The 114,181-nt window shown below is 70.9% G+C and carries 103 protein-coding genes (1 of these 103 running past the window's edge); 37 read left to right on the forward strand and 66 right to left on the reverse strand.

Annotated features, from left to right (window positions below):
- Positions 1 to 111 precede the first annotated feature (111 nt).
- Complete coding sequence (locus ACWCRD_RS29630; RefSeq protein WP_450968837.1) at positions 112 to 1,557, reverse strand: MFS transporter; 1,446 nt, start codon at positions 1,555 to 1,557, stop codon at positions 112 to 114.
- A gap of 134 nt (positions 1,558 to 1,691) precedes the next feature.
- On the opposite strand from ACWCRD_RS29630, the gene ACWCRD_RS29635 reads away from it, so the two are divergent.
- Complete coding sequence (locus ACWCRD_RS29635) at positions 1,692 to 2,216, forward strand: MarR family winged helix-turn-helix transcriptional regulator (RefSeq protein WP_450968838.1); 525 nt, start codon at positions 1,692 to 1,694, stop codon at positions 2,214 to 2,216.
- Positions 2,217 to 2,222: 6 nt separating this feature from the next.
- Here the strand turns inward: ACWCRD_RS29635 and ACWCRD_RS29640 are convergent, their stop codons facing one another.
- Together ACWCRD_RS29640 and ACWCRD_RS29645 are read right to left on the reverse strand one after the other, a co-directional pair.
- On the reverse strand, positions 2,223 to 3,128 hold the full coding sequence (locus tag ACWCRD_RS29640; protein ID WP_450968839.1) for an SDR family oxidoreductase: 906 nt from the start codon (positions 3,126 to 3,128) through the stop codon (positions 2,223 to 2,225).
- A 1-nt stretch (position 3,129) separates the two neighbouring features.
- The gene (locus ACWCRD_RS29645) at positions 3,130 to 3,888 is read right to left on the reverse strand and encodes an SDR family oxidoreductase (protein ID WP_450968840.1); all 759 of its coding nucleotides are present in this window, start codon (positions 3,886 to 3,888) and stop codon (positions 3,130 to 3,132) included.
- Positions 3,889 to 3,987: 99 nt separating this feature from the next.
- Here ACWCRD_RS29645 and ACWCRD_RS29650 point away from each other — a divergent pair, with 99 nt between their 5' ends.
- The 4 genes from ACWCRD_RS29650 to ACWCRD_RS29665 are packed head-to-tail and all read left to right on the forward strand — an operon-like array spanning position 3,988 to position 7,419.
- The gene (locus tag ACWCRD_RS29650; protein WP_450968841.1) at positions 3,988 to 4,812 is read left to right on the forward strand and encodes an enoyl-CoA hydratase family protein; all 825 of its coding nucleotides are present in this window, start codon (positions 3,988 to 3,990) and stop codon (positions 4,810 to 4,812) included.
- Entirely contained in the window at positions 4,809 to 5,645 is an 837-nt protein-coding gene (locus ACWCRD_RS29655; protein WP_365835709.1) for a CoA transferase subunit A, read from the forward strand. The genes ACWCRD_RS29650 and ACWCRD_RS29655 overlap by 4 nt, the downstream gene beginning before the upstream one ends.
- Positions 5,642 to 6,361 (forward strand): CoA-transferase subunit beta, encoded by a 720-nt coding sequence (locus ACWCRD_RS29660; protein ID WP_450968842.1) that lies wholly within the window; start codon positions 5,642 to 5,644, stop codon positions 6,359 to 6,361. Before ACWCRD_RS29655 ends, ACWCRD_RS29660 begins: the two co-directional genes overlap by 4 nt.
- Positions 6,361 to 7,419, forward strand: coding sequence for an NAD(P)H-dependent flavin oxidoreductase (locus ACWCRD_RS29665; RefSeq protein ID WP_450969051.1), 1,059 nt, complete (start codon positions 6,361 to 6,363; stop codon positions 7,417 to 7,419). Before ACWCRD_RS29660 ends, ACWCRD_RS29665 begins: the two co-directional genes overlap by 1 nt.
- Here the strand turns inward: ACWCRD_RS29665 and ACWCRD_RS29670 are convergent.
- The 3 genes from ACWCRD_RS29670 to ACWCRD_RS29680 are packed head-to-tail and all read right to left on the reverse strand — an operon-like array spanning position 7,403 to position 10,016.
- Positions 7,403 to 8,560 carry an acetyl-CoA C-acetyltransferase gene (locus tag ACWCRD_RS29670; RefSeq protein ID WP_450968843.1) on the reverse strand — a complete coding sequence of 386 codons (1,158 nt, stop codon included), beginning with the start codon at positions 8,558 to 8,560 and terminating at the stop codon, positions 7,403 to 7,405. The two genes, ACWCRD_RS29665 and ACWCRD_RS29670, sit on opposite strands and share 17 nt — an antisense overlap.
- A gap of 26 nt (positions 8,561 to 8,586) precedes the next feature.
- Entirely contained in the window at positions 8,587 to 9,198 is a 612-nt protein-coding gene (locus ACWCRD_RS29675; protein ID WP_115908728.1) for a TetR/AcrR family transcriptional regulator, read from the reverse strand.
- Positions 9,199 to 9,224: 26 nt separating this feature from the next.
- Positions 9,225 to 10,016 carry an SDR family oxidoreductase gene (locus ACWCRD_RS29680; protein WP_450968844.1) on the reverse strand — a complete coding sequence of 264 codons (792 nt, stop codon included), beginning with the start codon at positions 10,014 to 10,016 and terminating at the stop codon, positions 9,225 to 9,227.
- Between the two features lie 48 nt (positions 10,017 to 10,064).
- On the opposite strand from ACWCRD_RS29680, the gene ACWCRD_RS29685 reads away from it, so the two are divergent.
- Both ACWCRD_RS29685 and ACWCRD_RS29690 read left to right on the forward strand, forming a co-directional pair.
- Complete coding sequence (locus ACWCRD_RS29685; RefSeq protein WP_450968845.1) at positions 10,065 to 11,204, forward strand: acyl-CoA dehydrogenase family protein; 1,140 nt, start codon at positions 10,065 to 10,067, stop codon at positions 11,202 to 11,204.
- A gap of 181 nt (positions 11,205 to 11,385) precedes the next feature.
- A complete protein-coding gene (locus ACWCRD_RS29690) occupies positions 11,386 to 12,369 on the forward strand; it encodes an acyl-CoA dehydrogenase family protein (RefSeq protein ID WP_450968846.1) in 984 nt (327 codons plus the stop codon).
- On the opposite strand, the gene qcrB is transcribed toward ACWCRD_RS29690, so the two are convergent.
- Together qcrB and ACWCRD_RS29700 are read right to left on the reverse strand one after the other, a co-directional pair.
- Complete coding sequence (qcrB, locus tag ACWCRD_RS29695; RefSeq protein WP_450968847.1) at positions 12,344 to 13,993, reverse strand: cytochrome bc1 complex cytochrome b subunit; 1,650 nt, start codon at positions 13,991 to 13,993, stop codon at positions 12,344 to 12,346. The two genes, ACWCRD_RS29690 and qcrB, sit on opposite strands and share 26 nt — an antisense overlap.
- Positions 13,994 to 14,097: 104 nt before the next feature.
- A complete protein-coding gene (locus ACWCRD_RS29700) occupies positions 14,098 to 14,823 on the reverse strand; it encodes a vWA domain-containing protein (protein ID WP_450968848.1) in 726 nt (241 codons plus the stop codon).
- 134 nt (positions 14,824 to 14,957) lie between these two features.
- Between ACWCRD_RS29700 and ACWCRD_RS29705 the strand changes: the two genes are divergently transcribed.
- Positions 14,958 to 15,869, forward strand: coding sequence for a rhomboid family intramembrane serine protease (locus ACWCRD_RS29705; RefSeq protein WP_450968849.1), 912 nt, complete (start codon positions 14,958 to 14,960; stop codon positions 15,867 to 15,869).
- A gap of 40 nt (positions 15,870 to 15,909) precedes the next feature.
- Entirely contained in the window at positions 15,910 to 16,818 is a 909-nt protein-coding gene (locus ACWCRD_RS29710) for a chitosanase (RefSeq protein ID WP_450968850.1), read from the forward strand.
- Between the two features lie 122 nt (positions 16,819 to 16,940).
- Here ACWCRD_RS29710 and ACWCRD_RS29715 read toward each other — a convergent pair whose 3' ends face one another.
- The 3 genes from ACWCRD_RS29715 to ACWCRD_RS29725 form a co-directional block, all read right to left on the reverse strand.
- Positions 16,941 to 18,404 carry a glutamate synthase subunit beta gene (locus tag ACWCRD_RS29715; RefSeq protein ID WP_450968851.1) on the reverse strand — a complete coding sequence of 488 codons (1,464 nt, stop codon included), beginning with the start codon at positions 18,402 to 18,404 and terminating at the stop codon, positions 16,941 to 16,943.
- Positions 18,397 to 22,998: a glutamate synthase large subunit gene (gltB, locus tag ACWCRD_RS29720; protein ID WP_450968852.1), complete on the reverse strand. Its 4,602-nt coding sequence runs from the start codon at positions 22,996 to 22,998 to the stop codon at positions 18,397 to 18,399. The genes ACWCRD_RS29715 and gltB overlap by 8 nt, the downstream gene beginning before the upstream one ends.
- A 370-nt stretch (positions 22,999 to 23,368) precedes the next feature.
- A complete protein-coding gene (locus ACWCRD_RS29725; protein WP_450968853.1) occupies positions 23,369 to 24,100 on the reverse strand; it encodes a VIT1/CCC1 transporter family protein in 732 nt (243 codons plus the stop codon).
- A gap of 277 nt (positions 24,101 to 24,377) precedes the next feature.
- Between ACWCRD_RS29725 and ACWCRD_RS29730 the strand changes: the two genes are divergently transcribed.
- The 8 genes from ACWCRD_RS29730 (at position 24,378) to ACWCRD_RS29765 (ending at position 32,839) form a co-directional block, all read left to right on the forward strand.
- A complete protein-coding gene (locus ACWCRD_RS29730; RefSeq protein ID WP_450968854.1) occupies positions 24,378 to 25,487 on the forward strand; it encodes an ADP-ribosylglycohydrolase family protein in 1,110 nt (369 codons plus the stop codon).
- A 194-nt stretch (positions 25,488 to 25,681) separates the two neighbouring features.
- The gene (locus tag ACWCRD_RS29735; RefSeq protein WP_450968855.1) at positions 25,682 to 27,175 is read left to right on the forward strand and encodes an ADP-ribosylglycohydrolase family protein; all 1,494 of its coding nucleotides are present in this window, start codon (positions 25,682 to 25,684) and stop codon (positions 27,173 to 27,175) included.
- Between the two features lie 8 nt (positions 27,176 to 27,183).
- Positions 27,184 to 28,350, forward strand: a complete 1,167-nt coding sequence (locus ACWCRD_RS29740; RefSeq protein WP_450968856.1) for an ADP-ribosylglycohydrolase family protein — start codon at positions 27,184 to 27,186, stop codon at positions 28,348 to 28,350.
- Complete coding sequence (locus ACWCRD_RS29745) at positions 28,338 to 29,777, forward strand: ADP-ribosylglycohydrolase family protein (protein ID WP_450968857.1); 1,440 nt, start codon at positions 28,338 to 28,340, stop codon at positions 29,775 to 29,777. The genes ACWCRD_RS29740 and ACWCRD_RS29745 overlap by 13 nt, the downstream gene beginning before the upstream one ends.
- The gene (gene rbsK, locus ACWCRD_RS29750; protein ID WP_450968858.1) at positions 29,774 to 30,667 is read left to right on the forward strand and encodes a ribokinase; all 894 of its coding nucleotides are present in this window, start codon (positions 29,774 to 29,776) and stop codon (positions 30,665 to 30,667) included. Before ACWCRD_RS29745 ends, rbsK begins: the two co-directional genes overlap by 4 nt.
- On the forward strand, positions 30,664 to 31,854 hold the full coding sequence (locus tag ACWCRD_RS29755; protein WP_450968859.1) for a CaiB/BaiF CoA transferase family protein: 1,191 nt from the start codon (positions 30,664 to 30,666) through the stop codon (positions 31,852 to 31,854). The genes rbsK and ACWCRD_RS29755 overlap by 4 nt, the downstream gene beginning before the upstream one ends.
- On the forward strand, positions 31,851 to 32,015 hold the full coding sequence (locus ACWCRD_RS29760; RefSeq protein ID WP_450968860.1) for a hypothetical protein: 165 nt from the start codon (positions 31,851 to 31,853) through the stop codon (positions 32,013 to 32,015). Before ACWCRD_RS29755 ends, ACWCRD_RS29760 begins: the two co-directional genes overlap by 4 nt.
- On the forward strand, positions 32,012 to 32,839 hold the full coding sequence (locus ACWCRD_RS29765) for an HpcH/HpaI aldolase/citrate lyase family protein (RefSeq protein ID WP_450968861.1): 828 nt from the start codon (positions 32,012 to 32,014) through the stop codon (positions 32,837 to 32,839). Before ACWCRD_RS29760 ends, ACWCRD_RS29765 begins: the two co-directional genes overlap by 4 nt.
- A gap of 58 nt (positions 32,840 to 32,897) precedes the next feature.
- Here ACWCRD_RS29765 and lgt read toward each other — a convergent pair whose 3' ends face one another.
- From lgt to hisI, 11 genes are all read right to left on the reverse strand, one after another.
- A complete protein-coding gene (lgt, locus tag ACWCRD_RS29770; RefSeq protein WP_450968862.1) occupies positions 32,898 to 33,908 on the reverse strand; it encodes a prolipoprotein diacylglyceryl transferase in 1,011 nt (336 codons plus the stop codon).
- Between the two features lie 106 nt (positions 33,909 to 34,014).
- Positions 34,015 to 34,782, reverse strand: a complete 768-nt coding sequence (locus ACWCRD_RS29775; protein WP_450968863.1) for a DsbA family protein — start codon at positions 34,780 to 34,782, stop codon at positions 34,015 to 34,017.
- Between the two features lie 108 nt (positions 34,783 to 34,890).
- Positions 34,891 to 35,709: a tryptophan synthase subunit alpha gene (gene trpA / locus ACWCRD_RS29780; protein WP_450968864.1), complete on the reverse strand. Its 819-nt coding sequence runs from the start codon at positions 35,707 to 35,709 to the stop codon at positions 34,891 to 34,893.
- Positions 35,706 to 36,989, reverse strand: a complete 1,284-nt coding sequence (gene trpB, locus ACWCRD_RS29785; RefSeq protein ID WP_450968865.1) for a tryptophan synthase subunit beta — start codon at positions 36,987 to 36,989, stop codon at positions 35,706 to 35,708. Before trpB ends, trpA begins: the two co-directional genes overlap by 4 nt.
- A gap of 80 nt (positions 36,990 to 37,069) precedes the next feature.
- Positions 37,070 to 37,294, reverse strand: coding sequence for a tryptophan biosynthesis modulator TrpM (gene trpM / locus ACWCRD_RS29790; protein ID WP_450968866.1), 225 nt, complete (start codon positions 37,292 to 37,294; stop codon positions 37,070 to 37,072).
- 21 nt (positions 37,295 to 37,315) lie between these two features.
- Complete coding sequence (gene trpC, locus ACWCRD_RS29795; protein WP_450968867.1) at positions 37,316 to 38,125, reverse strand: indole-3-glycerol phosphate synthase TrpC; 810 nt, start codon at positions 38,123 to 38,125, stop codon at positions 37,316 to 37,318.
- A 156-nt stretch (positions 38,126 to 38,281) separates the two neighbouring features.
- Positions 38,282 to 38,713 carry a DUF2752 domain-containing protein gene (locus ACWCRD_RS29800; RefSeq protein WP_450968868.1) on the reverse strand — a complete coding sequence of 144 codons (432 nt, stop codon included), beginning with the start codon at positions 38,711 to 38,713 and terminating at the stop codon, positions 38,282 to 38,284.
- Positions 38,714 to 39,023: 310 nt separating this feature from the next.
- Positions 39,024 to 39,281: an HGxxPAAW family protein gene (locus tag ACWCRD_RS29805; RefSeq protein WP_450968869.1), complete on the reverse strand. Its 258-nt coding sequence runs from the start codon at positions 39,279 to 39,281 to the stop codon at positions 39,024 to 39,026.
- Between the two features lie 119 nt (positions 39,282 to 39,400).
- The gene (locus ACWCRD_RS29810) at positions 39,401 to 40,042 is read right to left on the reverse strand and encodes a TIGR02234 family membrane protein (RefSeq protein WP_450968870.1); all 642 of its coding nucleotides are present in this window, start codon (positions 40,040 to 40,042) and stop codon (positions 39,401 to 39,403) included.
- Between the two features lie 72 nt (positions 40,043 to 40,114).
- The gene (locus tag ACWCRD_RS29815; protein WP_450968871.1) at positions 40,115 to 41,593 is read right to left on the reverse strand and encodes an anthranilate synthase component I; all 1,479 of its coding nucleotides are present in this window, start codon (positions 41,591 to 41,593) and stop codon (positions 40,115 to 40,117) included.
- A gap of 11 nt (positions 41,594 to 41,604) precedes the next feature.
- Entirely contained in the window at positions 41,605 to 42,000 is a 396-nt protein-coding gene (gene hisI, locus ACWCRD_RS29820; protein WP_450968872.1) for a phosphoribosyl-AMP cyclohydrolase, read from the reverse strand.
- Positions 42,001 to 42,083: 83 nt separating this feature from the next.
- Here hisI and ACWCRD_RS29825 point away from each other — a divergent pair, with 83 nt between their 5' ends.
- Complete coding sequence (locus tag ACWCRD_RS29825; RefSeq protein WP_450968873.1) at positions 42,084 to 42,719, forward strand: TIGR03085 family metal-binding protein; 636 nt, start codon at positions 42,084 to 42,086, stop codon at positions 42,717 to 42,719.
- A gap of 49 nt (positions 42,720 to 42,768) precedes the next feature.
- Here ACWCRD_RS29825 and hisF read toward each other — a convergent pair whose 3' ends face one another.
- From hisF to hisD, 8 genes are read right to left on the reverse strand one after another with little or no spacing between them, the layout of a single operon-like run.
- Positions 42,769 to 43,524 carry an imidazole glycerol phosphate synthase subunit HisF gene (gene hisF, locus ACWCRD_RS29830; protein WP_344404031.1) on the reverse strand — a complete coding sequence of 252 codons (756 nt, stop codon included), beginning with the start codon at positions 43,522 to 43,524 and terminating at the stop codon, positions 42,769 to 42,771.
- Positions 43,525 to 43,549: 25 nt separating this feature from the next.
- Positions 43,550 to 43,942, reverse strand: coding sequence for a RidA family protein (locus ACWCRD_RS29835; RefSeq protein WP_450968874.1), 393 nt, complete (start codon positions 43,940 to 43,942; stop codon positions 43,550 to 43,552).
- Positions 43,939 to 44,664 (reverse strand): bifunctional 1-(5-phosphoribosyl)-5-((5-phosphoribosylamino)methylideneamino)imidazole-4-carboxamide isomerase/phosphoribosylanthranilate isomerase PriA, encoded by a 726-nt coding sequence (gene priA, locus ACWCRD_RS29840; protein WP_450968875.1) that lies wholly within the window; start codon positions 44,662 to 44,664, stop codon positions 43,939 to 43,941. The genes ACWCRD_RS29835 and priA overlap by 4 nt, the downstream gene beginning before the upstream one ends.
- 3 nt (positions 44,665 to 44,667) lie before the next feature.
- Positions 44,668 to 45,309: an imidazole glycerol phosphate synthase subunit HisH gene (gene hisH, locus ACWCRD_RS29845; protein ID WP_115908698.1), complete on the reverse strand. Its 642-nt coding sequence runs from the start codon at positions 45,307 to 45,309 to the stop codon at positions 44,668 to 44,670.
- Positions 45,306 to 45,470, reverse strand: coding sequence for a hypothetical protein (locus ACWCRD_RS29850; protein WP_030932891.1), 165 nt, complete (start codon positions 45,468 to 45,470; stop codon positions 45,306 to 45,308). The genes hisH and ACWCRD_RS29850 overlap by 4 nt, the downstream gene beginning before the upstream one ends.
- Positions 45,471 to 45,474: 4 nt before the next feature.
- Positions 45,475 to 46,068, reverse strand: a complete 594-nt coding sequence (hisB, locus tag ACWCRD_RS29855) for an imidazoleglycerol-phosphate dehydratase HisB (RefSeq protein WP_030932889.1) — start codon at positions 46,066 to 46,068, stop codon at positions 45,475 to 45,477.
- Positions 46,065 to 47,171, reverse strand: coding sequence for a histidinol-phosphate transaminase (locus ACWCRD_RS29860; protein WP_450968876.1), 1,107 nt, complete (start codon positions 47,169 to 47,171; stop codon positions 46,065 to 46,067). The genes hisB and ACWCRD_RS29860 overlap by 4 nt, the downstream gene beginning before the upstream one ends.
- Entirely contained in the window at positions 47,168 to 48,493 is a 1,326-nt protein-coding gene (gene hisD, locus ACWCRD_RS29865; protein WP_450968877.1) for a histidinol dehydrogenase, read from the reverse strand. Before hisD ends, ACWCRD_RS29860 begins: the two co-directional genes overlap by 4 nt.
- A 170-nt stretch (positions 48,494 to 48,663) precedes the next feature.
- Between hisD and ACWCRD_RS29870 the strand changes: the two genes are divergently transcribed.
- From ACWCRD_RS29870 to ybaK, 4 genes are all read left to right on the forward strand, one after another.
- Positions 48,664 to 50,241, forward strand: coding sequence for an oxidoreductase (locus tag ACWCRD_RS29870; protein WP_450968878.1), 1,578 nt, complete (start codon positions 48,664 to 48,666; stop codon positions 50,239 to 50,241).
- Positions 50,242 to 50,383: 142 nt separating this feature from the next.
- Positions 50,384 to 51,436, forward strand: a complete 1,053-nt coding sequence (locus tag ACWCRD_RS29875) for a hypothetical protein (RefSeq protein WP_450968879.1) — start codon at positions 50,384 to 50,386, stop codon at positions 51,434 to 51,436.
- Between the two features lie 11 nt (positions 51,437 to 51,447).
- Positions 51,448 to 52,188, forward strand: coding sequence for an LON peptidase substrate-binding domain-containing protein (locus tag ACWCRD_RS29880; protein WP_450968880.1), 741 nt, complete (start codon positions 51,448 to 51,450; stop codon positions 52,186 to 52,188).
- 43 nt (positions 52,189 to 52,231) lie between these two features.
- Complete coding sequence (ybaK, locus tag ACWCRD_RS29885) at positions 52,232 to 52,735, forward strand: Cys-tRNA(Pro) deacylase (RefSeq protein WP_450968881.1); 504 nt, start codon at positions 52,232 to 52,234, stop codon at positions 52,733 to 52,735.
- A gap of 138 nt (positions 52,736 to 52,873) precedes the next feature.
- On the opposite strand, the gene ACWCRD_RS29890 is transcribed toward ybaK, so the two are convergent.
- The 4 genes from ACWCRD_RS29890 to ACWCRD_RS29905 all read right to left on the reverse strand — a co-directional run bounded on the left by ACWCRD_RS29890 (position 52,874) and on the right by ACWCRD_RS29905 (position 56,874).
- Positions 52,874 to 53,569, reverse strand: a complete 696-nt coding sequence (locus ACWCRD_RS29890) for an AAA family ATPase (protein ID WP_450968882.1) — start codon at positions 53,567 to 53,569, stop codon at positions 52,874 to 52,876.
- Between the two features lie 34 nt (positions 53,570 to 53,603).
- Positions 53,604 to 54,425: an ABC transporter permease gene (locus ACWCRD_RS29895; RefSeq protein WP_450968883.1), complete on the reverse strand. Its 822-nt coding sequence runs from the start codon at positions 54,423 to 54,425 to the stop codon at positions 53,604 to 53,606.
- 106 nt (positions 54,426 to 54,531) lie between these two features.
- On the reverse strand, positions 54,532 to 55,506 hold the full coding sequence (locus tag ACWCRD_RS29900; RefSeq protein WP_450969052.1) for an ABC transporter ATP-binding protein: 975 nt from the start codon (positions 55,504 to 55,506) through the stop codon (positions 54,532 to 54,534).
- A gap of 156 nt (positions 55,507 to 55,662) precedes the next feature.
- On the reverse strand, positions 55,663 to 56,874 hold the full coding sequence (locus ACWCRD_RS29905; protein ID WP_450968884.1) for an NYN domain-containing protein: 1,212 nt from the start codon (positions 56,872 to 56,874) through the stop codon (positions 55,663 to 55,665).
- 234 nt (positions 56,875 to 57,108) lie between these two features.
- Here ACWCRD_RS29905 and ACWCRD_RS29910 point away from each other — a divergent pair, with 234 nt between their 5' ends.
- Positions 57,109 to 57,273 carry a hypothetical protein gene (locus tag ACWCRD_RS29910; RefSeq protein ID WP_450968885.1) on the forward strand — a complete coding sequence of 55 codons (165 nt, stop codon included), beginning with the start codon at positions 57,109 to 57,111 and terminating at the stop codon, positions 57,271 to 57,273.
- Between the two features lie 117 nt (positions 57,274 to 57,390).
- On the opposite strand, the gene dnaE is transcribed toward ACWCRD_RS29910, so the two are convergent.
- Positions 57,391 to 60,930, reverse strand: coding sequence for a DNA polymerase III subunit alpha (gene dnaE, locus ACWCRD_RS29915; RefSeq protein ID WP_450968886.1), 3,540 nt, complete (start codon positions 60,928 to 60,930; stop codon positions 57,391 to 57,393).
- 205 nt (positions 60,931 to 61,135) lie between these two features.
- Here dnaE and ACWCRD_RS29920 point away from each other — a divergent pair, with 205 nt between their 5' ends.
- The 4 genes from ACWCRD_RS29920 to ACWCRD_RS29935 all read left to right on the forward strand — a co-directional run bounded on the left by ACWCRD_RS29920 (position 61,136) and on the right by ACWCRD_RS29935 (position 65,959).
- Positions 61,136 to 62,461 (forward strand): DUF2252 domain-containing protein, encoded by a 1,326-nt coding sequence (locus ACWCRD_RS29920; RefSeq protein WP_450968887.1) that lies wholly within the window; start codon positions 61,136 to 61,138, stop codon positions 62,459 to 62,461.
- 78 nt (positions 62,462 to 62,539) lie between these two features.
- Positions 62,540 to 63,244 (forward strand): hypothetical protein, encoded by a 705-nt coding sequence (locus ACWCRD_RS29925; protein WP_450968888.1) that lies wholly within the window; start codon positions 62,540 to 62,542, stop codon positions 63,242 to 63,244.
- 118 nt (positions 63,245 to 63,362) lie between these two features.
- On the forward strand, positions 63,363 to 64,181 hold the full coding sequence (locus ACWCRD_RS29930; protein ID WP_450968889.1) for a thioredoxin domain-containing protein: 819 nt from the start codon (positions 63,363 to 63,365) through the stop codon (positions 64,179 to 64,181).
- Between the two features lie 107 nt (positions 64,182 to 64,288).
- Positions 64,289 to 65,959, forward strand: a complete 1,671-nt coding sequence (locus ACWCRD_RS29935; RefSeq protein ID WP_450968890.1) for an alkaline phosphatase D family protein — start codon at positions 64,289 to 64,291, stop codon at positions 65,957 to 65,959.
- 15 nt (positions 65,960 to 65,974) lie between these two features.
- Here ACWCRD_RS29935 and ACWCRD_RS29940 read toward each other — a convergent pair whose 3' ends face one another.
- Entirely contained in the window at positions 65,975 to 66,544 is a 570-nt protein-coding gene (locus ACWCRD_RS29940; RefSeq protein ID WP_344404050.1) for a dienelactone hydrolase family protein, read from the reverse strand.
- A gap of 107 nt (positions 66,545 to 66,651) precedes the next feature.
- On the opposite strand from ACWCRD_RS29940, the gene ACWCRD_RS29945 reads away from it, so the two are divergent.
- The gene (locus ACWCRD_RS29945; protein ID WP_450968891.1) at positions 66,652 to 67,761 is read left to right on the forward strand and encodes a mechanosensitive ion channel family protein; all 1,110 of its coding nucleotides are present in this window, start codon (positions 66,652 to 66,654) and stop codon (positions 67,759 to 67,761) included.
- 17 nt (positions 67,762 to 67,778) lie between these two features.
- Here ACWCRD_RS29945 and ACWCRD_RS29950 read toward each other — a convergent pair whose 3' ends face one another.
- The 6 genes from ACWCRD_RS29950 to ACWCRD_RS29975 form a co-directional block, all read right to left on the reverse strand.
- Positions 67,779 to 68,519 (reverse strand): SDR family NAD(P)-dependent oxidoreductase, encoded by a 741-nt coding sequence (locus ACWCRD_RS29950; protein ID WP_450968892.1) that lies wholly within the window; start codon positions 68,517 to 68,519, stop codon positions 67,779 to 67,781.
- Positions 68,520 to 68,568: 49 nt separating this feature from the next.
- Positions 68,569 to 70,155: a Na+/H+ antiporter gene (locus ACWCRD_RS29955; RefSeq protein WP_450969053.1), complete on the reverse strand. Its 1,587-nt coding sequence runs from the start codon at positions 70,153 to 70,155 to the stop codon at positions 68,569 to 68,571.
- 85 nt (positions 70,156 to 70,240) lie between these two features.
- Positions 70,241 to 70,711 carry a GNAT family N-acetyltransferase gene (locus ACWCRD_RS29960; RefSeq protein WP_450968893.1) on the reverse strand — a complete coding sequence of 157 codons (471 nt, stop codon included), beginning with the start codon at positions 70,709 to 70,711 and terminating at the stop codon, positions 70,241 to 70,243.
- Positions 70,708 to 71,652: an RluA family pseudouridine synthase gene (locus ACWCRD_RS29965; RefSeq protein WP_115908680.1), complete on the reverse strand. Its 945-nt coding sequence runs from the start codon at positions 71,650 to 71,652 to the stop codon at positions 70,708 to 70,710. Before ACWCRD_RS29965 ends, ACWCRD_RS29960 begins: the two co-directional genes overlap by 4 nt.
- A 60-nt stretch (positions 71,653 to 71,712) precedes the next feature.
- Positions 71,713 to 72,288, reverse strand: coding sequence for a signal peptidase II (gene lspA, locus ACWCRD_RS29970; protein ID WP_450968894.1), 576 nt, complete (start codon positions 72,286 to 72,288; stop codon positions 71,713 to 71,715).
- Between the two features lie 61 nt (positions 72,289 to 72,349).
- The gene (locus ACWCRD_RS29975) at positions 72,350 to 73,816 is read right to left on the reverse strand and encodes a TraR/DksA family transcriptional regulator (protein WP_450968895.1); all 1,467 of its coding nucleotides are present in this window, start codon (positions 73,814 to 73,816) and stop codon (positions 72,350 to 72,352) included.
- Between the two features lie 605 nt (positions 73,817 to 74,421).
- Here ACWCRD_RS29975 and ileS point away from each other — a divergent pair.
- Complete coding sequence (gene ileS, locus ACWCRD_RS29980; RefSeq protein ID WP_450968896.1) at positions 74,422 to 77,559, forward strand: isoleucine--tRNA ligase; 3,138 nt, start codon at positions 74,422 to 74,424, stop codon at positions 77,557 to 77,559.
- 176 nt (positions 77,560 to 77,735) lie between these two features.
- Here the strand turns inward: ileS and ACWCRD_RS29985 are convergent, their stop codons facing one another.
- The 16 genes from ACWCRD_RS29985 to rsmH form a co-directional block, all read right to left on the reverse strand.
- Positions 77,736 to 78,926: a DivIVA domain-containing protein gene (locus ACWCRD_RS29985; RefSeq protein ID WP_450968897.1), complete on the reverse strand. Its 1,191-nt coding sequence runs from the start codon at positions 78,924 to 78,926 to the stop codon at positions 77,736 to 77,738.
- Between the two features lie 56 nt (positions 78,927 to 78,982).
- A complete protein-coding gene (locus tag ACWCRD_RS29990; RefSeq protein WP_016435858.1) occupies positions 78,983 to 79,267 on the reverse strand; it encodes a YggT family protein in 285 nt (94 codons plus the stop codon).
- A 72-nt stretch (positions 79,268 to 79,339) separates the two neighbouring features.
- Positions 79,340 to 79,981 (reverse strand): cell division protein SepF, encoded by a 642-nt coding sequence (locus ACWCRD_RS29995; RefSeq protein ID WP_030932823.1) that lies wholly within the window; start codon positions 79,979 to 79,981, stop codon positions 79,340 to 79,342.
- 128 nt (positions 79,982 to 80,109) lie between these two features.
- Entirely contained in the window at positions 80,110 to 80,829 is a 720-nt protein-coding gene (locus ACWCRD_RS30000; protein ID WP_450968898.1) for a YggS family pyridoxal phosphate-dependent enzyme, read from the reverse strand.
- Between the two features lie 5 nt (positions 80,830 to 80,834).
- On the reverse strand, positions 80,835 to 81,572 hold the full coding sequence (gene pgeF / locus ACWCRD_RS30005) for a peptidoglycan editing factor PgeF (protein ID WP_450968899.1): 738 nt from the start codon (positions 81,570 to 81,572) through the stop codon (positions 80,835 to 80,837).
- Positions 81,569 to 82,762, reverse strand: coding sequence for a cell division protein FtsZ (ftsZ, locus tag ACWCRD_RS30010; RefSeq protein WP_450968900.1), 1,194 nt, complete (start codon positions 82,760 to 82,762; stop codon positions 81,569 to 81,571). Before ftsZ ends, pgeF begins: the two co-directional genes overlap by 4 nt.
- Positions 82,763 to 83,039: 277 nt before the next feature.
- Positions 83,040 to 83,834, reverse strand: a complete 795-nt coding sequence (locus tag ACWCRD_RS30015; protein WP_450968901.1) for a cell division protein FtsQ/DivIB — start codon at positions 83,832 to 83,834, stop codon at positions 83,040 to 83,042.
- 25 nt (positions 83,835 to 83,859) lie between these two features.
- Positions 83,860 to 84,957, reverse strand: coding sequence for an undecaprenyldiphospho-muramoylpentapeptide beta-N-acetylglucosaminyltransferase (gene murG / locus ACWCRD_RS30020; protein ID WP_115908670.1), 1,098 nt, complete (start codon positions 84,955 to 84,957; stop codon positions 83,860 to 83,862).
- A 6-nt stretch (positions 84,958 to 84,963) separates the two neighbouring features.
- Complete coding sequence (gene ftsW / locus ACWCRD_RS30025; protein ID WP_450968902.1) at positions 84,964 to 86,334, reverse strand: putative lipid II flippase FtsW; 1,371 nt, start codon at positions 86,332 to 86,334, stop codon at positions 84,964 to 84,966.
- 259 nt (positions 86,335 to 86,593) lie between these two features.
- On the reverse strand, positions 86,594 to 88,012 hold the full coding sequence (gene murD / locus ACWCRD_RS30030; RefSeq protein WP_450968903.1) for a UDP-N-acetylmuramoyl-L-alanine--D-glutamate ligase: 1,419 nt from the start codon (positions 88,010 to 88,012) through the stop codon (positions 86,594 to 86,596).
- A complete protein-coding gene (gene mraY, locus ACWCRD_RS30035) occupies positions 87,994 to 89,067 on the reverse strand; it encodes a phospho-N-acetylmuramoyl-pentapeptide-transferase (RefSeq protein ID WP_344404067.1) in 1,074 nt (357 codons plus the stop codon). The genes murD and mraY overlap by 19 nt, the downstream gene beginning before the upstream one ends.
- A complete protein-coding gene (locus ACWCRD_RS30040) occupies positions 89,064 to 90,470 on the reverse strand; it encodes a UDP-N-acetylmuramoyl-tripeptide--D-alanyl-D-alanine ligase (protein ID WP_450968904.1) in 1,407 nt (468 codons plus the stop codon). The genes mraY and ACWCRD_RS30040 overlap by 4 nt, the downstream gene beginning before the upstream one ends.
- 4 nt (positions 90,471 to 90,474) lie before the next feature.
- Positions 90,475 to 91,995, reverse strand: coding sequence for a UDP-N-acetylmuramoyl-L-alanyl-D-glutamate--2,6-diaminopimelate ligase (locus tag ACWCRD_RS30045; RefSeq protein ID WP_450969054.1), 1,521 nt, complete (start codon positions 91,993 to 91,995; stop codon positions 90,475 to 90,477).
- A gap of 161 nt (positions 91,996 to 92,156) precedes the next feature.
- Entirely contained in the window at positions 92,157 to 94,124 is a 1,968-nt protein-coding gene (locus ACWCRD_RS30050) for a penicillin-binding transpeptidase domain-containing protein (RefSeq protein ID WP_450968905.1), read from the reverse strand.
- Between the two features lie 5 nt (positions 94,125 to 94,129).
- Positions 94,130 to 94,651 (reverse strand): septum formation initiator family protein, encoded by a 522-nt coding sequence (locus ACWCRD_RS30055; protein ID WP_450968906.1) that lies wholly within the window; start codon positions 94,649 to 94,651, stop codon positions 94,130 to 94,132.
- Positions 94,652 to 94,706: 55 nt separating this feature from the next.
- The gene (gene rsmH / locus ACWCRD_RS30060) at positions 94,707 to 95,663 is read right to left on the reverse strand and encodes a 16S rRNA (cytosine(1402)-N(4))-methyltransferase RsmH (protein ID WP_450968907.1); all 957 of its coding nucleotides are present in this window, start codon (positions 95,661 to 95,663) and stop codon (positions 94,707 to 94,709) included.
- A 357-nt stretch (positions 95,664 to 96,020) separates the two neighbouring features.
- On the opposite strand from rsmH, the gene ACWCRD_RS30065 reads away from it, so the two are divergent.
- From ACWCRD_RS30065 to ACWCRD_RS30080, 4 genes are all read left to right on the forward strand, one after another.
- Positions 96,021 to 96,629: a beta-class carbonic anhydrase gene (locus ACWCRD_RS30065; RefSeq protein WP_450968908.1), complete on the forward strand. Its 609-nt coding sequence runs from the start codon at positions 96,021 to 96,023 to the stop codon at positions 96,627 to 96,629.
- Positions 96,630 to 96,859: 230 nt separating this feature from the next.
- Positions 96,860 to 97,900, forward strand: coding sequence for an AAA family ATPase (locus ACWCRD_RS30070; protein WP_450968909.1), 1,041 nt, complete (start codon positions 96,860 to 96,862; stop codon positions 97,898 to 97,900).
- Positions 97,900 to 99,273: a DUF58 domain-containing protein gene (locus ACWCRD_RS30075; protein WP_450968910.1), complete on the forward strand. Its 1,374-nt coding sequence runs from the start codon at positions 97,900 to 97,902 to the stop codon at positions 99,271 to 99,273. The genes ACWCRD_RS30070 and ACWCRD_RS30075 overlap by 1 nt, the downstream gene beginning before the upstream one ends.
- Entirely contained in the window at positions 99,270 to 101,774 is a 2,505-nt protein-coding gene (locus ACWCRD_RS30080) for a transglutaminase TgpA family protein (protein ID WP_450968911.1), read from the forward strand. Before ACWCRD_RS30075 ends, ACWCRD_RS30080 begins: the two co-directional genes overlap by 4 nt.
- 129 nt (positions 101,775 to 101,903) lie before the next feature.
- Here the strand turns inward: ACWCRD_RS30080 and ACWCRD_RS30085 are convergent, their stop codons facing one another.
- The 3 genes from ACWCRD_RS30085 to ACWCRD_RS30095 all read right to left on the reverse strand — a co-directional run bounded on the left by ACWCRD_RS30085 (position 101,904) and on the right by ACWCRD_RS30095 (position 104,091).
- A complete protein-coding gene (locus tag ACWCRD_RS30085) occupies positions 101,904 to 102,296 on the reverse strand; it encodes a DUF3040 domain-containing protein (RefSeq protein WP_115908659.1) in 393 nt (130 codons plus the stop codon).
- Positions 102,297 to 102,573: 277 nt separating this feature from the next.
- Positions 102,574 to 103,344 (reverse strand): methyltransferase, encoded by a 771-nt coding sequence (locus ACWCRD_RS30090; RefSeq protein ID WP_266954341.1) that lies wholly within the window; start codon positions 103,342 to 103,344, stop codon positions 102,574 to 102,576.
- A 180-nt stretch (positions 103,345 to 103,524) separates the two neighbouring features.
- Complete coding sequence (locus ACWCRD_RS30095) at positions 103,525 to 104,091, reverse strand: SAV_6107 family HEPN domain-containing protein (protein ID WP_450968912.1); 567 nt, start codon at positions 104,089 to 104,091, stop codon at positions 103,525 to 103,527.
- 174 nt (positions 104,092 to 104,265) lie between these two features.
- On the opposite strand from ACWCRD_RS30095, the gene ACWCRD_RS30100 reads away from it, so the two are divergent.
- The 4 genes from ACWCRD_RS30100 (at position 104,266) to ACWCRD_RS30115 (ending at position 109,770) form a co-directional block, all read left to right on the forward strand.
- Entirely contained in the window at positions 104,266 to 105,051 is a 786-nt protein-coding gene (locus ACWCRD_RS30100; protein ID WP_450968913.1) for an ATP-binding cassette domain-containing protein, read from the forward strand.
- Entirely contained in the window at positions 105,023 to 107,107 is a 2,085-nt protein-coding gene (locus ACWCRD_RS30105) for a YhgE/Pip family protein (protein WP_450968914.1), read from the forward strand. The genes ACWCRD_RS30100 and ACWCRD_RS30105 overlap by 29 nt, the downstream gene beginning before the upstream one ends.
- Positions 107,108 to 107,154: 47 nt before the next feature.
- Positions 107,155 to 107,793: a TetR/AcrR family transcriptional regulator gene (locus ACWCRD_RS30110; RefSeq protein WP_450968915.1), complete on the forward strand. Its 639-nt coding sequence runs from the start codon at positions 107,155 to 107,157 to the stop codon at positions 107,791 to 107,793.
- A 468-nt stretch (positions 107,794 to 108,261) separates the two neighbouring features.
- On the forward strand, positions 108,262 to 109,770 hold the full coding sequence (locus ACWCRD_RS30115) for a phytoene desaturase family protein (RefSeq protein WP_450968916.1): 1,509 nt from the start codon (positions 108,262 to 108,264) through the stop codon (positions 109,768 to 109,770).
- 61 nt (positions 109,771 to 109,831) lie between these two features.
- On the opposite strand, the gene ACWCRD_RS30120 is transcribed toward ACWCRD_RS30115, so the two are convergent.
- The 5 genes from ACWCRD_RS30120 to ACWCRD_RS30140 form a co-directional block, all read right to left on the reverse strand.
- Positions 109,832 to 110,806 carry an SCO2102 family sporulation regulator gene (locus ACWCRD_RS30120; protein WP_450968917.1) on the reverse strand — a complete coding sequence of 325 codons (975 nt, stop codon included), beginning with the start codon at positions 110,804 to 110,806 and terminating at the stop codon, positions 109,832 to 109,834.
- A gap of 56 nt (positions 110,807 to 110,862) precedes the next feature.
- Positions 110,863 to 111,786 (reverse strand): methylenetetrahydrofolate reductase [NAD(P)H], encoded by a 924-nt coding sequence (gene metF / locus ACWCRD_RS30125; RefSeq protein ID WP_450968918.1) that lies wholly within the window; start codon positions 111,784 to 111,786, stop codon positions 110,863 to 110,865.
- A 240-nt stretch (positions 111,787 to 112,026) separates the two neighbouring features.
- Positions 112,027 to 112,683 carry a thiamine phosphate synthase gene (gene thiE, locus ACWCRD_RS30130; protein WP_450968919.1) on the reverse strand — a complete coding sequence of 219 codons (657 nt, stop codon included), beginning with the start codon at positions 112,681 to 112,683 and terminating at the stop codon, positions 112,027 to 112,029.
- Positions 112,684 to 112,861: 178 nt separating this feature from the next.
- A complete protein-coding gene (locus tag ACWCRD_RS30135) occupies positions 112,862 to 113,233 on the reverse strand; it encodes an Rv2175c family DNA-binding protein (RefSeq protein WP_115908649.1) in 372 nt (123 codons plus the stop codon).
- A gap of 91 nt (positions 113,234 to 113,324) precedes the next feature.
- Positions 113,325 to 114,181: the 3' portion of an NAD(P)/FAD-dependent oxidoreductase gene (locus tag ACWCRD_RS30140; protein WP_450968920.1), read on the reverse strand. Its footprint extends 385 nt past the window's final position; only the last 857 of its 1,242 coding nucleotides appear in the window; its start codon lies beyond the right edge, outside the window — the gene reads right to left on this strand; the stop codon is at positions 113,325 to 113,327.

Here is a 114,181-nt window from a genome sequence, read left to right on the forward strand (position 1 = left end):
CTCGGAGCCGAGCTGCGCCTCGCGTGCCTCGTACTGCTGGTGGATGTCGTCCTTGATGGACTCGGAGTGACGCCCCCGGGCCCCCGCTTTTCGGCCTCAACGGCCTCGTCCTCAAACGCCGGACGGGTCGAAGGTGACGGCTCGGCGGGGCAGTGCGGCACACAGGGCGGCGCACACCACGAACACCGCGGTCACCCAGGGCATCGCCGCGGTCAGAGCGTCCGTCAGGCCGTTGCCCGCGTGGTCGAAGAACACCGTGCCGACCGTGGCCGCCCCGAGCGCGCCCCCGAACTGCTGTGCCGTGGAGAAGATCCCGGACGCCCCGCCCGCCAGCTCCGCCGGCACCGCGGACAGCACCACGTTCACCAGCGGCACCACCAGGAAGCCCAGTCCGGCCCCCGCGATCACCAGGCCCGGAACCATCGGCCAGGCGCCGGTGTGTGCGGTGGGCGCGTCGGTGACCGCTGCCCACACCCAGGCCAGACCGGCGGCCATCATCAGGGCACCGGCCCCGAGCACCAGGCGCCCGAACCGCACCGCGAGGGCGTCGGCGGCAGGCGCCGTGAGGAAGCTGCCGGCCGAGAAAGCCACGGTCACCACTCCGGCCTGCATCGGCGTGTACCGCTCGCTGCCCTGCAGCCAGAGCGCGAAGACCAGGAAGAAGCCCTGCATGCCGACCGAGAACAGCAACTGCACCAGCACACCCACGGAGAACGCGGGCAGCCGGAACGCCCGCGCCGGCAGCAGCGGCACTGTCCCTGCACCACGCCGGCGTGCCTCGAACACTCCGAGCCCGGCGACGGCGCAGACGCCCGCGGCGAGGCAAACCCAGCCCCACACCGGCCATCCGTTGACCCGGCCCTGCACCAGCGGCAGCACGATCGCCACCAGCCCGGCCGCCAGCACCGCGCTCCCGAGCAGATCCGGCCGCGCGGCCGACCGCTCCTTCGTGGACGGCACCAGCACCAGGCCCGCGATCAGTGTGCCCACCGCCACCGGCACGTTCACCAGGAACACCGAGCGCCAGCCCCAGCCGAACAGATCTGCATCGGTCAGCAGCCCGCCCAGCAGCAGTCCCACCGCCGAGGCGAACCCGGCGACCGCCCCGTACATCCCGAACACGGCCCCGCGCTCCTTGCCCGCGAACAGGGTGCGGAACGAGCCCAGTACCTGCGGAATCAGCACCGCCGCCAGCACACCCTGCACGGCCCGTGCGGCGATCAGCTGACCGGGCGTCTGGGCGAGGCCGCACCCCAGGCTCGCCAGGCCGAAGCCCGCGGTGCCGGCGAGGAACAGTCCGCGGCGACCGAAGCGGTCCCCGAGGTGCCCGGAGACGATCAGCGTGGCGGCGAAGCCCAGCAGATAGGCGGAGACCAGCCACTGCAGCTCGCTCTGCGTGGCGTGCAGGTCACGGCCGATGGACGGGATCGCCACATTGACGATCGTCACGTCCAGCAGGTCCATCAGCGCGGCGATCATCATCACGACGGCGGCGGCCCAGCGGCGCGGATACGGATCCGCTTCGGTGGGTGGGGACATGGCAAGGGTGGTGGTCATGGCGTCTCCCGTTGGGTCCGGATGTGGTCGAGTCCCAGATTTATTTCGTTCGGACGAACGAAAGACTTGCATCAGGGCTTCCGTGATCGCAAGTACTTAGTTCGACCGAACGAAATATTTGCTACCCTGACGCCATGAGCGGCAGCGAGACGGGATCCGAACGGCGCCTGGTGCCGGACCTCGAGGCGGCCGTCCCCACGGACGACAAGCGGCGGGCCGAGACACTGTTGCGGCTGTTCGCCGCGGGCCGGGACAACAGCGGGGCCACCGTGATGTTCCACTCGGCGGTGTCCGCCAGGCAGGGGCTGATCCCGAGCGAGGAGAAGGCCCTCGACCTCCTGGAGCGGCACGGCCCGCTCACCGCGAAGGAGCTCGCCGAGCACACCGGCCTGGCTCCCGCATCCGTCACCGGCCTGGTCGACCGCCTCGAAGCCAAGGAGTTCGTACGCCGGGTCAAGCATCCGACGGACAAGCGGCGGGTGCTGGTCGAGCTGAACCGGGAGAAGATCGCCCATCTCTTCGCGTTCTTCGAGGAGTGGGCGCGCGACATCGCCGCGGCGTGCGAGCCGTTCAGCACGGACGAGCTGGATACCGTGATCCGCTTCCTTCAGGTGATGACGGAGGAGCAGCGCAAGGCCGCCGCCCGGCTCGGCGGCTGAGCCCGCTCAGGCCCCGTACACCGCGCCCGGCTCCGCCGCCTCCGCCAGCAGTTTCAGCGCCGTCTCGCCCGCCTCGCCGGGACTCCAGCGCGCCCCCTTGTCGGCGCTCGGACCCGGCCGCCAGCCCTCCATGACCGTGATCCGGCCGCCCTCCGCCTCGAACACGCGCCCGCTCACACCGGCGCTCGCGGCGGAGCCGAGCCAGACGACGAGCGGGGAGACGTTTTCCGGGGCCATCGCGTCGAAGCCGTCGGCGGGCGCCGTCATCGCCTCGGCGAAGGTGCGTTCCGTCATCCGTGTACGGGCAGCGGGGGCGACGGCGTTGACCTGGATGCCGTAGCGGCGCAGTTCGGCCGCGGCGACCAGCGTCAGGGCGACGATGCCGGCCTTCGCGGCGCTGTAGTTGCCCTGCCCGACCGACCCCAGCAGCCCGGCGCCGCTGCTGGTGTTGACGATCCGGGCCACCGGCATACGGCCCGCCTTGACCTCGGCCCGCCAGTGCGCGGCGGCATGCTTGAGCGGCAGGAAGTGGCCCTTGAGGTGGACGCGCAGGACGGCGTCCCAGTCGTCCTCGTCGAGGTTGACGAGCATCCGGTCGCGCAGAAAGCCGGCGTTGTTGACGAGGGTGTCGAGCCGGCCGTACGCCTCCAGGGCCGTCGCGACGAGGGAGGCCGCCCCTTCGGTGGTGGCGATGTCGCCGCCGTGGGCGATCGCCTCGCCGCCCGCCGCGCGGATCTCGTCCACCACCCGCCCGGCCGGACTGTCGGGGCCCGGCGCCCCGTCCAGGCCCACCCCCAGGTCGTTGACGACCAGCCGGGCGCCCTCCGCCGCGTACGCGCGCGCGTGCGCTCGGCCGAGGCCGCGGCCGGCTCCGGTGACGACCACGACCCGCCCGTCGCAGATTCCGCTCATCTCACGTCTCCTTGTTGGCAGTTGCCGCATCCAGGAAGGCCGGCCGCTCCCCTCCCCCGTGCACCAGCAGGCTCGCCCCGCTGATGTAGGCGGCCGCGTCCGAGGCCAGGAACACGGCGGCCGCGCCCACGTCGGCGGGGGTGGCAAGGCGGCCGAGCGGTACCGTGCGGGAGACCGCCTCGATGCCGTCCTCGCCGCCGTAGTGGAGATGGGCCAGCTCGGTGCGGACCATGCCGACGACGAGGGTGTTGACGCGCACCTCGGGCGCCCACTCCACGGCCATCGAGCGGGCGAGGCTCTCCAGGCCCGCCTTGGCCGCCCCGTAGGCGGCAGAACCGGGCGAGGGGCGCCTGCCACTGACGCTGCCGATCATCACCACGGCGCCCTGCGCCCGCCTGAGGTGTTCGTAGGCGGCGAGGGAGGCCGTCAGCGGCGCGAGGAGGTTCAGCTCCAGCACGCGCGCGTGCCGCTCGGCTTCCGCGTCGGCCAGCAGCCGGTAGGGCCCGCCGCCCGCGTTGTTGACCAGGACGTCCAGCCGGGGGAGTCCGGCGAAGAAGGACCGTACGGCGGGCGGGTCGCGCAGATCGAGGGGCGCGAACTCGACACCCCCGAACGGGAGTTCGGGCGGCCTGCGGGCACAGGCGATGACCTCGGCACCGGCCTCGGCGAAGGCCTGCGCGATCCCGGCCCCGACACCCCGGGTGCCGCCGGTGACGACGACGGTCCTGCCGCTCAGCTGCGGCCGGGGCAAGTTATCCACAGGCCTCCCGCTCCGATCCGAGGGCTGCTAGCTTCGAAGCCTCGCACCTAACAAATGTTTGGTGGAAAGGCGTTGGTTGGAAAGGTAGCTGATGTGCCCATGGGTGTCTCCACCTCGTCCCCGGAAAAGGGGTCCGAAAAAAGTGGCATCGCCGTCGTGACGGTCGACTTCCCGCCGGTGAACGCACTGCCGGTGGACGGCTGGTTCGCCCTGGCCGACGCGGTGCGCGCGGCGGGCCGCGATCCGCAGGTGCGATGCGTGGTGCTGGCCGCGCAGGGGCGGGGGTTCAACGCGGGTGTGGACATCAAGGAGATACAGGCGCAGGGGCCGAGCGCGCTGGCCGGCGCCAGCCGCGGCTGCTTCGAGGCGTTCGCGGCGGTGTACGAGTGCGCGGTGCCCGTGGTGGCGGCGGTGCAGGGCTTCTGCCTGGGCGGCGGGATCGGGCTGGTGGGGAACGCGGACGTGATCGTGGCGAGCGAGGACGCCGCCTTCGGGCTGCCCGAGCTGGACCGGGGCGCCCTGGGCGCGGCCACGCACCTGTCCCGGCTGGTCCCGCAGCACCTGATGCGCGCGCTGTACTACACCTCCCGCACCGCGACCGCCGCCGAGCTGCACGCGCACGGCTCGGTGTGGCGGGTGGTGCCGCGGGAGGAACTGCAGTCCGCTGCCCTGGAGTTGGCGGGCGAGATAGCCGCCAAGGACGGGGAGCTGCTGCGGCTGGCGAAGGCCGCCATCAACGGCATCGATCCGGTCGACGTACGCCGCAGCTACCGCTTCGAGCAGGGATTCACCTACGAGGCGAACGCGGTCGGGGTGGGCGACCGGGTCCGCGACACCTTCGGCAAGGAGAAGGACAAGAGAGACGAGAGAGACGAGAGAGACGAGAGGGCCGAGAGGGACGAGAGGGAAGGTGCACAGGCGTGAGTGACAAGACGATGACCGCCGAGCAGGTCGTCTCCCGTCTGCACAGCGGCATGACCCTCGGCATCGGCGGCTGGGGTTCACGGCGCAAGCCGATGGCCCTGGTCAGGGCGCTGCTGCGGTCCGGCATCGGTGACCTGACCGTCATCTCGTACGGGGGCCCGGACGTCGGCATGCTCGCGGCCGCCGGACGGATCCGGAAACTGGTGGCGCCCTTCGTCACCCTCGACTCCATCCCCCTCGAACCGCACTACCGCGCGGCCCGCGAGGGTGGTGCCTTCGAGCTGATGGAGATCGACGAGGCGATGTTCATGTGGGGGCTGCACGCGGCGGCCAACCGGCTGCCGTTCCTGCCGGTGCGGGCCGGGATCGGCTCGGACGTGATGCGGGTCAACCCCGGGCTGAGGACGGTGACTTCGCCCTACGAGGACGGGGAGACGTTCGTGGCGATGCCCGCCCTGCGGATGGATGCGGCCCTGGTGCACCTGGGCCGCGCCGACCGGCTGGGCAACGGGCAGTATCTGGGCCCCGACCCGTACTTCGACGACCTGTTCTGCGAGGCGGCGGACGCGGCGTACCTGTCGTGCGAACGCATCGTCGACACCGCCGAGCTGACGAAGGAGGCCGCACCGCAGACCCTGCTCGTCAAGCGCCATACGGTGACCGGGGTCGTCGAGGCCCCGAACGGCGCCCACTTCACCTCCTGCGCACCCGACTACGGGCGGGACGAGGCCTTTCAGAAGCAGTACGCGTCCACTCCCTGGCCGGAGTTCGCCGCACGGTTCCTCGCCGGGGACGAACAGGCCTACCAGTCGGCGGTCAGGGAGGCGACATGAGCGAGGCCAGCCGCGCCGAGTACTGCGTGATCGCCTGCGCCGAGGCCTGGCGGGGCAACGGTGAGGTGCTCGCCAGCCCCATGGGACTGATCCCGTCCATCGGCGCCCGTCTCGCCCGGCTCACCTTCTCTCCGGACCTGCTGCTGACGGACGGCGAGGCGACGCTGGTCCGCCCGGACGGGACGCCGGAAGGCTGGCTCCCGTACCGGCAGCATCTCGCCCTGGTCTCCGGTGGCCGCCGGCACGTGATGATGGGCGCGAGCCAGATCGACCGGTTCGGCAACCAGAACATCTCGTGCATCGGTGACTGGAAACGGCCCACGCGGCAGCTGCTCGGGGTGCGGGGCGCACCGGTCAACACCCTGAACAATCCGACGAGTTACTGGGTGCCCAGACATTCTCGGCGCGTGTTCGTCGAGAAGGTCGACATGGTCTGCGGCGTCGGATACGACCGTGCGGCCGGTGCGCGCTACCACCGCATCCCGTGTGTCGTCTCCGATCTGGGCGTCTTCGACTTCGCCACCCCCGACCACTCGATGCGGCTGGCTTCCCTGCACCCGGGTGTCACGGTGGAGCAGGTCAGGAAGGCGACTGGCTTCGATCTGACCGTCCCGGACGAGGTGCCGCCGACGCGTGAGCCGACCGCCGAGGAGCTGCGGCTGATCCGTGAGGTGATCGACCAGGGCGGCAGCCGTGACAGGGAGGTCGGTTCGTGATGGAGACGGCTCTCACCCGGCTGGTCGGCATCCGGCATCCGATCGTGCAGACGGGCATGGGGTGGGTGGCGGGCCCGCGTCTGGTCTCCGCGTCGGCGAACGCGGGCGCACTGGGCATCCTGGCCTCCGCGACCATGACGGTCGACCGGCTGCGGGAGGCGATACGGGAGGTCAAGTCCCGTACGGACGCTCCGTTCGGGGTCAATCTGCGGGCCGACGCCTCGGATGCGGGTGACCGGGCGCGGATCCTGATCGAGGAGGGCGTGCGGGTGGCCTCCTTCGCCCTCGCGCCCTCCGCCGAGCTGATCGCGGAGCTGAAGGAGGCGGGCGTCGTCGTCATCCCCTCCATAGGGGCCCGCCGGCACGCCGAGAAGGTCGCGGCCTGGGGCGCGGACGCCGTGGTCGTGCAGGGCGGCGAGGGCGGCGGGCACACCGGCGAGGTCGCGACGACGGTGCTGCTGCCGCAGGTCGTGGACGCGGTGCGGGTACCGGTGGTGGCGGCGGGCGGATTCTTCGACGGTCGGGGGCTGGTCGCGGCGCTGGCGTACGGGGCGGCCGGGGTGGCGATGGGCACACGGTTCCTGCTCACCTCCGACTCGACGGTGCCGGACGCGGTGAAGGCCAGGTACCTGGCGGCGACGGTCAAGGACGTCACGGTGACCACGGCGGTGGACGGGCTGCCGCACCGGATGCTGCGCACGGACCTGGTGGCCGCGCTGGAGAACTCCGGCCGGGCGAGAGCCCTGCTGCACGCCATCCGCCGGGCGGCCGGGTTCCGCACGCTGTCGGGGCTGACCTGGCGGCAGATGGTGCGCGACGGGCTCGCGATGAAGCATGGCAGGGACCTCACCTGGAGTCAGGTGCTGCTCGCCGCCAACACCCCGATGCTGCTCAGATCGGCCATGGTGGACGGCCGTACGGACCTCGGGGTGATGGCGTCCGGGCAGGTCGCCGGGGTGATCGAGGACCTGCCCCCGTGCGCGGAGCTGGTGGAGCGGATCATGAAGGAGGCGGAGGGGGTCCTGGAGTCGCTGGGGTCGCTCAGATCCGTTCGATGATCGTCACATTGGCCTGGCCGCCGCCCTCGCACATCGTCTGCAGTCCGAACCGGCCGCCGGTGCGCTCCAGTTCGTGCAGCAGGGTGGTCATGAGCCTGACGCCCGTCGCGCCCAGAGGATGGCCGAGGGCGATCGCGCCGCCGTTGACGTTGACCTTGTCCGGGTCGGCGCCGGTCTCCTTCAGCCAGGCCAGGACGACCGGCGCGAAGGCCTCGTTGATCTCGACCAGGTCGATGGCGTCGATGGTCAGGCCGGTCTTCTTCAGGGCGTGGGCGGTGGCCGGTATCGGCGCGGAGAGCATGCGGATCGGATCCTCGCCGCGTACGGAGAGGTGGTGCACGCGTGCGCGGGGCGTCAGTCCGTGCTCGCGTATTGCCCGCTCCGAGGCGAGCAGCATCGCCGCCGCCCCGTCGGAGACCTGGGAGGAGCAGGCGGCGGTGATGGTGCCGCCGTCGAGGACCGGCTTCAGACCGGCCATCTTCTCCAGGGAGGTGTCCCGGCGCGGGCCCTCGTCGACGGCGACCGGGCCGTAGGCGACGGTCTCGCGGTCGAAGCGGCCCTCGTCGATGGCCCGCAGCGCCCGCTGATGGGACCTGAGCGCGAACTCCTCCTGGTCCTGGCGGCTGATCCCCCACTTGGCGGCGATCATCTCGGCACCGACGAACTGGTTCACCGGCTGGTCCCCGTACCGTGCGCGCCAGCCCTCGCTGCCCGCGAAGGGGCCTGCGGTGAACCCCAGGGGTTCAGCGGCCTGGCGGGTCGCGAAGGCGATGGGGATCTGCGACATGTTCTGCACGCCGCCGGCGACCACCAGGTCCTGCGTGCCCGACAGCACGCCCTGCGCCGCGAAGTGCACGGCCTGCTGCGAGGACCCGCACTGCCGGTCGATGGTCACGCCCGGCACCTCCTCGGGCAGCCCGGCCGCCAGCCAGCAGGTCCGCGCGATGTCCCCGGCCTGCGGCCCCACCGCGTCCAGGCAGCCGAACACGACGTCCTCGACGGCGGCCGGATCCACACCGGAGCGGGCCATCAGTTCCTTCAGCACATGGGCGCCGAGGTCGGCCGGGTGGGCCCCGCTCAGTCCGCCTCCGCGCCGCCCCACAGGCGTACGGACCGCTTCGACGATATAGGCCTCGGCCATGGCAACTCCCCAGCCTTCCCCATGGGTTACGTGCGTACGGCGATCCCGTCCAGCACCATCGACAGGTACTGCCGGGCGATCTCCTCAGGGCTGTGCTGCCCGCCGGGCCGGTACCAGGACGCGGCCACCCACACGGTGTCGCGCACGAACCGGTAGGTGAGCCGGACGTCCAGGTCGGCCCGGAAGACCTCGGCGGCGACCCCGCGCTCCAGCGTGGCCAGCCACGCCTTCTCGAACTTGCGCTGCGACTCGGCGAGGAACGCGAACCGCTCCTGCGCGAGCAGTTGCTTGCTCTCCTTCTGGTAGATCGCGACGGCGGCGCGGTGCCGGTCGATCTCCCGGAACGACTCGGTGACCAGGGCCTCCAGGGTCTCCCGCGGTCCCAGCTCGGCGTCCAGGACGGTGTCGTAGCCGCCCCACAGCTCGTCGAGGAAGGTGCGCAGGATCTCCTCCAGCATCGATTCCTTGGAGTCGAAGTGGTAATAGAGACTGCCCGCGAGCATGCCCGCGTGGTCCGCGATCTTGCGTACGGTGGTGGCGTTGTAGCCCTGCTCGGCGAAGACCTCGGCGGCGGTCTCGAGGAGTTCGCGACGCCGGGCGGGTGCGGCGGTCACCTGGGGCTTCTTCTTGGTCGGCACGGGTCCATTGTCGTCCGCTCCGGTCCTCAGGCGTGCTGGCTGCTGACGGAGACGACTTCTCCGGTCAGGTACGAGGAGTAGCCGGACGCCAGGAACACGATCACGTTGGCCACTTCCCAGGGCTCCGCGTACCGGCCGAAGGCCTCGCGTGCGGTCAGTTCCTCCAGCAGTTCCGGCGTCGTCACCTTCACAAGGTGCGGGTGCATGGCGAGGCTCGGCGAGACGGCGTTGACGCGCACCCCGTACTCGGCGGCCTCGATCGCCGCGCACCGGGTCAGCGCCATCACGCCCGCCTTCGCCGCCGCGTAGTGGGCCTGGCCGGCCTGGGCGCGCCAGCCGACCACGGAGGCGTTGTTGACGATCACGCCGCCGCCTCCGTCCGCCCGCATCAGCCGCAACGCCGCCCGTGTGCACCGGAAGGTGCCGTTCAACGTCACGTCGAGGACGCGGGCCCACTGCTCGTCGCTCATGTCGACGAGGTCCGAAGTGCCTCCCAGACCCGCGTTGTTGACCACGACGTCCAGCCGCCCGTGCTCCCGCACGGCGGCCTCGAACAGCGCCTGCACCTGGCCCTCGTCGGTGACGTCGCACGGCAGGGCGGCGACCGACGTAGCCCCGAACTCGCCGGCGAGCTGAGCCGCGTACTCATTGAGGCGCCGCACATGCGCGTCGCCGATCAGGACGCGTGCGCCCTCCTCCAGGAAGCGCCGCGCGGTCGCTCCGCCGATGCCCGCCCCGGCCGCCGCGGTGATGACGGCGGTGCGTCCCTTCAGCAGCCCGTGTCCCGGCTCGTACACGGGACTCTCGACGACTGTCATAGCCACACGCTAACCTACCAAACACTTGTTAGGGAAGGATGGCAGCCGATGGATCTCGCCTTCACGCAGGAAGAGGAGGCCTTCCGCGCCGAGGCCCGGGCCTGGCTCGCGGACCGGGTGCCGCGTGCTCCCCTGCCGTCCCTGGAGACCGCGGAGGGCTTCGCGGCCCACCGCGTGTGGGAGGCCGAACTGGCTGCGGACCGCTGGTCGGTCGTCAACTGGCCGGCCGCGTATGGCGGAAGGGACTCCGGCCTGGTCCGGTGGCTGATCTTCGAGGAGGAGTACTGGGCGGCGGGGGCCCCGGGCCGGGTCGGTCAGAACGGGATCAGTCTGCTCGCCCCGACCCTGTTCGACCACGGCAGCGAGGAGCAGAGAGCGCGCGTGCTGCCGCCCATGGCCACGGGCGAGGTGGTGTGGGCGCAGGCCTGGTCCGAGCCGGAGGCGGGCTCGGACCTGGCGTCCCTGCGCTCGAAGGCGGTGCGCACGGACGGCGGCTGGCTGCTGAGCGGGCACAAGACGTGGTCGTCGCGGGCCGCCTTCGCGGACCGTGCCTTCGGCCTGTTCCGCAGCGACCCGGACGCCCCGAAACCCCACCAGGGGCTGACCTACCTGATGTTCGACCTGCGCGCGCCCGGTGTCACGGTCCGCCCGATCGGCCGCCTCGACGGCAAACCGGCGTTCGCCGAGCTGTTCCTGGACGAGGTGTTCGTGCCGGACGATGACGTGATCGGCGCGCCCGGCGAGGGCTGGCGGATCGCGATGTCGACGGCGGGCAACGAACGGGGCCTGATGCTCCGCTCCCCCGGCCGTTTCCTGGCAGCGGCGCAACGGCTGCACCGCCTCTGGCAGCAACAGGGCTGCCCGCCCGCCGCCCGGGCCCAGGTGGCGGACGCCCTGACAGGCGCCCGGGCCTACCGCCTCTTCACCTTCGCCGCCGCCTCCCGCTTCCTGGAGGGCGGCTCCATCGGCCCGGAGTCCAGCCTGAACAAGGTCTTCTGGTCCGAGTACGACATCGCGCTGCACGAGACGGCCCTCGATGTGCTGGGCGAGCAGGGCGAGGCGGCGGACTCGGAGTGGGCCGAGGGCTATGTCTTCTCCCTCGCCGGCCCGATCTACGCGGGCACGAACGAGATCCAGCGCGACATCATCGCCGAGCGCCTGCTCGGCCTGCCTCGGGGGCGCCGCTAATGGCTCCGCCGGGTGGGCCGGGATGGGTCGTGTGTCGTCTGCGGCGCCGTCGTGGCTTGGCGCGCCCGCGCGGCGGTAGCCGCATGTCCAACACAGCCCCGCGCCCCTTCGGGGCGCTTCCGAACCGCACCGCGATTCCCGCGCCCGAAGGTATGCCGAAGGTTTCGAAGGGACGCTGCTGATGCGCTTTCTCCTGGAACCCGAGCAGCGCGCGTTCGCGGCCTCGCTGGACGCCATGTTGACAGCCGCCGACACGCCTTCGGTGGTAAGGGACTGGAGCCGCGGCGAGCACGCGAGCGGGCGGGCGCTGTGGTCCCGTCTCGCGGAGGCGGGCGTCTTCGCGCTGGCGGTCCCCGAGGAGTACGGCGGCCTGGGGGCCCGTCCCGTCGAACTCGCCGTCGCGTTCGTCGAGTTGGGGCGGCATGCGGTGTCTGGCCCGGTGGTGGAGACGGTCGCGGCGGCCGCCCTGCTCGCCGCGCTGGATGACACGGGCCCGGCGAAACGTCTGCTGCCCGCGCTGGCCTCCGGCGAGTCGGCGGCGACACTCGCGACGGGACCGTATGCGCTGGACGCGGACATGGCGGACGTACGGCTGACCGTGGCGGCAAGGGACGCCGAGCTGCGCCTCGCTCCCCCGCCCGGCCGACCGCGCCCCTCCCTCGACCCGGCCCGCCGCCTGTTCGCGCCGGCGCCCGGCGGAGAACTGCTCGCCGCCGGTGCGCAGGTGTCCGGGGCCGTCGCCCAGGGCCTGACCTGGGGTCGCCTGGCTGCTGCCGCCCAGTGCCTCGGCCTCGGCCTGGCGCTCCTGGACCAAACCGTCGCCCACGCCCGGCAGCGCACCCAGTTCGGCGTCCCCATAGGCTCCTTCCAGGCCGTCAAGCATCAACTGGCCGACGCGAAGATCGCGTTGGAGTTCGCCCGCCCCCTGCTGTTCGGTGCCGCGCTCACCATGACCCCTGCCGACGTGGCCGCCGCCAAGGTCACGGCTTCCGAGGCGGCGTACGCCACCGCCCGTACGGCGCTGCAGCTGCACGGCGCGATCGGCTACACCGCGGAGTACGGCCTGTCCCTGTGGCTGACCAAGGTCCGCGCCCTGCTCGCCGCGTGGGGCGGGCCCGAGGAGTGCCGGGCCCTGGTCCTCAGTGGTGGTGATCGCCGCTGGTGAGTTCCCGGTACTCCTCCACCGTCGGCTTCGGGATGTGCGACTCCGAACCGAACATCACCCGGGCCAGCCGGGCGCGCACCCGCTGCCCCGGCCTGACCGGCCGCCGGACGCCGTTCGCGTCGACGAGCGGGCCGATCTCGTAGGGCGGGTTCTGCTCGTGCTGGGTGAGGGTGAAGAGCTGGTCCTGCGCGAGGGGCTCGTGGACCTCGACGAACTCGCCGTGCGGCAGTCGTTTGATGGTGCCGCTCTCCCTGCCGTGCAGCACCTTGTCCCGGTCCTTGCGCTGCAGGCCCATGCAGATCCGTTTGGTGACGAGGAACGTGACGACCGGCGCCACGAAGAAGGAGACCCGCACGAACCAGGTGATCGAGTTGATGGACAGATGCAGATGGGTGGCCACGATGTCGTTGCCGCCGCCGATCAGCAGCACGACGTACAGCGCCAGCCAGGCCGCGCCCAGGCCGGTGCGGACCGGCATGTTGCGCGGCCGGTCCAGGATGTGGTGCTCGCGTTTGTCGCCGGTGATCCATGCCTCCAGGAAGGGATAGAGGCCGAGGGCGAGCAGCAGCAGCGGGAAGAGCGTGAAGGGGATGAAGACGCCGAGCTCCAGGGTGTGGCCCCAGAAGTTGAGCTCCCATCCCGGCATCACCCGGATCAGGCCCTCGGAGAAGCCGAGATACCAGTCGGGCTGAGCGCCCGTGGTCACCAGGTCCGGGCGGTAGGGGCCGAAGGCCCACACGGGGTTGATGCTGGCGATGCCGCCCATGAGTGCCAGCACGCCGAAGACGAGGAAGAAGAAACCGCCCGCCTTGGCCATGTAGACCGGCAGGAAGGGCATGCCGACGACCGTCTTCTGGTCCCGTCCGGGGCCCGGGTACTGGGTGTGCTTGTGGTAGAAGACCAGGATCAGATGGGCGACGACCAGGCCGAGCATGATCCCCGGCAGCAGCAGGACATGGACCGGGAAGAGCCGCGAGATGATGTCGTGCCCCGGGAACTCGCCGCCGAAGAGGAAGAAGGACAGGTACGTCCCGACGATCGGGACGGACAGGATGGCGCCGTCGGCGAAGCGGATGCCGGTGCCGGACAGCAGGTCGTCGGGGAGCGAGTAGCCGGTCAGGCCGGTGATGATGCCGAGGAACAGCAGGGTCCAGCCGAACAGCCAGTTGAGCTCGCGCGGCTTGCGGAACGCGCCGGTGAAGAACACCCGCATCATGTGCACGAGCATGCCGGTGACGAAGACCAGCGCCGCCCAGTGGTGGATCTGCCGGATGAGCAGCCCGCCGCGCACATCGAAGCTGATGTCGAGGGTGGACTCGTAGGCCCGGGTCATCGGGACGCCGTTGAGCGGGACGTACGAGCCGTGGTAGATCACCTCGACGCCGCTCGGCTCGAAGAACAGGGTGAGATAGATGCCGGTCAGGATCAGGATGAGAAAGCTGTAGAGGCAGATCTCCCCCAGCATGAAGGACCAGTGGTCCGGGAAGACCTTGCGCATATTGGCCTTGGCCAGCCCGTACAGACCCAGCCGCCCGTCGGCCCAGTCCGCCAGCTTCTCACCCTTGCCCGCCGTCTCCCTGCGCGTGGAGCCGGCCGCCTGGTTCCCCGATCGTGCGCCGTCCATACGTTCGTCGCCTCCCCGTCGGATCATCCTCAGGGTGGCACGGCGTCCCGGGTAAGCCAACGGTGAGAGCAGCCGTACGAGTGACCTGCGCCCCTCACGGGCTTTCAGACCGACCGCACGATCCCCTGGGCCCGGGCGGCGGCCAGCCATGTCGGGAACTCGCCGACCAGCCGGTCGTACAGCTCGGTGTCGGTCATCCGCCCCGGATCCGATCCGGCGTGGAAGAAGCCTGCGTTGTCGACGACCCGCTTCTGGGGCACCGCAAGATCGTCGAGCTTGCGCAGGAAGTCGAACTGCTTGCTGTCCGGGTCCCCGAAGCCCACGAACTGCCAGAACAGCGGCAGCCCGGCCGCCTTGCACAGATAGCGTTCCGCGGCGAGCTTGTTGATCGGGCCGCCGTCGGTCTGGAAGACGACCAGGGCGGGGGCGGTCGAGCCGCTGTCGAGGTAGTGGTCGATGACGGCGTCCATCGCCAGGTGATAGCTGGTCTTGCCCATGTGCCCGAGCCCGGCCACGATCTTCTCGATCCGGCCCTCGTGGCCGGCGAGCGCGATGTCGGTCTCGGCGTCGACGTCCGTCGAGAAGAAGACCACCGGTACGCGCCCGTCGTCGTCGAGATGCGCGGACAGCCCCAGCACCCGGTCGGCGAGGGCCTGCACACTGCCGTCCTTGTAGTACGGCTTCATCGAGCCGGAGTAGTCGACGACGAGGTACACCGCCGCCCGCAGCCCGTCCAGCCCGTGCTTGTGGAGCGACACCCCGGCGCTCTTGTACAGGCTGACCAGCGCGGGCGCGCTCTCCTCGATCTTGCGGAGACTGATTGCGGCCATGCGCCCCCCTTCGTTCGTGCCGAGGTTACGTCACGTCCACCCCTCCACTCCCACCAGCCACAGCAGTTCGCTATTTTGTTCGCCGCCGTCCCCACCGGCTCGCCGCCCGTCCCACCCCCTTTGAGGAGCCGGCTGTGGAATCCGAGTCCACCGTCACCACCTGCTACCGCCATCCCAAGGTGGAGTCCCGTGTCCGCTGCACCCGTTGCGACCGGTACATCTGCCCGGACTGCATGCGGGAGGCGGCCGTCGGCCACCAGTGCGTGGAGTGCGTGAAGGAGGGCGCACGGTCGGTACGGCAGGCACGTACGGCGTTCGGCGGCCGGATCACCTCGGCACCCATGGTCACGTACGTCCTGATCGGGCTCAATGTGCTCGCGTACCTGGGCGAGTTGGTGCGTTCGTCGGTCGTGGACCGGTTCGAGATGCTGGGCCGCGGGCTGGTCGGACCGGACGGCGGCCACTACATGTGGGTGGCCAACCGCCCCTCGGACTTCCACGCCGAGGGGGTCGTCGCCGGTGAGTGGTACCGCCTGCTGACCGGCGCGTTCCTCCATCTGCCGGTCACCGGGGGCACGTTCGGGATCCTGCACATCGTGATGAACATGGTGTCGCTGTGGAACATCGGCCGAGTGGTGGAGTCCCAGCTGGGCCGCATCCGCTACATCACGCTGTACCTGCTGTCCGCGCTCGGCGGCTCGGTCCTCGTGCTGCTGATCGCGCCCGACACCCCCACCCTCGGCGCCTCCGGCGCGATCTTCGGGCTCGGGGCGGCGTACTACGTGATGGCCCGCCGTCTCGGCGCCGACATGAGCCAGGTCAACCGTTTCATGGCGGGCCTGCTGCTGTGGCTGCTGATCTCCGCGGGCCTCACCTCCTGGCAGGGCCACCTCGGCGGCCTGCTGGCGGGCGGCGTGGTGACACTGGCGTACGCATATGCACCGCGTGACGGCCGCCGCAACCTCGTCCAGGCGGGCGCCTGCGTCGCCCTGCTGGCGCTCCTTGTGATCCTGACGGCCGCGAAGGTCACTGAACTGGCGGTCTGACCGGGAATCACCCGGAATCTCCCGACCGTACCCTTTCGCTATGAAACGTGCTGGTTATCTCCTGTTCGCGGCCCTCCCCGTGGTCGTCACGGGCGTGGTCTACGTCCTCTCGCCCGCCGATGCCTCCGGCGGGAGCAGGAGCAGGACGCCGACCGCCGCCGCGCAGAAGGCCCGCCAGAGCGCCAAGGTCCGGGCCGAGCAGGAGACGGCGGAGGACGCCGAGGTGATCGCCGACCTGCCGGCCGGCCTCGCCGCCCCCGCCAAGAAGGAACTGGCCCAGGAGCTCGTGGCCAGCGCCGAGAACTCGACGCTGGACTGGCGCAGCGCCTACGGCTACATCGAGGACATCGACGACGGCCAGGGCTACACCGCCGGCACCGTCGGCTTCTGCACGGGTACCCACGACCTGCTCGCGCTCGTCGAGCGCTACACCGAGGAACATCCCGACAACGGCCTCGCCGACTACCTGCCCGCCCTGCGCGAGGTCGACGGCACGGACTCCCACGAGGGCCTGGACCCGGGCTTCACCGCCGCCTGGAAGGCCGAGGCGCAGCTGCCCGCCTTCCGGAAGGCCCAGGACGAGGAACGCGACCGCGTCTACTTCGACCCGGCCGTCCGCCTCGCCAAGCTCGACGGCCTCGGCACACTCGGCCAGTTCGTCTACTACGACGCCATGGTCCAGCACGGCCCCGGCACCGGCCCGACCAGCTTCTACGGCCTGCGCGAACGCGCCATGGACGAGGCGGACCTCCCCTCACAGGGCGGCTCCGAGAAGGACTACCTGAACGTCTTCCTCGACATCCGCGTCGAGGCAATGCTGACCGTACGTCCGGACATCGACACCACCCGCGTCGACACGGCCCAGCGGCAGTTCCTGTACGACGGGAACCTGGCCCTTACGACGCCGCTGACGTGGAAGGTGTACGGGGAGACGTACAAGGTGCCGTAGCCCACCCCGACCGGCGGCCGACCGCAGACATGCGACGGCGCCTGCCATCGTCCGGTCGGGGACAGGGCAAGCGCCGTTGCGGTGTTCCGTACGCCTTTGTACGGGACGTATATGAGGGGCCGTCAGGCCATCAGGGCCCGGTCCGTCGGGCGGATCGGGGCCGGCAGGTCGCTGGCGCCCGTGAGGAAGCGGTCGGTGCCGCGGGCGGCCGAGCGGCCCTCCGCGATCGCCCACACGATGAGGGACTGGCCGCGGCCCGCGTCACCGGCGACGAACACGCCGGGCACGTTGGTCTGGAAGTCGGCGTCGCGGGCGATGTTGCCGCGCTCGTCGAGCTCCAGGCCGAACTGCTCGACCAGGCCGTTCTCCCGGTCGGTGCCCGTGAAGCCCATCGCCAGCGTCACCAGCTGGGCGGGGATCTTGCGCTCCGTGCCCGGCTTCGGGGTCAGCTTGCCCTCGATGAACTCGACCTCGGTCAGGTGCAGCCACTGGACGTTGCCGTCCTCGTCGCCCTCGAAGTGGGTGGTGGAGACGGAGTAGACCCGCTCGCCGCCCTCCTCGTGCGCGGAGGTGACCTTGTAGAGCATCGGGAAGGTCGGCCACGGCTGGGTGACGTTGTTCCGCTCGTCGTTCGGGCGGGGCATGATCTCCAGCTGCGTGACGGAGGCCGCGCCCTGGCGGTGGGCGGTGCCCACGCAGTCCGCGCCGGTGTCGCCGCCGCCGATGACCACCACGTGCTTGCCCTCGGCCGAGATCGGGGAGGTGACGTAGTCGCCCTCCTGGACCTTGTTCGACAGGGGCAGGTACTCCATCGCCTGGTAGATGCCCTTGAGCTCGCGGCCGGGGACCGGGAGGTCACGGGCGGTCGTCGCACCGGCGGCGATGACGACCGCGTCGTACCTCTTCTTGAGGTCGGTCGCCTTGAGGTCGCGGCCGATCTCGATCCCGGTACGGAAGCGGGTGCCCTCCGCGCGCATCTGCTCGATACGGCGGTTGATGTGCCGCTTCTCCATCTTGAACTCGGGGATGCCGTACCGGAGAAGGCCTCCGATGCGGTCCGCGCGCTCGTAGACGGCGACGGTGTGGCCGGCCCGGGTCAGCTGCTGGGCGGCGGCCAGGCCGGCCGGGCCCGAGCCGATGACGGCGACCGTCTTGCCCGAGAGGCGCTCGGGGATCTGCGGGGCGACATCCCCGGTCTCCCACGCCTTGTCGATGATCGAGACCTCGACGTTCTTGATGGTCACCGGCGGCTGGTTGATGCCCAGCACACACGCCGACTCGCACGGAGCGGGGCACAGCCGGCCCGTGAACTCCGGGAAGTTGTTCGTCGCGTGCAGACGCTCCGAGGCGGCCGACCAGTCCTCACGGTAGGCGTAGTCGTTCCACTCGGGGATGAGGTTGCCCAGCGGACAGCCGTTGTGGCAGAAGGGGATGCCGCAGTCCATGCACCGGCTGGCCTGCTTGCTGATGATCGGCAGCAGGGAACCGGGGACGTAGACCTCGTTCCAGTCCTTCAGACGCACCTCGACCGGGCGGGACTTGGCGACCTCACGGCCGTGGTTCAGGAAGCCCTTCGGGTCAGCCATTGATCGCCGCCTCCATCATCTTCTCGGTGATCTCGGACTCGGAGAGTCCCGCCTGCTCGGCGGCGTCCTTGGCGGCGAGCACTGCCTTGTACGTGCTGGGGATGATCTTGCTGAAGCGCTCGACCGCGGTGTCCCACTCGGCCAGGAGCTTCTCGGCGACCGTGGAGCCGGTCTCCTCCTGGTGGCGGCGCACCACGTCGTGCAGCCACTGCCTGTCGGTGTCGTCGAGGGCCTCGACGGCGCTGACGTTGCCGACGTTGACGTTGTCGACGTTCAGGTCGATCACGTACGCGATACCGCCGGACATACCGGCCGCGAAGTTGCGGCCCGTCTCACCGAGCACCACGGCGCGACCGCCGGTCATGTACTCGCAGCCGTGGTCGCCCACGCCCTCGGAGACGACCGTGGCACCGGAGTTGCGGACACAGAACCGCTCGCCCGTACGACCGCGCAGGTACAGCTCGCCGCCGGTCGCGCCGTAGGCGATGGTGTTGCCCGCGATCGTCGAGTACTCGGCGAGGTGGTCGGCGCCCCGGTCCGGGCGGACGATCACACGGCCGCCGGAGAGGCCCTTGCCGACGTAGTCGTTGGCGTCGCCCTCCAGGCGCAGCGTGACACCGCGCGGCAGGAAGGCACCGAAGGACTGGCCCGCGGAGCCGGTGAAGGTGATGTCGATGGTGTCGTCGGGCAGGCCCGCGCCGCCGAACTTCTTGGTCACCTCGTGGCCGAGCATGGTGCCGACCGTGCGGTTGATGTTGCGGATCGCGACCTGGGCGCGCACCGGCTGGGCGTCGGTGGCGCTGGACGCGGCCAGGGCATCGGCGGCGAGCTTGATCAGCTCGTTGTCGAGCGCCTTCTCCAGGCCGTGGTCCTGCTCGATGACCTGGTGGCGCACCGCGCCCTCGGCCAGCGCCGGCACGTGGAACAGCGGCTCCAGGTTCAGGCCCTGTGCCTTCCAGTGGTCGACGGCACGCGTGACGTCGAGCGCCTCGGCGTGGCCGACCGCCTCCTCGATGGAGCGGAAGCCCAGCTCGGCGAGGATCTCGCGGACCTCTTCGGCGATGTACTGGAAGAAGTTGACGACGTACTCGGCCTTGCCGGAGAACCGGTCCCGCAGGGTCGGGTTCTGGGTGGCGATGCCGACCGGGCAGGTGTCCAGGTGGCAGACGCGCATCATGACGCAGCCGGAGACGACGAGCGGCGCGGTCGCGAAACCGAACTCCTCGGCGCCGAGCAGCGCGGCGATGACGACGTCACGGCCGGTCTTCAGCTGGCCGTCGGTCTGGACGACGATGCGGTCGCGCAGGCCGTTGAGCAGCAGCGTCTGCTGGGTCTCGGCGAGGCCGAGCTCCCAGGGACCGCCCGCGTGCTTCAGCGAGGTCAGCGGGGAGGCGCCCGTACCGCCGTCGTGACCGGAGATCAGGACGACGTCCGCGTGCGCCTTGGAGACGCCCGCGGCGACCGTGCCGACGCCGACCTCGGAGACCAGCTTGACGTGAATCCGCGCCTGCGGGTTCGCGTTCTTCAGGTCGTGGATCAGCTGGGCCAGGTCCTCGATGGAGTAGATGTCGTGGTGCGGCGGCGGGGAGATCAGGCCCACGCCCGGCGTCGAGTGACGCGTCTTGGCGACCCACGGGTAGACCTTGTGGCCGGGCAGCTGGCCGCCCTCGCCGGGCTTGGCGCCCTGGGCCATCTTGATCTGGATGTCGTCGGCGTTGACCAGGTACTCGGAGGTCACACCGAAGCGGCCGGAGGCCACCTGCTTGATGGCGCTGCGCCGGGCCGGGTCGTAGAGACGGTCCGGGTCCTCGCCGCCCTCACCGGTGTTGGACTTGCCGCCCAGCTGGTTCATGGCGATGGCGAGCGTCTCGTGCGCCTCGCGCGAGATGGAACCGTAGGACATGGCGCCGGTGGAGAAGCGCTTGACGATCTCGGAGACCGGCTCGACCTCGTCGATGGAGATCGACGGGCGGTCGGACTTGAAGCCGAACAGACCGCGGAGCGTCATCAGCCGCTCGGACTGCTCGTTGACGCGCTCGGTGTACTTCTTGAAGACGTCGTAGCGGCCGGTGCGCGTGGAGTGCTGGAGGCGGAAGACCGTCTCCGGGTCGAACAGGTGCGGCTCGCCCTCGCGGCGCCACTGGTACTCGCCACCGATCTCCAGCGCACGGTGGGCGGGCGCGATGCCGCTCGCCGGGTACGCCTTGGCGTGGCGGGCGGCGACCTCCTTGGCGATGACGTCGATGCCGACGCCGCCGATCTTGGTGGCGGTGCCGTTGAAGTACTTCTCGACGAAGGCCTCGTCGAGACCGACGGCCTCGAAGACCTGGGCGCCGCGGTAGGAGGCGACCGTCGAGATGCCCATCTTGGACATGACCTTCAGAACGCCCTTGCCGAGGGCGTAGATCAGGTTGCGGATGGCCTGCTCGGGCTCTATGTCCGAGAGGAAGGTGCCCGCGCGGACCAGGTCCTCGACGGACTCCATCGCCAGGTACGGGTTGACGGCCGCGGCGCCGAAGCCGATGAGCAGCGCGACGTGGTGGACCTCGCGGACGTCGCCGGCCTCGACCAGCAGGCCCACCTGGGTGCGCTGCTTGGTGCGGATGAGGTGGTGGTGGACGGCCGCGGTGAGCAGCAGCGACGGGATCGGCGCGTGCTCGGCGTCCGAGTGGCGGTCCGACAGGACGATCAGCCGGGCGCCGTTGTCGATGGCTGCGTCGGCCTCGGCGCAGATCTCCTCGATTCGCGCGGCGAGGGAGTCGCCGCCGCCGGAGACCCGGAACAGGCCGGAGAGGGTCGCGGCCTTGAAGCCGGGCATGTCGCCGTCGGCGTTGATGTGGATGAGCTTGGCCAGCTCGTCGTTGTCGATCACCGGGAACGGCAGGACGACGCTGCGACAGGAGGCGGCCGTCGGGTCGAGCAGGTTGCCCTCCGGACCCAGCGAGCTGCGCAGCGAGGTCACGAGCTCCTCGCGGATCGCGTCCAGCGGCGGGTTGGTGACCTGCGCGAACAGCTGGGTGAAGTAGTCGAACAGCAGCCGCGGACGCTCGGAGAGCGCGGCGATCGGGCTGTCCGTACCCATCGAACCGATCGGCTCGGCACCGGCCTTGGCCATCGGCGCGAGGATGACGCGCAGCTCCTCCTCGGTGTAACCGAAGGTCTGCTGGCGGCGGGTGACCGAGGCGTGGGTGTGGACGATGTGCTCGCGCTCGGGCAGGTCGCCCAGCTCGATCTCACCGGCCTCGATCCACTCGGCGTACGGCAGCTCGGCGGCGAGGGCCGCCTTGATCTCGTCGTCCTCGATGATGCGGTGCTCGACCGTGTCGACGAGGAACATCTTGCCGGGCTGCAGCCGGCCCTTGCGGACGACCTTGGAGGGGTCGATGTCGAGGACGCCGACCTCGGAGCCGAGGACGACCAGGCCGTCGTCGGTGACCCAGTAGCGGCCGGGGCGAAGGCCGTTGCGGTCGAGGACCGCGCCGACCTGCTTGCCGTCGGTGAAGGTGACGCAGGCCGGGCCGTCCCAGGGCTCCATCATCGTGGAGTGGAAGTTGTAGAAGGCGCGGCGGGCCGGGTCCATGGAGTCGTGGTTCTCCCACGCCTCCGGGATCATCATCAGCACGGAGTGCGGCAGCGAACGGCCGCCCAGGTGCAGGAGTTCGAGCACCTCGTCGAAGGACGCGGAGTCGGAGGCGTCCGGCGTGCAGATCGGGAAGACGCGGTCCAGACCCTTGTCGCCGAAGAGGTCGGAGACCAGCTGCGACTCGCGGGCGACCATCCAGTTGCGGTTGCCCTTGACGGTGTTGATCTCACCGTTGTGCGCGACGAAGCGGTACGGGTGCGCGAGCGGCCACGAAGGGAAGGTGTTCGTGGAGAAGCGCGAGTGGACCAGCGCGATGGCCGACGCGAAGCGGCGGTCGGAGAGGTCCGGGAAGAAGGGCTCCAGCTGGCCGGTGGTCAGCATGCCCTTGTAGACGATGGTGCGCGCGGAGAGCGACGGGAAGTAGACACCGGCCTCACGCTCGGCGCGCTTGCGCAGCACAAAGGCCTTGCGGTCGAGGGCGATACCCGTAGCAGGCACAGCCGCGTTGTCCGTGACGAAGATCTGCCGGAAGGCGGGCATCGTCGAACGGGCGGTGGCGCCGAGCAGTTCGGGCGCGACCGGGACCTCGCGCCAGCCGAGGACGGTGAGGCCCTCGTCGGCGGCGATCGTCTCGATCTGTGAGACGGTCTCGGCTGTGCCGTCCTCCGGCAGGAAGGCGATACCGACGGCGTAGGCACCGGCCGCGGGCAGCTCGAATCCGGCCACCTCGCGGAAGAAGGTGTCGGGGACCTGGGAGAGGATGCCGGCGCCGTCACCCGAGTCGGGCTCGGAGCCGGTGGCGCCGCGGTGCTCGAGGTTGCGCAGCACCGTCAGGGCCTGCTCGACCAGGGTGTGGGACGCCTCGCCGGTGAGGGTCGCCACGAAGCCGACGCCGCACGCGTCGCGTTCGTTGCGGGGGTCGTACATACCCTGCGCAGCAGGGCGAGCATCCATGAAGGACCAGTTCTGGCCATTCGCGGAGTGCTGGGACGGCTGGCGCGGCGTACGCATCGGCTCTCCCGTCGTCGTCTCAAGTGGCATATGTGCTTGCGAAGGGACGACGTTGGCCCTCTGCTGAGTGCAAAATTTCGTGCAGGTTACATGATGGAGCGGTTCTCGGGAACCGGGATATTCCGTTCCAGCATGCGGACACCGCGCGGCTGCAGTGCGGGTACCGCGCCTGCGGTGGAAGCTATGGGGACCGAGGGGGACAGATCGGTGTCCATCGGCCCGAAAGACGGGGAGGGCTGCGTCGCCCTTCCCGCGGGTGCGCGGCAGGCCTCATTGCCCACAGCGCTTACGGCTCATGCCCGGTGGTTAAGCATTCGAAACCAGCGAGTAACGGCTACTTATGCGGCCCAACGCATAACTTGTAGCCGCCCTATCCTACGGCCGTTCCGAACACGATGCCCAGGGCGTACGTCACACCGGCCGCCGCAGCACCCAGGGCGAGCTGCCTGAACCCGCTGAACCACCAGGTCCGCGCAGTCACCTTGGCCACCACGGCACCGCAGGCGAACAGCCCGAAGAACGCGAGCAGCAGAGCGGGCCACAGCGCGGTCGCACCGAGCAGATACGGCAGCACGGGCAGCAGGGCGCCCAGGGCGAAGGAACCGAACGAGGAGACGGCGGCGACGAGCGGCGAGGGCAGGTCCCCGGGGTCGATGCCGAGCTCCTCACGGGCGTGTATCTCCAGGGCCTGCTCGGGGTCCTTCGACAGCTGCCGGGCCACTTCCCGCGCCAGCTCGGGCTCGACACCGCGGGCCTCGTACAGCGCCGCGAGTTCGGCCTCTTCGTCCGCCGGGTGCTTCCTCAGCTCGGCCCGCTCCACATCCAGCTCGGCCTCGACGAGCTCACGCTGCGAGGCGACGGAGGTGTACTCCCCGGCGGCCATCGAGAAGGCACCGGCGGCGAGTCCCGCGAGTCCGGTCAGCACGATGGTCTGCTGAGCCACGGCCCCGCCCGCGACGCCGGTCATCAGCGCGAGGTTGGAGACCAGTCCGTCCATCGCACCGAAAACCGCGGGCCGCAGCCAGCCGCCGTTCACATCCCGGTGCGTGTGGTTGTCGCGGTGCGCCACGTGCAGCGCGGCCTCGGTCTCGATGATCGCCATAGCGGGGGTCCCCCAGGGAAGCTAAGCCAAAGCTAACTTTGGACAAGTTCTACTCTTCGACAACACCGAACCTACGCCCCGGATTCCCGTCCCGCCAGCAAGGAAAGGCTCTGCTAACCTGCAGCTTTACCTCTTCGTGCTCACTCGTGCGCTGCTTCACACAGATGTCGACCGGGTGACATGGCTCCGCCCCAGGCGCAGGTCAACCGCCGACGGTGGGACACATGGGCAAAGGGTTTCGCGCCCTGTGCGAACCCCGCTCCCGGAGAGGCCGCGTATGGCATCGATCGCCTGCACTCCCTCGGTCCCGTCGCCCGGGAACGCCACCGGCCTCCGCGAGCGGGCACGTGGAGCGCTGCTGGGCCTGGCCGTCGGCGACGCCCTCGGAGCCCCGGCCGAGAACCTGAAGCCGTCGGAGATCCGTGCCCGCTGGGGCCGCATCACGGGTTATGTGACGGACAAGCCGGCCGGCACGGACGACACCGAGTACGCGATCTTCTCCGGCCTTCTGCTGGCCCGGCACGGCTCGGCACTCACCCCCTCCCACGTGGAAGCGGCCTGGCACGAGTGGATCGCGGACCGCGACGAAGGCCCGTTCCGGGGCGCGGGATTCAGTGAACGCGGCACCCTGGAGAACCTGCGCCGCGGCCTCGCCGCCCCCATCTCGGCCCAGCACCGGCACGCCTGGAGCGACGGCCTGGCCATGCGCGCGGCCCCCTTCGGCGTCTTCGCCGCGGGCCGCCCCGCCGAGGCGGCCCGGCTGGTGGCGATCGACGGCTCGGTGAGCCATGACGGCGAGGGCATCTACGGCGGCCAGGCGGTCGCGGCGGGTGTGGCCGCGGCGGTGGCGGGCGCACCGACGTTCGCCGTCGTGGCGTCCGCCCTGGCGGTCGTCCCGGACGACTCCTGGACAGCCCGCTCGCTGCGCCGGGCCGTGGCGGTGGCCCACCGCGGCGAACGGGCGGTCCGCTCGGCGGTCGTCATCGGCGGCTACCCCTGGACCGACCTGGCCCCCGAGGCGGTCGCCCTGGCGTTCGGCGCCTACGCGGCGGCGGACGGCGACTTCCGCGACGCGGTGCTCACGGCGGTCAACATGGGCCGGGACGCGGACACGACGGCAGCGGTGGCGGGGGCACTGGCCGGAGCGACCCAGGGGGTCTCGGCGATCCCCCCGACCTGGGCAACGGCCATCGGCCCGGCCCGGGGCAGCTGCCTGCCGGCCATGGCGGGCCACCACGTGCTGGAGGTGGCGGACCTACTGGTCCCGGACGAGGGCGCGGCCCCACGGAACCCCACACCGGATGCGCTGGGGCGCACGAACTTCCCGCTCCCGGATCCCACCGCCTTCACCCTGGCCGCGACCGACGAGACGGAGACGCCCGGATGAGCCCACCCGCCCCCTGGAACGAGGGAACGACGGAGCCAACCGACCCCACCCCCCAGGGCCCGCCTGCATCCGAGACAGAAGCCCGCCCGGCCGGCCCCACGGCGGACGACGCCGAGCCCCCTCGCCAGGGACCACCCCCAGCCGACGACGAACCTCGCCCGGCCGGCCCCACAAAACCGACCGAGGCCGCGGTCATGGGCGACAAGAACGCTCGCCAGGGGCCACCCCCACCCGGGGACAAACCCCACAGGGGCGGCCCCGCGACCGCCAACGACGACAACCTCCGGCAAGGGCCCGCCGCACCCGACCACGAACCCCGCAGGGGCGACCCCACAAACCCGACCCGACCCGCCGCCAACAACGAGCACCCCTCGCAGACGCCACACACGGCCGACCCCGCAGCCGCCAACGGCGAGAACCCCCCACTGGGGCCACCCGCACCCGACGACGAAAGTCGCACGGATGGTGCGGGTGGGAACCGATCCGCCGATGGCGAAGCCGAGGCGACCGAGTCCCAGCCCCCGCAGGGCCCCGCAGGGGCGGCCGAGCCCCGGCCCCCGCAGGGCACCGCCCGGGCCGGGAGGACCGTCGGGCTGCTGCTCGGCCTCGCTGCGGGCGACGCCGCCGGCTGGCCCGCCGCCCGCCACCGGGCCGCCCGTATGCCCGAGTGGACACGCCGCCTCACCCGTGAACTCGACACCTTCGCCGAACAGAACGCCACCACCACCCTCCCCGTCCCCATCGCTCTGAACCAGCCCCCCGAGCCCCTCCGCCTGGGGTGCTCCGACGACGCCGAGTGGGCGGCCTTCGCCGCGGAGGCACTTCTGCGCGCCGGCGACGACACCGCCCTCGCCGACCTGAGCCGACATCGCCGTACAAGAGCCGCCATCGACCTCACCTGGAACGCCCTCGCCGCCGAGGTGGCCGCCGCGGCGGACCGCGCCCCGGAGGTCGAGTCCGCCGTCCTCCCCCTCCGCGCCCGTATCTCCGTACGCGCCGGCCTCGGCAATCTCGCCACCGGCCTGCGCCCGCCCGCCACCGGCCACGACAACCCCCACTACTTCGACGACGCGGCCTGCGTACGGGCCTGCGTACTCGCCGTGGCGCACCCCGGCGCCCCCCGACTCGCCGCCGACCTGGCCGAGTTCGACGCCCGCTACACCCAGGACGGCGACGGAGTGCACGGCGCCCGGGCGATGGCGGCGGCCCTCGCACTCGCACTGGCCGGCGCGGACGTCGAGACCTGCGTCAACGCGGCCCTCACCGAACTCCCCGAGACCACCGAGATCGGCCGCAACGCCCGCCACGCCCTCAAGCTGGCCGCCGACGCCGAGACCGCCTTCACCCTGGTCCCCCTCCTGGAACACCAGATCGTCGACCACGTCTACAGCTACGGCATCGCTGCGGCCGAGACGGTCCCGGTGGCCCTGGCCCTGACCGCCGCGTCGAACGGCCGTATCGCCGAAGCGGTACCGGCCGCCGTCTGCCTCTCCCGAGTCGCCGACTCGGCCCCGGCCCTGGCAGGCGCCCTCACCGGCGCGCTGGGCGGCGGCGCGTCCATCCCCGCCACCTGGCGGGAAGCCTGCCGCACCCTCTCAGGCTGCGCTCTCCCCCGCCTCACCGGCACCGACCTGGTGGAACTCGCCGAACTCCTGGAAGCCGCACAACCGGCCCCACCAGGAGGATGATTCGGGCCATGAGGCCCAAAAACCCCAAAACCAGCCTCGAGGACCGGATCACCGGGGCCCTCGTGGGCGCGGCGGTCGGCGACGCCCTCGGCGGCCCCGTCGAGGGCTACTCCCCCGACCAGATCCTCGAACGCCACAGCGGCCGCGTCCACGGCATCGTCGGCCCCTGGAACGGCGAGGCCTGGCGCACGGCCCGCCCCCTCGCGCCGTACCACAAGGGCGACGGCCACGTCACCGACGACACCTTGATGACGCACGCCCTGATCCGGGTCTACGACCGGGTCCGCGACCACCTCGACGCCTACGCGATCGCCGACCACCTGGTCCCGGACCTGATGACGACCCCCCGCTGGATCCCGGAGCTGGAGCAGGAAGCCCTCCCCCTGCACCGCATCTTCCTCGCGGAGAAATGGCTGGTGGCCCGTCTCCACTACGGCCATGTCGACCCCCGCGAGGCCGGCGTCGGCAACATCGTCAACTGCGGTGCGGCGATGTACATGGCTCCGGTGGGCCTGGTGAACGCGGCCAACCCCCCGGCCGCCTACACCGAGGCGATCGACATCGCGGGCGCCCACCAGTCCTCGTACGGCCGCGAGGCGGCAGGCGTCTTCGCGGCGGCGGTGGCCGCGGCGACCCTCCCCGGGGCAACCCCGGACTCGGTCGTCACCGCGGCCCTGTCCCTCGCGAAGGACGGCACCCGCACGGCGATCGAGAAGGTCTGCGAAGAGGCGTCCCTTCACACGGACTTCGAATCGGCCCTGCTTCCGCTACGGGAAGCAGTCGCCCCCTACGACACGGTCGGCCCGGACTACCGCACCCCGTCCCTCGGCGCCCGCCGCCCGTCCCGCCTCCACTCCATCGAGGAACTCCCCGTCGCCCTGGGCATGTTGCTGGTGTCCCGCGGCGACTACCGGCACGCGGTCCTGGGCGCGGTGAACTACGGCCGCGACTGCGACTCGATCGCGACGATGACCGGCGCGCTCGCCGGGGCCCTGGGTTCCCCGGCCCCGGAGGACTGGTCGAAGCAGGTGGCGGAGGCGAGCCGCCTGGACCTGTGGCAACCGGCGACGGCCCTCACCGCCGTGACCCGCGAGATCTTCGAACGGGACGTACACCGCCGCAGGACCCACGAGTCTGCGTTCATCAACCTCGGAGACCCGAGATGCTCCGACTGACCTGGGTCCAGCCGGAGGACCTGATCGGCCACGAACTGCGCCAGGCGACCCTGGACGGCCGCGAGCCATCGGCGATCGCGGCGAGATGGAAGGCTGCGGGCGGCACGGAGGCCCCGCTGCACGCAGGCGCGTCGACGAAACCGGCGTCGCGCTATCTACGGCTGCTGGCAAAGGACCTGCTGGACGAACTGGCGGACCTGCCAAGCACGTTGGAGGACGCCGAACCAACGGACCTGACAAAGATCAGATCCCTCTGCCCAGACTGGCCGAGCGCTGAAAGCCCCCGTAGCTGCGGGCAGTCGTGCCGCTGGGGCGGCTCCCGGCCCAAAGAGAGCGGCCCCCCGCCAGCGCCGGCGAGCGCCCCCACCCCCACTCACGCCCGCCTGGAAGCCGCCTGGCTGGGCAGAGCCGTCGGCTGCCTCCTGGGCAAACCCGTGGAAAAACTCCCCCTCGAAGCCATCCGCGCACTGGCGCAGTCCACCGGCAACTGGCCCCTGAACACCTACTTCACAGCCCGCGGCGTCCCAGAAGGCCTCCTGTCGCAACACCCCTGGAACCGCCGCTCGGCAACCACCTCCCTCGCCGAGAACATCGACGGCATGCCCGAGGACGACGACCTCAACTACCCCCTCCTCAACCTCCTCCTGCTGCAACGCCACGGAAAGCACTTCACCACCACCGACGCAGCCGAGCTCTGGCTCACAGAGCTCCCGGCCGGCCGCACCTTCACCGCCGAACGCATCGCCTACCGCAACCTCCTCCTCGGCCTGGAACCACCCCGCACGGCCCGCCACCGCAACCCCTTCCGCGAATGGATCGGCGCCCTCATCCGAGCCGACGTCCACGGCTGGACCAACCCCGGCGACCCGGCTGCCGCAGCGGAACAGGCCCACCGCGACGCCACCCTCACCCACACCGCCAACGGCGTCTACGCGGCGATGTTCACGGCGGCCACCATCGCGCAGGCGGCCACCGCCGCCCATGACATCCACGCCTGCCTGCGCACCGGCCTCACGGTGATCCCACCCCGCTCCCGTGTGGCCCGAGCCGTCCGTCACGCCATCCGACTCGCCGAGAAGCACGCGGACTTCGACACCGTCGTGGACGAGCTCCACGCCACCCATGCCGACACCCACCACTGGGTCCACGCCGTCCCCAACACGGCCCTGATCGCCGCCGCCCTCACCCACGCGAACGGCGACTTCACCGGCTCCATCTGCCGTGCCGTGTCGGGCGGTTGGGACACGGACTCCAACGGCGCCACGGCAGGCAGCATCGCCGCCCTCCTCACCGGCAGCCCCCTCGCCCTGCCCGACCGCTGGACCACCCCCCTCAAGAACCGACTGGCCACTTCCATCGGCGACTTCAACGGCATCGGCTTCGACGCCCTGGCCCATCTCACCCTCCGGGAGGCATCCCGCCCATGACCCACATCGTCGTACTGGGCAGCACGAACATGGACCTCGTCACCTACGTCGAGAAGGCCCCGCAGCGCGGAGAGACCGTCAGGGGACGGGAGTTCCGTACGATCCCCGGCGGCAAGGGCGCCAACCAGGCGATCGCCGCGGCCCGCGCGGGCGCCACCGTCTCGATGATCGGCGCGGTCGGGAACGACACCTTCGGCGCCCGCCTCCGCTCCACCCTGGAGCACTCGGGCGTCGACACCGACCTGCTGCGCACCGTCGAAGGCCCTTCCGGCACCGCCCACATCGTCGTCGACGACAAGGGCGGCAACTCGATCGTCGTCATCCCCGGCGCCAACGGCATCGTCGACCACCTCGTCCCCGGCGACGACGCCCTCATCGCCTCCGCCGACGCCCTGCTCCTCCAACTGGAGATCCCGCTCGCGGCCGTACTGGCGGGCGCGCGGGCCGCCCGCGCCCACGGCATCCGTACGATCCTCACCCCCGCCCCCGCCCAGCCGCTGCCACCCGAACTCCTTGCCGCCACCGACCTGTTGGTCCCCAACGAGCACGAGGCCACCATCCTCACCGGCCGTACCGACCCGGCCGCCGCGGCCACAGCCCTGCTCGACCAGGTGCCGGAGGTGGTCGTCACCCTCGGCTCGACGGGTTGCCTGTACGCGGCCCGCGGCGCCGATCCGCTCGTCGTGCCCGCACCGCAGGTCACCGCCGTGGACTCGACGGGCGCGGGCGACACGTTCGTCGGCGCCCTCGCCGTGGCACTGACCGAGGGGCGGCCGATGCGGTCCGCGCTGGCCTGGGCGGGCGCGGCCGCGGCGCTGTCGGTCCAGCGGCCCGGAGCGTCGGCGTCGATGCCCTGCCGCCCGGAGATCGAAGCGCAGTTCGCGTCATGAACGAAGCCCCGCTCAGCGGCCTGCGCGTCCTCGACCTCGCCACCCTCTTCGCCGGGCCGCTCGCCGCCACGATGCTCGGCGACTTCGGCGCGGAGGTCATCAAGGTGGAGCACCCGGCGAAGCCCGATCCCTCCCGTGGCCACGGCCCGTCTAAGGACGGCGTCGGCCTCTGGTGGAAGGTCCTCGGCCGCAACAAGCACACCATCACCCTCGACCTGTCGAAGCCGGGCGGCCGCTCCACCCTGCTGCGTCTTGTCGCCACCGCCGACGTCGTCATCGAGAACTTCCGCCCCGGCACGCTGGAGAAGTGGGACCTGGGCTGGGCGGAGCTGTCCGCCGCCAACCCCCGTCTGATCCTGACCAGGGTCACCGCCTTCGGCCAGTTCGGCCCGTATGCGCACCGCCCCGGCTTCGGCACCCTCGCCGAGGCCATGAGCGGTTTCGCCGCGATCACCGGCGAACCGGACGCACCTCCGACGCTGCCGCCCTTCGGCCTCGCCGACTCCGTCGCCGGTCTGGCCACCGCCTACGCCGTCATGACCGCGCTGTCCGCCCGTGACCGCACCGGCGAGGGCCAGGTCGTCGACATGGCGATCATCGAGCCGATCCTGACCGTCCTCGGCCCCCAGCCGACCTGGTACGACCAGCTGGGCTACGTGCAGCAGCGCACCGGCAACCGTTCCGCCAACAACGCGCCCCGCAACACCTATCGCACCGCCGACGGCACCTGGGTCGCCGTCTCGACCTCCGCGCAGTCGGTCGCGGAACGCGTGATGTGCCTGGTGGGCCGCCCGGAGCTGATCGACGAGCCGTGGTTCGCGACGGGTGCCGACCGCGCCCGGCACGCCGACGTCCTGGACGAGGCGGTCGGCGGCTGGATCGCCGGGCGCACCCGTGGCGAGGTCCTCGCGGCCTTCGAGAAGGCCGAGGCCGCGGTCGCGCCCATCCAGGACGTACGGGACGTGATGACCGACCCGCAGTACGCGGCCCTCGACACGATCACCACCCTCGACGACCCGGACCTGGGCCCCCTGCGCATGCAGAACGTCCTCTTCCGCCTCTCCGCAACCCCCGGCGCGATCCACTGGCCGGGCCGCCCCCACGGCGCCGACACCGAGACCGTCCTGACCAGCCTCGGCCTCACCCCGGCCGAACTGACAACCCTGCGCAAGGAGGGCGCCGTATGACGCAGAACCTCCAGCTCCGCCCCTCCACCACCCCCGGCGCAATCCACCGGGCACGCCGCCCGGACGGCGCCCACACCGAGACCGTCCTGACCGACCTCGGCCCGACCCCGCCCGAGCCAGTCATCGAGCCAGTCACCCTCCGCGAGGAGGGCGCCGTATGACAGCGCCCCCGCTCACCTGGCTCTACGCTCCCGGCGACCGCCCGCACGTGGTCGCGAAGGCGCTGACCGCCGGGGCCGACGTCGTCGTCATCGACCTGGAGGACGCGGTCGCCCCGGACCGCAAGGAGTACGCCCGCGCGGCCACCGCCGAGCTGCTCTCCGCCCCGCAGCCGGTCCCCGTCCACGTGCGTGTGAACGCCCTGGACGGGCCGCTGGCGCCCCGGGACCTGGAGGCGGTGGCCGGGCGGCCCGGCCTCTCGGGGCTGCGTCTGCCGAAGGTCACCTCTCCCGAGCAGATCGTCCGCACCGCGGAACGCTCTGCGCACGGCGGCGGTACGCCCGCTCTGTACGCCCTCCTGGAATCCGCCCTGGCCGTCGAGCGGGCCCATGCCATCGCCTCCGCCCACCCCGCCCTGCGCGGCATCGCCCTCGGAGAAGCGGACCTCCAGGCCGACCTGGGGGTACGCGAGGACGCCGGCCTCGACTGGTGCCGCTCCCGGATCGTCGTCGCCGCCCGGGCCGCAGGCCTGCCCCCGGCGCCGCAGTCGGTCCATCCGGACATCCGCGACCTGGAGGGCCTGGCGGCCTCCTGCGCCCACGGCCGCAGTCTCGGCTTCCTGGGCCGCGCGGCCATCCACCCCCGCCAACTCCCCATCATCGAGCGGGCCTACCTCCCCACGGAGCGGGAGGCCGAGGAGGCCGAGACGATCGTCAAGGCGGCGATGACCCAGCAGGGCGCCCAGGCACTGCCGGACGGCAGGTTCATCGACGCGGCCGTGGTGGCGGCAGCACACCGCACGCTGTCGCTCGCCCGCCGGAACTGAAGACGAGGGCGCCCGGACCTCGTGGCCCGGGCGCCCTCGTCGACGTACGACCGAACGGTCAGCTCTTCTTGGCCGACTCGGCGCTGTCCTTCGCGCTGTCCTCCGCCTCGTCCTCGGCGGCCTCGCGTTCTGCGGGTTCCTCGGGTTCCGCTGCGGAGCCCTCCGCGTCCTGCTTCGCAGCCGAGGAGTCCGCCTCGTCCTTGTCGAGGGCCACGGCGGCCCCGCCGTCGGCCTCGGCCGCTTCCTCCGCGGCACCCGGCTCGACCACTTCTTCCCTGCCGGGCCGCTTCTTCGCCGACACCACGATGTACGCCACCGCGAGCAGGAACACGATCCCCGCGGTCCAGTCGTTGAGCCGCACGCCCAGGATGTGGTGGGCGTCGTCGACGCGCATGTACTCGATCCACGCCCGGCCCACGCAGTACGCGGCGACATACAGCGCGAACGCCCGGCCGTGTCCCAGCTTGAAGCGACGGTCGGCCCAGATCACGAGCAGGGCGACTCCGATGCACCACAGGGACTCGTAGAGAAACGTCGGATGGTAGTACCCGGGCACCCGGCCGTCCGCGGAGGACGTGATGTGCAGCGCCCAGGGAAGGTGGGTCTCCTTGCCGTACAGCTCCTGGTTGAACCAGTTGCCCCAGCGTCCGATCGCCTGCGCGAAGGCGATACCGGGGGCGATGGCATCGGCGTAGGCGGGCAGCGGGATGCCCCGGCGGCGGCAGCCGATCCACGCGCCGACCGCGCCGAGCGCGATCGCACCCCAGATGCCCAGGCCGCCCTGCCACACCTTGAAGGCGTCCACCCAGTCACGGCCCTGGCTGAAGTACAGCTCGTAGTCCGTGATCACGTGGTACAGGCGACCGCCGACCAGGCCGAAGGGCACCGCCCAGACAGCGATGTCGGCCACCGTGCCGGCTCGCCCGCCCCGGGCGATCCAGCGCCTGTTGCCGAGCCAGACGGCGACGAAGACGCCGATGATGATGCAGAATGCGTAGCCGCGCAGCGGGATGGGGCCGAGGTACAGCACCCCGCGCGACGGGCTCGGAATGTAGGCAAGTTCTTCCATGGCAGAGTCGACGCTACCGTGCCGGGCCGGGCCGACGGCAAGCAGCCCGGCTACGGGTCCATAACGGGCGGGCGTGAAACTCTTACCCCCAGGGCCTGGGCCTGCCCTACTTCGCCGCCAGCACCATCTGCTTCAGCTTCGCCGGGGTCAGCGTCTGGTCCTGGTAGATGTTCTTGCCGTCGAGCAGCACGGTCGGGGTCCCGCTGAAACGGCCGGCCTTGAACGCGGCGTTCGACTTGTCGACCCAGCTGTCGTGCTTGCCGTCGTTGACGCAGGTGCGGAAGGTCGGCGTGTCGAGGCCGCCCACCTTGCGCGCCAGGTCGATCAGCTTGGCGTTGTTGGCGAAGGTGTCGACGGTTTCCTTGGGCTGGTTCTCGTAGAGCACGTCGTGGTAGTCGCGGAACCTTCCGGCGTTCTGCGCGCAGGCGGCGGCGTTGCCCGCGCGCAGCGAGCCGGTGCCGCCGAGGTTGCCGTCGATCAGCCGGACCAGGTGGTATTCGATTCTGAGCTTGCCGGAGTCGGTCAGCTCATGGAGCGTCGGGCGGTACACCGTCTCGAAGGCCTGGCAGGCCGGGCAGCGGAAGTCCTCCCAGATGGTGAGCGTCGGCTTGGCGCCCTCCTTGCCCACGGCGATCGCGAGGCCGTCCTTGCCCTGCGCCCCGGAAGGCGCCACGACCGGGCCCGAGCTCTTGCCCTTGTCCTTGCCCGCGTTGGCGGCGACCACCCCGATCACCGCCGCGAGGCCGAGGACGCAGACGACACTCGCGCCCACGATCAGCGTCCGCCGTCGCTTCTCCGCGGCCTTCTGCTTCTCACGCTCGACCGCCAGCCGCTCCCGGGCGGTGCGCTTTCCGTCACGGTTCTTCTCGCTCACACCCCCAGAACGAAGCCGGGGAGGCGCAATGCGCCTCCCCGGCCCCAGATCCACTCGTTCGGAGGACCCCCGCGAAACGAGCGGACCCACGTGAGCTGAACTGCTCGGTCACGCCTGTCGGCGCACGCCCTTGGCGAGCTCACCGGCGAGCGCGCGGACGGCCTCGACGCCGGCCGCGTCGTCCGGCGCGTCCAGCATCCGCTTGACGAAGGCCGAGCCGACGATCACGCCGTCGGCGAAGCCGGCCACCTCGGCGGCCTGCTCCGCGTTGGAGACCCCGAGCCCGACACAGACGGGCAGGTCGGAGCCGGTGGCGCGGGTGCGCTCCACCAGGTCCTGGGCCTGCGCGCCCACCGACTCACGGGTGCCGGTGACGCCCATCAGCGAGGCCGCGTACACGAACCCGCTGCCCGCCGCGGTGATCTGTGCGAGCCGCGCGTCCTTGCTGCTGGGCGCGACCACGAAGACCGTGGCGAGCCCGTGCTTCTCGGCGTGCTCCCTCCACAGGGCCGACTCCTGCACCGGCAGGTCGGGCAGGATGCAGCCCGCGCCACCGGCCTCGGCGAGCTCTGCGGTGAAGCGCTCGACGCCGTAGCGGTCGATCGGGTTCCAGTACGTCATCACGAGCACCGGCTTCCCGGTGGCCGTGTGCGCCTCGCGGACCGTGCGCATGACGTCGGCGATCTTGACTCCGCCGCGCAGGGCGATGTCGTCCGCGGTCTGGATGACGGGGCCGTCGAGGACGGGGTCGCTGTGCGGCAGCCCGACCTCGACCACGTCCGCGCCGCCGTCGAAGACGGCCTTGATCGCCTCGATGCCGCCGTCCACGGTCGGGAACCCGGCCGGGAGGTAGGCGATGAGCGCGGCGCGCCCCTCCGCCTTCGCGGCGGCGAGGGTGTCCGTCAGCAGTTGGATGTTGCCGCTCACTTGGCGTCCCCCTCGATCTCCGCGATGTCGGCTTCGTTGGCGGCGACCTCGGCGTCGGTGTCGTACAGGCCGAAGTACCGGGCGGCCGTGTCCATGTCCTTGTCGCCGCGGCCGGACAGGTTGACGACGATCAGGCCGTCCTTGCCCAGCTCCTTGCCGACCTCCAGGGCGCCGGCGAGGGCGTGCGCGCTCTCGATGGCCGGGATGATCCCCTCGGTGCGCGAGAGCAGGCGCAGGGCCTGCATCGCCGCGTCGTCGGTGACCGCGCGGTACTCGCCGCGGCCGCTGTCCTTGAGGTACGAGTGCTCGGGGCCGATGCCCGGGTAGTCCAGACCGGCCGAGATCGAGTACGGCTCGGTGATCTGGCCCTCCTCGTCCTGGAGGACATAGGAGCGGGAGCCGTGCAGGATGCCGGGCTCGCCCGCGGTCAGGGTCGCCGCGTGCTCGCCGGTCTCCACGCCGTGGCCGGCCGGCTCGCAGCCGATGAGGCGTACGGACGCGTCCGGGATGAAGGCGTGGAAGAGGCCGATGGCGTTGGAGCCGCCGCCGACGCAGGCGATGGCCGCGTCGGGCAGTCGTCCGGCCTGCTCGAGGAGCTGGCGGCGGGCCTCGACGCCGATCACGCGGTGGAAGTCGCGGACCATGGCCGGGAAGGGGTGCGGGCCGGCGACCGTACCGAACAGGTAGTGGGTGTGGTCGACGTTGGCGACCCAGTCCCGGAAGGCCTCGTTGATGGCGTCCTTGAGCGTACGGCTGCCGGACTTCACCGCGACGACCTCGGCACCGAGCATGCGCATCCGGGCCACGTTCAGGGCCTGGCGCTTGGTGTCGATCTCACCCATGTAGATCGTGCACTCGAGACCGAACAGCGCGCAGGCCGTCGCCGTGGCGACGCCGTGCTGGCCGGCGCCGGTCTCGGCGATGACGCGGGTCTTGCCCATGCGCTTGGTGAGCAGAGCCTGGCCCAGCACGTTGTTGATCTTGTGGGAGCCGGTGTGGTTGAGGTCCTCGCGCTTGAGGAACACCCGGGCGCCGCCGGCGTGTTCGGCGAAGCGGGGGACCTCGGTGAGGGAGCTGGGGCGGCCGGTGTAGTGGACCAGCAGGTCGTCGAGTTCGCGGGCGAACTCGGGGTCGTGCTTGGCCTTGTCGTACTCGACGGCCACCTCGTCCACGGCGGCGACGAGGGCCTCCGGGATGAACTTGCCGCCGAAGGCGCCGAAGTAGCCTTCGGGGGTGGGGACTTGACCCTCCGGGTCGGGGATGAAGAACTCGCTGGGCATGCGGAAACCTCACGGTGAGTGCGTGAATGAAGAACACTGATCGCCGTGGGGGCAGGGATTTGCCGGTCGACTGCAGGCCGTCAGTGGCTGGTCGCGCCCGCGCGGCGGTAGCCGCAGATCGAATAGAGCCCCGCGCCCCTGAAGGGGCGCTGCCATCGCCGCCCGTTCACCTGCCCGGGTTCGTCTCCGATGACGTACCTGACCCTCCGACCGTGCACGCGGCGTGCCGGGGCACGGCAGCCGCGGGGGCGGCAGCCGCGCGCCAGGCGGGCGTACCGGTCCACGGTCGTCATGGTGAGAGTCATCGGCGCCACTCTACCGGGTGATCAGCTGCGGCCGTGCCGCAGTGCGGGATGCTCCCCCGCCGCCACCAGGTCCGAGACCGCGGACTTCGGGTCCTTGCCCGTCACCAGGGACTCGCCGACCAGGACCGCGTCGGCGCCGGCGTTGGCGTAGGCGATGAGGTCGTGGGGGCCGCGGACGCCGGACTCGGCGATCTTGACGATGCTGTCGGGGATCTCGGGGGCGACGCGCTCGAAGGTGCCGCGGTCGACCTCGAGGGTCTTGAGGTTGCGGGCGTTGATGCCGATGACCTTGGCGCCCGCGTCCACCGCGCGCTCGACCTCGTCCTCGTCGTGGACCTCGACGAGCGGGGTGAGGCCGATGGAGACGGCACGCTCGATGAGGGATTCGAGGGCGGGCTGGTCGAGGGCCGCGACGATCAGCAGGGCGAGGTCGGCGCCGTACGCGCGGGCCTCCCACAGCTGGTACGAGGTGACGATGAAGTCCTTGCGCAGGACCGGGATGTCCACCCGGGCGCGGACCGCCTCCAGGTCGGCCAGCGAGCCGCCGAAGCGGCGCTGCTCGGTCAGGACGGAGATGACGGCGGCGCCGCCCGCCTCGTAATCCGCGGCGAGGCCCGCCGGGTCGGCGATCGCGGCCAGGGCGCCCTTGGAGGGGCTGGAGCGCTTGACCTCGCAGATGACCTTCACACCGTCGCCGCGCAGGGCGGCCAGGCCGTCCTTGGCGGCGGGAGCCTTCGCCGCGCGCTCCTTGAGCTCGTCGAGGCTGACGCGCGCCTGCCGCTCCGCGAGGTCGGCACGGACTCCGTCGATGATCTCGTCGAGCACACTCACGCGAGCGGCCCCCTTCCAGACGGTTGACTGTTCAAGCTGTTGAACCAAGCTGACCCCTGGGGAAAAACAGATGGCCACTGCGATGGTATCCGCAGGGAGGGGTAGGCCTCACATCCGGTTGACGCCGGTCCCAGTACCTGGACGTTCGCCCATTGATCAAGGATGTAGCCAGCCACCGAACGGCAGGTTCCGGACAACCGTGAAGACCAGCGACAACGTCCCCAGCACCCACAGCTGCCGGCTCCCGAGTTCGAGACGGAACGGCCTTCCACGCACCGCGCGCACCACCCATACGGTCCACAGCACGGCGAAGCCCAGATAGCCGACGACGGCGAGGGCGTTGTCCTGGAGCGCCGCCAGGAAGTCCCCGTGGATGAAGGAGTGCGCGCTGCGCAGGCCGCCGCAGCCGGGGCAGTACAGGCCGGTGAGCCGGTAGAGGGGGCAGACCGGGTAGTGGCCGGGCTGGTACGGGTCGACCGTCCCCACGTATGCGAAGGCCCCGGCGACGGCCGCCATGATCCCGGCGGGAACGGCAAGGCGCGCCAGTGGAGCCGTGCGTGCCGTCGCGCGCGGGCCGACGGCGCTCACCGTGTCACCACCAGGCAGGATTCGCTGCCAGGCCGGATCGCGACCGGATACGCTGCGGCCGGCGCGTCGCGAGAACCGAGCACGCGCTACCTCCTTGACGTGTTCCGTCAACCGGGCTGGTTCCGACCCGGCTGGTGTTGATCGCGTAGGACTCGGTCGCTCGCTGAGCGGTCGAGCCGCGTGAGCCAGGAATTCCCGGCTTCAACCGGGAAGGGTTCAAGTCTCGCATTGTCCCCTTGGGGGACGGGCAACACCACGCGTGAGGGGCGATCCGGTGCCGGATCGCCCCTCAGCGGCAGTCGTGTGTGCGTCAGCTCTTGGCGCTGACGGCCGCCTGGCTCTGCTCGAGCGCGTCCTGGAACGTCTGGTGCGCGTCCTTCGGCTGGCCCATGCCCATCGCGCTCATGATCCAGCCGACGATGCCGCCGACGACCACGATCGCCATGCCGGCCCAGAAGCCCACGGGCTGAGCCATCACCATGAAGGCACCCGAGACGCAGAAACCGATGAAGGCGATCGTGACACCGGTCCAGGCGGCCGGGGTGTGACCGTGGCTGCTGCCCGCCATGACTTGCTCCTCGCTGATGTTTACCTGTCTGAGCCGGACGCTCAACGGACATTGTCCCGCACGCCCACGCGTGCGCTGCCCGGGGGTGGCTGCTTGCGCGTGGCGACCCGGGAGAGGGCCTAGGCTCCCGTGGGGTCCTCGCCGCGGTCGAGTGCCTTCCAGATGTCCTCGGGGCGGTCGGGGTCCACGGACGCGGTCCTGCGGCGGGCCTTGGGGGCGCCGTCGCGTTCGTAGCGGCCGGACATCGCGGGCCAGTTCCGGCCGTAGCGCAGGGCGAGCAGGCCCGCGACGAGGAGCAGGAGGCCGCCCACGGCCGCGACGTACGGCCAGGCGGTGTGGGAGAGGCCGTCCACGGTGGCCGAGGTGTCGCCGGCGGCCTGCGCGGCCTTCTCGTCGAGCGCGGAGCTGTCGGAGACGCCCAGCAGGGCCGCGGCCACGGTGCCCGCGCCGGAGAGCGCGAGCAGGGCCGAGACCAGCAGGCGGCCCGCCCGGCGGACGGCGAAGACGGCGACGAGCGCGGCGAGGCCCACTATGGCGAGCGCCGCGGGTACGCCCGTGACGTCGCTGCCCTTGGCGGTCAGCGGGAAGGCGCCGCCGGCCACCGTCGCGGTCCCCTCCGACCAGCGCTGACGGGTGGCCAGCAACGCCACGGCCGCGCCGAGCGCACCGCACAGCAGGGCAAGGGCGAGACTCCGGCGACCGGACCGTGTGGGTCCGCCGGCTTCGGAACGGGGGTGAGGAACAGCAGTCACGTACTCCACTATCGCCCGAACCCCGGGCGAACCGTCACCCGGGGTTCACGTGAGAAGCACCCCACTTGTCGAGGAAGGGTCCTACTTGCCCAGCCGGTTGGCCGTGTGGACCGCCCGCAGCACGGCCGCGGCCTTGTTGCGGCACTCCTGGTCCTCGGCGAGCGGGTCGGAGTCGGCGACGATGCCGGCGCCCGCCTGGACGTACGCCGTGCCGCCGCGCAGCAGGGCCGTGCGGATGGCGATGGCGGTGTCGGAGTCGCCCGCGAAGTCGAGGTAGCCGACGCAGCCGCCGTACAACCCGCGCCGGGACGGCTCGAGTTCGTCGATGATCTGCATCGCCCGGGGCTTGGGGGCGCCGGAGAGGGTGCCCGCCGGGAAGCAGGCGGTGAGGACGTCGAAGGCGGTGCGGCCCTCGGCGACCTTGCCGGTGACGGTGGAGACGATGTGCATCACGTGCGAGTACCGCTCGACGGACATGAAGTCGACGACCTCGACCGAGCCCGGCTCGCAGACCCGTCCCAGGTCATTGCGGCCGAGGTCGACGAGCATGAGGTGCTCGGCGCGCTCCTTGGGGTCGGCGAGCAGTTCGTCGGCGAGGGCCTGGTCCTCCTGCGGGGTGGCCCCTCGGTGCCGCGTCCCGGCGATGGGGTGGACCATCGCATGCCCGTCCTCGACCTTGACCAGGGCCTCGGGGGAAGAGCCCACGACATCGAAGCCGTCGAAGCGGAACAGGTACATGTACGGCGAGGGGTTGGTCGCCCGCAGCACCCGGTAGACGTCCAACGCGCTTGCCGTGCACGGCGTTTCGAAGCGCTGCGAGGGGACGACCTGGAAGGCCTCCCCGGCCCGGATGCGCTCCTTGATGTCCTCGACGGCCTCCTGGAAGTCGGGACCGCCCCACAGGGCCGTGTACTCGGGGAGCTCGGAGGGCGGGAGCACTGCGGGCGGCTGGGCGACCGCGCGCGAGAGGTCGGCCTCCATGGCGTCGAGGCGGGCGACCGCGTCCGCGTGGGCCTCGTCGACACCGGTGTCGAGGTCGTTGTGGTTGATCGCGTTGGCGATCAGCAGGACCGAGCCCTCCCAGTGGTCCATGACGGCGAGGTCGCTGGTGAGCAGCATGGTGAGCTCGGGCAGCCGGAGGTCGTCCCGCTCCCCCGGGCCGATCTTCTCCAGGCGGCGCACGATGTCGTAGCCGAGATAGCCGACCATGCCGCCGGTGAAGGGCGGCAGGCCCTCCTGGTGCGGGGTGTGCAGGGCCTCGATGGTGGCGCGCAGTGCGACCAGCGGATCACCGTCGACGGGGACTCCGACGGGCGGCGCGCCGAGCCAGTGGGCCTGCCCGTCACGGGCCGTCAGGGTCGCTGCCGACCGCACGCCGACGAAGGAGTAACGGGACCAGGAGCGCCCGTTCTCCGCGGACTCCAGCAGGAAGGTGCCGGGGCGCTCGGCGGCGAGCTTGCGGTAGAGCGCGACCGGGGTGTCGCCGTCGGCGAGGAGCTTGCGCGTGACCGGGATGACGCGCCGGTCGGTGGCCAGCTTGCGGAAGGTCTCGAGGTCCATGCGGGCAGACCTTACTGATCCGTGGACGCTGCGCCGGAACCGGCGCCGTCCTTGACGAGCACGTCGGCGTCGAAGCAGGTGCGGGCGCCGGTGTGGCAGGCGGCGCCGACCTGGTCGACCTTGACCAGCACGGTGTCCGCGTCGCAGTCGAGGGCGACGGACTTGACCCACTGGAAGTGGCCGGAGGTGTCGCCCTTCACCCAGTACTCCCGGCGGCTGCGCGACCAGTACGTGCAGCGGCCGGTGGTGAGGGTGCGGTGCAGCGCCTCGTCGTCCATCCAGCCGAGCATGAGCACCTCACCGGTGTCGTACTGCTGGGCGATGGCGGGGACGAGCCCGTCGGCGCTGCGCTTGAGGCGCGCGGCGATCTCCGGGTCGAGGCTGCTGGGGGGCGGCGTACTGGTCATGGGTGCCATTGTGCCTGCCGCCACTGACAGTGACGGGGTGGTGTCCACTGGGCGGACCCGGAGTGTGGTCGTAGGCTGACTGCATGTCGACTTTCGCCAAGCGTGAACGACTTCTCCTGGCCGACCTGTTGGAGGCCGAGGGCCCGGACGCCCCGACCCTCTGCGAGGGCTGGCTCACCCGTGACCTCGCCGCGCACGTGGTGGTGCGCGAACGCCGGCCCGATGCCGCAGGCGGCCTCCTGGTCAAGCAGCTCGCGCCGCGCCTGGAACGGGTGATGGCGGAGTTCACCGCCAAGCCGTACGAGGAGCTGATCCAGCTCATCCGCACCGGCCCGCCGCGCTTCTCGCCGTTCCAGCTCAAGCAGGTCGACGAGCTGTCGAACACCGTCGAGTTCTACGTGCACACGGAGGACGTCCGCCGTGCGCGGCCGGACTGGGCGCCGCGCGAGCTGGACCAGGTCTTCCAGGACACCCTGTGGTCCCGCCTGGAGCGCTCGGCCCGCCTGATGGGCCGCAGCGCCCCGACGGGCCTGGTGCTGCGCCGCCCGGACGGCCAGACGGCGGTCGCCCACCGCGGGACCCCCGTGGTGACGGTGACCGGCGAGCCGTCGGAGCTGCTGCTGTTCTCCTACGGCCGGCAGAGCGCCGCCGAGGTGGAACTGGACGGCGACAAGGACGCGGTCGCCAAGCTGCACGAGGCGAAGCAGCTGGGCATCTGAGGCAGCCGGCAGACCGGACCGGCGCCCCGGGCGCCGGTCGCGGCGGCGGTCAGCGGACGGGGTGCCCCGCCTCCCGCAGCGCCTGCTTCACCTCGCCGATCCGAAGGTCGCCGAAGTGGAAGACGGACGCCGCAAGGACCGCGTCCGCGCCCGCGCCGATGGCCGGCGGGAAGTCGGTCAGCCTGCCCGCACCGCCCGAGGCGATCACCGGGACCGTCACGTGCTTGCGTACCGCGGCGATCATCTCCAGGTCGTAGCCGTCCTTCGTGCCGTCCGCGTCCATGGAGTTGAGCAGGATCTCGCCCGCGCCCAGCTCGGCGGCCCGGTGCGCCCATTCGACGGCGTCGATGCCGGTGCCGCGCCGGCCGCCGTGGGTGGTGACCTCGAAGGTGCCCTCGGCGGTGCGGCGCGCGTCCACGGACAGGACCAGCACCTGGCGGCCGAAGCGCTCCGCGATCTCGCGGATCAGGTCGGGGCGGGCGATCGCGGCCGTGTTGACGCCCACCTTGTCGGCGCCGGCCCGCAGCAGCTTGTCCACGTCCTCGGCCGTGCGGACGCCGCCGCCGACCGTGAGCGGGATGAACACCTGCTCGGCCGTACGGCGGACCACGTCGTACGTCGTCTCGCGGTTGCCCGACGAGGCGGTGATGTCCAGGAACGTCAGCTCGTCGGCGCCCTCGGCGTCGTACACCTTGGCCATCTCGACGGGGTCGCCCGCGTCGCGCAGGTTCTGGAAGTTGACGCCCTTGACGACCCGGCCGTTGTCCACGTCCAGGCAGGGGATGACTCGGACCGCCAGGGTCATGAATCCACGGCTCCTCTGTATTGCACTAGCCCCGGAAGGCTTCCAGTTCCACTTCGACCAGGATGCGCGGGTCCACGAAGCCCTCCACGACCAGGAGGGTCGAGACCGGGCGCACCGTGTCGAACAGTTCCTTGTGGGCCCGGCCCACGGCGTCCACGTCCCGCGCATGGGTCAGGTACATCCGCGTACGGATCACGGACTCCACGCCGAGTCCGAGCTCACCGATCGCCTCGATCGCGCCGGCGAAGGCCACCTTGGCCTGCTCGTAGGGGTCGCCCTCCCCGTACAGCACGCTGCCCTTGAAGGACGTCGTGCCCGCCACCAGCACACGGTCGCCCGCCGCGACGGCGCGTGCGAAACCGAAGGACTCTTCCCAGGGACTTCCGCTCTGCACACGCCGTACGGCTTCGGATGTCATGACGCCACAGCCTCCAAGGCCTCTTCCAGGGTGAACGCCTTCGCGTACAGGGCCTTCCCGACGATGGAGCCCTCGACACCGAGGGGTACCAGTTCGGCGATGGCGCGGAGGTCGTCCAGGGACGACACGCCGCCGGACGCCACGACCGGGCGGTCCGTCGCCGCGCAGACGTTCTTCAGCAGCTCCAGGTTGGGGCCCTGGAGGGTGCCGTCCTTGGCGATGTCCGTCACCACGTACCGTGCGCAGCCCTCCTTGTTGAGGCGCTCCAGCGTCTCGTAGAGGTCGCCGCCGTCGCGGGTCCAGCCGCGGCCGCGCAGGGTCGTACCGCGTACGTCCAGGCCCACCGCGATCTTGTCGCCGTGCTCGGCGATGACCTTGGCGACCCACTCCGGCGTCTCCAGGGCGGCCGTGCCGAGATTCACCCGGGTGCAGCCGGTGGCCAGGGCGGCCGCCAGCGAGGCGTCATCGCGGATGCCTCCGGACAGCTCCACCTTGATGTCCATCGCCCTGGCGACCTCGGCGATCAGCGCGCGGTTGTCGCCGGTGCCGAACGCGGCGTCCAGGTCGACCAGGTGCAGCCACTCGGCGCCCGACCGCTGCCAGGCGAGGGCGGCCTCCAGGGGGGAGCCGTACGAGGTCTCCGTGCCGGACTCGCCGTGCACGAGACGGACGGCCTGGCCGTCGCGGACGTCGACGGCGGGGAGGAGTTCGAGCTTGGCCATGGTCTACAGGGTTCCGATCCAGTTGGTGAGCAGCTGCGCTCCGGCGTCGCCGGACTTCTCGGGGTGGAACTGGGTGGCCCACAGGGCGCCGTTCTCGACGGCGGCCACGAAGGGCTTGCCATGCGTCGACCAGGTCACCTTGGGGGCGAGCATCGTCGGGTTGTGCGTCTCCAGCGCCCAGTCGTGGACGGCGTAGGAGTGCACGAAGTAGAAGCGCGCGTCGGCGTCCAGGCCGGCGAACAGCTGGGAGTCGGCGGGCGCCTCGACGGTGTTCCAGCCCATGTGCGGCACGATCTCGGCCTGCAGCGGCTCGACCGAACCGGGCCACTCGTCGAGGCCCTCGGTCTCCACGCCGTGCTCGATGCCGCGCGCGAACAGGATCTGCATGCCGACGCAGATGCCCATGACCGGACGCCCGCCGGACAGCCGGCGGTCGACGATCCAGTCGCCGCGGGCCTCCTTGAGGCCCTGCATACAGGCGGCGAAAGCACCGACGCCCGGCACCAGAAGACCGTCCGCGTTCATGGCCTTGTCGAAGTCACGTGTGATCTCGACGTCCGCTCCGGTGCGCGCGAGGGCACGCTCGGCGGAGCGGACGTTCCCGAAGCCGTAGTCGAAGACCACGACCTTCTTGGAGTTGCTCAATTCCACACCTCCAGCCTCAGGACACCCGCGACCAGACACATCGCGGCGCTGACGGAGAGCAGCACGATCAGGCTCTTCGGCATCTGCTGCTTGACGAAGGAGATGATGCCGCCGACCAGGAAGAGGCCGACGACGATCAGGACGGTCGACAGTCCGTTCATGGCTTTACAGCGCGCCCTTCGTGGAGGGCAGGATGCCGGCCGCGCGCGGGTCGCGCTCGGAGGCGTAGCGCAGGGCCCGCGCCAGCGCCTTGAACTGGCACTCCACGATGTGGTGCGCGTTGCGCCCGTACGGCACGTGCACGTGCAGTGCGATCTGGGCCTGGGCGACGAAGGACTCCAGGATGTGCCGGGTCATGGTGGTGTCGTACTCGCCGATCATCGGCGCCATGTTCTCGGGCTCGGTGTGCACGAGGTACGGGCGGCCGGACAGGTCTACGGTCACCTGGGCGAGCGACTCGTCCAGGGGCACCGTGCAGTTGCCGAACCGGTAGATCCCCACCTTGTCGCCGAGCGCCTGCTTGAAGGCGGCGCCGAGCGCGAGGGCGGTGTCCTCGATGGTGTGGTGCGAGTCGATGTGCAGGTCGCCCTCGGTCTTCACGGTGAGGTCGAACAGGCCGTGCCGGCCGAGCTGGTCGAGCATGTGGTCGTAGAAGCCGACCCCTGTCGACACATCGACCTTGCCGCTGCCGTCGAGGTCTATCTCGACGAGCACCGACGTCTCCTTGGTGACCCGTTCCACGCGTCCTACGCGGCTCATGCGCTGTGCTCCTTCTTCAGTTCACGTACCGCGTCCAGGAACGCGTCGTTCTCCTCCGGGGTTCCGGCGGACACCCGCAGCCACCCCGGGATGCCGTTGTCCCGTACCAGCACACCCCGGTCGAGGATCTTCTGCCAGGCGGTGTGGGAGTCGGCGAACCGCCCGAACTGCACGAAGTTCGCGTCGGACTCGACGACGTCGAAGCCGAGCGCCCGCAGTTCGCTCACCAGCCGGTCCCGCTCCGACTTCAGCTGCTCGACGTACTTCAGCAGCGTGTCGGTGTGCTCCAGGGCGGCCAGCGCGGTCGCCTGGGTGATCGCCGAGAGGTGGTACGGCAGCCGTACCAGCTGGACGGCGTCGACGACGGCCGGGTGCGCGGCGAGGTAGCCGAGGCGCAGACCGGCCGCGCCGAAGGCCTTCGACATCGTCCGGGAGACGACGAGATTCGGCCGGCCTTCGATCAGCGGCAGCAGCGAGTCGCCGTGGCTGAACTCGATGTACGCCTCGTCCACGATCACGATCGACGGCTTCGCCGCCTGCGCGGCCTCGTACAGCGCGAGGACCGTCTCACGCGGAACCGCGTTGCCCGTGGGGTTGTTGGGGGTGGTGATGAAGACGACGTCCGGCTTGTTCTCGGCGATCCACCGCTCGGCGGCCGGCAGGTCGATCGTGAAGTCGGCGCCCCGCGGGCCCGAGATCCAGCCGGTGCCGGTGCCGCGCGAGATGAGCGCATGCATCGAGTACGACGGCTCGAAGCCGATCGCGGTACGGCCGGGTCCGCCGAAGGTCTGCAGCAGCTGCTGGATGACCTCGTTGGAGCCGTTGGCGGCCCAGACGTTGGCCGGGCCGACCTGGTGGCCGGAGGTGTCCGTCAGGTACTTGGCGAGCTGGGTGCGCAGCTCGACGGCGTCGCGGTCCGGGTAGCGGTTGAGGTCACGGGCGGCCTCGCGGACGCGCTCCGTGATGCGCTCGACCAGCGGCTCGGGCAGCGGGTAGGGGTTCTCGTTGGTGTTCAGCCGTACGGGGACGTCCAACTGGGGCGCGCCGTAAGGGGACTTGCCGCGCAGCTCGTCCCGTACGGGGAGATCGTCGATGCCGGTCACTTGCCTTCTGGAACCTTCCACCCGAAACGAGCCTTGATCGCCGCGCCGTGCGCGGGCAGGTCCTCCGCCTCCGCCAGCGTGACCACGTGGTGCGCGACCTCGGCCAGCGCGTCCTTCGTGTAGTCGACGATGTGGATGCCGCGCAGGAAGGACTGGACCGACAGGCCCGAGGAGTGGCAGGCGCAACCGCCGGTGGGGAGCACATGGTTGGAGCCGGCCGCGTAGTCGCCGAGGGAGACCGGCGCCCAGGGGCCGATGAAGATCGCGCCCGCGTTCTTCACCCGGTCGGCCACGGCGGCGGCGTCCGCCGTCTGGATCTCCAGGTGCTCGGCACCGTAGGCGTCGACGACCCTGAGGCCCTCGTCGATGCCGTCGACGAGGACGATCGCGGACTGCCGGCCCTGCAAAGCGGGCACGATCCGGTCTTCGATGTGCCTGGTGGCCGCGACCTGCGGCTCCAGCTCCTTCTCGACCGCGTCGGCGAGTGCCACGGAGTCGGTGACCAGCACGGCGGCGGCCAGCGGGTCGTGCTCGGCCTGGCTGATCAGGTCGGAGGCGACGTGCACCGGGTCGGCCGTGTCGTCGGCGAGGACCGCGATCTCGGTCGGGCCGGCCTCGGCGTCGATACCGATCTTGCCGGTGTAGTAGCGCTTGGCGGCGGCGACCCAGATGTTGCCGGGGCCGGTGACCATGTTGGCGGGCGGGCAGGACTCGGTGCCGTGCGCGAACATCGCGACGGCGGTCGCGCCACCGGCCGCGTACACCTCGTCGACGCCGAGCAGCGCGCAGGCGGCGAGGATCGTCGGGTGCGGCAAGCCGCCGAATTCGGCCTGCGCGGGCGAGGCGAGGGCGATGGACTCGACTCCGGCCTCCTGCGCGGGCACGACGTTCATGACCACCGAGGACGGGTACACCGACCGGCCGCCGGGCGCGTACAGCCCGACGCGCTCCACCGGCACCCACTTCTCGGTGACCGAGCCGCCCGGCACGACCTGGGTCGTGTGGGTCGTACGGCGCTGCTCGCGGTGGACGAGACGGGCGCGCCGGATGGACTCCTCCAGGGCGGCACGGACCGCCGGGTCGAGCTCCTCCAACGCGCGCATGAGCGCCTCGGCGGGCACCCGGACCTGGTCCAGCCTGACCCCGTCGAACTTCTCGGCGAAGTCGATCAGCGCCGCGTCGCCCCGATGATGCACGGCTTCGCAGATCGGACGCACCTTCTCCAGGGCGGCCTGAACGTCGAAGTCGGCTCGGGGCAGCAGGTCGCGCAGGGCGGGGCCCTCGGGGAGGGCGTCGCCGCGCAGATCGATTCGGGAGATCACGGGCTCAATTCTCTCAGACCGGGGTCGGGCGCCGTTCGCGCGTTCCAATGGCTGATACAGGCCCCCGGCGGAACCCGGAAGATCGCCTTCACGTTCAGCGTTCAGGGCGTCACACAGCGGGCATGAACGGTTGTGCGACCGCTACGAGGGACCAGGGGGATGGAAGCGCAGTGACCGAAGGGGCCGGCTTTCGCGCCGGAGACCTGCCGGACGATCTGACCGCCGCCGAGGCCGGCATGTGGCAGGCCTTCCGCAACGGCAGTGTGTACGACCTGAGCAGCGGGGACACCGTCGTCGACGATCCGCACGGCGGGCACCCCTGGGGGCCCGAGCGGACCGTGCGGGCGCGCATCGTGTGCTGGCTGCTGCTGGACGGCCCGCCCGCGCTCGCGGGCCGGGTGTCCTCGCTGAAGCTGCGCGGGGTGCTGGTCAGCGGCTCACTGGACCTCGCAGGCGGCGTGGTGGTGCCGTACGTCGAGATGAGTGGCTGCCGCTTCGAGCGGGACGTGCTGCTGCCGGAGGCCCACTTCACGACCATGCGGATGGTGGACTGCTCGGTGCCCCGACTGGAGGCCGCGCGCGTGCACACGGAGGGCGATCTGCACCTGCCGCGCTGCCGCTTCCTGGGCGGCATCCGGCTGACCGACGCGCACATCGGTACGGATCTGCTGCTCAACCAGGCGATCGTCCACCGCGACCGCAGCGGCCGTTCGATCGCCGGCGACGGCATGATGGTCGGCCAGGACCTGCAGGCCGAACTGCTGGAGTCGCACGGCGAGCTGAGCCTGCGCAGCGCGAAGATCGGCGTGTCGCTGAGCCTGCGCGGCGCCCGGCTGGCCAACCCGTACGGCAGGCTCGCGCTGAACGCACCCCAGTTGAGCGTCGGACGCACGCTGTACCTGACGCCCGCGGGCGTCGGCGCCTCGATGCTGAGCGGTGCGACGCCCGCGCGCGGGACGCGGATCCAGCGCTTCGAGTGCCAGGGCGGGGTGCGCCTGGACGACGGGCGCTTCGAGGACGCGGTCGACCTGGAGCGGGCCCGGTTCGCCTTCACCGACGACCAGGAGCTGTCCCTGCGCCGGGTGCAGACGCCCGAGCTGCGCTTCCTCGGAGAGCGGCCGCAGCGCGGCAAGGTCATCCTGTCGGGGGCGCGGGTGGTCAACCTGGTCGACCGGGCGAGCGCCTGGCCCGGTCCCGGCAATCTGCACATGGGCGGTTTCCAGTACGAGAACCTGGTGCCGCAGGGCCCCTTCCCGCTGACCGAGCGGCTGGAGTGGGTGACGGCCGCGACCGCCGAGTACAACCCGGAGCCGTACGAGCGACTCGCCTCCGTGCTGCGGGCCGGCGGTGAGGACGAGGACGCGCGCGAGGTGCTCCTCGCCAAGCAGCGCCGGCGCCGCGAGAGCCTGCCGATCGCCGCCAAGCTGTGGGGGTACGCGCAGGACTGGACGGTGGCCTACGGGTACCGGCCGGGCCGGGCCGCCGTGTGGATGGCGGTGCTGTGGGCGGCGGGCTCGCTGGCCTTCGCGCATGCGAGCCATCCGCCGGTGCAGCCGGGGGCCCACCCGCCGTGGAACCCGGCTCTGTTCGCGCTGGACCTGCTGCTCCCGGTCATCGATCTGGGCCAGGTCGGGGTCTGGCAGCTGAGCGGCGGCTGGCAGTGGCTGTCGGCGGCGATGATCCTGCTCGGCTGGATCCTGGCGACGACGGTGGCGGCGGGGGCGACGCGACTGCTGAGACGGAACTGAAGTCCTGGGAACACCTGGGTTTCGCACACAACGACGCAACACCTGTCGAACAGTCACCTTTTACCTGCACTTGACCGATCCGCGTACAACTTTCCACGACTTGTCCGTGGGCCCTGGCGCAGGGTTGACCAGCGGCCTTTCAATGGTCGACACCATGGCTCTGCTGCATCCGTTCAGCCGCGCGGCCCGGACTCCCCGGACCGCTGCGCTCCCCGCCGCCGGACTCCCCACCGCCGGGCTCCCCGCCGACGACGAGGTGCTGCTCGACGTGCCCGACGACCGCCTCGGCTCCGCGCTGGTCGCGGCCGCGGGCGGCGAGCACGGCCCCGCCTCCGCGCTGCTCGCCGACACGCGCACGCGCGGCGACTGGGAGACCCGCGACCGGTACGCGAGACGCCTGGCGGCCTTCGCGCACGCCCGTCCGGAATGGCTCGGGGCGTGGTCCGCCGCCGTCCCGCACGACCCGGACGTGCTGTTGATCAAGGCCCAGCTCGCGGTGGACGACGCCTGGCGCTCCCCGGCACGCGCGGAGCTGTTGCGCGAGGTCAGCCCCCTGATCACGGCTGCCGCGCGCGGCGACGACCACGACCCGGTGCCCTGGCGGCTCGCGCTGGACCATGCGCGCGGCACCGGCGCGGGCCCTAAGTACTTCGGCGAGCTGTGGCAGGCGGCACTGCGCCGCGCCCCGCACCACTACGGCTGCCATGTGGCGGCCCTGCGCTATCTGGCGGCGTCCTGGCAGGGCTCCCACCGCGAGTGCTTCGACTTCGCCGACCTGGCGGCACAGGACGCCCCGGCGGGGTCCCTCATCCAGGCGCTGCCGTCGCGGGCGGCCTTCGCCTGTCTGACGGGCGGGGTCGGCGCCGAGGTGCCGCGTGCACGGCTGGACGCGGCGGCCGACCGGGCGATCGCGTTCTCCGCGCGCTTCCCGGCGGCCGACCCGTGGCCGTCCGAGATCCGCAACAAGCTGATGTACGTCCTCGTACGGCTCGACCGCTGGGAGGAGGCGCTCACCGAGCTGCACCGGATCGGCCCGTACGCCACGTCCTTCCCGTGGGGCCGGTTGTCGGACGACCCGCTGGCGCTCTTCCTGAAGGTGCGCGGCGAGATCCTCGCCCGTACGACGGGCCTCATGCCCTCGCCCCGGCATCCACGAAGTGGGCGCGCCGGACGGGCCCGCTCCGCCGACCACTAGGCTCTTGCGTCGTGACCACCGTCCGTCTCCCGCTCTTCCCTCTGAACTCGGTGCTGTTCCCGGGGCTGGTACTGCCCCTGAACGTCTTCGAGGAGCGCTATCGCGCCATGATGCGCGACCTGCTCAAGACACCCGAGGACGAACCCCGCCGGTTCGCCGTCGTGGCGATCCGCGACGGCCACGAGGTGGCGCCGAGCGCGCCCGGCATGCCGGACCCCACGGCCCTGCCCGAACTCGGGCCGTCGGCGGGCTTCGGCCCCGACCCGGCCAAGTCGTTCCACGCGACGGGCTGCGTCGCGGACGCGGCGACGATCCGTGAACGCGAGGACGGCACCTTCGAGGTCCTGGCGACGGGCACGACCCGGGCACGCCTGGTGTCCGTGGACGCGTCGGGCCCCTTCCTGACGGCGGACCTGGAGGAGCTTCCGGAAGAGCCGGGCGAGGAGGCGGGCGCACTGGCCGAGGGCGTGCTGCGGGCATTCCGCCAGTACCAGAAACGCCTGGCGGGCGCCCGCGAACGGTCCCTCACGACCGGTGCCGACCTCCCGGACGAACCGTCCGTGGTCTCCTACCTGGTGGCGGCGGCGATGATGCTGGACACCCCCACCAAGCAGCGCCTGCTGCAGGCCCCGGACACCGCGTCCCGGCTGCGCGACGAGCTGAAACTCCTTCGCTCCGAGACGGCGATCATCCGTAACCTGCCGTCACTGCCGGCGTCGGAGCTGACGCGCGGCCGCACAAGCCTCAACTGAAGTCACTGCAGAAGTCATTGCAGAAGTCACTGCGAAGGCCGGAATGGCGAAGAAGCCGAAGAAGAACCAGCAGCAGGGCGGCACCCCCGCGACGGTCGCCCTGACGTCCGCAGGGGTGCCGTACACGATCCACGCCTACGACCACGACCCGTCCCACCCGTCCTACGGCGAGGAGGCGGCGGAGGCGATGGGTGTGTCCCCGGACCGCGTCTTCAAGACCCTGGTCGCGGACGTGGACGGCGCCCTGACGGTGGCGGTGGTCCCCGTGGCGGGCCAGCTGGACCTCAAGGCCCTGGCCTCGGCGGTCGGCGGCAAACGGGCCGCCATGGCGGACCCAGCCCTCGCCGAACGCACCACGGGCTACGTCCGCGGCGGCATCTCTCCCCTGGGCCAGCGCAAGAAACTCCCCACGGTCCTGGACACCTCGGCCTCCGCCCACGCCACGATCTGCATCTCGGCGGGCCGCCGCGGCCTGGAGGTGGAACTCTCCCCCGATGACCTGGCCAAACTCACGGAAGCGGTAGTGGCCCCCATCGGCCGTGCATGACCCCTGCGGGGGTTTCTTTCGCCCCCGCCGCCCCTACCCGTCCCGTCCATCGGGGCTGCGCCCCCAGCCCCCCGCTTTCGGCCTGAACGGCCTCGTCCTCGAACGCCGGACGGGCTGAAGGACCCCAAGGGCGCGGCCCTAGGCCGTCGGCGCCCCATGAGGATCCTTGGGAACACCCCCGTGTTCCTGGTACTGCTCCGGATCCCGAGGCCCGAACAACGCCGTCAACCCGAGATGCACCACCAGCGCAGCCAACGACCACGCCAACAACGCCCCCTTCGCCCCCAGCTTCAGCGGCGCGGAAAACGTAACCCCCTTGCCCGCGGCCTTCGCATGGGCGATCACATCCTGCGGCGGCCCCAGCCACACCCCGAGCTTCCAGGCCAGCAACGACGCGAGCAGCCCCCCGACCCCCAGCGCCACCGCCAACGGCACACCCCCACGCCGCCGCCAGAAGAAGACCCCGAGCGCACTCACCGCACCGAAGGCCACCGCAAGCAGCGTGAACGTTCCGTCCACCCCGATCGCCTGCTCCCCCTCGCTGTCCGAGAGATAGACCACCCAGCTCTTGTCGACCACGTCACCGACGAGCGGCACATGCGGCGCCAGCCACCACCACAGCACCCCGAGCAGCACGCCCGCGACCGTCACCACCGCCGTGATGACGGCGGCCTCCCGCACTTCGGTCTTCATCCCGGGCCCGTCCTGTCCGTACGTGCCGTCCCACGCGACGTCATGCGTCACAGGGGCCACGTACCCGGCAGCCGGGGGCTGCCACGCATTCTGCGAGGACTGTTCATGCGGCGGCGGAGGCGGAGTCAACGGTGCGGTCACCCTGCCATCGTGCCAGGCCCGTCTGTGCGGCGCGTCACCGGACGGCCGCCCGACGGTACGCCCATGTGGCGACGGCCAGCGAGACCACCCCCACCCCCGCACACACGGCGAGGTCCCCGGCCACGAAGGCCCAGTCGGGATGCGCCCCGAAGGTCCGCGCGAAGGCCTCGACGCCGTACGTCGACGGCAGCAGATCCCGCGCGAACCTCACGACCCCGGGCATCCGGTCGGCCGGCAGCACCCCGAGCAGCAGCGCCGCGGACATGCCCAACTGGCCGAGCAGAGTGGCCAGTTCCGGCCGCGGAGCCAGCAGCCCGAGCGCCGCGCCCAGCCCGGCCAGCGCCGCCCCCGCCAGCGGAATCACCGCGGCGAGCACCCACAGATGCGCCAGCGGCAGCCCGAACAGCACGCACCCGAACACCGCCGTGACCACGGTCCCGGGCACGGTGAAGGACGCGTACGCCCCGGCCGCCCCCAGCACCACGGACGCAGGGGGCACCGGGAGCGTCGCGTAATGGTCGAGCCCGCCGCTCGCCCGCAGCTGCCCGAAGTACTGCGCGAGCAGGTTCAGCGCGACGAACGCCACCACGAGCACCGACGCCCCGGCGACCACCGACTCGGCCTCGCCGCCGCCGTCCACGACCCCCCGCATCAGGATCATGATCCCGACCGACTGGAAGGTAGCCACGAAGAGCAGCGGGATCCGGGCCACCCGCGCGCGCGACAGCTGCGCCCGGTACACGGCGACGAGGGCCGGCCACATCCGCGCCCGCGGCCCGAGCTCGGCCGCGCCGCGACCGTCCTCCTCCACGGCCAGGGCACCGCCCGGCAGAACCCCGGCGGGTACGACACTCACGACGCGCTGCTCCCCTTCTCGCTCGGGCTCACGGGGCCCACTGAGCCGATCGCCCGTAGGGACCATACGGCCGCGGCGGGCCGCGCACTCACACCGACGACAACGCTCACGCCTTCACCAGCCCCTGTTGCGCGGCGCCTCCCAGCGCCAGGTACACGTCCTCCAGGCTGGGCGTGGCCAGCGTGAAGTCGTCGAGCGCGGCGAACGCACTGCCACCGGTCACGGTGGCGACGATCGCGCGGGCGTCCTCGGGGGCGAGCCTGAGCGTCCAGCGGCGCCCGGACTCGGCGGCCCGCTCACGCAGCGCGGCGACCTCGGGCACGTGCAGCGGCGCACTCTCGCGCCACACCAGCTCGACCCTGACCTCCCCCGCGACCTGCTCCTTGAGCCCGGCGGGGGTGTCGCAGGCGATCACCCGCCCCTGGTCGAGGACGGCGACCCGGTCGAGAACCGTCTCGGCCTCGATGACGTTGTGGGTGACCAGCAGAACCGTCGTCCCGCGCTCGGCCCGCCGCCGGTCCACGGCCGCCCACACGGCCCGCCGGGCCACCGGATCCATCCCGGTGGTCGGCTCGTCGAGCACCAGCAGCGGGCGCTCCCCGACCAGTGCGGCGGCAAGACACGCCAGCCGGCGCTGCCCGCCGGACAGCTTCTTCAGCGGCCGCCCGGCAAGGGGCGTGAGCCCCAGTTCCTCCAGTACGGCATCGCGCTCGGCCCTCGCTTCACGGGCCTCCAGGCCGCGCAGCCGCCCGGTCGTCTCGGCGGCGAGGGACACGGTCAGTTCGTCGAGGGCGCTGGACTCCTGCCCCAGGTAGGCGAGGATCCGCGCGGCCCGCTCCGGGTGCCGCACGATGTCGTGCCCGAGGATCTCGACCCGCCCGGAGTCCGGCCGCATCAGCCCGGTCAGCTGCCGTACGAGGGTGGACTTGCCCGCACCGTTCGGCCCGAGGAGACCGAAGATCTCGCCGCGCCGGATGTCGAGGTGCACATCGTCGGTGGCCCGCACGGCGGGCGTCCCCGGCGCACCCCGGCGCCCCCGCACCGCCGGATAGGTCTTGGTCAGCCCGCGCACCGCGCACACGACATCCCCACCGTGCCGAAGTGCCTGTGCCGCGCGCGTACTCACAAAGGACGAGGGTACGGGGTCCGCAGGCCCCGTCCGCTCTCGGGTTGGTCCAAAGCGGCACAACCGCCAGTAAAGAACCCGGTGAAGAACACGGTCGGCACTGGTGAGGAACTACTCACCCGCGGGAGCGTGCTCCGCCGCCGTCCGCACGTCGATCTCCCGCCAGAACCCGGCCCGGATCGCATACCGGTCGTGCTCGTCGATCTGGTCGTCCTTGTGGGCGAGCAGACCGAACCGGGCTGCGTAGCGCAGCAGCTCCCCGTCGATGCGGTGCGGGACGCGCGGGTACATCCCGGACAGCTTCTGCAGATGGCTCTGGTCGCCGAGGCGCTCCATCCACCGCCGCGCGAACACCTGCCCGACCTCGTACGGGTCGCCGCCGACCGTGGTGATGTCCTCCTCGCGGTCGGCCCACCGCTGCTCGGCGGTGGTCAGCTGGGCCAGCGTCGGCATCGAGGCGGCCTCGGGGGGCTCCGCGGGGGGCCGGTCGACCCAGCCCTTGTCGGAGGACCAGCGCAGGGTCGCGTTCGCGGGGTGATGGGCGGGCTGCACCCCGGGGGCGCGCAGCGCGGCCAGGTCCTTCGGGGTGGGCACGCCCTTGGGCGCGGGCACCCGCTCCTGCGTGCCGTTCTCGGAGCGGGCCGCCGCGGGCGCGTGTTCGCCGTCCTCGGCGCTCCGCTCCGCCGCGGAGAGCGCGGACTCCGGCAGCGGCGCGGAGAGGATCGCGGCGATCTCGGGCCGCGGCACGGGCGGCGGTGCGCAGATCCCACCGAGTTCCTTGGCCCGTACGGCCTTGGTGATCCACGTACGGTCGAGGACGCGCCGCTCGTCGGCCTCGGCTACCAGGTCCTCGGACTGGTTGTAGTCCCCGTCGGCGGCCTGCACGGCCCACAGGTGTACGGCGACGCCGTGCTCCTTGGCGGCCATCATGCCCGGCAGCAGATCGCCGTCGCCGGTGACGAGGACGATGTCGGAGCAGGCGCGGTTGCGGGCGAGCTCGGTGAGCTCGGCGTGCATGGCGGCGTCGACGCCCTTCTGCGCCCAGCGTCCGTCACTGCGGGTCAGGGCACCGAGCCGGACGGTGACCCGGGGCATCACGCGCAGCCTGCGGTGCTCGGGCTGCGGGACGCGGTCGGGGGCGCCGTCGAACCAGTAGATGCGCAGCAGCGGCCGTTCCGTGTCGGACTCGGCGCGTTCACGAAGGGCCTGGATGAGGGCGGCGTGATCGACGGTGATACGGGAGCGTGAGGGCTCCCCGGCAAGGAGACTGGCGGCGGCCCCCAGCAGATACCCGGCGTCCACCAGGACGATGCAGCGGTCCACGCGATCCACCCTCTTTCCGGGAGGTTTGCTTCGGGCTTCCTTCGAGTCTGCCCGACTGCGCGGGGGTTAACGGCCCGAACTCGATCTTCGGCGTGGCGTTTCGGCTCGCGTCCCGCGTCCTCGCGTTCCGAGATGCCCTGTCACAGACGGTAATTATCCGAAATGCGCTCGTTGTCAGCCTATGTGAATCTGGTCGCGGCCCTGGCCCCTAGATCCCCCACAGGAGGCAGAACCATGGCCAAGAACAAGAACCGTGAGCGAAAGCAGCCGCAGACCGAGCGCGGTCAGCAGGCGTCCCAGCAGTCCACGATGGAGTCGCACGCCGAGCAGCACCTCAGCCAGATGACCCCCGGTGACATGGCGCGCAAGGGCAAGCAGAAACGCTTCGGCCACAACTGACGCGCTCACAACTGACATCTGCATACGGGTTGTTGAGACCCAGGCACACACAGGGGCGCATCCGGCTCACCGGATGCGCCCCTCGTCTCGGCTCGTCCGCCCGCGGTCGTACGCCGCTCAGCCGGCCAGGCAGGACGGTCCGAGCAGCACCTTCAGGTCTCCGAAGAGCGCCGGATCGGGCTTCACGCGATGCCGGTCCAGACGCAGGACGGTCGTCTTGGTCGGGCCCTGGAGCTTGATGCGGACCTCGCTGTCGCCCTTGTGGTGGCTGAGGATCTCGCCGAGGCGGCTGACCATCGGCGGGGTGACCCTGGTTGCCGGGATGGTGAGGATCACGGGCGCGTTGGTGCCCGCGTTGGACAGGTCCGGGACCTGGAGTTCCATCGCCACCAGCCGCGGCACGTCCTCCCGCTTGTCGAGGCGGCCCTTGACGAACACGACGGCGTCCTCGACGAGTTGGGTCGACACCAGCTGGTAGGTCGCCGGGAAGAACATGCACTCGATGGAGCCCGCGAGGTCCTCGACGGTGGCGATCGCCCAGGCGTTGCCCTGCTTGGTCATCTTGCGCTGCAGGCCCGAGATGATGCCGCCGATGGTGACGACCGCACCGTCCGCGTGCTCACCGCCGGTGAGCTGGGAGATGCCCGCGTCGGCCTTGTCGGACAGCACATGCTCAAGACCGAAGAGCGGGTGGTCGGAGACGTACAGACCGAGCATCTCCCGCTCCTGGGCGAGCAGATAGGTCTTGTCCCACTCCTCGGTGGTGAACTCCACGTCGAGTCCGAAGCCGGGCTCGTTGCTCTCCTCCTCGCCCATGCCGCCGAAGAGGTCGAACTGGCCCTCGGCCTCCTTGCGCTTGACCGCGACCACATTGTCGATCATCGGCTCGAAGTGCGCGGTGAGGCCCTTGCGGGTGTGCCCCAGGGTGTCGAACGCGCCCGCCTTGATCAGCGACTCCGTGGTGCGCTTGTTGCACGCGACCGCCTCGACCTTGTCGAGGTAGTCGGGGAAGGAGGCGTACTTGCCCTTGGCCTGGCGGCTCTTGATGATCGACTCGACCACGTTGGTGCCGACGTTGCGGACGGCCTCGAGGCCGAAGAGGATCACGTCGTCGCCCTGGGCGGCGAAGTTGTGCACCGACTCGTTGACGTTCGGCGGGAGCACCTTGATGCCCATGCGACGGCACTCGTTGAGGTAGACCGCCGACTTGTCCTTGTCGTCCTTGACGGAGGTCAGCAGCGCGGCCATGTACTCGGCCGGGTGGTTGGCCTTGAGGTAGGCCGTCCAGTAGGAGACCAGGCCGTACGCGGCGGAGTGCGCCTTGTTGAAGGCGTAGCCGGCGAAGGGGACCAGCACGTCCCACAGGGCCTGGATCGCCTCGTCGCTGTAGCCGTTCTTCTGGGCGCCGGCCTGGAAGATGGTGAAGTTCTTCGCCAGTTCGTCGGGCTTCTTCTTGCCCATCACACGGCGCAGGATGTCGGCCTCGCCGAGCGAGTAGCCGGCGATGATCTGGGCGGCCTTCTGCACCTGCTCCTGGTAGACGATCAGGCCGTAGGTGACGTCCAGGACCTCCCTGAGGGGCTCCTCCAGCTCGGGGTGGATCGGGGTGATCTCCTGGAGCTTGTTCTTGCGCAGCGCGTAGTTGGTGTGCGAGTCCATGCCCATCGGGCCGGGGCGGTAGAGCGCGGAGACGGCGGAGATGTCTTCGAAGTTGTCGGGCTTCATCAGACGCAGCAGCGAACGCATGGGGCCGCCGTCGAACTGGAAGACGCCGAGGGTCTCGCCGCGCTGGAGCAGTTCGAAGGTCTTGGGGTCGTCCAGCGGGAGGCTCAGCAGCTCCAGGTCGATGCCCTTGTTGGACTTCACCATCTTGACGGCGTCGTCCATGATCGTCAGGTTGCGCAGGCCGAGGAAGTCCATCTTCAGCAGGCCGAGCGACTCGCAGCTCGGGTAGTCCCACTGCGTGATGGTCACGCCGTCGGTGTGGCGCACCCACACGGGCACGTGCTCGGTGATGGTCTCGCTGGACATGATCACGCCGGCGGCGTGCACACCCATCTGCCGGACCAGGCCCTCGACGCCCTTGGCGGTGTCGATGACCTTCTTCACGTCGGGCTCGTTCTCGTACATCCCGCGGACCTCGCCCGCCTCCGAGTAGCGGGGGTGCGAGGGATCGGTGATGCCGTTGAGGTCGATGCCCTTGCCGAGGACGTCGGCGGGCATGGCCTTGGTGATGCGGTCGCCCATGGCGTACGGGTAGCCCAGCACGCGCGCGGAGTCCTTGATCGCGTTCTTGGCCTTGATCTTGCCGTAGGTACCGATCATGGCGACCTTGTCGGCGCCGTACTTCTCGGTCACGTACCTGATCACCTCGACGCGCCGACGCTCGTCGAAGTCGATGTCGACGTCGGGCATGGAGACGCGCTCGGGGTTGAGGAACCGCTCGAAGATCAGACCGTGCGGGATCGGGTCGAGGTCGGTGATGCCCATGGCGTAGGCGACGATCGAGCCGGCCGCGGAGCCTCGGCCCGGGCCGACCGCGATGCCGTTGTTCTTGGCCCACATGATGAAGTCGGCGACGACGAGGAAGTAGCCCGGGAACCCCATCTGGATGATGACGTCCATCTCGTACTCGACCTGCTTCTGGCGGTCCTCGGGGATGCCGTCGGGGAAGCGGCGCTCCATGCCCCGGCGGACCTCCTCCTTGAACCAGGTGACCTCGGTGTAGCCCTCGGGGATGTCGAACTTCGGCATGAGGTTCTTCGCCTCGAACATGCCGGTGGTGTCGATCTGTTCGGCCACCAGGAGGGTGTTGCGGCAGCCCTCCTGCCAGGCGTCCGAGGAGTCGATGGCGTACATCTCGTCCGTGGACTTCAGGTAGTAGCCGGTGCCGTCGAACTTGAAGCGGTCCGGGTCGGAGAGGTTCTTGCCGGTCTGGATGCACAGCAGGGCGTCGTGGGCGGTCGCCTCGTGCGCGTACGTGTAGTGCGAGTCGTTGGTGACCAGCGGCGGGATGCCGAGCTTCTTGCCGATGTCGAGCAGGCCGTCGCGGACCCGGCGCTCGATCTCGATGCCGTGGTCCATCAGCTCCAGGAAGTAGCGGTCCTTGCCGAAGATGTCCTGGTACTCGGCGGCCGACTTCAGCGCCTCGTCGTACTGGCCGAGCCGCAGCCGGGTCTGGAGCTCGCCGGAGGGGCAGCCCGTGGAGGCGATCAGACCCTCGGACCACTGGGAGATGGTCTCCTTGTCCATACGGGGCCACTTCTGCAGCCAGCCCTCGGCGTACGCGTCCGAGGAGAGGCGGAAGAGGTTGTGCAGACCCGTCTCGTTCGCCGCCCAGATCGTCTTGTGGGTGTAACCACCCGAACCGGAGACGTCGTCGCGCTTCTGGTGCGGCTGGCCCCACTGGATCTTGCGCTTGTTGCGCCGCGACTCCGGAGCGACATATGCCTCGATCCCGATGATCGGGGTGACCCCGGCCTTCTTCGCGGAATGGAAGAAGTCGTACGCCCCGTGCAGGTTGCCGTGGTCGGACATGGCGATATGGGTCATGCCCATCTCGTTGCACGCGTTGAACATGTCCTTGAGCCGCGCGGCACCGTCCAGCAGCGAGTACTGGGTGTGGACGTGCAGGTGCGTGAACGGCGGCTTTGACACGGTCGGGCCTCCAAGGGAAACGCTGGACTACGGGCTGGCGGACAGTCCTGGGGTCAGCGTCGAAGTCTATGCCTCGGGACTGACAATCCGAGGGCTGCCCCGCGTACCTTCACTGCGAGGATCGCGGGCACTTCCGCGCACCCTCGACCGTTGGCAAAAACAGAAACGCCGTCGTACACATCCAGGCACCAGGAGGCACTCCGCGATGTCGGTTCCCCAGCTCAACGACGAGCAGCGCGGCGAGGAGATCCTCGCCGTCTTCGACACCGCCTTCGGCCGGCTCCTGGCCGCCGACCCGGCCGCGTTCCGCGTGAAGTTCCGCAAGATGGCCGCCTCGGCCTTCGCTTTCTACCGGGGCACGGCGTGCCTCTTCTACCACGACCTGGAGGCAGAGAAGCGGGGCGGCCCGTACCTGGACGAGCGCACCTCGCGCGTGTGGATCCACGGCGACCTGCACGCGGAGAACTTCGGCACGTACATGGACGCGAACGGCCGCCTGATCTTCAACGTCAACGACTTCGACGAGGCGTACGTCGGCCCCTTCACCTGGGACCTGAAGCGCTTCTCCGCCTCCATCGCCCTCATCGGCTACGCGAAGGCGCTCGCCGACGACCAGATCACCGAGCTGGTCGAGGTGTACGCGGGCGCGTACCGCGAGCGCATCCACGCCCTGGCGACCGGCGCGAAGAGCGACGAGGTGCCTCCGTTCACGCTCGACACCGCGCAGGGGCCGCTCCTGGACGCCCTGCGTGACGCGCGCTCCCTGACCCGCTTCGGGCTGCTGGACTCGATGACGGAGATCCGCGACTTCGAGCGCCGCTTCGCGCCCGGCGGCGGCTCCATCGAGCTGGACGCGGCGACCCGCTACAAGGTCCTCGCCGCCTTCGACGGCTATCTGGAGACGCTGCCGGACGCCTCCCTGGCCCGCCCGGACTCGTACCGGGTGAAGGACGTGGTGGGCCGCCGCGGCATCGGCATCGGGTCGGCCGGGCTGCCGTCGTACAACATCCTGCTGGAGGGCCACAGCGACGCCCTGGAGAACGATGTGGTGATCTACATCAAGCAGGCCCAGACCCCGGCCGTCTCCCGGCACATCACCGACCCGGCGATCCGCGACTACTTCCAGCACGAGGGCCACCGCACGGTGATCTCGCAGCGCGCCCTGCAGGCGCACGCGGACCCGTGGCTTGGCTGGACCGAGCTGGACGGCGCGGGCCAGCTGGTCGCCGAGGTGTCGCCGTACGCCGTCGACCTGGACTGGGGCGACATCGACGACCTGGAGGAGATCGCGGCGGTCGTCGCCGACCTGGGCCGGGCCACGGCCACCATGCACGCGGCGGCGGACGACCAGTCCGGTGAGTCCCTGGTGCCGTTCTCCACCGAGCGGGCCATCGACGCGGCGATCGCCGCCGACGAGGACGGTTTCGCGGGCGTGCTGACCGACTTCGCGCACGACTACGGCGCACGCGCGCGTACCGACCACCAGATCTTCGTGGACCTGTTCCGCAACGGCCGGATCCCGGGTCTCTAACGGTCTGCTGTCGGTCCGCTGTCTCACAGCGCACTTTTAGGGGTCCCTTACAGGACCACATGACAGACTCTCCACACCATGGACATATCCGGGACCCGCATCAGAGCGCTTCGCGCGGCGCTGTTCACGGCACTCGTCGTGACGCTCAGCACCGCGTCGCACGTGCTGCTGTCGCGGGTCCCGCTGCCGTTGAACACGGTGGCCGCCGTCGCCGCCGCCGTGTTCACGGTCGCCTACGCCCTGGCCGGCCGTGAGCGCGGTTTCGTGCGGATCGCCGCCCTGCTGATCCCGCTGGAGCTGGCCGCCGACACGGTCTTCACCACCGGCCAGCACGTCTGCTACGGCCGCGCGGGCGGACCCGTCGCCGGCCCCCTGCGTTCGGTCGGCTTCGACGTGCTGTGCGGCAACGGCACCGGCATCGGCTCCGGGGCGACCGCCCCGCTGGCCCGCGTGACCGGCACCGGCACCGACCGGCTCGCCGCGCTGCTCGCGCACGCCGACCCGGCCACCGCCTGGCTGTTGCTGGCCGCTCATGTCGGCGTCGGTCTGCTGGCCGCCGCCTGGCTGCGCCGGGGTGAGCGGGCGCTGGCCCAGCTGGTCCGCGCCGTGACCGCGACCACCTTCCGTCCGCTGCTGCTGGCGGTCGCCGCGGTGGCGGTCCGGCCGGCCGCGTCGGCGCCCCGCGTACGGCACACCGGCCGCCCCGCGGCCGGCGCCCGCGAACGGATCCTCGTGCACTCCCTGGGACGGCGTGGCCCGCCGTGCTCGGTCGCCTTCGCCTGAGCGACACCCGGTGCGCCGCCCGGCACGCACCGTCCTTGCGCACAGCACCTGAGCACGACCAGTCCCCCACACGTATCCCGCGTACGACGTATGCGGGTCCCACATGGAGAACACCGACATGAGCAAGCGGAACAGCCAGGCCTCGAAGACGGCGGCCCGGGAGCGGCTGCGGCAGGAACGCGAGCGCCAGGCCAAGAGGGCCAAGGTCAGGCGGCAGGCCATCGTGGCCGGTTCGATCGTGGCCGTACTGGCGGCGGCCGGCGGCATAGGTTACGCCGTCGTCCAGGCCAACAAGCCCAGTTACTGGGAGGGCCTGAAGGACGCCAAGGTCACGGCCCCCGCCAACACCACGGGGACCGACGGCACCACGGTCATCATCGGCAGGAGCACCGCCAAGAAGACCCTCAAGGTCTACGAGGACCCGCGCTGCCCCGTGTGCGCCCAGTTCGAGCAGGTCGTCGGCCCGACCTTCAAGAAGGACCTCGCCGACGGCAAGTTCAAGTTCCAGTACGTCGGCGCCACCTTCATCGACCGGAAGGACAACGGCCAGGGCTCCAAGAACGCGCTGAGCGCTCTGGGCGCCGCGCTGAACGTCAGCGACCAGGCCTTCCTCGACTACAAGACCGCGATGTACTCGACGCAGTGGCACCCGGACGAGACGCAGGACAAGTTCAAGGACGACAGCTACCTGATCAAGATCGCCCAGACCGTGCCCGCGCTGAAGGACAACACGAAGTTCCAGGACGCGGTCAAGAAGGGCACCTACGACGCCTGGGCGATGGCCATGTCGAAGACCTTCGACGACAACAAGGACGGCGTGACCGGCACCCCGGGCTTCGTCGTGGACGGCAAGCAGCTCTTCGCCGACGGCAAGAGCGCGCCGCTGCTGACGGTGGCCGACTTCAACAGGGTGGTGGGCGCGGCCCTCAAGGGCTGACGCCGAAACGGCCGACGCCGAGGGGAAGTCCGGCCTCCGCATGAAGAGCGGGCGAACATTCCGGGTTCGCCCGCTCTCACGCATACCGATCAGTAACCTGTTCGGTCGTGACCAGTCGATACAGATCATCCGAGGCGTCCCAGGCCCCCAACTCGCTCTCTCCACGCCGCCGTACGGTCGTCAAGGCCGCGGCGGCGACCGCTGTCCTGGCCGGACCGCTCGCCGCCGCGCTCCCGGCCCGCGCGGCCGCGGACGCTCCCGCCTTCCTGCACGGTGTGGCCTCCGGCGATCCGCTGCCCGACGGCATCCTGCTGTGGACCCGGGTGACGCCCACCCCCGAGGCCATACCCGGCTCGGGGCTCGGCCCGGACACCGAGGTCAGCTGGGTCGTCGCCAAGGACAAGGCGCTGACGAACATCGTCGCCAAGGGCTCGACCACGGCGAGTGCCGCCTCCGACCACACCGTCAAGGCGGACATCCGGGGCCTGGAACCGGCCACCGACTACTGGTTCCGGTTCTCCGCCGGTCCCACCGACTCCCCGGTCGCCCGCACCCGAACGGCTCCTGCCGCCGACGCCGCCGTGCCGGGCCTGCGCTTCGGCGTGGTCTCCTGCGCCAACTGGGAGGGCGGCTACTTCGCCGCGTACCGCCATCTCGCGGCCCGGGGCGACCTGGACGCCTGGCTGCACCTCGGCGACTACATCTACGAGTACAAGTCCGGCGAGTACGCGGCCCGCGGCACCGTCGTCCGGCCGCACGCGCCGACGAACGAGATCATCACCCTCGCCGACTACCGCACCCGGCACGGCAAGTACAAGACCGATCCGGATCTGCAGGCCCTGCACCACAAGGCGCCGGTCGTGGCGATCTGGGACGACCACGAGTTCGCCGACAACGCGTGGTCCGGCGGCGCGGTCAACCACACCGAGGGCGCCGAGGGCACCTGGACCGACCGCAAGGCGGCCGCCAAGCAGGCCTACTTCGAGTGGATGCCGGTACGCCCGGCGATCGCGGGCACCACCTACCGCCGGCTGCGCTTCGGCAAGCTCGCCGACCTCTCCCTCCTGGACCTGCGCTCCTTCCGCTCCCAGCAGGCGTCCTCCGGCTCCGGCTCGGTCGACGACCCGGACCGTACGATCACCGGGCGGGCCCAACTCGACTGGCTGAAGGCCGGGTTGAAGGCCTCCGACACCACCTGGCGGCTGGTCGGCAACTCGGTGATGATCGCGCCGTTCGTCATCGGCTCGCTCACCGCCGACCTGCTCAAGCCGCTGGCCAAGCTGCTGAGCCTGCCTCAGGACGGCCTCGCCGTGAACACCGACCAGTGGGACGGCTACACGGACGACCGCCGCGAGCTGCTGGCCCATCTGACCTCGAACGCGATCCGCAACACGGTCTTCCTGACCGGCGACATCCACATGGCGTGGGCCAACGACGTGCCGGTGGACGCCGGTACGTACCCGCTGTCGGCCTCAGCGGCCACGGAGTTCGTCGTCACCTCGGTGACCTCCGACAACCTCGACGACATCGTGAAGGTCCCCGAGGGCACGGTCTCCGCGATCGCCTCGCCCATCATCAAGGCGGCCAACCGGCACGTCCACTGGGTCGACACCGACCGCCACGGCTACGGCGTCCTGGACATCACCGCCGAGCGCGCGCAGATGGACTACTACGTGCTGTCCGACCGCACGAAGGCCGACGCGACCTCGGCCTGGGTGCGTTCGTACCGCACCCGCACCGGCACCCAGAAGGTCGAGCGGACGTACGACCCCGTATAGGGGGCCAGAGGGCTCCTAGAGGGTCTCGAGGAAGCCGAGCGCCACCCGCCACGTGGCCTCGGCGGCCTCCTCGTCGTAGTCCGGCAGCCCGGGGTCGGTGTAGAGGTGGCCCGCCCCCGCGTATCTGTACACCTCGACGTCCGCGCCCGCCCTGCCCATCTGCAGATACCAGGCGCTCAGCCAGTCGTCCGTCTCGAACGGGTCCGGCTCGGCGACATGCAGCTGGACCGGCAGCTCGTCCACCGACGCGTTGGGCGCGATGTCCGACGTGCCGTGCAGAAGCAGCAGCCCGCGCGCCTTCTCGTCGCCGAGCGCGAGGGTCTGGGCGATGGAGGCGCCGAGCGAGAACCCGGCGTACACAAGGCCTCGCTCCGAGTAAGGCGCGGCGGCCAGGACGGCTCTCTTGAGCAGCTCGTCCTTGCCGATCTCGTCGTTGAAGGCCATGCCCTCCTCGACCGTCTCGAACGTACGCCCGTCGAAGAGGTCCGGGGTCCACACCTCGTGTCCGGCGCCGCGCAGCCGATCCGCGGCCTCGCGCACCGCGGGCCGCAGACCGTAGGTCGAGTGAAAGAGCATGATGTTCATGAGGCCATCGTGCCAGCCGGGACTGACAGCGCCGCCTCGTGGCCGTACCCCGTACGAGCCCGAACTCACATGTTCATGAACCCCCGGAGCCGGTTAGGTTCGCAGGCATGGAGAACGTACTCCGCCCGCTGATCGTGATCGGCGGCTCGGTCGTGCTCACGCTATTCATCGGCTGGGCCACCGACCTGCTGCTGCGCAAGGCCGACGAACGGCACGGCGACACCCCGCTGTGGGGGCTGCTGCGCCGCGGCCGCATCCCCTACCAGCTGGTGCTGTGCTCGGCCATGCTCAGAGGCTCCTACGACGAGGCGCAACTGCTGCAGGAGCACGAGGTCGGCATCGGCCGGACGTTGACCCTGGTGCTGATCGGGTCTACGGCCTGGGTGGTGATCCGTATCGCGGCGGCCGTCGTGGAGACGTCCTACTCCCGTTACGCCCGCCTGCACCACGACCCGGCCCGGGTGCGGCGCGTACGCACCCAGGTGTCGCTGATCATGCGGGTGGTCGCGGCGATCGTCGGCGTGGTGGCCGCGGCCGCGATGCTGCTGACGTTCCCGGCGATGCGTGCCGCGGGCGCCTCCCTGCTGGCCTCGGCCGGCATCCTCGGCATCGTCGCCGGTGTCGCCGCCCAGTCGACGCTCAGCAACCTGTTCGCGGGCCTGCAGATCGCCTTCGGCGACATGGTGCGGCTCGGCGACACGGTCGTCGTGGACGGCGAGTGGGGCACGGTCGAGGAGATCACGCTGACCTTCCTGACCGTGCGGACCTGGGACGAGCGCCGGATCACCATGCCGGTCTCGTACTTCACCTCGAAGCCCTTCGAGAACTGGTCCCGCGGCAGCAGCCAGATGACGGGCATCGTCTACTGGCACCTCGACCACTCGGCGCCGGTGGAGCTGATGCGCGAGAAGCTCCGCGACATCCTGCGCGAGTGCTCGGCCTGGGACGGCCGCGACTACGGCCTGGCCGTCACGGACACCACTCCGAACACCATGCAGGTGCGGGCCCTGGTGACGGCCAAGGACGCGGACGACATATGGACGGTACGGGTCACCGTCCGCGAGCAGATGGTCCGCTGGCTGTGCGAGCAGCACCCGTACGCCCTGCCCCGCGTCAACACCACGGACGCGGCGCTGCCGTCGAGCCGGCGCTCCTTCGACGGCTTCTCGGAGGCCGCGGCCCGCCGCACACCCGCGCCGAGGACCGGCCGCGGCTAGTACAGGCCCTGACGGCCTCAGTGGCCGCGCTCCGCACCCCCGTTGACCTGGATCACCTGCGAGGTGACGTGCCCGGCGCCCGGTGAGGCGAGCCAGTGCAGGGTCGCGGCCACGTCGCCGGGGGTGCCGGCGCGCTTGTCCAGGGTGTCCTCGACGAGCCGTGCGCGCCGCGCGGGGTCGATCTGCGGTCCGAAGAACTCGGTGTCCTCGATGTACCCGGGCGCGACCACGTTGGCGGTGATCCCGCGCGGCCCCAGCTCCCGGGCGAGGTCATGGGCGTACGGGTGCAACGCGGCCTTGGCGCCCCCGTACGCCCCGCTGCCGGACCCCCGGTAGGCGGCGATGGAGCTGACGAACAGCACCCGCCCGCCCGGCGTGGCCAGCCGGTCCTTCAGGGCCTCCGTGAGCAGGGCCGCGGTGAGGGTGTTGATCCGGAAGTTGAGGGTCCAGTTGTGCGCGACCCGGTCGAGCGGGTCGTCGCTGTCGGCGGCGGGCTCCAGCTGTCCGGTGCCCCCGGCACCGTGGATCAGTACGTCCACGGTCCCGAACTCCCGCTCCACGAAGCCGGCGACCCCGCGCACGGCAGCCGGATCGCTCAGATCCGCCGCGTAGGTCGAAGCGCCCGGCACCGCGGCCTTCTCCAGCACCTCCGCCCTTCGCCCGAGCAGCAGGACCCGGTCCCCGTCCGCCGCGAAGACCTGCGCCGCGGCAAGTCCAATCCCCGTTCCGCCACCGCTGATTACGACATTGCGAGCCATGATCCGACCCTACGCACCGCAAGCCGCCGACGTCGAACGACCCGTGGGGTCAGCGCAGACTCCGTACGTCGAGATGGCGCAGCACCCGGTCCACGATCTCCGGATCCGCCCCTGGCTCACTGCGCGCCGACAGCACCTCGTGCCGCGCCGCACTGAGCATCTCGCCCTGGATCCGCCGCACCCGCTTCAGCCGGCGCACCCGGTGTTCATGCGCCTCCCGCCGCTCCTCGTCAGCCATGTCCGGGCTGATCCGCACCCCGATGTCGAAGGCCCGCCGCAGCATCTGCTCGGACAGCTCCTCCGGCAGCTCCTCGACCTGCTCGATCTCCTTCAGCCGCCGCTTGGCCGCCTTGGCCGCCCGGACGGCGAGGGACTTCTCGAACTCCTTCTCCCGCTCCGTGTCGGCCTGCACCCCCAGCCGCTTCACCAGCCACGGCAGGGTCAGCCCCTGCAGCACCAGCGTCCCCATGATCACCCCGAAGGCGATGAACACGATCTCGTCCCGGTCGGGAAAGGCCGAACCGTCGTCGGTCTTCAGCGGAATCGCCAGCGCCAAGGCCACCGAGGCCACTCCCCGCATCCCCGACCACCACATGACGACGGTCTCCCGCACACTCATCGGGATGTCCTCGTCGTAGTCCCTTCTCGCGTGCAGCCGCTTGGTGAGCCAGGTCGCCGGCAGCAGATACACCAGGCGTACGACGACCACGACCGCCACGATCACGCCCGCCCAGCCGAGCATCTCGCCCCACCGCCCGGACGCCGTGCGGATCGCGTTGTGCAGTTCGAGGCCGATCAGCCCGAAGGCGACGCCCGTGACGAGCGTGTCGACGATGTCCCAGAACGCATGCCCGGTCAGCCGGGTCAGCACGTCGTCGGCGTCGGTGGCGTACTCCGCGAGGAACAGCGCGGTGGTGAGCACGGCGAGCACACCCGAGCCGTGCAGCTCCTCCGCGAGGACGTACGAGGCGTACGGCACGAGCAGCGTCATCCCGATCTGCAGGGTCGGGTCGCCCAGCAGATCCATGAGCCTGTTGGCGCCCCAGCCGAGCGCGAGCCCGACCGCCACGGCCACCACGGCGGAGAGCACCAGGTCGAGCGCGGCCCGTCCCGGTGTGAAGCTGCCGCTGACGGCGGCGGCGATCGCCACGTGGTACAGCACGATCGCCGTGACGTCGTTGAACAGGCCCTCGCCCTCCAGGATGGACACGAGCCGGCGCGGCAGCCCGAGCTGTCCGGCGACCGCGGTCGCGGCGACCGGATCGGGCGGTGCTACGAGCGCGCCGAGCGCCACGGCGGCGGCGACGGGCAACCCCGGTACGATCGTGTGCGCGACGACGGCCACGCACACGGTGGTGACGAAGACCAGCGCCACCGCCAGCAGGAAGATCGGCCGCCGGTTCGCCGCGAACTGCCGCCAGGACGTGCGCCGCGCCGCCGCGTACAGCAGCGGCGGGAGCAGCAGGGGCAGGATCAGATCCGGCGGGACGTTCACGTTCGGCACGAAGTCGGCCACGGCGAGCACGATCCCGAAGAGGGTCATCAGCACCGGCGCCGGCAGTCCGAACCGGTCCCCGACCGGGACGCTCACCAGGGCCCCGAGCAACAGCACGAACAGCAGGGCCAACTGATCCACGGTCAGCACTCCGGGAAGGTCGACATACGGGCAGCGGCTTTCAAGCCTGCCATGCCGCCTTCCCCGCGAGCGTTTTCGGGCTCTGCTACAGAGCGCGCCGCATCGCCCGGTGCGGGATGCCCGCCTCCGGATACTCCGGCCCGTACGGCTCGTACCCAAGCCGCTCGTAGAACCCCAGCGCATGCGTCTGCGCGTGCAGATCCACCGCCGCGAGCCCACGCGCGCGTGCCGCGTCCTCGATCGCCCGCACGAGGGCGACGCCGACGCCGAGCCCGCGGGCCTCCTTGGCGACGGCGAGCCGCCCGAGCGACCCCACCGTCAGGTCGCCGCCGACCTTGGCCGCGGCCGCCTCGCCGTACAGCAGCCGCCCGGTGCCGAGCGGCACCCCGTCCTCCCGCACGGCCAGCACATGCACGGCCACGGCGTCGTAAGCGTCGTACTCGGCGTCCTCCGGGACGCCCTGCTCACCGACGAAGACGTCCTTGCGCACCGCGAAGCACGCCTCCCGGTCGGCGGGGTCCTCGGCGACGCGCACCACGTACGCGTGCGTGCTCATCCGTATGTCTCCTCGCGGACCTGGTCGAGGGCCTTCTGCAGGTCGGCCGGGTAGTCGCTGGCGAACTCCACCCACTGGCCGTCCCCGGGGTGCTCGAAGCCGAGGCGCACGGCGTGCAGCCACTGGCGGGTCAGATGCAGCCGCTTGGCGAGCGTCGGGTCGGCGCCGTACGTCAGGTCGCCGACGCAGGGGTGGCGGTGGGCGGCCATGTGGACGCGGATCTGGTGGGTGCGGCCGGTCTCGAGCTTGACGTCGAGCAGCGAGGCCGCGCGGAAGGCCTCGATGAGGTCGTAGTGCGTGACCGAGGGCTTTCCGTCGGCCGTGACCGCCCACTTGTAGTCGTGGTTGGGGTGGCGGCCGATGGGTGCGTCGATGGTGCCGCTGGTCGGGTCGGGGTGGCCCTGGACGAGCGTGTGGTAGCGCTTGTCGACCGTGCGCTCCTTGAACTGGCGCTTGAGCGAGGTGTACGCGCGCTCCGACTTGGCGACGACCATCAGGCCCGAGGTGCCGACATCGAGGCGGTGCACGATGCCCTGGCGCTCGGCGGCGCCGGAGGTGGAGATGCGGTAGCCGGCCGCGGCGAGGCCGCCGATGACGGTCGTCCCCGTCCAGCCGGGGCTCGGGTGGGCTGCGACACCGACCGGCTTGACGATCACGACCACGTCATCGTCGTCGTGGACGATCTCCATGCCCTCGACCGGCTCCGCGACGATCTGCACCGGCGCGGGCGCCTGCGGCATCTCGACCTCGAGCCAGGCGCCCCCGCTCACCCGCTCGGACTTACCGACCACCGACCCGTCGACCGTGACCTTCCCCGCGGCGGCGAGCTCGGCCGCCTTGGTCCGGGAGAAGCCGAACATCCGGGAGATGGCGGCGTCGACGCGCTCGCCCTCCAGGCCGTCGGGCACGGGCAGGGTACGGATCTCGGGAATCGTGCTCACCCGACGAGTATGCCGGACACCACCGACAGCCCCCCAAACAAGCCCCTCGGCCCCTGTGGATCAGTCCTTGTGGACGGTCCCGTCCGGGTCGAGCCCCCTGAACGACAGCAGCACGATCAGGATGCCGCCGCACACGATCGCCGAGTCCGCCAGGTTGAAGACGGCGAAGCCCTTGGGCGAGATGAAGTCGACGACGCGGCCCTCGAGGATGCCCGGCGAGCGGAAGATCCGGTCGGTGAGGTTGCCGAGCGCACCGCCGAGCAGCAGGCCGAGCGCGACCGCCCAGGGCAGGCTGTAGAGCTTGCGGGCGAGCCGGGCGATCACCACGATCACGGCCGCCGCGATCACCGTGAAGATCACGGTGAAGGCCGCGCCGAAGCCGAAGGCCGCGCCCGCGTTGCGGATCGCCTCGAACTGCAGCCAGTCCCCGATGATCCGGATCGGCGCGTGGTGCTCCAGCTTGGCGACCACGATCATCTTGCTGATCAGGTCGAGGGCGTACGCGAACATGGCGACCGCGAACAGCACGGCGATACGGCGCTTGCCCCTGGGGCGTGCGGTCTCGCCCTGCTCCGGCTCGGTCCCCGCCGCCTCTGGGGTGTCCGGCGTACCGATGATGCGCTCCGCCTCTGCCACGTGAGTCCTTCAACCTAGGTACCTGACTGAGGACGAGGGTACGACACGCGCGCGTACCGCCTCAGTACCGGCGTTCCTGCTTCTGCTTGCACTCCACGCACAGGGTGGCCCGCGGGAAGGCCTGCATCCGGGCCTTTCCGATGGGGTTGCCGCAGTTCTCGCAGAGGCCGTAGGTGCCGGCGTCCAGCCGTACCAGGGCGCGCTCGGTCTGCGTGAGCATCTCGCGCGCGTTGGCCGCGAGGGCCAGCTCGTGCTCGCGCGTGATGTTCTTGGTGCCGGTGTCCGCCTGGTCGTCGCCCGCGCCGTCCCCCGAGTCCCGCATCAGACCGGCGACGGCGCTCTCGGACGAGCTGATCTCGTCACGCAGCCGCTCCATCTCGGACAGCAGCTCGGCGCGCGCCTCCTCGACCTCCTCGGGGGTCCAGGGGTCCTCACCGGGGCGCACCGCAAGCTCGCCCGGCTCCGCCGCGGCGACGCGTGCCTTGGGTACGGCGGTCTTGGCCGCCGCGGCCGTGCCAGGAGTCTTCTTCGCAACCACCGTCGTGGCTCCCGTCTGCTCCGCGGCCTTGGCCGCGCCCGCCTTCTTGGCCGTGCTCTTCCCGCCGTCACGTTTCGCGACAGCGGTCTCCTTACCCGCCCGCCGCGCGCCGGCACCCTCGGCCGCGGTCTTCCTGCCCTTGCCGCCGCCTTTCTGCCCGCCCGTGCCGGGTTCGGCGGTCGCGTCCGGGCCGACGGCTCTCCCGGCTGCGTCTCTCTTGCCTGCCGCTCTCTTCACAGCCGACCCCTTCACCGCCGCCCCCGCCTTCTTCGCCGCCGACTGCCCAGTACCCCGTTCGAGACCTTCCCGGGCCACACCCTTGCCCCCACCCGCCTTCTCCGATACGACCTCCTCGGGAACGCCGCCCTTCGAGGCCGCCGCCCTACCACCACCGGCCTCCCCCGCAACCGCCTCACCGGCCCGCGAACCCTCAGCACCGCCCTCCGTGGCAACGCCCCCAGCAACCACGGCCTTCTTGGCCGCCCCTTTCTTCGCTGCGGCCCTTTTCGCAACGGACCTCGTCGCCGCCGGCGTCTCTGCAGCTGCCTTCCCCGCCGTGCCCTTCCCCGCGGTGCCTTTCTCAGCCGCGGGCTTCCCCGCCGCCGCGTGCCTCTCCGCAGCGCTCTTTCCGGCCGCCGCCCCCTTGCCACCCGCCGTCTTCTTTCCGGCAGCCGTCTTCTTTCCGGCAGCCGACCTCGCGGTGCCCGTCGGTCTCCCGGGTGCTTCCTCCTCGGCCGGCTTCTTCGAACGAGACGTTCCGGAAGCGGTCGCCGCCTTGGCGGACTTCTTTCCGGGGGGCGGCTTGGCCGCAACCCCCCGCACCGTCTTCACCGGTTTGGCGGCCGCGGCCGCCCCGGCCGTCTTCCCCGCGCGCGCCGTGGCCCCTCCCCGCGCGCTCTTCTTCCCGGTCACGTCCTTGGCCGCACCGCCGGAGGCCTGGGGGGACCCGTCGGACGCCGACTGCTGTACGGCGGTCTTCTTCGCCACCATGGCCGCGGCCCCTTCACATATTGTGATCTTGCACGCGAATCGTGCTGGGACGATAAATCGACTTCAGTCCCGCGGCAACGGGGCACACCGCCCGATTCGCCCGGCTCACGCACGCCGCTCCGCAAGCCTGCATGCGTTGTGCCCAGCTCCCCGCGGGGTAATCCGCCGGACCGCCCGTCCCAGAATCCGAACACGCGTACCGCTCCATTCGGGTCATCTCCATACGAACGCCGCCCCCGCCCACGGGGGCGGCGAAAACCGGTCGGCCGCTGTCCGCGCGGCGCCGTACACTGGGCGGAGCGAAAAGCGTGGATGGGGACGAGTAGCGGCGTACGCAGCCCAGAGCGACCCGGGGACGGTGGAAGCCCGGGGGCGAGCGCGACGTGAAGATCACCCCGGAGCCGCCGGAAGAAAGCCGTAGCCGACAAGCTGCGGCCGGTAGAACCGGCATCGCGACCCCAATGAGGGGGCTCACCGTTGCACGGCACGCACCGGAGAGCCAAGGAGGGTGGTACCGCGGGAGCGCGCCGAAACCGGCGTAGAGAAAGACACGGCTCTCGTCCCTCCGGACGGAAGGCAGCAAGTCCGCCGGAGGAAGCTCGCTGATGACATCGCCGACGTACCGCCAGGTGCCCGCCCAGGTCGACCTGCCCGCGCTCGAGCACGCCGTGCTCGACTTCTGGCGCGAGCAGAAGATCTTCGCCAAGACCCTGGAGCAGTCCGAGGGCCGCCCCGAGTGGGTCTTCTACGAGGGCCCGCCCACCGCCAACGGCATGCCGGGCGCCCACCACATCGAGGCGCGCGTCTTCAAGGACGTCTTCCCCCGCTTCCGCACCATGCGCGGCTACCACGTGGCCCGCAAGGCCGGCTGGGACTGCCACGGCCTCCCGGTGGAGCTGGCGGTGGAGAAGGAGCTCGGCTTCTCCGGCAAGAAGGACATCGAGGCGTACGGCATCGCCGAGTTCAACGCCAAGTGCCGCGAGTCCGTGACCCGCCACACCGACGCCTTCGAGGCCCTCACGACCCGTATGGGTTACTGGACCGACCTCAACGACCCCTACCGCACGATGGACCCGGAGTACATCGAGTCGGTCTGGTGGTCCCTGAAGGAGATCTTCAACAAGGGCCTGCTGGTCCAGGACCACCGCGTCGCCCCCTGGTGCCCCCGCTGCGGCACCGGCCTGTCGGACCACGAGCTGGCGCAGGGCTACGAGACGGTCGTCGACCCGTCCGTGTACGTCCGTTTCCCCCTCACCTCCGGTCCGCTCGCCGGCGAGGCCGCTCTCCTGGTGTGGACGACGACTCCCTGGACACTGGTCTCCAACACGGCCGTCGCCGCCCACCCCGAGGTCACCTACGTCGTCGCGACCGACGGCGAGGAGAAGCTCGTCGTCGCCGAGCCGCTCCTCGGCAAGGCGCTCGGCGAGGGCTGGGAGACCACGGGCCAGACCTTCACCGGCACCGAAATGGAGCGCTGGACCTATCAACGACCGTTCGAGCTCGTGGAGTTCCCGGCGCCCGCCCACTACGTGGTGAACGCCGAGTACGTCACGACCGAGGACGGTACGGGCCTGGTCCACCAGTCCCCCGCCTTCGGTGAGGAAGACCTCAAGGTCTGCCGCGCCTACGACCTGCCCGTGGTGAACCCCGTCCGCCCCGACGGCACCTTCGAGGAGGACGTCCCCCTGGTCGGCGGCGTCTTCTTCAAGAAGGCGGACGAAAAGCTCACCGAGGACCTCCAGCAGCGCGGCCTCCTCTTCAAGCACATCCCGTACGAGCACAGCTACCCGCACTGCTGGCGCTGCCACACCGCGCTCCTCTACTACGCGCAGCCGTCCTGGTACATCCGCACCACGGCCGTCAAGGACCGCCTGCTGCAGGAGAACGAGAACACCAACTGGTTCCCCGACACGGTCAAGCACGGCCGGTACGGCGACTGGCTGAACAACAACATCGACTGGGCGCTGTCCCGCAACCGCTACTGGGGCACACCGCTGCCGATCTGGCGCTGCGAGGACGACCACCTCACCGTGGTCGGCTCCCGCGCGGAGCTCACCGGGCTGACCGGCACCGACCAGTCCGAACTGGACCCGCACCGCCCGTTCATCGACGACGTCACCTTCGCCTGCCCCAAGTGCCAGAAGACGGCCACGCGCGTGCCGGAGGTCATCGACGCCTGGTACGACTCGGGTTCGATGCCGTTCGCGCAGTGGGGATACCCGTACAAGAACAAGGAGCTGTTCGAGAGCCGGTACCCGGCACAGTTCATCTCCGAGGCCATCGACCAGACCCGCGGCTGGTTCTACACACTGATGGCCGTCGGCACCCTGGTCTTCGACAAGTCCAGTTACGAGAACGTGGTCTGCCTCGGCCACATCCTCGCCGAGGACGGCCGCAAGATGTCCAAGCACCTGGGCAACATCCTGCAGCCGATCCCGCTGATGGACCAGCACGGCGCCGACGCGGTGCGCTGGTTCATGGCGGCCGGCGGCTCCCCGTGGGCGGCACGCCGCGTGGGCCACGGCACCATCCAGGAGGTCGTCCGCAAGACGCTCCTCACGTACTGGAACACGGTCGCCTTCCAGGCCCTGTACGCCCGCACCTCCAACTGGGCGCCCAGCGAGGCCGATCCGGCTCCGGCGGACCGCCCGGTCCTGGACCGCTGGCTGCTGTCCGAACTCCACGCGCTGACCGACCAGGTGACCCAGGCTCTGGAGGCCTACGACACCCAGCGCGCCGGCAAGCTCCTGTCGGCGTTCGTCGACGACCTCTCCAACTGGTACGTCCGCCGCTCGCGCCGCCGCTTCTGGCAGGGCGACAAGGCGGCGCTGCGCACCCTGCACGAGGTGGTCGAGACGGTCACCAAGCTGATGGCCCCGCTGACCCCGTTCATCACCGAGCGGGTCTGGCAGGACCTCATCGTGCCGGTGACCCCGGGCGCCCCGGAGTCGGTGCACCTGACCTCCTGGCCCGAGGCGGACCTGTCCGCGATCGACCCGGAGCTGTCGAAGCAGATGGTGCTGGTGCGCCGGCTCGTCGAGCTCGGCCGGGCCACACGCGCTGAGTCGGGCGTCAAGACCCGCCAGCCGCTGTCCCGTGCGCTCATCGCGGCGACCGGCTTCGACGCCCTCGACCGGGAGCTGCACACGCAGATCACGGAGGAGTTGAACGTCACATCCCTGGCGTCGCTCAGCGAGGTCGGCGGCAGTCTGGTCGACACGACGGCGAAGGCCAATTTCCGCGCTCTGGGCAAGCGCTTCGGCAAGCGTGTCCAGGAGGTGGCCAAGGCGGTGGCGAACGCGGACGCGGCCGCGCTGTCCCTGGCCCTGCGCGAGGGCACGGCGTCGGTCCAGGTCGACGGTGAGACGATCACCCTCGCCCCGGACGAGGTGATCATCACGGAGACCCCGCGCGAGGGCTGGTCGGTGGCCTCCGACTCGGGTGCCACGGTCGCCCTCGACCTGGAGATCACCGAGGAGCTGCGTCAGGCGGGCCTGGCCCGTGACGCGATCCGCCTGATCCAGGAGGCCCGCAAGAACAGCGGCCTCGACGTGGCCGACCGTATCGCCCTGCGCTGGACGTCCACGGACCCGGCTGTCATCGCGGCCGTCACCGAGCACGCGGCCCTGATCGCCGACGAGGTCCTGGCCACCGACTTCGGCCAGGGCGAGGCGGACGACGCCTACGGCGAGCCGTTCACCGACGAGGGCCTGTCCCTCACGTTCCGTCTGCGCAAGGCATAAGCGAAAGCACCAGGGCCCGGCCTCCCCACTCGGGGAAGCCGGGCCCTGGTGCAGGTCCGGCAGCGGAGCTCGAACATTGAACGAGCACAACAGGGCGGGGCCCCGGATCGAGATCCGGGGCCCCGCCCTGTTGAACGCTGCCGACGCCTACGGCGTACTAATGGCCGTGGCGGCCGTCAGTTGTCGTCCTCGTCGATCAGGAACCCGCGCATGGGCGAGGGAGCCTGACCCATCGGCGACGGGCCCTGCGGCCGCACCGGTGCCATCGGCTGGGTCATCGCCGGGGACATCTGCTGCTGGCCGCCGTAGGACGGAGCAGCGGGAGCCGGGGCGCCACCCATGGTCGGGTTGCCGCCGTACGACGGGGCGCTCGCGCCGGCCGGTGCCATGGAAGGCGCCGGGGACGGCGGAAGCGACGCGGTCGCCGGGGTACGCGGCGGAGCCAGCGAGTCGTCGGCCTGGGTCTCCAGCTGACGCAGCTGGGACTCGAGGTACGACTTCAGGCGGGTACGGTACTCGCGCTCGAAGCCGCGCAGGTCCTCGACCTTGCGCTCCAGCGTGGCGCGGGCGGACTCCAGGGAGCCCATCGCGACGCGGTGCTTCTCCTGCGCGTCCCGCTCCAGCGCGTCCGCCTTGGCGCGGGCGTCACGCTCGAGGCCCTCGGCGCGGCTGCGGGCCTCGCCGACGATCTTGTTGGCTTCGGAACGGGCCTCGGCGATCGCCTGGTCGGCGGTCTGCTGGGCCAGCGAGAGGACACGGGCGGCGCTGTCGCCACCAGGGCCCTGACCGGGGCCGCCCATCGGACCGCCCATGGGGCCGCCCATCGGACCGCCCATCTGCTGCTGCATGGGAGGCTGGCCGCCCATGGGGCCTTGGCCCATCTGCCCCTGGCCCATGGGGCCCTGCCCCATGGGACCCTGGCCCATCGGACCCTGGCCCATGGGACCGTGACCCTGGGGACCACCCTGACCACCGCCGGGGCCGGCAGGCAGCTGCGGGGCACCGCTCGGCAGCTGGGGCGGACCACCCATGGGGCCACCCATCTGCTGCTGCGGCGGGCCCGATATGCCGGCGGGTACGGGAGCACCCGGACCGCGCATCCCCTGCGGAGGCATGCCCTGCTGCTGATCCTGCGGACCGGGACCGCCGGGACCCTCCGGGGGCTTGCGCATGTTCTGCTGGTTCTGCGCAGCAGCGCGCGTGGCCGCGGCCAGTTTGGCCCGCAGGTCCTCGTTCTCGCGGAGCAGGCGGGTCAGTTCGGCTTCGACCTCATCGAGGAAGGCATCGACCTCGTCCTCGTCATAGCCTTCTCGGAGGCGGACGGTCGTGAACTGCTTGTTCCGCACGTCCTCGGGGGTCAACGGCATCTCTTCACCTCAACGTAGTCGTCGGCATTCGGCAAGACGGTAGGTCACATCGCTCATCACAGCCGGCTCACGATCGAGATCAGGATGTAGACGATGATCATCAGTACGAAGAAGGACAGGTCGAGCGCCACGCCCCCGAGACGCAGCGGCGGGATGAACCGCCGCAGAAGCTTGAGCGGTGGATCGGTGACAGTGTAGGTGGCCTCCAGAACGACCACCATCGCCTTGCCGGGTTGCCATGAGCGGGCGAACTGGAAGACGTAGTCCATGACCAACCGGAAGATGAGCACGATGAGGAAGCACATCAGCGCGATGTAGATGACATCCAGGACCACGCTCATTGCTGGTGCTTCCCTCTCCCCTGTTTCCGTGCTGCTGGGTACTACTTGTACTGCTGTTTCCGGTCGTGCGTCTCAGCTCTGGTTGAAGAACCCGCCCTCTGCGATGCGGGCCTTGTCCTCCGCCGTGACATCGACGTTAGCAGGAGACAACAGGAACACCTTCTGGGTCACCCGCTCGATGCTGCCGTGAAGACCAAACACCAAACCGGCCGCAAAGTCGACAAGTCGCTTCGCGTCTGTGTCATCCATCTCAGTCAGATTCATGATCACCGGGGTGCCCTCACGGAAGTGTTCCCCGATGGTACGGGCCTCGTTGTAGGTCCGCGGGTGAAGCGTGGTGATCCGGTAAGGCTCTCGTTCCGACACGACCTTGGGCATGATCACCGGTGCGTTCTTCTCCAGATTTGCGCGTTCTTGTGTGATGGACGCCACGGGCGCGATGCGCGCCGGACGGCCGGATTCCGCGGGGAGCGAAGCGGAACGTGCGACCGGCTCGCGCGCGGCGGGCGGTTGTACGATTCGCACCTCTTCATCCCTTTGGGACTGATGTGCTACGTGGGACTGGTGGGACGGCTCGTGCCTCCGGTGGTCCCGTTCGGGTTCGGGGTCCAGTTCGGGCTCGAAGTCGTCATCGGGGTCGAATCCCCGGCCGTCGTACCCATCGTCCTCCACGAGGCCGAGGTAGACCGCCATCTTGCGCATCGCGCCGGCCATGCTCTGAGTCCTCCGCTCTGTGGTGGATCGGCTGACGACTGCCAAGTGCCCGCGATCCACGAGGTCGTTGCGCCCGCCTTCGGTGGCACTGACCATATTTTCTGCTGTGGTCCGACTTCCTGGCGACGTTACCCGAGCCTGGGGCGGACTCCGAGTACCGCGGTACCGACGCGTACATGTGTCGCTCCGGCGGCCACGGCCTGTTCGAGGTCCGCACTCATTCCTGCCGAGACCATGTTCGCAGCCGGATGAGCTCGGCGCAGGTCCGTCGACAAATCCATCAACCGCTCGAACGCAGCGAGTTCGCGCCCTGCATAGGGGCCGGTGAGCGGTGCGACGGTCATCAGACCGTCAAGCCGCAGACCCGGCGCCCCGGCGATCAGCTCGCCCAACTCTTCGACTCCGCCGGGCCCGACGCCCCCGCGCTCCCCGCGTCCGCTCTCGTCGGCGTCGAGCGCGACCTGGACCAGACAGCCGAGTTCGCGCTCCTGTCGCACCGCCTCCTTGGAGAGCGCCGTGACGAGCCGGGCTCGGTCGACGGACTGCACCAATCCGGCATAACCGACTACGGATCGCACCTTGTTGGTCTGCAATTGACCCACAAAATGCCAAGTCAAGGGCAGATCCGAGCAGGCCGCGGCCTTGGGGGCCGCATCCTGGTCGCGGTTCTCGGCCACGTGCCGCACACCGAGTTCCGCGAGAATTCGCACATCGCTCGCCGGATACGTCTTGGTGACCACGATCAGGGTCACCTCCTCGCGCCCTCGTCCGGCGGCCGCGCAGGCGGCGGCGATACGACGCTCCACCTTCGCCAGGTTTTCGGCGAGTTCGTCCTTACGGTCCCTCATGCCCCTCAGTCCAGCCAGACATATCCCGCGAGTCGCCCCGTGGTTCGATCGCGGCGGTACGAGAAGTGGTCGGCCGACTCGATCGTGCACACCGGCGACTGCTCCCGGTCGTGCACCCCGAGCCGCTCGAGCTGCGCATGCACCCCGGCGGTCACATCCACCGCCGGCGTGCCCCAACTCGTCTCGGAGTACGCCGCCGGTTCGACGGCGGCCACATCGGCGCGCATCGCATCCGGCACCTCGTAGCAGCGGCCGCAGACGGCGGGTCCGGTGCGGGCGACGATCCGGCCCGGCTCGGCACCGAGTTCCGTCATGGCCCGTACGGCGGCCGGAACGACCCCGGCGACCATCCCGGGCCGCCCCGCATGGGCCGCGGCGACGATCCCGGCGACCGGGTCGGCGAGCAGAACGGGTGTGCAGTCGGCGGTGAGGACGGCGAGGGCGAGACCGCGCTGCCCGGTGACGACGGCGTCGACCTCGGGCACCGGACGGTCCCCCCACGGGCCGTCGACCACCGCCACCTCCGCGCCGTGCACCTGGTTCATCCAGACCACCCGAGCCGGTTCCAGGCCAAGGGACTTGGCGGCCAGTTCGCGGTTGGTGCGTACGGCACCGGGGTCGTCGCCGACCGCTCCGCCGAGGTTGAGCTCCTCGTACGGAACGGCGCTCACCCCGCCCCACCGGTCGGTGAAGGCGAAGTGCGCGCCGTTCACGGTGCTCGTTGCGGAGCGCTGTCCTATCACTTCAGGAAGTCCGGCACGTCCAGCTCCTCGGCCGCACTGTCGTAGGACCGCGACGGCGGAACCGGCGGAGCCACCGGGATGTCGTTCGCCGGCTCCGGCGCGGGCTCCGGGTCCTCCTTCGGCGTGACGCTGCCGAGCGAGCCGAAGGACGGGCGGCTCTCGGGCTGCCGTACCGGAGTGGGCTCCTCGCGGCGGGCCGAGGAGGAGGACGAGCCCATGACGGTCTCGCGGCGTGCCGGCGGCTGGCCGCCGTCGAAGCCGGCGGCGATCACGGTGACCCGGACCTCGTCGCCGAGGGCGTCGTCGATGACCGCGCCGAAGATGATGTTGGCCTCGGGGTGGGCGGCCTCGCTGACCAGCTGGGCCGCCTCGTTGATCTCGAACAGGCCGAGGTCGGAGCCGCCGGAGATGGAGAGCAGCACCCCGCGGGCGCCGTCGATGGAGGCCTCGAGGAGCGGCGAGGAGATCGCCATCTCGGCGGCGGCCACCGCACGGTCGTCGCCCCGGGCCGAGCCGATTCCCATGAGGGCCGAACCGGCCTCGGACATCACGGACTTGACGTCGGCGAAGTCGAGGTTGATCAGACCGGGGGTGGTGATCAGGTCGGTGATGCCCTGCACACCGGAGAGCAGGACCTGGTCGGCCGACTTGAAGGCGTCGAGCACCGAGACCTGGCGGTCCGAGATGGACAGCAGCCGGTCGTTCGGGATGACGATGAGGGTGTCGACCTCTTCGCGGAGTTCGGCGATGCCGTCCTCGGCCTGGTTGGCGCGACGCCGTCCCTCGAAAGTGAACGGGCGGGTGACCACGCCGATGGTGAGGGCGCCCAGGGAACGGGCGATGTTGGCCACGACGGGCGCGCCGCCGGTGCCGGTGCCGCCGCCTTCACCGGCCGTCACGAAGACCATGTCGGCCCCCTTGAGGACCTCCTCGATCTCCTCGCGGTGGTCCTCGGCGGCCTTGCGGCCGACGGCCGGGTTGGCTCCGGCGCCGAGTCCGCGGGTGAGTTCGCGGCCGACGTCGAGCTTGACGTCGGCGTCGCTCATCAACAGCGCCTGCGCGTCGGTGTTGATGGCGATGAACTCGACGCCCTTGAGACCGACCTCGATCATCCGGTTGATGGCATTGACACCACCGCCGCCGACACCGATGACTTTGATGACTGCGAGGTAGTTCTGCGGTGCTGCCACGTCGAAGGCCTCTCGCCTCGAGTTACGTGTCGCCGTTTCGCAGAGGATGCGATCCGGCGACTGATGCCGAATGGGACGGTCCGTTACGCCGACCCGAACCCTAACGTTGAAGTTTAGGGTTACCAGTGTGACTGTTCGCTGGAGTCTTCCGAACAGGACACTAAGTCGACAAGTGGCGCACGTTCAACGAACACGCCGAACCTCCCGTTTTTCTTTTCACCCTATGTGATCAGCCATAGCGCTGCCCAACCAGGGTGCTGGCCTGCGCGGATGTGCGTCAACTCCCCGATGACGCAGGGGCGGTGGGAACCGAGACGTCGAAGTGCCGCGCATCCGGCGCCGCTTTCATGAGTGCGGTGAGCGTACGTGCCTTCGCGGCACCCTTCTCGCTGCTCCCCCACAGGACGTTCCGGCCGTCGCTCAACTCCAGTGAGATGTCGTCGTACGAGCGGACCTTGACGGCCTCGGTGACGCGTGCGACGGCGGCCGGAACGGCGCGGGCCACGAGCGCCGCCTCCGCCACCAGGCGGTCCTCGCCGAACCGCCGCAGGCTCGCGGCGGAGGACCGGGAGGAGGAGGTGCTCAATTCCAGTGCGGGAATGCCTTTCGGGGCTTCTGAAACCGTGGCGAAACGGACACCCTTGCGGTCCACTTCGACGAACTTTCCACCCTTTTGCACAATGAGAACCGGAGTACGCTCGCTCACTTTCAGCCCGATTCCGTGGGGCCAGGAACGGACCACGTCAACCGTGTCAATTCGGGGCAGTTTCCGCCGCAGTCGCGCCTCAATCGCATCGGTGTCGACGGAAATCATCGGCGCCCCGACCGGAACCTGGGCGGCCTCACGCACCTGCGCGGGCGTCAACACCCGGGTTCCGGAGATCGATACGCGCTCCACGCGCACCCATTGCGAGCCGTACAACAGCCAGACCGTGCCCGCCCCGAGCAGGACGAGCAGCACGGCAAGGATGATGATCATACGAAGGCGGCGCAGCCTCAACCGCCGCGCCGGAGGCGGGCCGGACGACTCCTGCTGGCGTTCACCGCGCTCGGCGGTCGTCGGTCCGGCCACGCTTCCTGCCTTTCGTCACACGTGCCTAGTGGTGTGCACGCTTGGCGGCGATCGCCTCGTACACCATGCCGACGAGCAGGTCGTCGGCGTCCCGGCGGCCGAACTCGGCGGCGGCGCGGGACATCTCGTACAGCCGGTGCGGGTCGGCGAGCACGGGCAGGACGTTGCCCCGTACCCAGTCGGGCGTCAGTTCCGCGTCGTCCACCAGCAGCCCGCCGCCGGCCTTGACCACCGGCTGGGCGTTCAGCCGCTGTTCGCCGTTGCCGATGGGCAGCGGGACATAGGCGGCCGGGAGTCCGACGGCGGAGAGTTCGGCGACGGTCATCGCGCCCGCGCGGCAGAGCATCATGTCGGCCGCGGCGTACGCGAGGTCCATCCGGTCCAGATAACTTACCGGGATATAGGGGGGCATTCCCGGCATCTGCTGCACCTGCGGCAGTTCGTTCTTCGGGCCGACCGCGTGCAGGATCTGGATGCCGGCCTGCTGCAGCCAGGGCGCGACCTGCTGGACGACCTCGTTGAGGCGGCGGGCGCCCTGCGAGCCGCCGGAGACCAGCAGCGTGGGCAGGTTGGGGTCGAGGCCGAACGCCGCGCGGGCCTCGGGGCGGGCTGCGGCCCGGTCGAGGGTGGCGATGGTGCGGCGCAGCGGGATGCCGATGTAGCGGGCGTCGCGCAGCTTGCTGTCCGGGGTGGAGACGGCGACCCTGGCGGCGTAGCGCGAGCCGATCTTGTTGGCGAGGCCGGGGCGGGCGTTGGCCTCGTGGATCACGATCGGCACGCCGAGGCGCTTGGCGGCGAGGTAGCCGGGCAGCGCGACATAGCCGCCGAAGCCGACGACGGCGTCCGCCTTGGTGCGCTCCAGGATCTGCTCGGTCGCCTTGATCGTGCCGCGCAGCCGGCCCGGGACGGTGATCAGCTCGGGGGTCGGCTTGCGCGGCAGCGGTACCGCCGGGATCAGCGCGAGCTCGTAACCACGCTGCGGGACGAGCGTGGTCTCAAGGCCCCGCTCCGTGCCCAGGGCCGTGATCCCCACGGTCGGGTCCTGCCTGCGCAGGGCGTCCGCGAGGGCGAGCGCGGGCTCGATGTGGCCGGCGGTCCCCCCACCGGCGAGTACGACATGCACCGAAATTCACCGCTCTCCGGACGAGCGCGCCGCCGAGGCACGCCGTCGCATCGTGTTCCATCTCCGAGCAGCCCCGGTTCGTCCATTGACCGGCGCTGCTCCCGCCCGCTTTCTACCAAAGCGGGGTTGCCGCATGGAAAGCGCCGCCCGCGCAGCGGGCTCGTCACGCGCGAACGTGATCATCAGCCCGATGGCGAACATGGTCGGCAGCAGGGCGGATCCTCCGTAGGAGAACAGCGGGAGGGGGACTCCGGCGATCGGCAGCAGGCCGAGCACCGCACCGATGTTGATCACGGCCTGGGCCGTGATCCAGGTGGTCACGCCTCCCGCGGCATACCTGACGAAGGGGTCCTCCGTACGTCCGGCCACGCGGATACCCGCATAGCCTAGAGCCGCGAAGAGGGCGAGCACCGACAGTGTCCCCGCCAGGCCCAGTTCCTCACCGGTGACGGCGAAGATGAAGTCCGTGTGCGCTTCCGGGAGTTGGCCCCATTTTTCCACACTCGCTCCGAGCCCGGATCCGAAGATTCCGCCTGATGCGAGGGCGTAGATGCCGTGCACGGCCTGCCAGCAGTCGGCGACGCCCGACTTCGGCTCGGTGGCGCCGATGCAGGCGAGCCGTGCCATGCGGTTGGGGCTGGTCTTGATGAGGATCACACCGATCGCGGCCGCGATCGACAGCACACCGACGAACAGCCGGGTGGGCGCACCGGCCAGCCACAGCAGGCCGAAGAGGATCGCCGTCAGGATGATCGCCGTACCCATGTCGCCGCCGAGCATGATCAGCCCGAGCAGCATGAAGGCGACCGGGACGAGCGGCACCAGCATGTGCTTCCACTGGGTGAGGAGCTTCTTGTCCTGCTTGCGGGCCATCAGGTCCGCGCCCCACAGCACCAGCGCCAGCTTGCCGAACTCGCTGGGCTGGATCTGGAAGGAGCCGCCGAGCGAGATCCAGTTCTGGTTGCCGTTGACCGACATCCCTATCCCCGGCACCTGCACCAGCGCCATCAGGAAGACCGCACCCGCGAGAATCGGGTAGGCGAGCGCGCGGTGCAGCTTCACCGGCATGAGCGAGGCGATCAGCAGCAGGACACCGCCGATGACGGCGGCGAGGAGCTGCTTGCGGAAGAAGTAGGAGCCCGGCAGGGACATCTGCAGCGCCGTGATCTGGGAGGCCGAGTAGACCATCACCAGTCCGAGCACGGTGATCAGCAGGCTCCCGCCCATGATCAGGTAGTAGGCGGTCAGCGGCCGGTCCCAGGCGCGCTTGGCGTTGAGGTAGAAGCGGCGCAGCGGGTTCTCGCGGACCGGCCCGGCCGCGGCGGGCCGCCTGACGGCCCCCTGCACGGGCGGACGCCCGGTCCGGCTACCGGGCATCGGGGCCTCCGCTGTCCGTAGGGCGTGTCCGGCGGACCAGCCCCGTGTCGAGGCCGGTCTGTGGCGATCCGCGCCGACCGCCGCGGCATCGGCTTATCGACGCGGCTCCGCCGCCGGGGAGCTGCACACTGCCCATGACCCCGATCGGGGCGGCTGCAAGGCGCCGTTCCCCGCGGCCGCCCTGGTCCAAACGAAAGGGCCTGGTCCTCAACGATCCCACCGCGTCCCTCCCAAGGTCGCCCGGCTGCAGGCGGCCGGGTCAGGCGTCGAGTTCGCGGACCGCTTCTGCGAACGCGTCACCGCGCTTGTTGTAGTTGGCGAACATGTCCATCGAGGCACAGGCCGGGGCCAGCAGCACCGTGTCGCCTGCGGCCGCGAGCCGCTGGGCCTCCTGGACAGCCGCGAGCATCGCCCCAGTGTCGGTCCGGTCGAGGTCGACGACGGGTACTTCGGGCGCGTGTCGCGCGAGGGCTTCACGGATCAGGGCGCGGTCCTTGCCGATGAGGACGACTCCGCGAAGTCGCTTTGCCGACTTGGCGACCAGTTCGTCGAAGGTCGCGCCCTTGGCGAGCCCGCCCGCGATCCACACGATGGACTCGTACGCCGCCAACGAGGCCTCGGCCGCATGCGTGTTGGTGGCCTTGGAGTCGTCGATGTACGCGACCTGGGCCACGTCGGCCACATGCGCGATGCGGTGCGCGTCCGGGGTGAAGTTCCTGAGCCCGTCGCGTACGGCCGCTGCGGGCACCCCGAAGGCGCGCGCGAGCGCCGCCGCCGCAAGGGCGTTGGCGATGTTGTGCGGGGCCGGCGGGTTGACATCGGAGACCTCGGCGAGCTCCTGGGCGTTCTTGTGCCGGTTCTCCACGAAGGCACGGTCGACCAGGATGCCGTCCACGACGCCGAGTTGGGAGGGCCCGGGAGCGCCGAGGGTGAACCCGATGGCCCGGCAGCCCTCCTCGACATCGGCCTCGCGGACCAGGTCCTCGGTGGCCTTGTCGGCGACGTTGTAGACGCAGGCGACCCGATTGCCCTCGTAGATACGGCCCTTGTCGCGCGCGTACGCCTCCATGGAGCCGTGCCAGTCGAGGTGGTCGGGGGCGAGGTTGAGCACCGCCGCCGAGTGCGCCCGCAGGGAGGGCGCCCAGTGGAGCTGATAGCTCGACAACTCCACGGCCAGGACGTCGTACTGCTCCTCGCCGAGCACCACGTCGAGCAGCGAGACGCCGATGTTGCCGACGGCCGCGGTGCGCAGGCCGGCGGCCTTCAGGATCGACGCCATCATCTGGACGGTGGTGGTCTTGCCGTTGGTGCCGGTGACGGCCAGCCAGGGGGCCGCGTCGGGGCCGCGCAGCCGCCAGGCGAGTTCGACGTCGCCCCAGATGTCGACACCGGCCTCGCGGGCCGCGACGAACAGCGGCTTGTCCGGCTTCCAGCCGGGCGTGGTGACGATCAGCTCGGTGCCCTCCGGCAGGGTGGCTCCGTCACCGAGGCGCACGGTGATCCCCAGTGCCTCCAGCTCGGCGGCCTGCTCACGCGCGCGTGCGTCGTCGCCGTCGTTGACGACCGTGACGATCGCCCCGCGCGCGTGCAGCACCTTGGCCGCCGGGATACCGGAGACGCCGAGCCCGGCGACGGTGACGTGCTTGCCCTGCCAGTCGGTCACTTGTCCGCTGCCCATCCCGCATAGAAGAGGCCCAGTCCGACGATCACACAGATGCCCTGGATGATCCAGAAGCGGACCACCACAAGGACCTCGGACCAGCCCTTGAGTTCGAAGTGGTGCTGGAGTGGCGCCATTCGGAAGACGCGCCTGCCGGTGAGGCGGAAGGAGCCGACCTGGATGACCACCGACATGGTGATGAGGACGAACAGACCGCCCATGATGGCCACCAGCAGCTCCGTGCGGGAGAGGATGGCCAGGCCCGTGAGGACACCGCCGAGCGCGAGCGAACCGGTGTCGCCCATGAAGATCTTGGCCGGCGAGGTGTTCCACCACAGGAAGCCGAGGCAGGCGCCCATCAGCGCGGAGGCGATCACCGCGAGGTCGAGCGGGTCGCGCACCTCGTAGCAGGCGTTGGGGTTGGTCAGGGTCTGCGCGTTGGCGCAGGACTCCTGGAACTGCCAGACACCGATGAAGGTGTAGGCGCCGAAGACGAGGACGGAGGCGCCGGTCGCCAGACCGTCCAGACCGTCCGTCAGGTTCACGCCGTTCGACATCGCGAGGATCATGAACAGCGCCCAGACGACGAACAGCACCGGGCCGATCGACCAGCCGAAGTCCGTGATGAACGACAGCTTCGTGGAGGCCGGGGCGTTGCCGCGGGCGTCCTGGAACTGCAGGGCGAGCACCGCGAAGCTGATGCCGACGATCAGCTGTCCGGCCATCTTCGCCTTGGCCCGCAGGCCCAGCGAGCGCCGCTTGACGATCTTGATGTAGTCGTCGAGGAAGCCGACCAGGCCCATGCCGCACATCAGGCCGAGCACCAGCAGACCCGAGTAGCTCGGGGCGTAGCCGGTGATGACCTTGGAGAGGAAGTACGCGGCCACCGTCGCGAGGATGAAGGCGATGCCGCCCATGGTCGGCGTACCGCGCTTGCTGGCGTGCTCGCGCGGGCCGTCGTCCCGGATGTACTGGCCGTAGCCCTTGCGGGCCAGCAGCTTGATCAGCAGCGGGGTGCCGACCAGCGTCAGGAAGAGGCCAATGACTCCCGAGAACAGGATCTGCTTCATCATCGGGCGGCAACCTCACCCTCGGCACCGGTCTCGAGCAGCGCCTGGGCGACGCTCTCGAGGCCGACCGAACGGGACGCCTTCACGAGTACGACGTCTCCCGGGCGCAACTCGCTGCGCAACAGGTCGACCGCCGCCTGTGCGTCGGACACGTGCACCGACTCCTCACCCCACGAACCCTCGTTATATGCGCCCAGTTGCAGCCAGGACGCTTCCCTGCCCCCGACCGCGACGAGCTTGCCGACATTGAGCCGGACGGCGAGCCGTCCGACCGCGTCGTGCTCGGCGAGCGCCTCGTCCCCGAGCTCGGCCATCTTGCCGAGCACCGCCCAGGTCCGCCGCCCGTTGCCCATGGCCGCGAGCGCGCGCAGGGCGGCTCGCATGGACTCGGGGTTCGCGTTGTAGGCGTCGTTGACGATGGTCACGCCGTCCGGTCGCTCGGTGACCTCCATGCGCCAGCGGGAGAGGGAGCCCGCCTCGGAGAGCGCGGTGGCGATCTCTTCCGCGGACATGCCCAGCTCATGGGCGACGGCGGCCGCGGCGAGCGCGTTCGACACGTGGTGCTCACCGTACAGGCGCATGGTCACATCGCTTGCACCGGAGGGTGTGTGGAGGGTGAAGGCAGGCTGTCCGCTGTCCGTGAGTCGCACGTTCTCGGCGCGTACGTCCGCTTCGTCGGCCTCTCCGAAGAGCAGCACCTTCGCCTTGGTACGGGACGCCATGGCCCGTACGAGGGGGTCGTCCGCGTTGAGGATCGCGGCGCCGTCCTCCGGAAGGGACTCCACCAGCTCGCCCTTGGCCTGCGCGATCTGCTCGCGGCCGCCGAACTCGCCGATGTGGGCGGTGCCGACGTTGAGGACGAGGCCGATCTTCGGGGGCGTCAGATCGGTGAGGTAGCGGATGTGGCCGATGCCGCGGGCGCCCATCTCCAGGACGAGGAACCTGGTCTCCTCGGTGGCGGACAGGGCGGTGAGGGGCAGCCCGATCTCGTTGTTGAGCGAGCCGGGCGTGAACACCGTCGGCGCCTTGCGCTGCAGGACCTGGGCGATCAGGTCCTTGGTGCTGGTCTTGCCCGCGGAGCCGGTGAGGGCCACGAGGGTCGCGCCGAGGCGTCGTACGACATGGCGGGCGAGGGCTCCGAGGGCGCTCTGGACGTCCTCGACCACGATCGCGGGCACGCCGACGGGGCGCGACGCCAGTACGGCGACCGCGCCCGCTTCGACGACCTGAGCTGCGAAGTCGTGGCCGTCGACCCGTTCGCCGACGAAGGCGACGAAGAGGCTGCCCGGCCGTACCTCGCGGGAGTCCCGGACGACCGGAGCCGTGACCTGGACGGACGGATCCGGTATGTCGTGCGTCTGCCCGCCGACGACTTCTGCGATCTCGGCGAGAGAGAGGGCGATCACAAGTTCATCCCTGGGTCTTCTGGATGGCTTCTCGAAGCACCTGGCGGTCGTCGAAGGGACGGACCACCCCGGCGATGTCCTGGCCCTGCTCGTGGCCCTTGCCCGCGACCAGCACGGTGTCTCCGGGCCGTGCTCGGGCGACGGCTGCGGCGATCGCGGCGGCCCGGTCCTCGAAGACCTGGACCTCACCGCGTTCGTGTGCTGGTACGGACGCCGCGCCCTCGAGCATGGTTGCAAGGATGGCGAGGGGGTCCTCGGAGCGGGGGTTGTCGGAGGTCAGTACGGCGGTGTCGGCGAGGCGGGCCGCGGCGGCGCCCATCGGCGCCCGCTTGGTCCTGTCCCGGTCGCCGCCGCAGCCGAGCACGACGTGCAGCCTGCCCTCGGTGACCTTGCGCAGGGCGCGCAGGACCGATTCGACGGCGTCGGTCTTGTGGGCGTAGTCGACGACGGCGAGATACGGCTGCCCGGCGTCCACGCGCTCCAGGCGGCCCGGCACGCCCGGCACGGCGGCGATGCCGTCGGCGGCGGTCTGCGGGTCGAGGCCCGCGGCGGCCAGGGCGACGATCGCGGCGAGGGTGTTGGCCACGTTGAAGCCGCCCGGCAGCGGAGCCTTCGCCTCGATCCGCTCGCCCTCGGGGCCGACCACGGTGAACGTGGAGTCCAGCGGGCCGACTTGGACGTCCTCGGCGCGCCAGTCGGCGTCGGGGTGGCCCTCGGCCGAGAAGGTCACGACCGGGACGCCGGCCTCGTCGATCAGCCTGCGGCCGTACTCGTCGTCGAAGTTGACGACGCCCAGTTTGCTGCGTTCCGGCGTGAACAGCTGCGCCTTGGCCCGGAAGTAGTCCTCCATGTCGGAGTGGAACTCCATGTGTTCCGGGCTGAGGTTGGTGAAGACGCCGATGTCGAAGACGCAGCCGTCCACCCGGCCGAGGACCAGGGCATGGCTGGAGACCTCCATGGCGACCGCCTCGACGCCGCGTTCGCGCATGACGGCGAACAGGGCCTGCAGGTCGGTGGCTTCGGGGGTGGTGCGCTCGGACTTGATGCGTTCGTCGCCGATGCGCATCTCGACCGTGCCGATGAGACCGGTGTTGCTCTTGGTCTTCAGGCCGCCCTCGACGAGGTAGGCGGTGGTGGTCTTGCCGGAGGTGCCGGTGATGCCGATCTGGAGCAGATCGCGGCCCGGGTGGCCGTAGATCGTGGCCGCCAGCTCGCCCATCCGCCCGCGTGGGTTGTCGACGACCAGGACCGGCAGACCGGTCGCGGCGGCGCGCTCGGCGCCGGTCGGGTCGGTCAGCACGGCGACCGCGCCGAGGCCGGCGGCCTGCGTGACGAAGTCGGCGCCGTGCAGACGGGCGCCCGGGAGGGCGGCGTACAGGTCGCCGGGGCGGACGGCGCGCGAGTCATGGGTGATGCCCTTGACCTCGGCGGAGCCCTCCGGCGCGGTGGCACCCAGCTGATCGGCGAGTTCCGCGAGGGGTGTGGCGGAGACCTGCACCGGCCTGGGCGGCCCCGGGTATGTCACGGATGCGCCCTTCTGGGTGGTTTGGGACTGATCAGCGTGTGGCACGGCGGTGAGCGTACCGGGCGCACCCGCTTGGGAGCGAAGCGAGGGGGCGGGGGTGCCCGGCTTGCCGGAGTCGGGAGTGATCATGGTCACGGAGCGTTCCTGGCTGGTTGCGCTGATCAGAAGGTGACGGGCAGGTTCGCGGCCTGCGCACCCGTGGGCGGGACCTGGAGGGTCTTCAGTGCGAACTCCATCACCTCCTTGTAGATGGGTCCGCAGATCTGGCCGCCGAAGTAACTCCCGCTCGTGGCGTTCTGGATGGCGCAGTACACGGTGATGCGCGGGTTGTCCGCAGGTGCGAATCCGGCGAACGAGGAGGTGTAGCCGCGGTACTGGCCGGTGGCCGGATCCACGCGGTTGGCCGTACCCGTCTTGCCTGCGACCCGGTAGCCGGGGATGCGCGCCTTGTTGCCGGTTCCCTCCCGGTCGTCGACGACCGACTCCAGCATCTGGGCGAGGGTCCTCGCCGTCTTCGCGCTGACGACCCTTGTCCTCTCGGGCTTCGGGGTCGGGGTGAAGCGCCCGTCGGGTCCCTTGGTGCCGCGCACCAGCGTGGGCTGGACGCGGACGCCGCCGTTGGCGATCGTCGAGTAGACGGATGCCGCCTGCAGCGCGTTGATGGAGAAGCCCTGGCCGAAAGGAATCGTGTACTGCTGCGACGTCGACCACTTGGCGGGTGGAGCGAGGATGCCCTTGGTCTCGCCGGGCAGACCGAGTCCGGTGTAGCTGCCGATGCCGAACTTCCGCAGATACGAGTAGAGGACGTCGTTGGCCTGCTCCTGCGTCCTGCCCAGCTGGCCGGTGGCCAGGATGGTGCCGATGTTGCTGGACTTGGCGAGCACGCCGTTGAGCGTGAGGTTCCAGGTGTCGTGGTCGATGTCGTCCTTGAAGAGCCGGTCGCCGCGGTGCAGCCGGTTCGGCACGACGACATGCGTCAGCGGGGTGGCGACGTTCTCCTGGAGTACGGCCGCCATCGACATGATCTTGGCGGTGGAGCCGGGCTCGTAGGCGTCCTCGACGGCCCAGTTGTGCAGGGCGTTCGGGTTCGCCTTGGAGAGGTCGTTGGGGTCGAAGCCGGGCGCGTTGGCCATCGCCAGGATCTCGCCGGTGCGGGTGTCCTGCACTATCACGTACCCGCGGTCCGCACCGGACTTCCTCACCTGCTGGCTGATCGCGTTCTGCGCGGCCCACTGGATGTCGCGGTCGAGGGTGAGCTCGACGTCGCTGCCGGGCACGGCGGGCGTCTCGGTGGAACCCGCGGTGGGCACCAGGCGGCCGCCGGACTGGGCGTAGCGGATCTTGCCGTCCTTGCCGGCCAGCTCCTTGTTGAGCTCCTGCTCGACGCCTCCGCCGCCCTTGCCCTGGTCGTTGACCCAGCCCAGTATCCCGGCGGCGAGGTCCCCGTTGGGATAGATCCGCTTGCTGCTGGGGTCGGCGAAGACGCCGGCGAGGACGTTGACCGTGGACTTGTCCTTCTCCCCCTTCGCGGTGAGCGCGGTCTTCAGGTCCTTGATCTGCTTCCAGACCTGAGGGGTCTGGCGGCGGGCGAGCAGGACGTAGCGCAGCTTCTTGTTCTTGGGGCGGAGCTTGTGGACGAGCGTGTCCTGGTCCATGCCGAGGATCGGCGCGAGGAGCGCCGCGGCCTGCTCGGGGCCGTCGCCGACCTTCAGCTGGTCGCGAGTGAACATCGTGGGGTCGGCCGTGAGGTCGTAGGCGTCCACGCTGGTCGCGAGGGCCACGCCGTTGCGGTCGAGGATGCCGCCGCGCTCGGCGGTCAGGACATGGCCCACGTAGCGGTTCTGGTCGGCCTTGGCGGCGTAGGCGCTCGCATCGACGGCCTGCACCTGCAGCAGCCGTACGACGAAGGCGATCAGCACCAGGGTGAGCGCCAGGCTGACCATGCGCAGCCGGGGGCGGGGGCTGCCCAGCCGCAGGGCGGCCGAGGCCGTGGGGCGGCCCGGTGCCGGGCGGCGGGCGGGGCGGGCGCCGGAGCCCGGGCGCCGGGCACCGGCGGCGGGGCGGTCGGGGCGCGCGGGGCCGGGCACGCGGCGGCGCGGCGGTTGCCTTTCTCCAGAAGTGTCTGACACTTCCGTCACCTGCCGGGGGTCGTGGTCGTCTGGGCGGGATCGGCTTGTGGGGTGGGTGGCGGGCCGGCGGCCGGCGGGGCCGCGGCGGGCTGAGGCGGGAGCAGGACGAGCGGCATCTGCACCGCGGACTGCTCGGCGGCCCGGCTGACGGCCTGCTGGCCGGCGACCGAGGGGACGCCCTTGACGGTGCCGTCGGGATTCAGGAACGCGGGGTCCGAGCCGGGGATCATGCCGAGCTCGCGGGCCCGTTGCTGGAGGGCCTCGGGGGCGGAGTAGGAGTCGATGTCCCGCTGGAGCCCCTGTTCCTCGTCGGTGAGGCTCTTGGTGTCCCTCTGGAGGTCGTCCAGCTTGAACGAGCCTTCGCTGAGCGCGGAGTTCAGCACCAGGAGCGCGATCAGGCCGCCGCCCAGGAGGAGCACGACGAGCAGGACGAAGGGGGTGCGGGCCGCCTGCGCGCGGCTTCCCGCTCCGGGGATGAGCCGTGCCAGACGTGCGGCCCGCCCCCTCAGTTCGGGTTTCCTGCTCACTCGGCCTCCAGTGAGTCCGGTCGCCAGGCCCACTCGCTCGCCAACTCGTTCACCCTCATTCGATGGACTCCCTGATGCGCTGGGCTCCGCGCAGTCGCGCCGGAGCCGCCCGCCGGTTCTCGGCGACCTCTTCCTCGGTGGGAAGTTCGGCACCACGGGTGAGCAGCTTGAGCCGGGGCTGGTACTGCTCGGGCACCACCGGCAGCCCGGGGGGCGCGGTGGTGGCGGCTCCGGCCGCGAACACCTGCTTGACCAGGCGGTCCTCGAGCGAGTGGTACGACAGCACGGCGATCCGTCCGCCCACGTCGAGCGCCTGCACTGCGGCCGGGATCGCCCGCTCCAGGACGGAGAGCTCGCCGTTGACCTCGATGCGCAGGGCCTGGAAGGTGCGCTTGGCCGGGTTGCCGCCGGTGCGCTTGGCGGCCTGCGGCAGCGCGTCCCGGATCAGCTCGACGAGCCGCGCGCTGTTGCTGAACGGCTCCTTCTCACGCTCGCGCACGATGGCGGCCACGATCCTCTTGGCCTGCTTCTCCTCGCCGTAGGCCCGCAGGATCCGGACGAGTTCGCCGGCCGGGTAGGTGTTGAGGACCTCGGCGGCGCTCATGCCGGTCGTCTGGTCCATGCGCATGTCGAGGGGGGCGTCCTGGGCGTAGGCGAAGCCGCGGTCGGCCTCGTCGAGCTGCATGGAGGAGACGCCGAGGTCGAACAGGACGCCCTGCACGCGCGCGATGCCGAGCCGCTGGAGTACGTCCGGGAGCTCGTCGTAGACCGCGTGCACCAGGGTGGCCCGCTCGCCGAAGGGCGCGAGCCGCTCGCCGGACAGGCGCAGTGCCTCCTTGTCGCGGTCCAGGGCGACCAGCCGGGCCTCGGGGAACTGCGTGAGCAGGGCCTCGCTGTGGCCGCCGAGGCCCAGGGTGCAGTCGACGACCACCGCTCCCGGCCGCTGCAGGGCGGGGGCCAACAGGTCCAGGCACCGCTGGAGCATCACCGGGACGTGTCGACTGTGACTCAAGGGGCCCTCTCAGATCCGGCGCGGCCATACGCACCGCCGGGTCCCCACCCGCTCGTGAAGGGGAGGTCCGCCGGCGCCATGAGCGTCAGCCGACCGGGAGCGGGAGGAGGCCGAGCCGTACGTACGCGCCGCGCACGTGGGGAGACCGTCCGTACGAGCCGGGGTCTCCGGGGATTTCAGTCCAGCAGGGAGAGCCTCGCCTCCCGCTTCGCGTCACTTTAGTCCACGGTGTCTCGCGGTCAATCAACTGGCCTGCGCGTCGCGCCCCGGCGTGAGTGCGAAGCCGCAAATCCGGGAAATTCACCCGTACGGCTTCACCTCCGCCACCCATGTGGGTTACCTCACACGAGGACTGTGATGACGCTCTTCTCCCGCTCTCACACCGCGACCGAATCGCCTGTGACCAGTACCGTCATAGGTATGACGACCTCTGCATCTGTTCCCACCGAGTCCGAAGGCGCCATACGCGGCGGCACCGTCACCGACCGTCTGGTCGAGGCGAACGGACGCTACGCCGAGGCATTCACCGACCCCGGGATGGACGCCCGCCCGGTGCTGCACGTGGCGGTCGTGGCCTGCATGGACGCGCGTATCGACCTGCACGCCGCACTCGGCCTTCAGCTCGGCGACTGCCACACCATCCGCAACGCGGGCGGCGTCGTCACCGACGACGTGATCCGCTCGCTCACCATCAGCCAGCGCAAGCTCGGCACCCGCAGCATCGTCCTCATCCACCACACCGGTTGCGGCATGGAGTCGATCACCGAGGACTTCCGCACCGAGCTGGAGCAGGAGGTCGGCCAGCGTCCCGCCTGGGCGGCGGAGGCCTTCGCGGACGTCGACCAGGACGTGCGGCAGTCCATGCAGCGGGTGCGCACCTCGCCGTTCCTGCAGCACACCGACGACGTACGCGGCTTCGTCTTCGACGTGAAGACGGGCCTGCTGCGCGAGATCGACCCCGCGTAAGGCGCTCGGCCCTTCTCGTTTTTCGCAAATCCCGCGCATGCTGGAGCCCAAGCGTCGTAAAACCTGACATACCGCAGCCAGTTGTCCACAGTCGAGTGACACGAAACGGTAACGGCAGCAAGAATGCGGGGTGTGGCGTCACGCGGAACCATTCACGCGTGGTGTTTCGGGGTGGGCCGGTCCGCACAGCAAGCGTCGGCCCGGAGAAAGAACGGGCCGAGGAGGGCCGGGTGACGACCTATGACGATCGAGCGAGCCTTACAGATCTGACTGCCACTGTGGAGCGGGTCCGCAGTTCGGTGGAAGGAGTGATCGAGGGCAAGCCCGAGGTCGTACGGCTTTCGCTGACCGTACTGCTCGCCGAGGGACATCTTCTGATCGAGGATGTCCCCGGCGTGGGCAAGACCATGCTGGCCAAGGCGCTGGCCAAGTCCATCGACTGTTCGGTGCGGCGCATCCAGTTCACCCCGGACCTGCTGCCCTCGGACATCACAGGTGTGTCCATCTGGGACCAGCAGCGCCGGGACTTCGAGTTCAAGCCGGGCGCGATCTTCGCGCAGATCGTGATCGGCGACGAGATCAACCGCGCCTCGCCCAAGACGCAGTCCGCGCTCCTGGAGTCGATGGAGGAGCGCCAGGTCACCATCGACGGGCAGACCTACGAGCTGCCCAGCCCGTTCATGGTGGTGGCGACGCAGAACCCGGTCGAGATGGAGGGCACCTACCCGCTGCCCGAGGCCCAGCGCGACCGCTTCATGGCCCGGGTCTCCATCGGCTACCCCAGCGCGGACGCCGAGCTGCAGATGCTCGACATCCACGGCGGGGTGAACCCGCTCGACGACCTCCAGCCGGTGGCGCATGCCCACGACATCGTGAAGCTGGTCGAGGCCGTCCGCGGCGTCCACGTCGCCGAAACGGTCCGCCGGTACGCGGTGGACCTGGTCGCCGCCACCCGCACCCACCCCGACCTCAGACTCGGCGCCTCCCCGCGCGCGACGCTGCATCTGCTGCGCGCGGCGAAGGCCTCCGCCGCCCTGAGCGGCCGGGAGTACGCACTGCCGGACGATGTGCAGGCCCTCGCCGTCGCCGTCCTGGCCCACCGGCTGCTGCCCACCGCCCAGGCCCAGCTCAACCGCCGTACCTCGGAGCAGGTCGTCCAGGAGATCCTGCAGCGCACCGCGGTGCCCGCGGCGCCCCAGCAGCAGCCCGGCTTCGGCGGCCTCGGCCGCGGTGCGCCCGCGTACCCCCAGCAGCCGCCGCGGAGGCTGTGATGACCGCCGGGGGGACGGGCCACCCGGACAGCGGCCACAGCGAGAAGGGCGGCTTCCGTGCCGCCCTGGCGGGCCTGACCACCCGCGGACGCTCCTTCCTGGCCGCCGGGATCGCGGCCGCCATCTGCTCCTACGTCCTGGGGCAGAGCGATCTGCTGCGGGTCGGTCTGCTGCTCGCCGCACTGCCCCTGATCTGCACGCTCTTCCTCTACCGCACGCGCTACCGGGTGGCCGGCAGCCGCCGTCTGACCCCCGCGCGCGTGCCCGCCGGCAGCGAGGCCCGCGTCCATCTGCGGATGGACAACGTCTCGCGGCTGCCCACGGGCCTGCTGATGCTCCAGGACCGGGTGCCCTACGTGCTCGGCCCGCGCCCCCGCTTCGTACTGGACCGGGTGGAGCCGGGCGGCCGCCGCGAGGTGTCCTACCGGGTCCGCTCCGATCTGCGCGGCCGCTATCCGCTGGGCCCGCTGCAGCTGCGCCTGACCGACCCGTTCGGGATGTGCGAGCTGACCCGGTCCTTCTCGACGTACGACACCCTGACGGTGATCCCGCGCGTGGAGGCGCTGCCGCCGGTGCGCCTGAGCGGCGAGTCCAAGGGGTACGGCGACGGGCGGCAGCGCTCGCTCGCGCTGGCCGGCGAGGACGACGTGATCCCGCGCGGCTACCGCTACGGCGACGACCTGCGCCGCGTGCACTGGCGCCTCACCGCCCGCTACGGCGAGCTGATGGTGCGCCGCGAGGAGCAGCCCCAGCGCGCCCGCTGCACGGTGCTGCTGGACACCCGGGGGCTCGCCTTCCAGGGCGCGGGCCCCGACTCGGCGTTCGAGTGGGCGGTCTCGGGCGCGGCCTCCGTCCTGGTGCACATGCTCGAACGGGGCTTCTCCGTCCGGCTGTTGACCGACACCGGCAACTCGGTGCCCGGCGAGGGCGCCGACGGGTTCGCGGGCGCCAGCCAGGAGACGGCGGACGCGGCCGGCCTGATGATGGACACCCTCGCGGTGGTCGACCACTCCGACGGGGCGGGCCTGTCGAGGGCGTACGACGTGCTGCGCGGCGGGAACGAGGGGCTGCTGGTGGCCTTCTTCGGCGACCTCGACGAGGAGCAGGCCGCGATCGTCGCCAAGATGCGCCAGCGCAGCGGAGGCGCGCTCGCCTTCCTGCTGGACAGCAACCCCTGGGTGCGGGAACCGGCCGATGTGCCCGGCCCGTCGGACAGGAGCGAGGAACGGCTGCGGATGCTGCGGGAGGCGGGCTGGACGGCCCTGAAGGTGCCGCGGGCCGCGTCGCTCGCCCAGTTGTGGCGTCTGGCGGACCGCGAACGCGCGGGCCTCGCCGCGACGAGCGGGACGAACGGCGGGGGGACGGACTCATGAGCGGGCGGGCACGGCTGGCGCTGTGCGCCTGGGCGGCCACGCTGATGGCGTCCTGCTCCCTGCTGCCGCTGGTCTCGCCGGCCACCTGGATCCTCCAGGTGGCGGTCATGCTCGCGGTGCAGACGGGGGTGGGCGCGGCGACCCGGCGGGTGCCGCTGGCCCGGCCGCTGACGGTGGCGGCGCAGGCCCTGGTCACGCTGATGATGCTGACCCTGGTCTTCGCCCGTCAGCAGGCCCTCATAGGCATCGTCCCCGGCCCCGGGGCGTTGCGTCACTTCGCGGATCTGCTGCAGCAGGGCAGCGACGACATCGCGCGGTACGCGATCCCGGCGCCCCTGGAGTCCGACGGCATCCGGCTGATGGTCCTCGGCGGGGTCCTGGTGATCGGTCTCGCGGTGGACACCCTCGCGGTGACCTTCCGCAGCGCGGCCCCGGCCGGACTGCCGCTGCTGGCGCTGTACTCCGTCGCCGCGGGGCTGTCCCACGGCGGTGCCGACTGGCTGTGGTTCCTGGTCGCGGCGGGCGGCTATCTGATGCTGCTCCTGGCCGAGGGGCGCGAGCGGCTCTCCCAGTGGGGCCGGGTCTTCGCCGGGGCGGCGCGCGGCCCGGGCGGGGAGCCCGGCGCGCTGGCCCCGGTGCGCACCGGGCGCCGTATCGGAGTGGTCGCGCTCGGTGTCGCCCTGATGGTGCCGATCGCCCTGCCCGCGATGAACGGCGGCCTGCTGGACGCGGCCGGCACGGGCATGGGCGGCGGCAACGGCAGCGGCGGCACGATCTCCGCGGTGAATCCGCTGGTGTCCCTGCGCGACAGTCTGAACATGGACCAGGACCGCGAGGTCATGTCCCTGAAGACGAACAGCAACGACCTCTCGAACATGTACCTGCGGATCGTGTCCCTGGACGACTTCGACGGCAGCACCTGGAAACCGGCCAAGCGGCACGTCACCGGCGTACCGGACAGCTTCCCCACCCCGGCCGGACTCGGTGGGGACATCAAGCGGGCGGAGATACAGACCCGGATCTCGGCCGCCGACTGGTACGCCCAGGACTGGCTGCCGATGCCGTACCCGCCCAGCGGCGTGGACGTCAGCGGCAAATGGCGTTACGAACCGGTGGGCATGACGCTGGTCGGCGACCACGGCGAGACCACCCGCGGGAAGACCTATCTGGTCAAGAGCCTCGATGTGCAGCCGACGCCGGAGCAGCTCGCCGACGCTCCGGAGCCGCCCGCGTCCCTGAAGCGCGACTACACCAAACTGCCGGACTCGGTGCCCGCGGTGGTGGCCAGGACCGCCCGCCAGGTCACCGACGGTGCGACCAGCCACTACGAGCAGGCGGTCAAGCTCCAGGACTACTTCGCCTTCAGCGGCGGCTTCCAGTACAGCACCCAGGTGCAGGTGGGCACCGGCCCCGACGCGATCGCCAAGTTCCTGAAGGACAAGACGGGCTTCTGCGTCCACTTCTCCTTCGCGATGGCGGCGATGGCCCGCAGCCTGGGCATACCCGCCCGGGTCGCGGTGGGCTTCGCCCCCGGCACACCCCAGGCGGACGGCTCGGTGTCGGTGGGGCTGAAGGACGCGCACGCCTGGCCCGAGCTGTACTTCGAGGGGGTGGGCTGGACCCGCTTCGAGCCGACCCCGAGCCGGGGCGTGACCCCCTCGTACACGCAGTCGGACACGCCCGACAACAATCTCCCGCCGGTGCCGCGGCCCTCGCAGTCGGCGGGTTCGTCCGCGTCGGCGGCGCCCTCGGCGAGCACGAGCTGCTCGGCGCAGCAGAAGAAGCTCGAGGCCTGCGCCGCCGCGCTTCCACTGGAGACGGCCAAGCCGGGCGACGAAGGTCTGCCCTGGTACAAGATCGCCGGCTGGTCCCTGCTGGTGCTCCTGGCGGTCGCCCTGCCGCTGCTGCCCATGCTGTGGCGGCTGCGGCGGCGCTCGGTGCGGCTGGCCTCGGCCCAGCACGCCGTCTCCGCCCAGGCGTCGGCCCGGGAGGGCCGCAGGGCACGGGGCGCGGAGACGGGGAGCTCGGGCGATGTCGAGGTCACGGCGCTGTCGGTGGAGGCGGATGCCCGGTACGCCGCGGAGGTGGCCGCGGGCCACGTCCTGGCCGTCTGGCGCGAACTCACCGACACGGCCTGGGACTACGGCATCGTGCCGGACGACGCGCTGACCCCGCGCAAGGCGGCCGCACGCATCGTGCGACTGGGGCAGTTGGACGCGGCGACCGCCGAGTCGGTGCACCGGGTGGCGGGAGCGGTGGAGCAGGTGCTGTTCGCACCCGAGCCGCGGGACGTGCCGGGACTGGCCGACCATGTGCGCAGCCTGCGGGCGGCGCTGCGGTCCAAGGCCGGCTGGACCACCAGGGTGCGCGCGGTCGTGGCGCCCCGGTCGGCGATCCGCGCGGTGTGGGATGTCACGGACCGCTGGACGGCCTTCAAGGCCCGCTGTGCCGAGCGCTGGTCGGCGCTGGTGCGGCGCCCCTCCGGGCAGCAGAGCGGCTGACGGCGTGGTGCGGTCGGCCGCACCACGCCGGTCTTCCGGGCATACGTGAGGGGGTGACCACCCGCCGGGGTGGTCACCCCCTCACCTGCGTCTGCGAGGAACCGTCCGGGACGGACGGTGGAAGAGGAGCTAGTGGCCCTGCTCGTCGCGGCGGCGCTGCCAGCGCTGCTCGATGCGGTCCATCACGGAGCGCTTCTGCCGTCCCTGACGGCGCGCGTGCGGGGCACCGGCCGCGGGCTGTTCGCCCGGCTTGGGGGCCTTGCGCCAGCCGGTCACGGCGAGCACCGCACACCCCAGCATGACCAGGAAGCCCACCACGCTGAGCCAGACCTGCTTGGCCACCATTCCAGCCATGAGGAGCGCGATACCCACGAGGAAGCCCGCGACCGCCTGGTAGACCCGCCGCCGGGTGTACGTACGCAGCCCGCTTCCCTCAAGCGCCGACGCGAACTTGGGATCTTCGGCGTACAGCGCTCGCTCCATCTGCTCGAGCATGCGCTGCTCGTGCTCCGAGAGCGGCACGGAGTCCTCCTCATCGTGCAGTCGCCGGGGCGACCCGGGGGGTCCCTTCAGGATAGGCAGGGAATCGCCCCCTTGAAACCCGCCCCTCTGCGCCAATTGGCCAACCGGAATCCGCCATGGACGTACCGGCTCGCTGAATCTTGCATTCCCCAGCGGCCGACCCGTCATGCCGGGCGGTCTCCCTCGATCATACGGCGCTGAACGCCCGATCGGGGGGCCTGTGGCGTACTCCATGTGCGGCCAAGTCCCTGATCAGCGCCGCACCACAGGAGTCGGCTCAGGCCTCGGTGGCCCCCTGCGTCTCGCCGAGCACATGGAGTTGCGTGGCCACGGAGTGGAACGCGGGGAGTTCGGCGGCCGCCTCCTCCAGCTTGAGCAGCGCCTCCAGAGCACCGGGCTCGGTGTCCACGAGGACGCCCGGGACCAGGTCGGCGAAGACCCGTACGCCGTGCACGGCACCGACCCTGAGGCCCGCGCCCTCGACCAGCTCGGTGAGCTGCTCGGCGGTGAAGCGGCGGGGCACGGGGTCGCCCGCGCCCCAGCGGCCGTTCGGATCGGCGAGGGCTTGCCTCGCCTCCTTGAAGTGACCGGCGAGGGCGCGCGCGAGCACGGCGCCGCCGAGGCCCGCGGCGAGCAGGCTGAGCACGCCCTCCGAGCGCAGCGCGGCCACGGCGTTGCGCACACCCTCGGCCGGGTCGTCGACGTACTCCAGGACGCCGTGGCACAGCACCACGTCGTAGCCACCGCGCTCGACCACGTCGAAGAGGCCGTGGGCGTCGCCCTGGACGCCCTTCACACGGTCGGCGACGCCGGCCTCGGCGGTGCGGCGCTCCAGTGCGAACAGCGCGTTGGGGCTGGGGTCGACGACGGTGACGCGGTGGCCGAGGCGGGCGACGGGCACCGCGAACTTGCCGCTGCCGCCCCCGGTGTCGAGAACGTCCAGCGACTCCCGCCCGGTGGCCTTCACCCGGCGTTCGAGGGCGTCCTGGAGGACCTCCCAGACCACGGCGGTACGGAGGGAGGCGCGGGGGCGGCTCGGGTCCGACACGGCAGTTGACTCCTCGGCGCGGCACCGCCCATGGCACGGCGGAGCGAACGGGGCGCCTCCCCGGCCGGGGTACGGGAGGGAAGGCTTCAGGCGCTCTCCACCCTATTGCCTCCACCGCCCCGCCTGGTCACCGCGCGGGCCTGCCCCGCCGATCGTCTCGTACGGCGGACTCGCACTCGCTCAGCCCGTGTCCGGGAAGCCCCGGTCGCCGTCCACGTCGGCCTGCGGATGGTCGGCGTCCTGGCGTGGCTGCGGCAGGACCGGCTGGAGGACGAGCATCCGCTCGACGAGGCGCAGGAACATCGCCACGTCGCGTATCAGGTCGTCGGCGTCCCGGCGGCTGGCCGCGCCCTGGATGCCCGCCTCGGCCCGGGCGCGGCGCCGGGCCCCGGAGGCGAACAGGGCGCTCCACTCGGTCAGTTCGGGCGCGATCTCGGGGAGCACTTCCCAGGCGCTCCTGATGCGGGCACGGCGTCGGGAGGTGGGCTCGGGGCGGCCTCGCGCGGCGAGTACGGCGGCGGCCGTACGCAGGGCGGCGAGGTGGGCGGTGGCATAGCGCTCGTTGGACGTTTCGAGGACGGCTGCCTCGTCCAGTCCGGCGCGGGCCTGGGCGAGCAGGTCGAGGGCGGCGGGCGGGGCCGTGGTCCGGCGGAGCACCGGGTGGACGTCGCTCGCCGGTCCGGTCAGTGAGGGGGCAGGGCCGGTGGCGCGGCGCCGGCGGGCGGCTGCTGCGTGATAGCTGGCCATGACGAACCTCCTGTCGTCTGCGTGACGGCATGCCCTGATACGGGACGCCGTATGTGCCCATCGTGCGGTATGCCACTGACAATCCGTTCTGACCTGCGCTTTTGCTTCGATCGAAGGTTCGGAGTAGTTTTTGCACTGACCAGTCAGTTCAAATACAGGGGATGGGGGGGAACCGTGCCCGGAATCGGTGTCACGGCCCGCGGCCTCGGAGTCAGGGGCCCTCGCGGCTGGGCGTTCCGCGACGTCACGTTCGACGCGGAGCCCGGCTCGCTGATCGCGATCGAGGGACCGTCGGGGTCCGGCCGTACCTGCCTTCTGCTCGCGCTCACGGGACGGATGAAGCCCACCGCGGGAGCGGCCGAGGCGGGCGAGTGGAAGCTGCCCAAGCAGATGGCGGCCGTGCGCCGGGTCAGCGGGCTCGCGCATGTCGCCGGTGTCACCGACCTCGAACCGGCACTGACCGTGGGTGAGCATCTGCTCGAACGGGCGCTGCTGCAGCGACGGTTCGGCGACTCGCTGCGCGCGCTGCTGCGGCCGCGCAAGGAGCGCACGGCCGAGGCCAGGCTGCGCATCGACACCGCGCTGGCCGCCGCCGGGCTGGACCGGGAGGCCCTGCCCAAGGGCTCCCGGACGGCCGTACGCGATCTGGAGCGGCTGGAGGCGCTGCGGCTGTCGATCGCGCTCGCCCTGCTCGGCCGGCCCCGGCTGCTCGGCGTCGACGACACCGACCTGAAGCTCTCGGACGCCGAACGGGCCGAACTCTGGACGCTGTTGAGGTCGATCGCCACGGCCGGGACGACCGTCGTGGCCGTGTGCAGCGAGGCCCCGCAGGACACCGTCGTCGTCACCACCACGGAGAAGGCCACGCCGGAGAAGGCCACGCCGGAGAAGGCCACGCCGGAGAAGGCCACCACGGAGAAGGAGAAGGCCGATGCGCTCGCCGAAACTGGCCGCTCTTGAGCTCAGGCGGTTCCGCCGGGGCAGGCTGCCGCGTGCCGCCCTGGTGGCGCTGCTGGTGCTGCCGCTGCTGTACGGCGCCCTGTACCTGTGGTCGTTCTGGGACCCGTACGGCCGTCTGGACCGTATCCCCGTGGCGCTCGTCAACGACGACAAGGGGGCGACGGCCGACGGGAAGAAGATCGCTGCGGGCGAGGCCATCACCGAGGGGCTGCGCGACAGCGACACCTTCGACTGGCACGAGGTGAGTGCCGCGGACGCACGCGCGGGCGTGGAGGACGGCACGTACTACCTGTCGCTGACCATGCCGGCCGACTTCAGCAAGCGGATCGCGTCCAGCGCGGGCGCCTCCCCGCAGACGGGCGCACTCCAGGTGCGTACGAACGACGCCAACAACTACATCGTCGGGCAGATCTCCCGGACGGTGTTCAGCGAGGTGCGCCAGGCCGCGTCCGCGAAGGCCTCGCGGTCCTTCCTGGACAAGATCTTCATCTCGTTCTCCGACATCCACGGCGCGACGGTGAAGGCCGCGAACGGCGCCGACCAGTTGAGCGGCGGCATCGGGAAGGCGGAGAAGGGCTCCAAGGATCTCGCCGACGGCCTGACGGACGCCAAGGACGGCAGCGGCAGGCTGTCCACGGGCCTGACGAAGCTCGCCTCGGGCGCGGGCGACCTGGCGGACGGCTCTAAGCAGGTCGCGGCGGGCACGCAGACGCTCGCCGACAAGGTCAACGGGGTCGACAAGAAGGTGGGCCCGTTCCTCAAGGGCAACGAGAAGACCATCGGGGACACCGCCCGGCTCGTCGCCGACTCCTCGAAGGCGATCCGCGACAACCTGGACACCCTGGTGAAGACGGCCCCGGCCGCCGCCAAGGGCGCCCACGCGGCCTCCGACGCGCTGAACGACGTCTACCGGGCGCGCTGCCAGGACGCCGTACTGCCGGATCCGGCCTGCTCCGACCTGAAGAAGGCGAAGGACGCGGCCGCCGACGTGGCGACGATCGCCGACGACCTGAACACGCTGATCGCCGACCAGCACGGCGACCTGAAGAAGCTCGACGGCAACCTGGCCACCCTCCAGACGCAGGCCCAGGCGCTCGCCGACCGGGCACCGCACCTGTCCGAGGACCTCTCCGACGCCGTCGCCAAGATCAACAAGCTGAACGAGGGCGCCGCGAAGGTCGCCGCCGGCGCGCAGAAGCTGCACCAGGGGCTCGGCACGGCGAAGAGCGGCGCGGGAGACCTCGACGAGGGTGTCGGGCAGCTGAAGACCGGCGCCGAGGATCTCAACGGCGGCATGTTCAAGCTGGTCGACGGCTCCGGAAAGCTCGCAGGCGGGCTGCACGACGGCGCCGGGAAGATCCCCGACTACGACAAGAAGGATCGCAACCAGCGCACCGAGGTGATGTCCGACCCCGTCAAGCTCGTCTCCAAGGACCTGCACAAGGCGCCCAACTACGGCACCGGGTTCGCCCCGTACTTCATCCCGCTGTCCCTGTGGGTGGGCGCGATGGTGGCGTACATGCTGATCCCGCCGATGAACCGGCGCGCGCTCGCCACGGGCGCCCCCGCGTGGCGCATCGCGCTGGCCGGCTGGCTCCCGGTGGTGGCGATCGGCGTCCTGCAGACGGTGTCCCTGATGGCGGTCCTGCACTGGGCGATCGGCCTGCAGATGGCCAGGGCGGCCGGAACGGTCGGCTTCCTGTTCCTGGTGACGGCGTGCTTCGGCGCGATCGTGCAGTGGCTGAACGCCCGCTTCGGAGCGGCGGGCCGGATCCTCGTCCTCGCCCTGCTGATGCTCCAGTTGACCTCCGCGGGCGGCACGTATCCGGTGCAGACCAGCCCCGGCTTCTTCAACACGATCCACCCCTTCCTGCCGATGAGCTACGTCGTGGAGGCCCTCAGGAGGCTCATCACGGGCGGCGGCCTCGGACCCGTGTGGCACGCGTGCGTGGTGCTCACCGCGTTCACCGCGGGGGCGCTCGCGCTGACCGCCGTGTCGGCCCGCCGCCGGCAGGTGTGGACCCTGGACCGGCTGCACCCGGAGCTGAGCCTGTGAGCGCGGAGGTGGCATCCCGGGGCACGGCTCCTGTGACAATCAGGCCCATGGAAAGCAGCAGCGCCACGTCGGGCGGCAGCGCCCGCCGCGAGGCCACCCGGCAGAAGCTCTACGAGGCCGCCGTCACGCTCATCGCCGAGCAGGGTTTCTCCGCCACCACGGTGGACGAGATCGCCGAGCGGGCCGGGGTCGCGAAGGGCACGGTCTACTACAACTTCGCGAGCAAGTCGGTCCTCTTCGAGGAACTGCTGCGGCACGGGGTCGGCCTCCTCACCGCCTCCCTCCGGGAGGCGGCCGAGCGCACGGCCAGGGACGGCGGCACCAAGGTGGACGCCCTGGACGCGATGATCCGGGCCGGACTCGTCTTCATCGAACGCTATCCGGCCTTCACGCAGCTGTACGTGGCCGAGCTGTGGCGCACCAACCGCGCCTGGCAGTCGACCCTGATGGTGGTCAGGCAGCAGGCCGTCGCGGTCGTCGAGGACGTCCTGCGCGCGGGCGTGGCGGGCGGCGAGTTCAGCGACGAGATCGATGTGCCGCTGACCGCGTCGGCGCTGGTCGGCATGGTCCTGGTGGCCGCCCTCGACTGGCAGTCCTTCCAGCCGGAGCGCTCCCTGGACGACGTCCATGCGGCGCTGTCGCGGCTGCTCCAGGGGCGCGTCAGCGGCCGCCGCAGCGTCAGCTGATCGCATACGAAAGCGCCGGTCCGTTGTGGCCGCGTCCCCCGCGGGCCACCTCGAACCGGCGCTTTCTCGTGCTCCCCCGTTGTGCTCCCCCCGGTTTTCCCGGGTTGGGCCCCCGTTTCGGTCGTTCCCCCGGGTTCCCCCGTGCCTCGCTCCCGCCGACCTCGGCCGGCGGAAGGAGCGGATCCGGGGCGGCTCCGTTCCGGCGCCCCGTGTCGCCGGTGCCGGAGCCGTGCCCCTTTCCGTGTCCCCACTCTCTCGTTCGCGCAGGTCGGACCCCATCCGCGCGCGTACTCATCTCACTCACTAGGTACGGATACTCAGACCTGCGCACTCATGCGCAGAACGCTCCGTTGCCGACTGGTCAGGTTCGCCTCCGCTCTCGTACTCCCCTCGGGCCGGGGTGCTGGGGCTTTGCCGGGCGGGCCGCCCGTGCCGTGACTGTCAGTGGCGGTCGATAAAGTCGCAGGCATGGGACGGATCGTGGTGATCGGCGCCGGGATGGGTGCGATGGCGGCTGCCGCCCGGCTGGCCGTCGCGGGTCAGCGGGTGGTGGTGTACGAGCGTGCGGAGACGTACGGCGGAGGGGTGCGGCGCTTCGAGCGGGACGGGTTCGGCTTCGACACCGGTCCCGGGCTGCTGACCCTGCCCGCCGTCTGGCGCGATCTGTTCATCAAGACCGGCAGGGAGCCGCTGGAGGAGTGCGTCGAGCTGGTCCAGGTCGATCCGTCCTCGCGGCACCTCTTCGCGGACGGCACCACGGTCGTGCTGCCGAACGCCTCGCGCGCGGGAGTGGTCGCCGCTCTGGACGAGGCGCTCGGGGCGGGCGCGGGTGGCCGCTGGGGCGACTTCCTGGTGCGGGCCCGGGAGGCCTGGGACCGCACCCGCCGGCCGCTGCTGGAGGAGCCCCTGTGGCCCAACTGGCCGGTGCTGGCAGGCCGCGAGCCGTACCCGGCGGTCCCGCACAAGCGGCTGCTTCGCACCCGCCGCGCCACCACCCTCGCCGAGGTCGGCGCCTGGGAGCTGCGCGACCCGCGCCTCGCGGCGCTGCTGCACGGCTACGCCCTCGCACACGGCGTCGACCCCGGCACCGCTCCGGCGAGCGCGGCCGTGCTGCCGTACATGGAGCATGCCTTCGGGACTTGGTATGTCCGCGGCGGCATACGGGAGTTGGCGCGGGCGGTGTACGAGCGGTGCCTGGCGCGGAAGGTCGAGTTCGTCTTCGGCGCGGAGGTCACCGGGGTCCTGGAGAAGGACGGCCACGCGGCGGGCGTGGAGCTGTCCGACGGGACCGTGGCGGAGGCGGACGCCGTCGTGGGCACCGGCCCCTCGCGGCTGGGCGGCCTCGTGCCGGGCCGGAAGCTCTACGGGGCCCAGGACGTCGAGCCCGGCGCGGAAGGGCTGCACCCGGGCAGGGTGGTGGTGTGCCTCGGGCTGCGCGGCGCGCGGGAGCCGGATGCCGTGCACCGTACGGTCGTTCACTCACCGGATGCGGCGGCCGAGCTGTCCTTGTTCGGGCCCGGGACGGCGCCCGAGCGGCCCACGGTACGGATCGACCGCCCGGACGACCCGGCCCTGCGTCCCACCGAGGAGCACGAGGCGGTGGTGCTGACGGCCACCGTGCCGTCCGGGACGGGGTACGACTGGTCCGCGCCCGGGGCCGCCGACGCCTTCGCGGACCGGATGGTCGCCGCCGCCGAGCGTGCGGTACCGAAGCTGCGTGAGCGGACACTGTGGCGCGAGGTCCGCACACCCGTGCACACCGAGCGGGAGACGGGGGCCGAGGGCGGTGCCGTCCCGCCGCCGTCGCTGGCGTCCGCAGGGGGCACCCTGCACCCGTCCAACAGCACGGCGGTACCGGGCCTGTTCACCGTCGGAGGGTGGTCGCACCCCGGCGGGGGGCTGCCGCACGCCGGTATGTCGGGGGCGCTGGTGGCGGGTCTGATCGTGGAGGGGCCGGAGTTCCGGGGCTCTCAGTGAGCGCCCCGGCCTGAGGGGTCCTCAGAGGCGGTACCGGGCCACCAGAAACGGTACTGCGCGTTCAGAAGCGGTACTGCTCGTCGTATCCGTTCCCCTGAGCGTGGCCCTGCCCCTGCCCCTGCCCCTGGCCGTTGTCCTGGTAGGGGTAGGCCTGCTCCTGCGGGAGCTCGCCGCCGTAGGCCTCGTCGGTGCGCTGCTGCGGGACCCACACCCCGCCGGACGGGGTCTGGCCGTCGTAGCTGCCGGTGGCGTACTGGTCCTGGCCGTAGCCCTGCTGGCCGTACTGACCGTAGGCGTCGTAGCCGCCGCCGTAGGTCTGGGTGCCGATGTACGGGTCGGAGTAGGCGGCGTACTGCTGCTGGCCGGTGGTGTCGTAGCCGTACTGCTGCTGGTTGTAGCCGGAGTAGTCGTACCCGTAGGACTGGTCGGCGCCCTGGGGGGCCGTCGCGTACTGGTCCTGGGCCTGCCCCGCGTTCGCGTAGGACGCGTCGGCGGCGGCGTACGCGGAGTCGCTGTATATGCCGTAGGAGCCGGTGTCCTCGGGCAGGGGCTGCGGCTCGTAGACCGCGGTGGTCTCGGCGGGGGCGGGCTGGGAGGAGCGGGCGGGCGTGAAGACGTCGTCGCGGTCGTAGTCGTCCTCATTGCCGTAGGACACGCTGTCGCGCTGGTAGACGTCCTGCTCGTCCTGGCCGTCGTCGCCCGGCTCGAGGTCGGAGACCTCCAGGGTCGGGTCCTGGTGGTCGGGTTCGCTGCGGTCGCGCTTGCCGACGCCCGGGATTCCGGTCCGGCTGACCGCCCAGCCCGACGCGAAGCCGCGGCGGAACGACAGCGTGACGTAGGTCTGGCCGACCGCGAACGCGGCAGCGCCGAGACCGATGACGATCACCGAGGGGATCAGCACCCCGAGCACGACGCCGAGGAACCCGGCGAAGGCGAGCAGCCGCCAGCGCAGCCGCGCCTTGTACTGCAGCAGCACCTCGCCCAGCAGCCACAGCGCGACGATGCCGAACGCGATGTAGAGGACCGTCCAGCCCATGTACGCCCCTCTCCGAGTCGCCGCTACGCAGTGTGTCGTATACCCGTGCGGCCGGTCTAGGCCTGCGGGGGGTGGTGCAGGCCCAGGTTTTCGTAGATCTCCAGCGTCGCCGTGGAGTTGTTGAGCGTGATGAAGTGCAGTCCGGGCACTCCCTCGGCCAGCAGCCGCGCGCAGAACTCCGTGGCGAATTCGATACCAATGGAGCGTACAGCGGTCGGATCGTCTTTTGCTGTGAGGATCCGCTCTTTCAGGGCGGGGGGGATGTGGGCGTTGCTGAGTTGCGGCAGCCGCTGCAGCATCTTCACGTTGGTCACCGGCATCACCTCGGGGATGACAGGGGTGTCGCAGCCGGCCGCGGCAACCCGGTCACGCAGCCGCAGATAGGACTCCGGCTGCCAGAACATCTGTGTGATGGCGTAGTCGGCGCCGGCCCGGCACTTGTCGACGAAGTGGGCGACGTCCGTGTCCCAGTCCTCGGAGCGCGGGTGCATCTCCGGGAAGGCCGCGACGCCGACGCAGAAGTCCCCCGACTCCTTGATGAGCCGGACGAGCTCCGCGGCATAGGTCAGTCCGGCCGGGTGCGGCACCCATTCGCCCATGGGGTCGCCGGGCGGGTCGCCACGCACGGCGAGCATGTTGCGGATCCCGGCGTCGGCGTACTGGCCGATGATGTTGCGCAGCTCGGCGATGGAGTGGTTGACCGCGGTGAGGTGGGCGACCGGGGTGAGCGTGGTGTCGGCGGCGATCTGCTCGGTCGCCTTCACCGTGCCCGCGCGGGTGGAGCCGCCCGCCCCGTACGTCACGGAGACGAAGCTGGGGGCCACGGCCTCGATCCTGCGGAGCGCGTTCCAGAGGTTGCGTTCGCCCTTCTCCGTCTTCGGAGCCCAGAACTCGAACGAGAACGTCGTCTTGCCGGTCGCGAGCATGTCACGCACTGTGCGCGCGTGGTCAGTCCTGGTGGATGCGGTTCCGAGGGCCATACCCGCAGGTTAGTCAGGGGGCGGCGACTCCCCCAACCGGATGGGGGACATTTGCCGGATTTGTCTATTTGTTGTCCACCTATCGGACAACCCGGCGGACATTCTTCGGACAAGCCGTCAGACATTCCGTCCGACAAGCTGCCACACATTCCGTACGACAACCTGCCGGATTTCCATCGGACTATCCTTCCGACGCCCATCGGACAATCTGCTGGACGCCGGACTCCGATCGGGCCTGCGTCACGCGCTCCGCAGCCGCTTCGCGAACTCCTGCGCCGCCGCGCCCGGATCGTCGGCCTCCGTGATCGCACGGACGACCACGACACGGCGGGCGCCGGCCTCGAGCACCTGGTCGAGGTTGCCCAGGTCGATGCCGCCGATGGCGAACCAGGGGCGCTCGGTGCCCAGGGAGGCGGTACAGCGGACCAGGTCGAGGCCGGGGGCGTGGCGGCCGGGCTTGGTGGGGGTCGGCCAGCAGGGGCCGGTGCAGAAGTAGTCGACGCCCTCCTGGACGGCGGCAGCGGCGGCCTCGGACTCGGCATGGGTGGAGCGGCCGATGAGGACGTCCGAGCCGAGGATCGCGCGGGCCGCGGGGACCGGGAGGTCGCCCTGGCCGAGGTGGAGCACGTCGGCGCCGGCGGCGTGCGCCACATCCGCGCGGTCGTTGACGGCGAGCAGCCTGCCGTGGCGGGCGCAGGCGTCGGCGAAGACCTTCAGGTGCTCCAGCTCCTCGGCGGCCTCCATGCCCTTGTCGCGCAACTGCACGATGTCGACCCCGCCCGCCAGGACGGCGTCCAGGAACTCCGGCAGGTCGCCCTGGCGCCTGCGGGCGTCCGTGCAGAGGTAGACACGGGCCTCGGCGAGCTCGGCGCGTGCGGCGGTGGCGGTGTCGGGCATACGAGGGTCCCCCGTGGGTGTCGTTCCTGGTCGGCGGCGTACGGGCGGCGGCCGGCCGTGGCCGCCGGTTGCTGCGGCCCGCATCGGTGTCTGCGGGCCGCAGTGAACCACGGCCGCGGCCCTGTCTGGGCGGACCTCGGCCCGTACGCCGGACGGTGTTCGGTTCAGCCTCTTCGGATCAGACGGCGAGCGCCTGGGCCCGGCGCTTCACCTCCGTACCGCGATTCTCGCTCAGCGCCTGTGCGGGGGTGCCGGGCAGGCTGTCGTCGGGGGTGAAGAGCCACTCGATCATCTCTTCGTCGGTGAAGCCGTCGTCCCTCAGGAGCGTCAGGGTGCCGGTCAGGCCCTTGACGACCTTCTGCTCGGCCGCGTCGATGAAGGCGGCGGGCACGTGCAGCGCGCGGTTCTCACCTCGGCGTACGGCGATGAGCTGGCCCTCCTTGACCAGCTGCCGCACACGCGTCACCTCGACATCGAGCATCTCTGCGATGTCGGGGAGGGTGAGCCAGGCGGGGACGAGAGCATCGATCTTTGCGTCAATCTCGGTCACGGACTCAAGCCTGCCATCCCGCACCGACAGTCGGAAGCCAGAAGCGTCCGACCTGGGGTTTCACCGCCCGTCGTGGCCGCCGTTCTGCGTACTACGCCGTGGCCGTCTTCATGGGCCGCGCCGGGTCCGCCAGCAGCTCGGGGTCCATCGGGGTGCCCGCCTCGATCAGCCGCCTGCCCTGCGCGAGATCCCTCGGCCTGCCGACCGCCAGCAGGGCGACCAGGCGGCCCTCCCGCAGCCAGCAGACGGACCAGGCGGGGCCCGAGGGGTCGCCGCGCCACAGGGTCGTGTCGGCGGCGCCGTGATGGCCGGCGTACTGGACGAAGCGGCCGAACTGCTCCGACCAGAAGTACGGGACCGGGTCGTAGACCGCGGGGGGCTCGCCGGTGGCCTCGCCGATGATGTTCGCGGCCACCGTGCGCGGGCCCTGGAGGGCGTTGTCCCAGTGGTGGACCAGCAGGCGCTCGCCGTACCGCCCCGAGGGGAAGGAGGCGCAGTCGCCGACGGCGTAGACGTCCGGTGCCGAGGTGCGCAGCCGGGCGTCGGCGACGACCTCGCGGTGCGCGCCGAGCTCGATGCCGGCGCCGGTCAGCCAGGCCGTGGCGGGGCGCGCGCCGATGCCGACCACGACGGCGCCGGCGGGCAGCCGGGAGCCGTCGTCGAGGACGACCGCGCCGGGCTCGATGTGCGCCACGCGCGCGTGCGTGCGCAGTTCGGCCCCCGCTTCGGCGTACCAGGCGGCCATCGGTGCGGCGACCTCGGCGGGCAGCGCCCCGGCGAGGGGCCGGTCGGCGGCCTCGACGACGGTCACCGCGCAGCCGGCCTCGCGCGCGGCCGTCGCGAACTCCGCGCCGATCCAGCCCGCGCCGACCACCACGATGTCGTGCTGCCTGGCCAGTACGGGCCGCAGCCGCTCGGCGTCGTCCAGGGTGCGCAGCAGATGCACCC

The organism is Streptomyces sp. NPDC002092, assembly GCF_053593775.1.

Excerpts from the sequence above, each read along its gene's own strand:
- ACWCRD_RS29740 (WP_450968856.1), top strand. The coding sequence starts at position 27,184 with ATGAGGCCCAAAAACCCCAAAACCAGCCTCGAGGACCGGATCACCGGG.
- ACWCRD_RS29680 (WP_450968844.1), bottom strand. The coding sequence starts at position 10,016 with ATGACAGTCGTCGAGAGTCCCGTGTACGAGCCGGGACACGGGCTGCTG.
- mraY (WP_344404067.1), bottom strand. The coding sequence starts at position 89,067 with ATGATGAAGCAGATCCTGTTCTCGGGAGTCATTGGCCTCTTCCTGACG.
- gltB (WP_450968852.1), bottom strand. The coding sequence starts at position 22,998 with ATGCGTACGCCGCGCCAGCCGTCCCAGCACTCCGCGAATGGCCAGAAC.
- ACWCRD_RS29735 (WP_450968855.1), top strand. The coding sequence starts at position 25,682 with ATGGGCGACAAGAACGCTCGCCAGGGGCCACCCCCACCCGGGGACAAA.
- ACWCRD_RS29850 (WP_030932891.1), bottom strand. The coding sequence starts at position 45,470 with ATGAACGGACTGTCGACCGTCCTGATCGTCGTCGGCCTCTTCCTGGTC.
- ACWCRD_RS29715 (WP_450968851.1), bottom strand. The coding sequence starts at position 18,404 with ATGGCTGACCCGAAGGGCTTCCTGAACCACGGCCGTGAGGTCGCCAAG.
- ACWCRD_RS30080 (WP_450968911.1), top strand. The coding sequence starts at position 99,270 with ATGAGCGGGCGGGCACGGCTGGCGCTGTGCGCCTGGGCGGCCACGCTG.
- ACWCRD_RS29960 (WP_450968893.1), bottom strand. The coding sequence starts at position 70,711 with ATGAGCACGCACGCGTACGTGGTGCGCGTCGCCGAGGACCCCGCCGAC.
- ACWCRD_RS29755 (WP_450968859.1), top strand. The coding sequence starts at position 30,664 with ATGAACGAAGCCCCGCTCAGCGGCCTGCGCGTCCTCGACCTCGCCACC.
- ACWCRD_RS29640 (WP_450968839.1), bottom strand. The coding sequence starts at position 3,128 with ATGAGCGGAATCTGCGACGGGCGGGTCGTGGTCGTCACCGGAGCCGGC.
- ACWCRD_RS29995 (WP_030932823.1), bottom strand. The coding sequence starts at position 79,981 with ATGGCCGGCGCGATGCGCAAGATGGCGGTCTACCTCGGCCTCGTGGAG.
- ACWCRD_RS30110 (WP_450968915.1), top strand. The coding sequence starts at position 107,155 with ATGGAAAGCAGCAGCGCCACGTCGGGCGGCAGCGCCCGCCGCGAGGCC.
- trpM (WP_450968866.1), bottom strand. The coding sequence starts at position 37,294 with ATGACTCTCACCATGACGACCGTGGACCGGTACGCCCGCCTGGCGCGC.
- ACWCRD_RS29910 (WP_450968885.1), top strand. The coding sequence starts at position 57,109 with ATGGCCAAGAACAAGAACCGTGAGCGAAAGCAGCCGCAGACCGAGCGC.
- ACWCRD_RS29985 (WP_450968897.1), bottom strand. The coding sequence starts at position 78,926 with ATGCCGTTGACCCCCGAGGACGTGCGGAACAAGCAGTTCACGACCGTC.
- lgt (WP_450968862.1), bottom strand. The coding sequence starts at position 33,908 with ATGGAAGAACTTGCCTACATTCCGAGCCCGTCGCGCGGGGTGCTGTAC.
- hisI (WP_450968872.1), bottom strand. The coding sequence starts at position 42,000 with ATGACCAGTACGCCGCCCCCCAGCAGCCTCGACCCGGAGATCGCCGCG.
- ileS (WP_450968896.1), top strand. The coding sequence starts at position 74,422 with ATGACATCGCCGACGTACCGCCAGGTGCCCGCCCAGGTCGACCTGCCC.
- ACWCRD_RS29710 (WP_450968850.1), top strand. The coding sequence starts at position 15,910 with ATGAAACGTGCTGGTTATCTCCTGTTCGCGGCCCTCCCCGTGGTCGTC.
- ACWCRD_RS29920 (WP_450968887.1), top strand. The coding sequence starts at position 61,136 with ATGTCGGTTCCCCAGCTCAACGACGAGCAGCGCGGCGAGGAGATCCTC.
- ACWCRD_RS29745 (WP_450968857.1), top strand. The coding sequence starts at position 28,338 with ATGCTCCGACTGACCTGGGTCCAGCCGGAGGACCTGATCGGCCACGAA.
- ACWCRD_RS29730 (WP_450968854.1), top strand. The coding sequence starts at position 24,378 with ATGGCATCGATCGCCTGCACTCCCTCGGTCCCGTCGCCCGGGAACGCC.
- priA (WP_450968875.1), bottom strand. The coding sequence starts at position 44,664 with ATGGCCAAGCTCGAACTCCTCCCCGCCGTCGACGTCCGCGACGGCCAG.
- ybaK (WP_450968881.1), top strand. The coding sequence starts at position 52,232 with ATGGCGAAGAAGCCGAAGAAGAACCAGCAGCAGGGCGGCACCCCCGCG.
- ACWCRD_RS29700 (WP_450968848.1), bottom strand. The coding sequence starts at position 14,823 with ATGGCCGCAATCAGTCTCCGCAAGATCGAGGAGAGCGCGCCCGCGCTG.
- ACWCRD_RS29660 (WP_450968842.1), top strand. The coding sequence starts at position 5,642 with ATGAGCGAGGCCAGCCGCGCCGAGTACTGCGTGATCGCCTGCGCCGAG.
- ACWCRD_RS29940 (WP_344404050.1), bottom strand. The coding sequence starts at position 66,544 with ATGAACATCATGCTCTTTCACTCGACCTACGGTCTGCGGCCCGCGGTG.
- ACWCRD_RS29990 (WP_016435858.1), bottom strand. The coding sequence starts at position 79,267 with ATGAGCGTGGTCCTGGATGTCATCTACATCGCGCTGATGTGCTTCCTC.
- thiE (WP_450968919.1), bottom strand. The coding sequence starts at position 112,683 with ATGCCCGACACCGCCACCGCCGCACGCGCCGAGCTCGCCGAGGCCCGT.
- ACWCRD_RS29760 (WP_450968860.1), top strand. The coding sequence starts at position 31,851 with ATGACGCAGAACCTCCAGCTCCGCCCCTCCACCACCCCCGGCGCAATC.
- ACWCRD_RS29725 (WP_450968853.1), bottom strand. The coding sequence starts at position 24,100 with ATGGCGATCATCGAGACCGAGGCCGCGCTGCACGTGGCGCACCGCGAC.
- ACWCRD_RS29875 (WP_450968879.1), top strand. The coding sequence starts at position 50,384 with ATGGTCGACACCATGGCTCTGCTGCATCCGTTCAGCCGCGCGGCCCGG.
- ACWCRD_RS30000 (WP_450968898.1), bottom strand. The coding sequence starts at position 80,829 with ATGAGGGACCGTAAGGACGAACTCGCCGAAAACCTGGCGAAGGTGGAG.
- hisF (WP_344404031.1), bottom strand. The coding sequence starts at position 43,524 with ATGACCCTGGCGGTCCGAGTCATCCCCTGCCTGGACGTGGACAACGGC.
- ACWCRD_RS30105 (WP_450968914.1), top strand. The coding sequence starts at position 105,023 with ATGCGCTCGCCGAAACTGGCCGCTCTTGAGCTCAGGCGGTTCCGCCGG.
- ACWCRD_RS30065 (WP_450968908.1), top strand. The coding sequence starts at position 96,021 with ATGACGCTCTTCTCCCGCTCTCACACCGCGACCGAATCGCCTGTGACC.
- ACWCRD_RS29930 (WP_450968889.1), top strand. The coding sequence starts at position 63,363 with ATGAGCAAGCGGAACAGCCAGGCCTCGAAGACGGCGGCCCGGGAGCGG.
- ftsW (WP_450968902.1), bottom strand. The coding sequence starts at position 86,334 with ATGCCCGGTAGCCGGACCGGGCGTCCGCCCGTGCAGGGGGCCGTCAGG.
- ACWCRD_RS29650 (WP_450968841.1), top strand. The coding sequence starts at position 3,988 with ATGGGTGTCTCCACCTCGTCCCCGGAAAAGGGGTCCGAAAAAAGTGGC.
- ACWCRD_RS30115 (WP_450968916.1), top strand. The coding sequence starts at position 108,262 with ATGGGACGGATCGTGGTGATCGGCGCCGGGATGGGTGCGATGGCGGCT.
- ACWCRD_RS29635 (WP_450968838.1), top strand. The coding sequence starts at position 1,692 with ATGAGCGGCAGCGAGACGGGATCCGAACGGCGCCTGGTGCCGGACCTC.
- ACWCRD_RS29670 (WP_450968843.1), bottom strand. The coding sequence starts at position 8,560 with ATGGCCGAGGCCTATATCGTCGAAGCGGTCCGTACGCCTGTGGGGCGG.
- ACWCRD_RS29835 (WP_450968874.1), bottom strand. The coding sequence starts at position 43,942 with ATGACATCCGAAGCCGTACGGCGTGTGCAGAGCGGAAGTCCCTGGGAA.
- murD (WP_450968903.1), bottom strand. The coding sequence starts at position 88,012 with ATGGGCAGCGGACAAGTGACCGACTGGCAGGGCAAGCACGTCACCGTC.
- ACWCRD_RS29945 (WP_450968891.1), top strand. The coding sequence starts at position 66,652 with ATGGAGAACGTACTCCGCCCGCTGATCGTGATCGGCGGCTCGGTCGTG.
- ACWCRD_RS29805 (WP_450968869.1), bottom strand. The coding sequence starts at position 39,281 with ATGGCGGGCAGCAGCCACGGTCACACCCCGGCCGCCTGGACCGGTGTC.
- ACWCRD_RS29925 (WP_450968888.1), top strand. The coding sequence starts at position 62,540 with ATGGACATATCCGGGACCCGCATCAGAGCGCTTCGCGCGGCGCTGTTC.
- qcrB (WP_450968847.1), bottom strand. The coding sequence starts at position 13,993 with ATGGACGGCGCACGATCGGGGAACCAGGCGGCCGGCTCCACGCGCAGG.
- ACWCRD_RS30120 (WP_450968917.1), bottom strand. The coding sequence starts at position 110,806 with ATGGGCTGGACGGTCCTCTACATCGCGTTCGGCATCGTCGCGCTGTGG.
- trpB (WP_450968865.1), bottom strand. The coding sequence starts at position 36,989 with ATGCCCAGCGAGTTCTTCATCCCCGACCCGGAGGGTCAAGTCCCCACC.
- ACWCRD_RS29975 (WP_450968895.1), bottom strand. The coding sequence starts at position 73,816 with ATGGTGGCGAAGAAGACCGCCGTACAGCAGTCGGCGTCCGACGGGTCC.
- ACWCRD_RS30095 (WP_450968912.1), bottom strand. The coding sequence starts at position 104,091 with ATGGCCAGCTATCACGCAGCAGCCGCCCGCCGGCGCCGCGCCACCGGC.
- ACWCRD_RS29950 (WP_450968892.1), bottom strand. The coding sequence starts at position 68,519 with ATGGCTCGCAATGTCGTAATCAGCGGTGGCGGAACGGGGATTGGACTT.
- ACWCRD_RS30075 (WP_450968910.1), top strand. The coding sequence starts at position 97,900 with ATGACCGCCGGGGGGACGGGCCACCCGGACAGCGGCCACAGCGAGAAG.
- metF (WP_450968918.1), bottom strand. The coding sequence starts at position 111,786 with ATGGCCCTCGGAACCGCATCCACCAGGACTGACCACGCGCGCACAGTG.
- rbsK (WP_450968858.1), top strand. The coding sequence starts at position 29,774 with ATGACCCACATCGTCGTACTGGGCAGCACGAACATGGACCTCGTCACC.
- hisB (WP_030932889.1), bottom strand. The coding sequence starts at position 46,068 with ATGAGCCGCGTAGGACGCGTGGAACGGGTCACCAAGGAGACGTCGGTG.
- ACWCRD_RS29690 (WP_450968846.1), top strand. The coding sequence starts at position 11,386 with ATGCGCTTTCTCCTGGAACCCGAGCAGCGCGCGTTCGCGGCCTCGCTG.
- ACWCRD_RS29815 (WP_450968871.1), bottom strand. The coding sequence starts at position 41,593 with ATGGACCTCGAGACCTTCCGCAAGCTGGCCACCGACCGGCGCGTCATC.
- ACWCRD_RS29685 (WP_450968845.1), top strand. The coding sequence starts at position 10,065 with ATGGATCTCGCCTTCACGCAGGAAGAGGAGGCCTTCCGCGCCGAGGCC.
- ACWCRD_RS29630 (WP_450968837.1), bottom strand. The coding sequence starts at position 1,557 with ATGACCACCACCCTTGCCATGTCCCCACCCACCGAAGCGGATCCGTAT.
- ACWCRD_RS29825 (WP_450968873.1), top strand. The coding sequence starts at position 42,084 with ATGTCGACTTTCGCCAAGCGTGAACGACTTCTCCTGGCCGACCTGTTG.
- ACWCRD_RS29665 (WP_450969051.1), top strand. The coding sequence starts at position 6,361 with ATGGAGACGGCTCTCACCCGGCTGGTCGGCATCCGGCATCCGATCGTG.
- ACWCRD_RS29765 (WP_450968861.1), top strand. The coding sequence starts at position 32,012 with ATGACAGCGCCCCCGCTCACCTGGCTCTACGCTCCCGGCGACCGCCCG.